The organism is uncultured Campylobacter sp., assembly GCF_938017775.1.
Lineage (GTDB): Bacteria > Campylobacterota > Campylobacteria > Campylobacterales > Campylobacteraceae > Campylobacter_B.
The window spans coordinates 1-102,932 of sequence record NZ_CALIIU010000012.1; the positions used below are offsets into that span (position 1 = coordinate 1).

Below are 102,932 nucleotides of genomic sequence, written 5' to 3' on the forward strand. Positions count from 1 at the left end.
CCTGGGTTCACCATGCCACCGCTATTAGTCCATGCACTTGTAGGTGAAATCGTCATCGCTGGATAGAAACGGCTGCGAGCTGTTTGAATATTATAAAAACACTGTGCCAAAGCCATCTCATTAGCATGAACATCAGCACGGTTGCTCAATAACTCTACACCAACACCACCAGCAAAATTAGCTGGCAAACTTTGGTTCTCAAGACTGCCACGTGCAATCGTCTGAGCTGGTTCACCAAGAAGCAAACTAAGTGTATTCTCTGTCTCACGAATCTGACGACGGATATCTGCAGCCTGTGTCTGAACACTGTAAAAAGCAGCCTCAGCACTCTGTACACTCGTTGAACGAGCACGACCAAACTCCATCTGAAGTTTCATCACATCCCAAGTATTCTTGGTCAGACCTAACATGTCATCGACAATCTGCCTTTGACGGTCGAGCATTAAGAGGGTATAATAAAGATTAGCGACACTACTTATAAGCGTTGTCTGTGCATAAACCTTATAATCTTGTGCCTGCATCATCGTCATCTGAGCAGCCTTCTTTGAAGAACGCAACTTACCAAAGAGGTCTACCTCCCAACTTGCTGCAACAGGAAGAGTATAAGACTGAGTTGATGATGTATGTGTACCGAAATGAGAAATAGTTCCTGTCGGTGCAAAGACTACTGATGGTAAAAAAGACAACTTAGCCGCTTTAACCTGCTGCTCAGCAATATCAACATTCAAAGCAGCATTGAGCAAGTCAGGATTATTATTAAGTGCTTTCTCAATGAGGGTCTGCAAATGTGGGTCAGTGAAGACACTGCGCCATGGCAGATTACCGAAGTCGTTAGCCCCCTCAAGCGTAGCCTTGTCATCAACAGGGTCGCGCACAATACCGCTCGTCTTCACATTAGGGCGTTCGTAATTGCCATATAGACTCTTACAGCCTGTCAGTGACAGGGCTGCAAGAGCTATGATGATTATATTTAATTTCTTCATTGTTATTCCTTTATTAGTTTCTCGCGATTTTGCTCGTAAGCATCGCGTAAAAATGGATACAGATCCACCGCATCTTTGGTCATTTTTTCATAAAATTCCGGATCGCGCGAGTAGTCATTAAATATTCTAAATCCGTTGACGGAGTTTCGAACGGTGCCATCTTTAATATAATTTATCGGGTTTGAAAAATAATCTCCGACAAGCCCCGCTGTATCGCGGAGATTGCTCTGTCCCAAAATCGGCCAGACGATGTGAGGGCCTGCCGGCACGCCCCAGTATCCTAGTGTCTGCCCGAAATCCTCGTCGTGGCGCGGAATCCCGTAGTATTTGCCCGCCATATCGTTAAGCCCGCCGAAGCCAACGGTCGAATTGATCAAAAACCGTTTCGTCTCGTCCCAAGAATTTTCAAATTTACCCTGCAGCAGGTTGTTTACGAGCCTCATCGGATATAAAATATTATAGAAAAAATTTGAAAACGCGCCCTGGATCGGATCGGGCATTACATAGTCGTAACCGCTGGCTACGGGGGTTAGTATATATGAGTAAAATACGTCGTTGAAGCTCGTCATAACGCGGTTATAGCCGCTAAGCGGATCGAAAACCTCGCGCTTGGCAAACTCCTCGTCAAAACCATCCGTATCGCTGCTAGGCGCCGCGTCTTGCTTCTGTGAGCAACCGCAAAGCGCTAAGGCTGCGGCTAGGAATAGAATTTTTATAAATTTCAAATTGCAAACCTTCCTTATAAATCAAAGTGGCGATTTTACAAGTTTAAAGAAATTTTGTCAATAAAGGTAAAATTTCATATAGAATTTCCCTCTTTATATCGCAGAATAAAGCCTGCAGCTTTTTAAGAAATATATCAGAGGATATATTATAAAATCACGTGAAAGTAAATAAGAAAGGATGAAAATGGACGCAAAATTTGCTTTGGAATTCCTGCTTGGCAACAAAGCATCGCTTTTAGCCAAGCACATTAAGCTGCTTAAGGCCGTAGATGAGACTAAAAGTATTACAAAGGCCGCAGAGATCGTAGGAGTGTCGTATAAAAACGGCTGGGACGCGCTAAATTTAATCAACAACGCGAGCAAAAAACCCCTCATCGTCCGCACTCAAGGCACAAAGAAAAATAGCGGCTCCGAGCTTACCCCTTACGCTCACAAGCTGATTCGCGCTTATGATGCTATCAGCCACGCGGGTGAGACATTTTTGAGTGAAATTTTAAAGCTTGACGAGATTACAGAAGAGAGCCTTTTAAGCTTAGAGAAGATCGGTATGAAGCTTTCTGCGCGCAATCAGCTAAGTGTTGAGATTACGGATGTTCAAACAGGCGCTGTAAATTCTCAAATCACGGCTAAACTCGCAGGTGGCGAAATTTTATGCGCGACGGTAACCGTAGAGAGCGAAAAAAATTTAGGGCTAAAGGCGGGCAAGGATGTGCTGTTTTTATTCAAAGCTCCAAGCGTCATCATCGCTAAAGGAGCCTCGGAGAAGCTAAAACTTAGCACGACGAATCAAATCAAGGGCACGATTAACGAGGTCAAAATCGGCGCGGTAAACGCAGAGATCTGTCTAGGCACAAGCTCGCACCAAAATATCACCGCGATCATCACGCGAGAATCTGCCACCGCGATGGCTCTAGGAGTAGGAGATGAAGTAACGGCGATCATCGAGCCTAGCGAGATCATTATTGGCGCGTAATAGGGTGAAATTGGGCGCACAAAATTTTAAAATTTAAGGCGTAAATTTAAAATTTTAGATACAATTCAATTCTCGGCGAGAGCCGAAATGAAAGGCATAAAATGAAGTTGAAAGCAGTGCTTTTAGGAATTTTAACCACAGGCGCGCTTAACGCGAGTGAGGTCAGTATCGCAGCCGCTGCGAACACGACGTATGCGTTTGACGAGATCAAAGCGGAATTTGCCAAGCTACATCCGCAAACTACGCTAAACGTGAGCTTGGGCGCCAGCGGTGCGCTTAGCACGCAGATCAAAAACGGCGCGCCGTTTGATATTTTTATGGCGGCGGATATGAAATTTGCAGACGATCTGCATAAAGAGGGCTTTGCGACGGCGCCTGCCAAAACTTACGCCAAAGGCAAAGTGGCGATGTTTAGCGTGCGCGGCGTAGATCTTAGCAAGGGGCTTGAAGCTTTAAAAGACCCTAGCGTTAAAACGATTTCGATAGCAAATCCAAAGACCGCTCCTTACGGCACCGCAAGCGTACAGGCCTTTCAAAAAGCGGGAGTTTACGATGAGATTAAAGGTAAAATCGTAGAAGCAAAATCGATCGGCGAGGCTCTTTCGCAAGCGCTTAAAGCTTCCGACGTTGGCTTTATCGCGGCAAGCGCAATGTATGCGCCTAAGATGGCAAAGGACGGCTGCAACGATAAGCCTTGCAAAGAGGGCGAAAATTTCGTCTTAGTCGATACCAAGCTCTACGAGCCGATAGCCCAAGGCATGGTCGTGCTAAACCGCGCTAAAGACAACGCCGAAGTCAAGGCGTTTTATGATTTTATCCTAAGCGATAAGGGCAGGGCGATCTTTGCTAAATACGGATACGAGTTTTAATGATTAGAGCGAGAATCAACGAAATTTTACAAAAAGACGGCATCCATTCTGTAGGATTTATCGCGGGCGGTATCAAGCTACGTGGCGTATTTCTGCAGCTAAGTAGCGAGCTTAAGGTGGGTAGCGAAGTTTACGTGGGCTTTAAAAGTACTGATGTGCTTTTATCTCGCGAAGCCCTAAGTGGTGTATCTAGCGAAAATGAAATTCACGGCAAGATTATGAGCCTAAGCTTAGGTGAAATTCTATGCACGCTCAGGTTTGAAGGCAAGATAAGCTTTGATATGCTCATTAGCGCGCATTCTGCGCAGGAGCTTGCTTTACGCGAGGGCGACGAGGTTTTCGCATACATTAGCGCCACTGCGATATATATAGAAAAATATGATAACGATTGATTGTAAGAAAAAAATCAGTGATGATTTCTCGATTGATGCTCGCTTAGAGATTAACAAAGGCTCGTTTGTGTGCCTATATGGGCGCAGCGGCAGCGGTAAGACTACACTGCTGCGCATTTTGGCTGGATTTTTGCGCGCAGATAGTGGTAGCATAAAAGACGGCGATCGTGTGCTGCAAGAAGGCAATGAATTCTTAAGTGCGGGCAAGCGCAGGATCGGCTTTTTATTTCAAGACTACGCACTTTTTGAGAATATGAGCGTGACGGGCAATCTACTTTTTGCCAGAAACGATCCGCAAAAAGCCGCAATGCTGCTTGAAATTTTAGAGCTTAGCGAGTTTGCGAAATCCGGCGTCGAGGGTCTTAGCGGCGGACAGAAGCAGCGCGTAGCACTTGCTCGCGCACTGATGCAAGAGCCTGAAATTTTGCTACTTGACGAGCCGCTTTCGGCGCTTGATTTTACGATGCGCGAAAAAATCCAAGAGTATCTGCTAAAAATCCACGAGCAGTTTCATCAGACCGTGATTTTGGTAAGCCACGACGTAAGCGAGATCTATAGGCTTTGCAAGCGAGTTTATGAGATGAAGGACGGCAGGATCGTCCGCACCGGTACGCCGGAGGAAATTTTTCTTAAAACTAGCGGCTCACAGAAGTTTTCTTTCGCGGGCAAGATTGTCGATTTGCAAGCACGCGACGGGGTCAAAGTAGCCGTCGTAGCGATCGGCAGCCAGCTATGCGAAGTGGTGCTAAGCAATGCAGAAGCCGAGGGCTTGCAAGTAGGCGACGAGGTCAAAGCGGGCGCCAAAGCCTTTAATATCACTCTGCGTAAAATTTAAACTTGCAGGCAAGCTTGGGCGCGCATAAGTGAGAAATTTCAACTAGATTAGAGATTTAAATGCAGACTCTTATGGAATTTTGCGCGGAATTTAGACGAGGAATTTTGCAAAATTTTAGCTAGATTTGCCCGCAAAATACGGCGAGATTTTAAAATTTCATTCGCATCGCGCTTAGAGTTTTATGAAACACAAAATTTAAACGCAGGCTAGAGCAAAATTACAATGCGAGACTAGATAGCGTGCGAAAATTAAGCTTTAAATTTTAGATTTTACGCAGACAGGCGCCGTTAAATTCCTTCTTTGAATTTATTAATTGGCGTGGTGGGTTTATTTTTAAATTTGGCGGCTTTTAGCTTACTTTTTTGGCAGGAGTTGCGCGAATTCTATCATGCGATCTTGGTAAAAATTTAATGTAAAGCTTCGCAAAAACTTAAATTTTTAGATTTGGAATTTTGCCTGGATTTTGTGGCTTTGAAATTTTAAAAGCTTTAACGGCTCAAAGCTTGCGTGCTAAACTCGCTTAATTTGCAAGCTGTGGCAAGGTTTTATTAACCCGGTTTTTTAGGTTTATGCGAAATTTTAAAATTTTGTTTTGTCGGGCTCAATCTAATTCCGCCAAGTTGTTCGGAGGGCGTAGTTTAGCCATATTTTTCGTGAAATTTACGCTCAGATAAATCCTGCCCGCTCAAGTTTTAAAGCTAAGCTAAGCTTTTTGAAATTTAGCTCAGCAAAATTCGTGACCTTAAAAATTTGCCGGCTTGGGTAGAGCTTAAAAGCTCAGCAGGATTTGCGCGCTTGAAGGAATTTATTAGCCAAGCACTTTTATAAATTCCGCTCGCTTTAGCTTGCGCGAAATTTTTAAAATTTCATTTCGCTAAAGCTCTTGCGCAGCTAGGTCTGCGCAGAAATTTTTAAAATTTCATTTTGCAAAGCCTTATGACTATGAGGTTTGCGTAAATTCTATCTAGCTTTGCCTCTAAATTTTAAAGTAGGGCTAGGCTTTTAAGATTTTATAGTTTGGGCCCAGCGGCTCGGCTCGGAGGATAAATGTTTGAAGTTCTAAAGGGGCTCGATTACACGCCGTTTCTCGTCTCATTAAAACTTGCGAGCTTAACGACATTTGCGTTGTTTATCATCTGCGTGCCGCTCGCGTTTTTTATGGCGAGAAAAAATTTCCGAGGCAAAAGCGTGATCGAATCGATCATCTCGCTTCCGCTCGTGCTTCCGCCTTCGGTGCTAGGCTTTTACCTGCTCGTTTTTCTATCGCCGTATTCGGTGCTAGGGGAGTTTTTTGACAAACACTTCGGGCTTCGGCTCGTATTTAATTTCAGCGGGCTCGTGATCGCGAGCTGTATCTACTCGCTGCCGTTTATGTTTTCGCCGCTGGTTTCGGGCTTTCGCTCGCTTCCGCGCTCGCTTTTTTGGGCGTGCGACTCGCTCGGCAAGGGCTATTTTTCCAAGCTTTTTCGAGTCGCGTTGCCCGCGATACGCCACTCCCTGCTTAGCGCCTTGGTGATCTGCTTTGCGCATACGATGGGCGAGTTTGGCGTCGTGCTGATGATCGGCGGCAGCGTGAGCGAGCAGACTAAGGTTGCCTCCATCGCAATCTACGAAGCAACCGAAACGCTCGATTTTGCGCAGGCTCACGCATATTCGGCGCTGATGCTGCTCTTTAGCTTCGCCGTGCTTTTGATTATGCATTTTTTGGGCGCAAAGGGCGCGAAAATACAAGCTTAAATCGGCTTTAAAACGAAATTTGCTAAAATCCCGCAAAATTTGGAATTTGGCATGAAAAACAAAAAAGACTTCGTTACCGAAAGATTTAACGCCGCCTTGATTCTAGGCGCTGCGCTGCTTACGCTTGTAGTAGTTTGCGAGATTAGCTTTTTGCGCACTAGGATCGCTACGCAGCTTGATTTGCGGACGCGCACGGCGATTACTTTACTTAAAAATACCGACGAGTCGCTTTTTAGCGAGCTTGAAATTTTAAAAGAAACTATCCTTTCTTTAGACGCAAGGCACGAAGCTATGCAAAGCAAGCTTTATGCGGATTTGATCCGTAATGTCGTAAAATCTTCTCATAGATTTGACGCTATTTTTTATCTACGCGCCCGCGGTGCGGAGCAGGAGAGCTTGGCGCATTTTTCATCGGATGCGCGTATTTCGGATCTTGGCGAGATACGGCTTGCGGATATCGCAAGCGAGCTAAAAAAGGATGAATGGGTATCGCGCTATATGATGATGGATGGGGCGTGGCGGTATTTTTTAATCAAGCGCGTAAACGCTGATTCATATCTGCTAGGTTTTGCCAACACCGCTAGGCCGATTGCCAGGCTCTCTTCGCTGGGAGATATTTTGGTCTTTAACGCCGAAGGTAAATTTTTTAACGCTCCTGGCAGCGTAACCGATATATTAGGGCAGGATTTTGATTTTTCGCGCCTAGGCGAAGTGGTAAGCTTTGAAGACGAATCTGGGCTAAGCTTTGCATATCTTGCAAAATTTGGAGATAATTTCGTAATGGCTCGCGAACGAGCCGGCTATTTTTTAGGCGCGGACGATTTTATCGTCGTAGCGCTAGCAGCGGCTATTTTAGCTTATTTAATCCTTCTAATTTCAAATTTTACGTTTTTAAAAAAGCGCGTTTTTATCCCGCTAGCGGCAGTTCAAAACGCTCTGCGCCAAGGGGATTATCACTCCAAAATTCGCGATATAGAAGCGCTAAATCCGCTAAGCTCCGTCTTAGAAATTTCTAAATCCATAGATGAGGTTTTGAAGTCTAATTTGCGCCACGGCGATTTTAGCCTCAGCTTTAAAGATGCGCTAAAATACAGCTCCCTTTCAGTGCTTAGCATCGATAACGTCGCAGGCACGATCGAAAGCGCTAGCAACGGCGCACGCGAGCTTTACGGCGATGACGTCGTGGGGCGGAATATCTTCGCGCTGCAAGCAGGCTCGTTTTACGATCACGCCTATCAAACCCAGCGCGCAAACTACGTCAAAGAAAACTATGTCGTAACCCGCCAAGAGACCAAAAATGGCGTCAAAGACCTTTATGTTAAAAAATCTTATATTCGCGACGGAAGTAAAATTTCAACCCTTTTTGTGGTACTGGATGCGTCAAAATATCGCAGATTTTACGATGAAACTAAGCAAAAATATGAGTATTTAAATCACGCGCCTATCGTTACGCTCGTGTTTGACTACACTTCGGGCAAGATCGTAGATGCTAGTAAAAATATAAAAGAGCTTTGGGGCTACGAAGCGGCGCAGTTTTTAAGCGGCGAGATAAGGCTATGGGATTTGCTGGATGAAAAGGACGCGAATGAGGCTAAAAATGAAATTTTAAACCGCTTAGCCGATATGCCTTCAGAAGAGCTAAGCTTTTCTCAAAGCTATAAAATTCGCCACAACGACAATATCCGCTATAGCTACGAAGTGAGCATCTATGTCAAAAAGTCCGCCGCCAGGGCTGCGTTTTATTTTCAAAATATTGATGACGATGTTAAGGCGATCCGCGGCTTGCAGGAGGATTTGGACTTTTACCGCACCGTAATCGAGACTAGGAATTTTTGCACTTGCTTAATCGATCTTGACGCGCAGACGCTGTCGTTTGATAAAAATTACTTTAAAATTTTAAAATATCGCGGCAAAAGGCTAAATACTGCGATGAGCTTTGGGGAGTTTAGTTATGAAATTTACTTCGCGGATTTAGAGAATTTTAATAAAATGATCCGCGAATGCACCGCCGGGCTTAGGAGCGATTTTAGCTGCGAATTCCGTCTGCGAAATGCCGCTAATGCCTATACTTGGATTAGTATGCAAGGCTACGTCACCGAAAAGCAGGGCTCTCGCTCTCGCCTTGTAAAAACTACGCTCGAAGATATCAGCTCGCGAAAGCAGACGGAGCTGGAGTTAAATTTAAACGCTAACGTATTTTCGCGCTCGCTAGAGGCGATCTTAATTACAGACGAGAACGGTCGCGTGCTGCGCGCTAATAACGCTTTTTATGAAATCACCGGCTATAGCGAAAGCCAAACCATCGGCAAAATTCCAAATTTCTTCGCTCCTACCGAGGGCGGGGCAGACGTGATGGAGAGGATTAGAAAAAATCTCGTTGGCAAACAGACCTCCTATAAAGATGAAATTTACGGGCTTAAAAAGGACGGCGGCACCTTTCCTGCGCTATTTACGGCGATTGCGATCAAAGATGATTTCTCGCTCGTTTCAAACTATATCTTGATGTTTACCGAAATTTCGCAGATTAAGCAAAAGGAGAGCGAGCTAGCCAAGATCGCCCATCACGACGCGCTTACCGGGCTTCCAAATAGAGTGTATTTTATGAAGGCTGCGCAGAGATTTACCGCAAACTCGGGCGAAAATTCCAAGCTTATGGCGGTGCTTTTCATCGATTTTGACGGCTTTAAGGCGATCAACGACACCTACGGGCATGAGGTCGGCGATATGTTTTTGCAAGCGATCTCAAAGGCGATGAGCGGGCTGCTGCGCAAGGGCGATATCTTAGCGCGCCTCGGCGGCGATGAGTTTGGCGCTATCATCGGCGATCTGCAAAGCAAGGATGCCGCGCATGTGCTATTAGATCGTCTGCTTGGAATTTCAAAGATGAAATTTAACCTCAAAGGCAACGAAATTAGTGCAAGCATCAGCGTTGGCGCAGCGTTTTACGACGGCAGCGAAAAGATCGATTTTCCAGGACTTTTATCGCGCGCCGATAGGGCGATGTATCGTGCTAAAACGAGTGGTAAAAACCGCTACTGCATCTTTGAGCGCGCCGAAGCAGATGAATCTAGCGAGGAAGGGATTGCTGCAGCGATCGAAGAGGGGGAGTTTTTCGTGCTCTATCAGCCGATCATTAGCGGAGCGCAGATTTATGGATATGAGCTGCTTTTACGCTGGGATCGCGGAAAGCGCGGAATTCTTGCCCCGCAGGATTTTGCGCAGATATTAAGCGAGCCTCGATTTGAGTTGCCGATCTCAAAATTTGCGTTTTCAAAGATGATGGAATTTAATGCTCAAACGGGTGCAAACTGCTCGATAAACGTAAGCTTAGCCGTGCTTACAAACGACGAATTTTACGATTTTGTAGCTCACAGCTTGCGAGACAGAGCTAATGCAAAAGGCGAGTTGATGTTTGAGATAACCGATTTTAGCGAGCAAAATTTTAAGGAATTCGCCCCTGCGCGTGGGCGTTATGCAGATCTTGGGATTAAATTTGCCCTTAATAGTGCAAATAAAAATAATATCTCATTCTTGAATGCCCAGCCTTTCGATATCGTTAAAATCGACCGCGAGCTCTGCCTTGACATAGGCAAGAAAAAAAATGCTATCCGAACGATGGTGGAGATCACAGGCAAGCTAAAGCGGGAGTTTGGATTCGCAGTTGGCGCTCAAGGCGTCGAAAACGCGCTGTCGCTGCGGCTCTTAAACAATTTGAAATTTAACTATCTGCAGGGAAATTTTATCGCAAAAGCGCTTGATCGCAGAGAGATAGACGCTTTTATCGCGCGCTTTAAAGATACGCCCAAGCTCGCAGCCATCGACAAAGATGAGTTTATCGGCTTTTTAAACGCGCTTGATTATAAAGAGCTTGCTTTAAGCTTCGTTTCGCGCGCCGATGCAGGCGATCTGAGCCCCGGAGAGTTTGAAGGCTTTAGAGCAAAATTCGGCGAAATTTTAAATAAAACTCAAAGCGCGGGCAGCGAAAAATTTGCGCCAACTACAGAAATACGTAAGCAAATTTTAGATATTCTTTCGCTTGATTATCGCGTTTTAACAAGCTTCATCTCGGACTTTAGGGCGCGGCTGAATCAGTTCATAAGCGATTTGGAGGCAGCATGATAGATAGCGTTAGCGCCGATTTCGATCACGAGATACCAAACGGCTCGAGGCTGTATTTCGGAAAGAGCGCGCAGCTCAAACGCGAGCTGGAAAATAAAGCGAGCGAAATCCTCGTGCAAAACGGCTTTAGCGAAATTTTAACGCCATATTTTTCATATCATCAGCACCTAAGCGTCGCGCCGCAAAAGCTTCTTAAGCTCTCCGATCCCACGAACCACGAGCTTGCGCTTCGCGCAGACAGCACCGTGGACGTCGTGCGCATCGTGCGCAAACGGCTGAAAGACGATAAGCTAAGGCGGCTATTTTATGTGCAGCCGACCTTCAAATACCCAAGTGACGAGTTTTATCAGATCGGCGCGGAGCTGATCGGTGAGAAAAATTTGCCTCTTGCGATCAAAATCGCGCAGGAATTTTTTAAAGAATTTGATCTTATGCCCGCGCTTCAGCTAAGCAATATCGAAATTCCGAAAAAAATTTGCGAAATTTTAAACCTGCCGCTTGAAATTTTTGAAAAGGGTAAGATTGAGACGCTGCTTGAGCAAAATTTGCCCTGGCTGGACGCTACGGCTCGCGCCGTGTCGCTAAAGGATGTGCAGGCTCTGCGTGCGCAGGCGCCTGAAGAGCTAAAGCCGTGTTTGGATGAAATTTTAAATTTAGGCGTAGATTACGAGCATATCCGCGTTTCGCTGCTGTATTACTCTAAAATGCGCTACTACGACGCGCTATTTTTTAGATTTTTAGACGCGGGCGCGGTGTATTGCAACGGCGGAAATTACGAAATAGACGGGCTAAAATCCAGCGGCTTTGCGCTGCTAGTGGATGCTTTGATAGAAAAAATTATGCAAAAGGATGAAAAATGAGCAAAGTTGACGTAGTCATCGGCGCCCAGTGGGGCGATGAGGGCAAGGGCAAGATCGTAGATATGATAAGCGCGAATTACGATTTCGTATGTCGCAGCAGCGGCGGGCACAACGCAGGCCACACCATCGTTATAAACGGCGAGAAATTTGCGCTGCATCTGGTGCCTAGCGGCGTGCTTCATAAAAATATCATCAACATCATCGGAAACGGCGTCGTCATCAACCCCGATGTGCTGATTACCGAGATGGCGCAGTTTGAAAATTTAAAGGGCAGATTTTTCATAAGCGAGAAAGCATTTTTAAATTTACAGTACCACTCGCTGATCGATCAGGCGCGCGAAAAGAGCAAGGGCGAGCTTGCGATCGGCACCACCGGCAAGGGCATAGGGCCTGCGTATGCCGATAAGATCGCGCGCACGGGACACCGCGTAGCGGAGCTTTTGGAGCCCGAAAGGCTTGCCGAGGCGCTATCGCGCGATTTTGCTTCGCATGAGAGTGTTTTTGAAAAAGCGGGGGTTAAAATTCCTAGCAAGATTGAAATTTATGACGAGCTAAAGCGCTATAAAAGCGCGCTTGAGCCATACATCGCAGATACCACGCACATGCTGTGGAAGGCGCTTGATTACGACAAGCGCGTGCTCGTAGAGGGGGCGCAAGGAAGCCTGCTTGATATCGATCACGGCACCTATCCTTACGTCACGAGCTCGACTACCATCGCGGGCGGGGCTTGCAGCGGGCTTGGGCTCGCGCCGAAAGATATCGGCACGGTGATGGGAATTTTAAAAGCCTACACCACCCGAGTGGGCAACGGCGCGTTTCCTACCGAGGATAAAGGCCCGCAGGGCGAGGCGATGCGCGAGATCGGCAAAGAGTACGGCACCACGACGGGGCGCGCGCGCCGCTGCGGTTGGTTCGACGGAGTGGCTACGAAATACGCCGTGCGCCTTAGCGGCATCGACAAGCTCGCGCTGATGAAGCTTGACATCTTAGACGGCTTTGAGAGCATTAAAATTTGCCGCGCGTATCGCTACAAAGGCGAGGAGATCGATTATTTCCCGATCGATTTGGAAGCTGCCGAGCCGGTTTATGAGCAGATGCCGGGCTGGGACAGCGTCAAAGGAATTTCAAAATTTGAGGATCTGCCGCAAAACGCGCAAAATTATATCCGCAAAATAGAGGAGCTAAGCGGCGCGAAGGTGGGTTTCATCTCCACAAGCCCAGAAAGAAGCGACACGATAATTTTATAAACCCGGTGAAATTTTAAAATTTCACCCGTTGCGGGCGGTGAGACCGCTCATAGAACTGAATTTAAAGGAACGATCATGCGAATACGACTACCACACGTGCCATATATCGCGCATAAAATAGCGCTGGATCTGTTAAACTCGGGCTGCGTTACGCTTAATGCAGGCATAGAGCCCGTCGCAAAGGAAGCGGACGAGATCATAAGGGGCGATCTGCAAAAAGAAAGAGCGATAGACGAGCGCGCAAACGAGCTGATAGATGAGCGCATAAGCGAGCTAGATGAGATGAGCGTGAATAAAAAAGATATGTTTTGGCTCATCAAACGCCACATCGCAAACGACGAGAATTTCGAGCTAAATTTTGAGGATCGCTACGGCACCATATCGCATAAAATTTTAGAAACCGTTTGGAAGAAAAATTTGATCGATTACAAAGTTTCCGAAAACAGGCTAAAGACGATAATTTATAACGCGATCGACGAATATCTTAAAAATTATCAAAAGATTGAGGATGCGGTCTATGAAAAGATCGATGGCTACAAGCAAAAATTGATCCCGGGTACCGAAGAATACGAGCTTGTGTTCGAAAAGCTCTACGAAGAGGAGCTAAGAAAACGGGGCATGCTGTAATGAACGCGTATATCTACATAGAAAACGGCATCTATCTGCAAGCCAAGGCGTTCGGCAAGGGCGGTAGCGCATTCGGCGAGCTCGTGTTTAACACCTCCGCCACCGGCTACGAAGAGATCATCTCCGATCCGAGCTACGCGGGGCAGTTTATTATTTTCACTATGCCTGAAATCGGTATCGTAGGTATCAACGAAAACGACAAAGAAAGCTCCAAAATCCACGCAAGCGGAATTTTCGTAAGAAATTTTAACAACGAGCCTTCAAATTTTCGCTCGCAGATGAGCTTGGAGGATTATTTTCTGCAAAACGGAAAATTCGGCGTTTACGACATCGACACTAGATTTTTAACCAAGATGCTGCGCGATCAGGGCAGCCTGCGCGCCTTCGTCTCTACCGAGATCAGCGATAAGGCGGCTCTTAAAAAGGCGCTTAGCGAGTCTGCGCGCATAGAGGAGATCAACTACGTAAGCATCGTAAGCACGAAGGCGCCGTATAAGCACACCTCCGGGCGCTGGAATGCCGAGCGCGGAAGCTACGCTCAGCCCGCAAGCTGCGGCAAAAAGATAGCCGTGATCGATTACGGCGTCAAGCGAAACATTCTCAACGAGCTTTGCGATCTGGGGCTGGGCGTCGAGGTTTTTCCGCACGACGTTAAAGCGGAGGCGCTGATTGCAAAATTTAAAGAGGGGCAGATCGACGGCGTGTTTTTATCAAACGGCCCGGGCGAACCTCGCATGCTTAAAGAGGAGATCGCGCAGATCAAAAAGATGATCCAGGCGCGCGTGCCGATTTTTGGAATTTGCCTGGGTCATCAGCTGCTAAGCAACGCGATGGGATATGAGACCTACAAGCTGAAATTCGGCCAGCACGGCGCAAACCACCCCGTGCAAAACCTGCGCACTAAATCAATCGAGATCACCGCGCAAAACCATAACTACAACGTCCCCGAGACGATCGCGCAGATCTGCGAGATCACGCACCGAAATCTTTTCGACGGCACGATCGAGGGGGTGCGCTACAGGGAGTATCCCGTGTTTTCGGTGCAGCACCACCCGGAAGCCAGCGCGGGGCCTACTGAGAGCAAATATATCTTCAAAGAATTTCTTGAAATTTTATGATTTTTGAAATTTTGCCTGCACTAAATTTTACCGCGGCCCCGCGGTAAAATTTTAAATTTGCGGAAGGCTTTAAATTCTAACGCAGTCTTTGCGTCGTGAATTTAAGACTCGTCTCAGCCTGGATAATTGCAGGCTGGAGAGGTACGCAAAGCGCACTTTTGCGGACTTAGGATTGCCGCGGCGATTTTGAATTAAGCGGTTTTTGGATGAAGCGATCTGTGCTAGTTGCGATTTTAAATTTAAACTGGTTGCGCGCCGCATGCTTTTCATTCGTGTGATTTTTACATCCGCTTAGCTTATAAGAGTGCTTGCGGCTAAATTTTACGCACTTTAAAGATCAGGCTTGGCACGCTTAGCCCTTTCAAAGCAGATCCTGCGGCACATTTAGCATGGCTTCAAGTTCTTTAAATTTGACGAACCGTTTTGTTGCCGTCAAAAGTTGCGCTAGTAAGCTGCCCTGTCGCCCGTAAAATTTTATCTAACGTTGCCCGCTCGTTAAAGCCTTATTGATGCGGTTTTGCCAGCTATGCCTAGTTTTTTGATAAACTATACCTGCTCTTAAAACCTTATCAGCGCCGTTTCATTTCCCTCTAAAAGCCATTTGCCTAAAATAAAATTCCGCTCCGCCGCGTAGTGAAATTTTAGCTGCGTTTGCTTTGGAATTTTACTTTCAGCCGCTCTTAAATCTTTTTCGCACCGATAAGATTTAGCTCGCGTCATTTTAAATTTTGCCCCATTCCTAGGCCGCGGTTTTTATCCATGCTTCTTTTTTAATCCCGCCCATATTTGCACCTAAAATAAGAGTTGTGTTACTTTATGAAATTAAATTTTTAACTTAACATTATTTTAAGCTCAATAAAAGAGAAAATTTGAAAGAATTTCGTTTGAAATTTCGCCTTGAGGGGTCTGCTATGAGCTGCGCTTTAAAAGAGCTGGACGTCTTGCTAGTCGAGGATGATACTAAATTACTAGCCTCGCTGCATAAGGCGTTTGAGGGTATTTTTAACAACGTTTACAATGCCCAAAACGGGCTTGAAGGTGTAAAAAAATTCAAAAAATTTAGTCCTAATCTCGTCATTACCGACATTCTAATGCCGATCGAGGATGGGCTAGCGATGATACGTCAGATTAAGCAGATCTTTCCGCATGCCCCTATCGTGGTGCTTAGCGGCTTCAGTAGGGAGGAGCAACTAAAAGGCGTTATGGAGATTGGTGTCGAGCGGTATTACTTTAAACCGGTAGATATCGCCGCATTTGTGCTAGAGATAAGCGCGCTGATGAAGTCTAAGCTGGACTCTGTGCGAGTCGTAAATATGGGCGCAGGCTACGTATTTGACGGGCTTCGTCGTATTTTGCTGAAGGATGGCGAGCAGATTGTGCTTACTAAAAAGGAGCTTTCTTTTGTCTCGCTGCTAGCCAGTCGCGTGGGCGAGCTGGTGCTTTACGAGGAGATCAAGCGTTACGTCTGGACCGAAGGAGCCGTGAGTGATACGGCGCTTCGCACCTTCGTCAAGCGTATCCGCGATAAAGTGGGTGGCGAAATCATAAAAAATGTCCCAAGCCTGGGATACAAGATCGAGCCTGAGCCAGCTTAAATTTGATCGCGTTTTTGCCGCTTTGTAATTTACGGAATTCACTTGTAAAATTTTGCGTCGAAATATGCCGCGATTAATGCGGAGCGAGGCAGAATTCCGCGCTCAAAGCGCCACAGATTAAAATTTTACGCTCGTCCAACTTACTAAATTTGACTTGATAAAATTTAGCCTCTCAAGCTTTTTAAAAACTTCTTTGCTTAAAAGCCCAAACTAAAAATTTCTTGCTAAAATATCGCAAAATTCCGCGTTCTGCGAATCGCTCTAAAGGATTTGTTTTGAAAAATTTGCCCTCTAAAAATCTCTTTGTCTACACCAGCTCGCGTGCGCTACGCGCGGCACTACAAAGCGAGAGCGGCGGCGCGCTCGCGCCAAGAATTACTTTGGCGGAATTCTACGAAAAGGCGCTTTTTGTGCCGGATCTTGTCGCTTGTGGCGAGATAGATCGCGCGCTTTTTATGAAGCAGGCGGTAAACGAGAGCAAGCGCGCAGGCGAGAGGCTTAAATTCCCTAGCGAGCTTTATGAGTTTATGCGTAACCGCGAGTATCTTTTCGGCTTTTTCAAGGAGCTTGCGACGGAGCGCGTGAGTATCGATGCGCTCGATCTTAGCGACACATATGCGTGGTATGCCGAGCATTTTGAAATTCTGCGAGAGCTAGCGGGGGCGTATGCAAGGATTTTGCGTGAGCATGGATTTTACGACGAGATCACGCTGCCCGCGCTTTATGAACTAAACGAATCCTATCTGCGCGGATTTGAGCGGATAGAAATCAACATCGACGGCAATCCCAGCGCATTTGAGTTCGAGGTTTTTAAGCGCGCTGCGGAGCTGAGCGAGGTCGTACTGAGCTTTAGAGCCACGACTTTAAATTCCAAGCCCGTGCGCGCGGTGGAGGAGCTTTGCGGCATAAGTCTAGAGTTAGGTTTTGCATACCGCGTAAATCTTGGTACGGGTGAAATTTTAAGCCGAGAGCCGCTAAGCGTGGGCGGAGCGGTTGTGTGTAGAGGCTTTGAGTTGCGAAGCTTGCAGGCGAGCTATGTTTTTGAAAAAATTTCATCCTTCGTGCGCGCGGACATCGCGCCGGAGCGCATCGCGGTGATCCTGCCCGACGAGAACTTTGCCGATACGCTGCGGCTTTACGACGAGCGCATCGCAAGGGCTCGCGGCTCGCACCGCATGCTAAATTTTGCGATGGGAGAGAAGCTTAAAGATAGCCTATTTTACGTAACGCTAGAGAAAATTTCGCAGTGCTTAAAAGAAGCGCGCAAGCCAAAATTTGGCGTAGATTACCACGCATTCAAAAGTCCGGACGGAGGATTTTTGGATACAAAGGATTCCGCGGTACAGCAAAATTTAGCGCTAGGTAATTTCGCTTCAGAGAATTCTATTTCGCAAAATTTAGTACAGCAAAATTCCGCGTTTGATTTCGAAATTTTTTCAAATTCTAAAGCGGATTTAAATTTTATATCTGCGCGAGAGCTTGAAAATACGGAAAATTTTGAAATTCTGCACGAAATTTCGGCGGAACGCGCGAATAGCACGGAAGAGCAAAGCTTTTCGGCAGAGTTTGCAGAGTTGCAAGAGCCCTTGGAGCATGTGCAGCAGCGCGATTATTCGGCTCGTGCAAAACGGCAGGAGCCTTCAAGGAAGCAGCAAGGGAGCCTACGATACTCTATGCAACTGGAGCATATAGAGCTTGAGGAAGAAGATGGGTATTCAAAAAGCCCTGAGCAGCGCGATCGCTTTAGGCACTCTAAAATGCGCGAGGGCGCAGATGAGTATCCGCAGCGCCCAAACCCACAGGAGCTTGATCTGTTTTTTGCGAGTGTGGGCGTGGATGAGGCGCTTTTTGGCGAGTTCGCGCGCGATTTTACAAAGCAAGTAAGCTTTGAGCATTTCGAGGCGCTAATTACCAAGCTCGCCTGTTTGCCTAAAATTAGCGACGCGCTGCTGCAAGAAAAGCTAAAAGAGCCGCTATATCTAATTAAAATTTTGCTTCGAAAATTTAAGGACGAAAACCTAAGCTTGGGCAATCTGATCGATCTTTTTTTGTTAGAAATTTCGCGCATTAAGCTCGATGATGTTCGTGGCGGAAAGGTCACGGTAATGGGGCTTTTAGAGAGCCGTGGGCTACAATTTGACGGTGTGATAATCCCCGATTTTAACGATGATCTGGTGCCAAAGCGCAGTAGCGGAGAGATGTTTTTAAACTCCGCTTTGCGCGCTAGAGCAGGGCTCATCAGCCGTGCAGACCGCGAAAATTTACAAAGATTTTACTACGACGGCTTGCTAAGAGGCGCTAAAAAAAGCGCGATTTGCTATCTGCAAAGCGTCGAGAAACTGCCTTCGCGGTTTTTGAAAAGCTTTGAAGTGCGACAAGACGCGGAATTTTCGCAGGAGGATTATTTGCGGCTTTTTGGGCGAGAGGAATTTAAGCCCGCCTTATGCGGACAAGAAGATCCCGTGGCTCGCCATGATTTTTTTGCCGAGGAGCTGTCGTTTTCGCGGTTGGATACGTTTTTAGAATGCAAGAGAAAGTATTATTACCGCTACGTTTTCGGGCTGAGGGAGGGGCTAAAATTCGGTGAGGACAACGCGCTTTTAGGCAAAATTTTACATACGAGTTTTCAGCGTTTATATGAGCGAGCGGGGATGAAATTTAGCATGGAAAAATTTCGCTCTATTTATTCGCAGCTTGCGCGAGAAGCGGGCATCGCGCGCTTTGATGCAGAGCTTGAGCTAAAAGCTGTAGAAAAGCTAGCTAGGCTTTTGGAAGGGCATGAGCAAATTTGGAGCTTTAGCGGTAGTGAAGTATCGCTAAAAGGCGAGCTTGACGGAGTGCGGCTGAGCGGGCGGATCGACCGTATCGACGAAGATAAGGCAAGGCGGAAGTTCATCATCGATTACAAACGTGGTTCAGCTAAAAAACATATGGAAAAATTCCAGCTTACGTTTTATCGCGCGCTTTTAGCCCAGGAGTGCGAATGCGCCTATCTATCGCTAAAAGACTGCGCGTTTGCAGCTCCTAGCGACAAAACGCCTAGCTTAGAAAATCTGCGCGAGACGCTAAGCTCTATCGGCAAGGAATTTGCAAGCGAGGTCGCTTTTACGCGCACGGAGGCGGTGCAAAGCTGTGAATATTGCGATTATAAAATCATTTGCAAGGGGCAGATCGATGGCAAAATTTGAAAATTATCTGGCGCTTGAAGCAAGCGCAGGCAGCGGCAAGACCTTCAATCTCGCAGTGAGGTTCATCGAGCTGGTGCTAAAAGGCGAGCCGATCAATGAAATTTTAGCGCTTACCTTCACCAAAAAAGCGGCTGCTGAGATGAAAACGCGCATCGTGGAGAAATTTCAAAATTTGCTTGTCGTGCGCGACGGCGCCCTTGTGCCAAGCCCCGAGCTGGAGCAAATTTGCGCTGATTTAGGGCTAAGCGTGGATGAGGTTTTGGCGGCGCAGCAGCGCCTACTGCCTGAATTTTTAAGCGAGAGCCTAAACGTCTTTACCTTCGATGCGTTTTTTGCAAAGGCTCTGCGCTCGTTTGCGCTAAATAGCGGCATCGATCCAGGCTTTGAAAACGACGAAAGCATACTAGGCGTGCAGCAGGCGGCGTTTTTAGGCGCGATTTGTAAAAACGAAGCGCTATTAAGAGAGGTCGTGGATTATGTAAGCGACTCTGGAATGACAAAGAGCGAGTTTTTAAATAGCTTGCAAAGCATTTGGAGAGGCGATATAAGCATAAATCCGCCCACGTTTCCTGCAAGCTCGGCGCTAGCAGAGATAAATGAAATTTTATCCTGCTTGCAAAAAGCGGCAAGAGATGCGTGCGTAAGCGCTGGAGCCGTAAATGGGCTAAGCCCTGTTAGTGATCTGTCAAAATTATCCTCTGGTTTCATTCTTTCGGCTCTTGCCAACGGCAGTTTCGATTATCCGCGCTCACAGCTTAAAAAAATTTCGCATCTTGACGGCGAGCTAGCAAGGCTAAAAGACGCCGTAGCTCGCGAAATAGCGTGGATGGATGCGACATATGCGGTTAAGCTGGCAGGACTAATTAAAATTTATGCCGAAGCGCTTAAATCGGTGCAGCGCAAAAGTGGCAAGCTTACGTTCGGCGATGTCACCGCGGCCGTGCACTCGCTGCTAAATCCTAGCGCAGAGGCGTTGCAGGGCAATCGCGAGCTTTTGTATTTCAGGCTCGATTCTAAAATCACGCATATTTTAATAGACGAATTCCAAGATACCGACATTTGCCAGTATGAAATCATGCTGCCGCTAATCTCTGAGGCGCTTGCTGGCAAAGGAGCGGAAGAGCGCTGCGGTAGCTTTTTTTACGTAGGCGATAAAAAACAGAGCATCTATAAATTTCGCGGCGCAGAGAGAAAAATTTTTGATATTTTGCGCGAGCAGTTTAGTCAAATCAAAACGCAGAGTCTGCCGCGCAATTATCGCAGTTTAAAACTTATCGTAAAATTTGTAAATGAGATCTTGCGTGATAAATTTGCGTCTTATGAAGATCAAATCGCGGCAAATAAGCTAGATAGCGATCTGCCCGCTTCGGTGCTGCAAAAAATCAAGGACTATCCGCTTTCCCATCCGCAAATGTCGCTATTTGAGGTGCAAAGCGACGATTACGGCTACGTAGCGGCATTTTCATACGACGACGTGCTAAAGGGGGCTGCGGAGCAAGCGCGCAGGCTTGTTGAGGAGTGCGGCGTGAAAGCTGATGATATTGCGATTTTGTGCTGGAAAAACGAGCATGTAAGCGCGCTAAAAGAAATGCTATCGGAATTTTGCGAGGTTTGCAGTGGCTCAAATAAGGCTCTGCGTTGCAGCGAGCAGGTAAATGCTGTAATTCAATACGCGAAATTCTGCGTAGGTGGCGATGAAATTTATCTGCGAAACGCCGAAGCGATTTTGGGTAGGCAGCTTAAAAAGATAGCGGTCGATCTGCATAAAAATGCGCAAAAAACGGCGGAATTTATCGCTAGTGCGCTGAAATTAAATTTTGTCGATCCGGATCTGCTGCTATTTTTTGAGACGCTGGCAAAATTTAATAGTTTTAGCGAGTATCTGTTTGCAAACGACGAAACGGAGGTATTTGCCAAGGAACAAAGCGGCATTAAAATTATGACCGTGCATAAGTCCAAGGGGCTTCAGTTTCCGCACGTAATCGTTTGCGACCGCATCGGGGGAAAAGACCGGGGTGAGAGCTCAAAGCTCGCGACGGACTATGATTTTGCCACGCATAAGTGGAGAATTTTTTATAAATTTGCGAGCAGAAAGAGCCTGGATGCGGAATTTGCAGCATTAATGGATGAAAACGATCGCTCTGCGCATGAAGAGGATATAAATAAGCTCTATGTGGCATTTACCCGCGCCGAACGCTCGCTCATCATCGTAAAACGCTCCGAGGAAAAAATAGATCAATACAATTATAGCTTTTTTTCACCTTACGCTAAAAAGACCAAGGGCGCGGGCGTCGTGGAGTGGCTGAATATCCCGGATTTTCAATACGGCTACTTAATCCCAAGCTCCGTAAAATCAGAAGAGCAGCCGCCGCGCAAAAAGATCGCGCTAGTAGCGGGCGAGCCTCAAAGCGTGCAAGAAAAAGCAGCCAGCGGCGAAACGGAGGCGCTAAGCGCGATATATTTCGGAGAGGCGCTGCACTATACTCTGGAGATGAGCGAAGGATTTGCGGCGGATGAAATTTTACGAGGAGTAAGCCTGACAAGAGGTCGCTACGCTAAATTTTTAAATGATGCGGATTTTGAAAATATCGCGGCGCGGGCGCTTGGTCTAAGCAAAAACGAGGAATTTTTAGCTCTGATAAGAGGCGCTCAAGCTTATAAAGAGATGCCGATCAAAAGCGCGGAGGGTGAGCTTTTACGCGTCGATCTAGCGTGCTTTAGGCAGGATGAAATTTTGCTTTTTGATTACAAAAGCTCCGAAAAATACCTCGCGCAAAATAAGGCTCAAGTGGCGCGGTATAAAAGCGTGATCCGCGAGTTTTATCCGCATGCGCGAGTGCGTGCCTTCGTGCTGGTTCTCGAAGCTGCGGGCGCTAGGCTGATCGAAGTGAATGAGGAGGAATAAAATTTTAAAGCTTAGATGGAATTTGAGCGCAGATAGATTAAAGACAGCTTAAATTAAGCTATACGTAAGGATATTTCTATATAATCACAGCTCAAATTTTAATAAGGCGGAAACCATGACAGAAATTACAAAGCCTAGCGAAGTTAAGCGCGACTGGGTCGTTATCGACGCGACCGACAAAAGATTCGGTAGAATGCTTACCGAAGTTGCGGTATTGCTACGCGGCAAACACAAACCAAGCTATACTCCAAATGTAGATTGCGGAGACTACGTCGTTATCATCAACGCTTCAAAAGCCGTATTTACCGGCAATAACAAGGGCGACGACAAACTTTATCACAGCTACTCGGGCTATTTCGGAAGCGTAAAGAGCGTAAAATTTCAAGACCTGCTTAAAAACAATCCCGCAAAGCTCTACAGACTTGCGGTTCGCGGCATGCTTCCTAAGACGAAGCTTGGCAAGGCGATGATCAAAAAGCTATTCGTATATGAAGGCGGTGAGCATCCTCATACTGCGCAAACAACTAAAAAAGGAAAATAATCATGGCGACAATTTATGCAACCGGAAAGAGAAAAACTGCCGTAGCTAAGGTTTGGGTAAAACCTGGAAGCGGCAAGATCGTAGTAAACGGTATGGATCTAAACACCTGGCTAGGCGGTCACGAAGCGATCAAACTAAGGGTCGTTCAGCCGCTTTTAGCGACTAAACAAGAGACCTCGATGGATATCACCGCGCAGACTTTGGGCGGCGGATATTCGGCTCAAGCGGATGCGCTAAAGCACGGAATTTCAAAGGCGCTTGCCGCGATGGATAAAGATTTTAGAGCGGCTCTTAAGCCAAAAGGTCTGTTAACTCGCGATAGCCGCGTGGTTGAGCGAAAGAAATTCGGTCGCCGCAAAGCGCGCAGAAGCCCGCAGTTCTCTAAGAGATAATGTTTTTTACAAATTTATGGCGAAATTGTCGCAAATTTGTAAATTCTTTAAAAATTTTATGGTAATATCGAATTACAACTTTATTTGAAAGGATGTTTAATGAAGAAAGTTCTACTTGCATTAAGCTTGTGTGCATCCAGCGCATTGTTCGCTAGCGATGCTGATTATCACTGGGAGATCACCCCTACTATTGGTGGAATGACTCATGAGGGCAATATGGATTTGGATTCGAATTTTATGTTCGGTCTACGTCTTGCCAAAAATCTACAAGATTCGTTTATCGATCAAGTAGAGGTTGGTTTTGATTACTCTCGCAATATTGGCGTAGAGGATTTAGCTCACAGAGTAGGCAACGATAAGCCTGACGCTAAATATTATCACATCAATGCTGTAAAAGACTTGGTAAATTTCACCGATAATTTCAAACTATACGGCTTGCTAGGTCTTGGATATATGGATTACACTAAAGACGTTTACAACGATGGCGATCAAGATAGCGGCTTCGGTCAATACGGCTTGGGTCTAAAATACTATATTACCGACAATTTTGCTACAAAACTTGAAGCACGCGATGCTATCAGATTTGACGACGGCAACCACGTATTGTTCTATACTCTAGGCTTTGCAGTTGATTTTGGCAAGAGATATGCTGATGCAGCTCCAGTTGCTCCGGCTCCTGCAGGTTGCAAAGACGCAGATAACGACGGCGTATGCGATAATGTCGATAGATGCCCAGGCACACCTGCTGACGTAGTTGTTGATGAATATGGCTGCGAGAAAGTTATTAGATTAAATTTGGCCGTAAATTTCGCTACAGATAGCTCAAAAATTTCTCCTGAGTTTATGAACCAGATCAAAAACGTAAGCGACGTGCTAGTAGCTCACCCTGATTACAAAGTAATTCTAGAGGGTCACACCGATAGCACCGGTTCGAATGCATATAATCAAAAGCTTTCCGAGCGCAGAGCTGCTGCAGTTGGAGGTGCGCTTAAGAGCTTCGGCGTAGATGCTAGCAGAATCACCACTGTAGGATACGGCGAGACTAAGCCTATCGCTACAAACGCTACTAAAGCAGGCCGCGCTCAAAATAGACGCGTTGATGCTAAATTTAGAAAATAATCTTTTCTAGATCCACATAAGCGGGGCTTTGGCTCCGCTTTTTTTATATCCAAACTAAATTTTAAAATGCCAAAATTCCAAACCACTCTGCTTTTTGATCTCGATGGTACACTCATAGACTCCACGCCCGCGATACTGGACGGCTTTCACTACGCGTTTGCGCATTTGGGCGCTGCAGAGCCTAGCGACGAAGCGATTAAAAAGCTTATCGGGCATCCGTTAGAGGTAATGTTTGAGCGTCTAGGTGTGATGCGCGATGTGCAGAATTTCGTGCTCGCTTATAAGCAACGATACGCGCAGACTTTTTTGGATCAGACCGTTCTGCTAAGCGGTGCGTTCGAAGCGGTTCGTGCGGCGAGCGAGTTTGCAAATTTAGGCGTCGTAACCACTAAAACGTCGAAATTTTCTAAAATTTTATTGCAGCATCTGGGTATCGCGGAATTTTTCGGGACCATCGTCGGACGAGAGGATGTGAAAAATCCCAAACCAAGCGCCGAACCGATCTTAAAGGCGCTCGAAAATTTAGGAATTTGCGGCGCGACCGCTAGCCAAAGCCCGCATGCGGCTCGCGGTAAAACTCACGACGCGACTGATGATGAAAATACAAGCGCTGCTAGCAGGAGCGCAATTTTGAGTGAAATTCCGCCATCCGATCTACCGAGTATTCTTGCGCTTGATCCTGATCCTAGCAAAGTTTACGAGCAAAATTTAAGCAGCATCGCGAGTCAAAATTCTGATAGAATTTCGTTTAAAAATTTAAGCGAAGTAAAGAGCGATAGACATGAGGCTGGCGATAAGAGCCAAAAGAGCGGTATCGGCATCGAGAGCGAGAGCGATAAAGGCGGAGCGCGCGGCAGTAAAATTTATGATGCGCATGAGCTAAATTCCACTCCTTGCTATGACAAAATTTGCAGTGACGAAATCCTGTCTTCTGTTAGCCAAAATATCTTTATGATCGGCGATACGTTGCTTGACGTCATTTCGGCAAAGTCGGCAGCGGTGCGAAGCGTGGGCGTAAGCTGCGGTTACGGCAGTGCCTCGGAGCTACGGGCGCATTTCGAGTTCGTATGCGCGGACGCAAAAGAGGCGGTTGAGCTGATACGCGAAATTTCATCAAAATTTTAGGTGCAATAAAGCGAATTTTTTCTAGCTTCAATGCGCTATTTTTACAAATATTTAAGCGAATTCGCGCTCGAGATTTAAAATTCCAATTAATTCGCTTTTTAAACAGCACGCGATATAAATGTCCGCGCTATTTAGCTGGAGAGCAAGACGCTTTCTAAGTGTTCAAACGATAGGCGGAGTTAAATTTCGCATATTTCTACTCTGGTCTAGCAATAGCCTGTGCCGAACTAACAATGTATGGGAATATTTCACTTTGTCCATAGTACTTGATCTGATTTGTCAATATTCGGTATTAACGACGTATGGGAAAATTTTGCTACCTCGAGTAATTGTGTTTTATTCATTTTCGGTTTGTATCAACACAATGTATGAGAAAATTTCACCGCAGTCAAATTTTATGTAATTTCGCAATATCTTTTGAGTCTGCGAATGGATTTTGCAAAAAATTTAATGTAAGCTTCGCACTCAAATTCTGGCTTTGATTTTAGTTAAACCCAACTTAATCGCGATAAATTCTATGTTCCGCTTGAGGCAAGTATTTGGTAGGACTTTTTTTGTGCGATCCTATCACAAGCCTATTTGGTGCTTATTTAGGCGCCGTATTCGGGTTTTGTCGCAATTATGTTTGCTGCGGATTTTCGGTGCGATTTATATCATTTAAGGCCGCGCCCGCGCCCAGTGAGCACTAAACATATATGTTTTGAAGACAGGCTTATATGCTAAAATTTCATCCTGGAATAAATAGCTCGCAAAGGTGCAAATATAGGATAAACTAGCCAAATTTTAAAATTTGGCTCCGCGGCGAGCAGCCATATTCTTTTATCGAAGCCTATGAAAGCAGCGTTAGCTTTTGCATTTGAATTTTATCGTTTCGGCGCAGCAGGGCTTTAAATTTAATCTAAAATTTTGCAAAATTTTAAAATTCCGCCCGCTCTTATGCTTTTTTAAAGCAAAATTCTATAAAATATCGCTTCCGCAATGGGCTATCGTCTAATGGCAGGACAACAAACTCTGGATTTGTGAATATAGGTTCGACCCCTATTAGCCCATCCACTTAAATTTTTAATCCCTTTTATCATAGCTAACATTTGAAATTAATTTGCGCGTCATTTTTGCAGATCGTGGTAGCATTCGCTAGCTGAGGCAAGTTACGTCGAGCCATAAAATAGGCAAAATTTTAGCGAGCTAATAAGTAAGTTGCCGCTTTAAAGCGGCGGATTATTTGATTTTTTCTTTGCCTTTGTAAGTGGCAATGCTTTGATATGAGCCATCCTTTTTAAACGCTACCACATCATAGACCTCGGGCTGTGAGCCTTGCTCCATACCTGGCGCTTCTAGCGGCATGCCAGGTACTGCTATGCCGATAACGTCTTTAGGCTTATTTTTTAGTAACGTGTGGATTTCGCCTATTGGCATATGCCCTTCGACTACATATCCGTCTATGATCGCGGTGTGGCAGCTAGCGAGCTCTAGCGGAAGCCCAAGCTCATTCTTCTTCTGGATAAGCGGCTCGTCAGCCAGCGAAATCATCTCGACTTCAAATCCGTTTTGCTCCATGTATTTTGCCCAGTTGTGACAACAGCCGCAACTCTCGCCGTGATAGACCTTGACATGTTCGCTCGCCGCCGCATAGCTACCTAATGCCGCTAAAAGCGCACCTACAAATAAAATTTTCTTCATATTTTACTCCAGTGATTAAAAGTCCTCGATTATACAATACGTATAGTAAATTTTTAAGAGCGAACCATATAACTCTAAGATTAAATTTGACGAAGCAGACCCGCTCGTAAGCCGAAATTTTACGAAATTTTAAAATTTCGGCATCGCGGATAAATTGGTTATAGGCACTGAGAGAGTGCTGATTTGATAGCGGATTTTGATACGTAGCCTTCCGAGTCGCTGGTAAGTGATACGTCGCAGCCCGGCTTATAGTTTTTCCAGGTGTAGATATTGCCATTGTCTTCGGTTGTCTTGATGGAGTCTGGCTGTTTATTCCATGCAGAAATTACTTGATTGATATGAAATGCATCGCTGCGATCTTTCGGCGCATTAGTCATGCCTGTGCTATCGGGCAAGGTCGTTTCGACCATATCGGTGGTGCCTGCGGTGGAGACCTCTTGGACTTTATCATTTACGCCGCCGATATTTGTTTTGCTGCTTTGGGATTTTGTTTGATTGCGTACTCCGCTTGGTTCGTTGGATATATTCCAGTTGGAACAACCGATAAAAAATACCGCTGCTACGAGCGCAGCTATTAAATTTCTCATAAAATTCTCCTTCAAAAATTTCGTTGCGATAGTAGCACATTTATCTTTAGTTTAAAATAAATCCGAGCCCTTGAAATTTGAAATTTCGTAGGAATTTTGCGAGGCGTTTCAGTAGGAATTTATAAAATTTCGGATAATATTCAAAGTTTCATACCAAACGGGCTTTTAAATTTTGCACGGCAAATGCCTTTTTGGCTACCAAATTTTAAAGGATTTTTGATGTATGCTATCATCAAACACGGCGGCAAGCAGTATAAGGTCGAAGAGGGCAACTACCTAAATTTAGACCATTTTAATGCTGAGCCGAAAGCAAAGCTCGAGCTTAGCGAAGTTTTAGCGCTAAACGACGGCGAGTTAAAGGTAGGAGCACCGTTCGTAAAGGGTGCCAAGGTGATTTTGGAGGTCGTTTGCGAAGGCAAGGATAAAAAAGTCGTTATCTTCAAAAAACGCAGACGCAAAGATTCAAAAGTAAAACGCGGCTTCAGACGCCAATATACCCGCGTCAAAGTCGTTTCGATTAACGCATAAAAGGATAGGAAATGGCACACAAAAAAGGTCAAGGTTCAACCCAAAATAATAGAGATAGTATCGGACGCCGCTTGGGTGTTAAAAAATTCGGTGGCGAGTTTGTGCGCGCGGGCAACATCATCATCCGCCAGCGCGGCACCGCGACGCACCCGGGCTGCAACGTAGGCATGGGTAGCGATCACACGATTTTCGCGCTGATCGACGGCGTCGTAAAATTTGAGCGAAAAGATAAAAATCGCAAAAAAGTATCGGTTTATCCGGCCGCGTAAATATCGCTAAATCTTCGGGGGCGCAAGCCCCTCTTTTAAAATTTCATCCGTTTAAAAATTATCTTCAACTCATTTGGCTATAATTGCCGTTTTAAATTTAAGGATAGCTATGTTCATAGACAGCGTAAAATTTAGCGTTAAATCTGGCAATGGAGGCGCAGGTTGCGTCAGCTTCCGCCGCGAAAAATTCGTCATCTCAGGCGGCCCCGACGGCGGTGACGGCGGTGACGGCGGTGACGTGTATTTCAAAGTAGATAAAAACTCCCACACCCTCTCATCTTACAAGGGCAAACGTGAGTTTAAAGCGCAAAACGGCGCGCCCGGCGAGGGTCGCAAAAAGACCGGCAAAAGCGGCGAGGATCTCTATCTCATCGTGCCTCCGGGCACCAGCGTTTACGACGAGGATAGCGGCGAGCTGGTGCTTGATATGCTAAATGACGGCGAGACGAGGCTGTTTTTAAAAGGTGGCAAGGGCGGGCTTGGCAATGTGCACTTTAAAAGCTCGATCAACCAAGCCCCTGAATACGCGCAAAAAGGCCTAGAGGGGCAGACGCGCGAGGTGCGCTTGGAGCTAAAACTCATCGCCGACGTGGGGCTTGTGGGCTTTCCAAACGTGGGCAAAAGCACGCTAATCTCGACCGTTTCAAACGCCAAACCCCAGATCGCAAACTACGAGTTTACCACGCTCACGCCAAAGCTCGGCCTCGTTGAGGTTGACGAATACAGCGGCTTTGTCATGGCCGACATCCCGGGTATCATAGAAGGCGCTAGCGAAGGGCGCGGGCTTGGCGTGCAGTTTTTAAAACACGTCGAACGCACGAAAATTTTGCTTTTTATGCTCGATCTTGCGAACTACCGCAGCCTCGAGGAGCAGTTTGACGCGCTGAGGGCCGAGACAGCGAAATTTTCAGGAGAGCTTGCAAAAAGAGACTACGCGATCGCTCTAACTCGCGCGGACGCGGCCGAAAATTTGCAGGAAAAATTTGACGCGTTTTTGTCGCATTTGGAGCTCGCGGGCACGGCGGGCGAGATGAAATTTAAGCAAGATATTTATGAGTTTGACGCCGCCAAGCCGTTTTTTGTGATGCCGATTTCCTCGGCGACGGGACAAAATATAAACGAGCTAAAATTTAACCTGCTTGAGTTGCTTAAAAAGGAGCTGTAGGTTGTGCTAAAGCCGCGCCGCAGAGGGTTTTGACGAACGCAGGCCTTAAGCGCGCCTGCATACGCGGTTAAATTTTATGTTTACCGCTCGCAAACGTCGCAAAAAGATAAAATTTAAGAAGGCGAAATGAATAAAATTTTTATTCTAGCATTTTTATGCTTCGGCGCATACGGTTGCGAGCCTTCCGATCCGGTGCCTTATTTTATGGACTTTAACGACAAGGATCGTGGTGGCGCGCTGAGCTTGCAGGATTGGACGGTGAGCGAGGTGCCGTCTGGGCTGATAATGGCTACGGATCTGCGCTCAGGCTCGGAATTTAAGAGACCTGACGCTAACCGACCGTGACGGTAAGATTAGCTTAGATGAGCTGGGAGCGAAACCCTCTGCAAAGATTTATTGGTCCGAAGATCCGTGCGCCTTTTGGCCTTGGAAGGATCAAGGCGGAGATGAAAATCAATCCGCCGTCAAATAAGGCGCACGAGTGTGAAGCCGGGTTTGCCTCGCAGTCTGCGTAAAATTTATTTCGAGCATGATTAGCGCCTGCATGATCGCTCGCGCCGTGATGTGGCTAAATTTAAAGGAAAAGAATGAATATAGTTTTTATGGGAACGCCCGAGTATGCGGCTAAAATTTTACGCGCGCTTGCGGAGGCGAAATTTGAGATCGCGGCCGTCTTTACGCAGCCTGATAAGCCTGTCGGCAGAAAGCAAATTTTAACTCCTAGCGAGGTTAAAGTTTATGCACAGCGGCATTTGCCCGCCGTGCCGATCTTTCAGCCCGCGACACTCAAAGACGAGGTGGTCGCGGCACAGATAAAAGAGCTAAAGCCTGATTTTATCGTGGTTGCCGCATACGGTAAAATTTTGCCGCAAGCCGTCCTTGATATTGCGCCTTGTATAAATTTGCACGCTTCGATCCTGCCTAAATACCGCGGCGCAAGTCCGATCCAAAGCGCGCTACTAGCTGGCGAAAAGCAGACCGGAGTGACGGCGATGCTGATGGACGCGGGGCTCGACACGGGCGATATGCTTGATTTTGCCTACACGCCTTGCGAGGATAAAACGGCGGCGCAGCTGTTTGACGAGCTGGGTGATCTAGCGGGCGAGCTGATCGTGCGAGTGTTGCGAAATTTTGCAAATTTGACGTCGCTTAAGCAAGATGACGCGCAGGCTACGCACTGCAAAAAAATAAGCAAATCAGACGGGCTTTTTGGCTTTGAGGAAAGCGCAGAGCAAATTTATAATAAATTTCGCGCGCTGACGCCCTGGCCGGGGATTTATCTAGCTAGTGGACTAAAAATTTTGGATTTAGAAATCTTGCGCGAATCTTGCGAGCGCAAATTTGAACGCGAAGGCGAAATTTTAAGCGTCGATAAGCTCGGCTTTTGCGTTTCTTGCGGCGAGGGTGCGGTCAAGATCATAAAAGTGCAAGAGTCAGGCAAAAGGCCCGTGGACGCTAGCGCGTATCTAAACGGCAAGCGGCTAAAGATCGGCGATCTGTTATGCTAGGCGGGGTTTTGAAGGCTCGCGTTTCATGCCACGCTTTTGATGCTATGTGGGGATTTTATTTACGCCGCGCTTTTGGGATCGCGGCGAAATTATGCCTTGGGTATCGCTGCAATCGTAAAGTAAAATTTTACCGCGCGGAATTTCGAAGCGAAGCTCCAAAATCAAGGCTTTATAAAATTTTAAAACCTCGCTTCTATGCTCTAAAATTTTACGCTCACAGGAGCTTGAAATTTTGCCGCCGCAGTTGCGGACTTTACAGCGCTATACCGAACACGCACAGTTTAAAATTCTATGATCGTGCCGCAGAATTTTTGCAAGATAAAGCTTTAAAATTTTATCGAAATGCTGCTGGGAAAATCCGCGTTGCCGAAAAATTTAGCAAGAGCGTAAAATTTCATCGCATAAAATTCCGCTACTTCGTAAAATTTAATCATGCTAAATTTTATCTTGTCTCAAAATTCTATCGCAGCGCGGAATTTAAACGCTTGCAATATCGTAAGGCGAGCCCTTCGTCTTACGCAAGGAGCGGGTTTTGCAAGTAGAATTTGTAGAGCAAATGCCTTCCACGCAGGAGTTTTTGGTGAACGCCGTGCGCGAAGGCAGGATAGCGCCGCCTTTTGCGATCGCCGCAAATCGCCAAAGCGCCGGTATCGGCTCGCGCGGCAATGATTGGGAGGGCGCGAGCGGCAATCTCGCATTTTCGTTCTGTGTCGCGCAGAGCGATCTGCCTGCAGATGTGCCGCCTCAGTCGGCGAGCATATATTTTGCGATGATCATGCAGGAATTTCTCGCATCGCTCGGTTCGCAGCTTTGGCTTAAATGGCCCAACGATTTTTATGTGGATGAGCGCAAAATCGGTGGGACGATGACGAATAAGATCAAAAATACCCTTGTCTGCGGCATCGGCATAAACCTACTCGGCGCGCCCGAATATGCGGGAATTTTAGATATAAAAATCAGCGCAAAAGACGCTATAGAGGGCTTTTTTGCGCTATATGAAAATAAAATCTCGTGGAAGCAAATTTTTAGAAATTTTTCGTTACAATTCCAAAAATCGCAAAAATTTAGCGTTCATCTAGGCGGTGAAAAAATTTCGCTTGCGCAGGCTAAACTTTGCGAAGACGGATCGATCATAATAAACGAAGAAAGGGTTTATGCTTTAAGATGAGTGAAGTAATTACGATTGCCAATCAAAAAGGCGGCGTCGGAAAGACGACCACAGCGGTTAATCTCGCTGCGTCGCTAGCGATAAAGAAAAAGCGGGTCCTACTGATCGACGTAGATCCTCAGGCGAACGCTACGACCGGGCTTGGCTTTAACCGCAGCGACTTTGAATTTAACATTTATCACGTCCTAACGGGGCGTAAAAGCATGTCCGAAGTGATCCAAAAGACCGAACTTGAGTTTATGGATCTGGTGCCGTCAAACATCGGACTTGTAGGCATCGAGCGCGAAGTAAGCGAAGAGAAAGACTTCAAACTAATGCTAAAAAATAAAATTTCCGAGGTTAAGGACAGATACGATTTCATCATCATCGATTCGCCGCCGACGCTCGGTAGCATCACGGTAAATGCCTTGGTCGCAAGCGATAGCGTAATTATCCCGATTCAGTGCGAATTCTACGCGCTTGAAGGCGTCGCGTTGATCCTAAATACCGTAAAAGTCGTCAAGCAAACGCTCAATAAAAATTTAAAAATTCGCGGATTTTTGCCTACGATGTATAGTTTGCAAAACAATCTAGCCAAAGAAACGGTCGCGAATTTACGCGAGTATTTTGATGATAAGCTCTTTCGTATCGGCAAGAGTGATGATCTAGTCATCATCCCGCGCAATATTAAGCTAGCCGAAAGCCCAAGTTTTGGCAAGCCGGTGGTTTTATACGATATAAAATCTGCTGGCTCCATCGCTTATCAAGACCTCGCTAAATCCATAATGGAGCAAAAATGGGCAAGGTAAAAAGAGCACTCGGTCGCGGGCTCGGTGCGATTTTAGACGACGTAGAAAGCTCCTATAACAGGGAACTAGAAAGCGGAAATGCCGATAGCTTAGTTATCGAAATCGATGTCGATAAAGTCGAGCCAAATCCATATCAACCGCGGCAGAGCTTCGATGAGGAGGCACTTAGGCAGCTGAGCGAAAGCATCGCCCGCCACGGGCTTATTCAGCCTATCATCGTTATTCAAAAAGATGATTCTTACGTCCTTATCGCCGGCGAGCGACGTCTAAGAGCGACGAAGCTTTTGGGCGAGAGTAAAATCAAAGCCGTAGTCGCGGACATAAAATCTCAAAATTTAAGAGAGCTTGCCCTCATCGAAAATATCCAGCGCGAGGATCTAAATCCTATCGAGCTTGCTAAGTCCTATAAGGAGCTTATCGGCGAATACAGGATCACACAAGAGGAGTTAGCCGACATCATCAAAAAGTCCCGCACGCAGATTACCAACACGCTAAGACTTTTAAATTTATGCTCCGAGGTGCAAGACGCCATAAGCGCAGATAAAATTTCGCAAGGGCACGCCAAGATAATGGTTGGACTCGAAAAAGAGGATCAAATTTTAGCTCTAAATACGATTTTAGGACAGCGCCTAAGCGTAAGAGATACCGAAAATTTAGTAAAAAAGCTCAAAGATAAAACCGTTCCAAAAGAGAAAAAGCCTGGCGTGGAATTTCAAAGCTTCAAGCCTGAGCTTTTAAAGCTAAAGGCTAAGCTTGATCAATTTGGTAAAATAAGCATCAAAGAGCGTAAAATTTCGATCGAATTTAGCGAAATTTTACAAATTTCCGAGTTTTTAAAGAAAATCGGATGATTTTTTATAGTGTATTTTAATTTTTCATATTGTAAAATACGCATTTTGTTTAAAACTAACCTGGAGGAGGTGCGATGCTAGACGTAAGTTTGACCGCCATGATAACGACCATCGTCGTATTTTTAGCTTTGATTTACTTCTTAAATACCAAGCTTTATAGACCGCTACTTTTGCATATGGAAAAGCGAGAAGCTATTATTAAAGAAGATGAGGCAAATGCGATGAAAAACGCACAAGATGCAGATGCCGATAAAGCAGAGATCGTAAGGATCATGGATGCTGCGAAGTTGCAAGCTGTTAAAATAAAGCAAGAGGCGATGGATAGCGCGAAGCAGGCTGCCGCTAGAGAAATAGCCGAGAAAAAAGCCGCAATGGAGGAGGATTTTGATCAATTCTTAGGCGGTTTGGATGAGCAAAAACGCAATCTAAAAAATGATTTGCAAGCCAAAATTCCGGAATTTAAAAATGCTCTAAGCACTGCCGTGGCTAAAGTATGAGGATTTCAGTATGAAAAAATATCTATTTTTATTTATAATTCCGGCGTTTGTTTTAGCAAACGGCGGGCACGATGGAGTCAAGGACTACGACGTGCTGTGGCGAAGCATAAATTTCATTTTGTTTTTCGGAATTTTGTTTTATCTGTTAAAAGGTCCTGCAAAAGCAGCATATCAAGGTAGAATCAACGGCATCGCATCTAGACTTGAGGCTAATCAAAAAATTTTAAAAGAGTCTGCAGCTCGCAAGGAACAAGCTAAAAAAGATCTGCAAGATGCTAAGGTTCAAGGCGCAGCTTTAATCGAAACTGCTAAAAAAGAGATCGTGTTCGCCGCCGAAAAGATAAAAAATGCGACCGAACAAGAGATTGCGAATTTGCAAAAATCTTTCGACGAGCAGAAGAGCTTTGAGGCGCGCAAGATCAAAAAAGAGGTCGTAAGCGAGATACTGGATGACGTTTTTGCATCGGATGACATCAAATTCGGTCAAGACAAACTGGTTAAAATCGTAGAGAAAAAGGTCGGATGATGATAAATAACACCTCAAAAAGATATGTAAACGCCCTAATACTGAGCTATAAAAAAGATGAACTAGGCTCTGTTTTGCAGACGCTCGAGAGCGTCGCGAGTGCATTTAGAATTCCAAAATTCCAAGATATCGTAAAATCTCCGACGCTAAAAGAGGAATCCAAAGTGGAACTTATCGCGTCGTTTATAAAAAATCCAAGTGAAAAAATAGTAAATTTTATTAAACTTTTAGCTAAGAATAGGCGTATTGCGCTAATTCCACAGATAGTCGAGGAACTGCGCAAGAATATTGCGGCGCTGGATAATAAATACTTAGGTAAAATTTATTCCGCTACCGAAATAGACGCCGCGAAAATAAAAGAGCTAGAGGCTAAAATTTCAAAGAAATTTAATGCAGATATTACTCTACAACCTGTTAAAAGCGAGCTTGAGGGCATTAAGATCGAAGTCGAGGATCTTGGATTTGAGATTAGTTTTTCAGTTGATAAATTGAAACAAAAAATGAGCGAATATATTTTAAAAGCAATTTAAAGGAGTAAAGCGTGGGTGCGAAAATTAAGGCAGACGAAATCAGCAGCATAATCAAAGAGCGAATCGAAAATTTCGATCTTAGCGTTGATATCGAAGAAACCGGCAAGGTCGTTTCGGTCGCAGACGGTGTTGCTAATGTTTACGGCTTAAAAAACGTAATGGCTAACGAGATGGTCGAATTCGAAAACGGAGCTCGTGGTATCGCGTTAAATTTAGAGGAGAGCAGTGTCGGCATCGTTATTTTAGGCGATACTAGCGGTATTAACGAAGGTAGTAGCGTTAAAAGACTGGGTAAGCTTTTGCGCGTTCCGGTAGGTGATGCTCTAATAGGTCGCGTAGTAAATGCCCTAGGCGAGCCGATCGATGGCAAAGGCGCGATAGAGACCAGCGATACTAGATTTGTCGAAGAAAAGGCCAAAGGTATCATGGCTCGTAAATCCGTTCACGAGCCGCTTCAGACCGGCCTTAAGGCGATTGACGCGCTAGTGCCGATCGGTCGCGGACAGCGCGAGCTCATCATCGGCGACCGCCAAACAGGAAAAACCACTGTTGCTGTTGATACTATCATCAATCAAAAGGGCCAGGATGTCATCTGCATATATGTAGCAATCGGTCAGAAACAATCCACCGTCGCACAAGTCGTTAAAAAGCTTGAAGAATACGGCGCGATGGATTATACGATCGTAGTTGCAGCCGGTGCTAGCGAGGCAGCCGCGCTTCAGTATTTGGCTCCGTATTCGGGCTGCACCATGGGTGAGTATTTCAGAGATAACTCCCGCCACGCACTTATCATCTACGATGATTTGAGCAAGCATGCGGTTGCGTATCGCGAGATGTCACTTATTTTACGCCGTCCACCTGGACGTGAGGCGTATCCTGGCGATGTATTTTATTTACACTCCCGTTTGCTTGAGCGTGCTAGTAAGCTAAGCGACGCACTCGGCGCAGGCAGCCTAACGGCGCTTCCTATCATCGAGACGCAGGCAGGCGACGTTTCGGCATATATCCCTACAAACGTTATCTCTATCACTGACGGTCAAATTTTCCTAGAATCTGGTCTATTTAACTCAGGAATTCGCCCTGCGATCAACGTAGGTCTTTCGGTTAGCCGCGTCGGCGGTTCTGCGCAGATTAAAGCGATCAAAAAGGTCTCGGGAACCTTGCGCCTAGATCTCGCTCAATACCGTGAGCTTCAGGCGTTTGCGCAGTTTGCGAGCGATTTGGACGAGAGTAGCCGTAAGCAGCTGGATCGCGGACAAAGAATGGTCGAAATTTTAAAGCAACCTCCTTATTCGCCACTTCCGGTCGAAAATCAAGTGGTCATCATCTTTGCGGGAAGCCGCGGATTTTTAGACGACGTGCCTACGAGCTCGATCGGCAAATTCGAAGCTGAGCTCTATCCGTATATCGAGGCGAAATATCCTGAAATTTTCGAAGAGATCAGAAGTAAAAAGACCATCGAGAAGGATTTGGAAGATAATTTGATCAAAGCATTAAATGACTTTAAAGCGACCTTTGCCGCTTAAGAAGGCTAAATTATGGCAAATTTAAAGGATATAAAACTTCAAATCAAAAGCGTCAGAAATACGGAGAAGACTACCAAAGCTATGAAGCTGGTTTCCAATGTTAAGCTTAAAAACACCAAAGAAGCGGCGATGCGCTCGCGAGCTTATGCGGTGAAGATTAACGAGGTCTTGGGTGAAATTTCTGCGCGCGTTAAAAATTATGTAGGCAATAATTCGGGCAACGACGAAAAACTTAGAATTTTTGATACCACTCGAGAGGTAAAGGCGGTTGATTTGCTGTTTATCACCGCAGATAAAGGGCTTTGCGGCGGTTTTAATATCAACACCATCAAAAAGATCAAAGCTTTGATCGAGGAGCTTAAAGCTAAAAAGATCAAGGTTCGCCTTCGCGCCGTCGGCAAAAAAGGAATAGAATATTTCGATTTTCAGGGCATTGAGCTTTTGGAGCGATATATCGGCGTGAGCTCATCTCCATCGTCCGAGAAAGCTAACGAAATCGTCCAAGCCGCGGTTAAGGATTTTAACGAAGGCAAAACCGATGAAGTCATACTCGTCCACAATGGCTATTTGAATATGATTACTCAAGAGATGCGGGTAAATACGTTGGTGCCGATCGGTGAGCCTGCAATTAGTGAGGATGCTTTAAAAACATCTACATTGGAAGTAGAAGTTGAAAGCCCTGAGGATGAAGAAACATTGATGTTAAATTTAATCCAGAGCTATCTTAGCTACAGCATGTATTACGCACTTATTGACTCTTTGGCAGCGGAGCACTGCTCTAGAATGAACGCTATGGAGAATGCGACAAACAACGCCAAGGAGCGCGTATCGCAGTTAAATTTAGCATACAACAAAGCCAGACAAGGCTCTATCACGACTGAGCTTATTGAGATCATAAGTGGCGTCGAATCAATGAAATGAAAGGAAAACGGATGAAAGGAATAATTTCTCAGGTAATGGGTCCCGTGGTCGATGTCGATTTCAAGGACTACTTGCCGAAGATTAATGAAGCTATCGAGGTTAAATTTGATGTCGAGGGCGCTCATCGTAGGCTGATCCTAGAGGTAGCCGCGCACCTTGGAGACAATCGCGTCCGCACGATCGCTATGGATATGAGTGATGGACTTAGGCGAGGGCTTGAAGCTACGGCTCTTGGCGCGCCTATTACGGTGCCAGTGGGCGAGAAGGTTTTGGGTAGAATTTTTAATGTCACGGGCGATCTGATTGACGAGGGCGAGGATGAAAAATTTGAAACTCGTTGGTCCATTCACAGAGATCCGCCTAGCTTTGAAAATCAAAGCACGAAGAGTGAAATTTTTGAAACCGGCATCAAAGTGGTCGATCTGCTTGCTCCTTACGCAAAGGGTGGCAAGGTAGGACTATTCGGCGGTGCAGGCGTCGGTAAGACCGTTATTATTATGGAGCTAATCCACAACGTCGCTTTCAAACACAGCGGCTACTCCGTATTTGCGGGCGTCGGCGAGCGAACGAGAGAGGGGAACGACCTTTATAACGAGATGAAAGAATCGGGCGTTTTGGATAAAGTCGCCTTGACCTACGGACAGATGAACGAGCCGCCGGGGGCGAGGAACCGTATCGCGCTAACCGGTCTTACGATGGCCGAGTACTTCCGCGACGAGCTTGGGCTTGACGTTTTGATGTTTATCGATAATATCTTTCGTTTCTCGCAGTCGGGTTCGGAGATGTCCGCGCTTTTAGGACGAATTCCGTCCGCGGTCGGTTATCAGCCTACGCTTGCTAGCGAAATGGGTAAATTACAAGAGCGCATCACTTCGACCAAAAAGGGCTCTATCACCTCCGTTCAGGCCGTTTATGTGCCTGCGGACGACCTTACCGACCCGGCTCCTGCGACCGTTTTCGCGCACCTTGATGCGACGACCGTTTTAAACAGAGCGATCGCTGAGAAAGGAATTTATCCCGCCGTCGATCCACTTGATTCGACCTCAAGAATGCTTGATCCGCAAATCATCGGTGAGGAGCATTATAAGGTCGCTCGCGGCGTTCAAGCAGTACTTCAAAAATACAAAGATTTGCAAGACATTATCGCGATTTTGGGTATGGACGAGCTTAGCGAAGAAGATAAGCTCGTGGTCGAGCGTGCTAGAAAGATCGAGCGCTATCTATCTCAGCCGTTTTTCGTAGCCGAGGTATTTACCGGAAGTCCGGGTAAATATATCTCGCTAGAGGAAACTATTGCTGGCTTTAAGGGAATTTTAGAGGGCAAATACGACGATCTGCCGGAGAATGCCTTTTATATGGTGGGAAATATCGACGAGGTAGTAGCAAAAGCTGAAAAGATGAAAGCATAGGAATTTTAAGATGAAAGAATTTTTGCTTTTAGATATCGTTACGCCCGAAGGAATGGTTTTTTCGGGCGAAGTTAAATCCGTCCAACTCCCCGGCATTACTGGCGAAATGGGTATTTTGCCAGGGCATGCGAGTTTGCTGACGGGGCTTAAAGATAAAAGCGAAGGTGGCGTCGTAGAGATCGTGGATAAAGATGGCAAAAAGCAGCTTGTTTTGGTAAACGATGGATTTTTGGAAGTTACAGAAGAAAAAACTACTATCCTAGCCACTCAAGCCGTGGCTATCGGAGGCGATAGCGAAAGCGCCGTAGCGAAGTCTTTGCAGCGCGCCAAAGATATGCTTGCGTCTATTAGCTCGGATGCGGCAAATTCCGCAGCGATCATGGCTAGAGTCGACGAATTCGCAAGGCAAAGTTAAATATGCTAGATCTAATTTTAAGTTATTTTTCAAGAAGCACGTTTATTACGATATTCGTGCTTTCTTGGTTATCCATTTATTTTATCGTCACTTTTACGATTTTGATCTCCAGATTTGTAGGGCTTAGTGCGTGGCAACACCGCGAAGCAAAGGCGCTCGAATCCTTGCTGATGGGTGGTAGGATTTCGCTTTCGGGCTCTATTTTTCAAAAAGTAAATACCGATAAAATTTCAAAAGAAGCCTTGGAAATTTATAAAGGCAAGGCCGAGCGCGACTCCACTAGCGGACTTACTTGGCTATCTATCGTCGCCTCCACTTCGCCGTTTATCGGGCTATTTGGTACGGTCGTTAGTATACTTCACACATTTTCCAAGCTCGGTGGCGGAAATTCCGGCATCGATACTATCGCTCCTGCGATCAGTGAGGCGCTAGTTGCCACAGGATGTGGAATTTTTGTAGCGATCCCCGCATACACCTTTAGCTTACTTATAAAACGCAAAGCATACGAAGTTATGAGCATTATAAATCGTACAGCGGATATTTTGCTATTTAAAGCAAACACTGGAAAAGCTATTTAATGTATAATTTCGACGAAAATCCAGAGTTAAATATCACTCCGCTCGTCGATATTATGCTTGTTTTGCTAGCGATTTTAATGGTCGCGCAAACGGCGATTATCTACGATGAGAAGATCGAACTGCCTAGCGGCTCAAAAGCACAGGTTTCGGAAAATACCGCGGAATTCTTGCTTGTGCGTATCGGCGAAGATCGCAAGGTTTATATCGACAAAAGCTCGATGATCCTATCTGAATTCCCAGATAATCTCGTGCTGCTTAAAGGCACCGGCAAGTATAGCTTGGAAAAACCTGTCTATATCCAAGCCGATAAAAGACTCGTTTACGACGATGTAATGTTTGTTTTAAAGAGCCTAAAGCAGGCGGGTTTTACAAAAGTCGCACTTCAAACAAATGGCTAATTATTCAAATTTTACGGGGGTTAAATACGATAATTTTAAATCGTTTTTAATCGCCCTTTTTGCCTATCTGCTGGTGATTTTTGTTCTTTTATATCAAATTTCAAAGCCGCAGGAAAAATTTAAAAAATATACTGACAATCCCAACGATTATATGGATGTTACTTTTGATTTCGAAATAGATGATAAACTTCCGTCCGCGCCTGAAATCGCTAAAGAAACAAAGCAAGGCGAGTTTGACAATAAGAATGTGAAGGATGTGCCGGAGGATAAAATTAAGACTACGGCGCAAGTAGTTCCGCCGCCTCCGGTGCAGGCAAAGCCGAAAGAGCCCGAAAAGCCGAAAGAAGAGCCAAAACCGGAACCTAAAAAGGACGAGCCTAAAGCTGAGCCCAAAAAAGAGGAGCCCAAGCCTGAGCCTAAGTTGGAAGATAAACCTTCCGAAAAAGTAGTAGAGAAAAAAGAGGAAGCTAAGTCGGAGCCAAAAAAAGAGGAAAAACCGAGCTTGAGCGATCTTTTTTCGGATACGACTAAGGACAATAAGAAGCTTGAGGAGAGCGCTAAAGCTAACGACGCCGTTCAGAGTAACAAAAAGTCCGATAAAGAAACCTCCACCTCTAGTGCTAAGGATAAAGCGGCATCTAAAAATGCTGTCGTTAAATCCGATAAGCTTGGCGGCAGGACGCAAAGGACGGGCGAGTATAACGCTTATTATGGTGCTATCGGGAAAAGGCTTCAAGTTTTGTGGAGTAGATACGTCGCAACTACGAAAGATGATGCGAAAATTAGGATAATCCTTGGCGCGGACGGACGAGTCGTGGATTATAAAATTCTAGAAATGGGGCGTGAGACGGAATTTAACCAGAAGTTGCGAGATTTTTTGGATAATCTAACGACTCAAACTTTCCCGAGGTCTCCAGACGGAGCGTCGCACGATATTGAAACTACGATGTCCGACGTGATGAAGACAAATTAGAATTTTGTAAGGAAAAAAGTGAAGAGACTTTTTTGTATTTTTGCGTTTTGCTGTATGCTTTTTGCAGAAGATGTGGATTCTGCTAAAAATTCTACCTCTTCAAATTTAAACATCGAAATTCAAAATTCCTATAAAATTAAAATTTATTATAATGATGTTAAAAAGCAGCTGGGTTATTTGTGGTGGGCGCAAAAAATGACTCCTGCTGAAGGCAGCGTGCTACTCAACGTAAGCTTAAGTGCTGATGGGAAAGTTATTGATTATAGCACAGATTATTTGGAGGGGGATGAAATATTCCTCAAAAAACTTAAGAACTTTTTGATGAGGCTTTCGAAACAACGCTTTGTAAAAGCGCCAGACAACAAGCCTCGTAAATTTGCGATTTTTTTAAAATATAATGTTAAATCAAATTAAATTTAAGGAGAAAAGATGAAAAAACTACTTTTGATTCTTGCATTTTGTAGTAGCATTTTCGCGGCAGATGCGACTATGTCTATCGTAAACGAAGGGGTAAATTTACCAAAAATCGTCGTTCAGGATGCATCGAATCTTGCAAATTCAGAATTTGGCAACAAATTCTTTAAACTTATGGTGGGTGATCTAAAGGTCGGCGCGACTTTTGAAGTCAGCGACGAGTATCTACAAAGCAGCTATGATGCGGGCGCTTCCGACAATCTAGGCTCTAGCGGTGCCGCTCTGATCGTGCGCTACGCGGTAAGTGATAAAAGCTCGCCGATGAGTCTAAAAGCCAAAGTGCTTGAGGCAAACAGCGGCAGGGTGATGTACGAGAAGAGCTTTACGCTTTCAAATGCCGAAAAGTATCCGTTTTTAGCACATATGGCGGTATCTGAGATCGTCAAGCAGTTAGGCTATTCAAACGTCGATTGGATGAAGGAGATGATTTTGCTCTCTCGCTACACTTCGACGCGCGAGAGCGAGATCATGGTGGCTGATTATACGCTTACCTATCAGCAGGTGGTGCTTCGTGGCGGATTAAATATCTTCCCTAAATGGGCAAGCGCGGCACAGAACGAATTTTATTATACCTACTATGTCAATAAAAATACGCCCGCTATCTATAAATTTAATCTATCCAATGGTAGCAAGAGCAAAATTTTTACCGGTCACGGCATGACGATAGCTTCGGATGTAAGTGCCGACGGCAGAAAGCTTCTAATCACCAATGCGCCTAAAGATCAACCCGATATTTATTTATATGATATAGCCTCGGGCAGCGCTAAGCAAATTACCGATTACGCTGGCATTGATGTAAATGGAAATTTTATCGACGGCGATTCGCGCGTGGCTTTTGTGAGCGATCGTCTGGGCTATCCGAACGTATTTGCCACTAGCATAAACGGCGGCAACGTTCAGCAGCTCGTCTATCACGGCAAAAATAATAACTCCATCAGCACAAATGGCAATTATGTTACTTACTCTAGTCGCGACGGCGGGGGCGGATTTAATATATATTTAATCTCTACTCAAACCGATATGATTCGCCAGTTAACGGCTAGTGGCAAAAATATGTTTCCTAGATTTTCTAGCGATGGCGGCAGCATTATGTTTATCAAGCAAGACGGCGGCGGAAGCTCGGTAGGTATTATCAGAGTTAACGAGAATAAAAGTTTCCAATTTCCGTTAAGAGTGGGTAAAATTCAATCGGTTGATTGGTAAAATATTAAAAAATCTCGTGATATAATGACTACAATTTTTTTTGAAAGGATAGAAAATGAAACATTTAGTTTTATCTTCGATAGCAGTTGCTGCTCTATTATTGAGCGGTTGTTCTAAAAAGACCCCAGAGGCCGATACTACAAGCACAAGTAATGCAGATAGACTAGCTGCTTTGGCATCTCAGATCCAAAGTGAAGTTGGTACTGTTTATTTCGACTTTGATAAATTTAATATTAGAGCCGATCAACAAGGCACAATCAATAATAACGCAGCTTTATTCAACCAAGCAGGCGCAGAGTCTCTAACCGTCAAAGTTGAGGGTAACTGCGATGAGTGGGGTTCTGATGAGTACAACTATGCCCTTGGTCTAAAGAGAGCTACTGCAGCTAAAGACGCATTGGTTGCTCAAGGCGTAAATGAGAGCAGAATTTCCGTAGTAAGCTACGGTGAGAGCAATATGGCTTGCACAGAGCATTCTAAAGAGTGCGACGCTCAAAACAGACGCGACGAATTCAAAGTTGGATTCTAATTTGAAATTTAAAAATTTCACGGTGGCGGCTCTTTTGGGAGCTGCCACTTTTTTAAATGCAGAAACTTCCGCATTTGATGCTGGCAATATTGATTCAGGCAGCTCTTATGGACTAACCGAAAACGAACAAGTATTACGCGATAACCGCAAGCGTATAAGCGAGATGCAAACTAGTGTAGATAATACACGCGAGAGCGTAGAAGGCTTGCGAAGCGTCCTTGAAGGAACAAATTCTAAAATTTCGAACCTGGAAAACAGGGTAGCAGATCTAGAAATTCGTACTACGGGCAAAAGCCAAGGCAACAGCGAGCTAGATCAGATGAAGCGAGATATCGCAACTATAAAAGCCCAAATCGCTGAAATTAATAAAAAATTAGGTAGCGGCAGTAGCGTAAAAAAAAACGCTGAATTAGACGCAGGAACTGCTTCAATCCCTGCTAGTACAAAATCAGACTCCGATTTTAAATCAAAAGATCAGGCTTCGGTGTTGAAAGAGGCTGACGCTTTATATGTCAAAAAAGACTATTCCGGCGCAAAAGAGCGCTACAATTATTTAGTATCTAAAAATTACAAGCCCGCTAAGGCAAATTACATGCTGGGCGAAATTTCATATTTCTCCGGCTCATACGCAGAAGCGATAAACTATTATAAAAAGAGCATCTCGCACAACGAGAGCCAAGACTACACTCCAAAGCTCCTCTATCACACCGCAATCAGCTTCGATAAGATCGGCGATAAAGACAGCGCAGATAAATTCTACAAAGCGCTAAAAGCTTCATACCCGGATTCCAAAGAAGCTAAAGCTGCGCCCACTAGATAACCTAAATTTAAATACAAACTCAAAAATAAAATTCTAAACAGGAGAAAACTATGGCTAACAACCGAGTTATAAAGATGCATTATGAGCTAAAAGACGGCAAAACCGGTGAAATTTTAGAATCAAATTTAAACTCCGACCCGATTGCCTTTCTTAGCGGCAAAGATCAAATCATCCAAAAACTGGAAGATGAAATTTTAAATCTACAAGCAGGCGAGAGCAAAACGGTTCGCATAAGCCCGAGCGACGGGGTCGGCGAGTATAAGCAGGACGCCGTGCAGATCCTACCTAAAGAGCAGTTTGCGGGTATAGATCTGGTCGTGGGTATGGAGCTTTTCGGACAGGCGGAGGACGGCGCGACTACCCGCGTGAGCGTCAAAGCTATCGGCGAGCAGGACGTTACTATTGACTTTAACCACCCGTTTGCGGGCAAGGAGCTGGAATTTAATATAAAGATCGTCGAGAACCGCGAAGCGACGGCGGACGAAATTCTTACCGGCCAGCCTGAGGGTACTCACAGCTGCGGCTGCGGACATAATCATCACGAGGGGCACGAGTGCTGCGGCGGACACGGACACGATCACGCAGAGGATCACGAGTGTTGCGGAGGCCATGGGCATGCAGACGGTCATGAATGCTGCGGAGGTCACGATCACGGGAAAGATCACGAGTGCTGCGGCGGGCACCATCACGAGCATTAGGACTTTTTTATGAAATTTGCTTTTATCTTTCCCGGACAGGGTTGCCAAAGCGTAGGCATGGGCAGGGAGTTTTACGAGGGCTCCGCCTCTGCGCGCGCACTTTTGGATGAGGCTTCAGACTTTACGGGTATCGATTTTAAAAATTTGCTGTTTGAACCCAACGACAAGCTCGACATTTCGGAATTTACGCAGCCTGCGATTGCATTAAATTCCATGATGGCGCTTGCGGCGCTGCAAGAAAAGCTGGATCAAGAAAAGCTTAACATCGCTCCGCAGTTTTTGCTCGGACACTCTCTGGGCGAGTTTAGCGCGTTAAGCGCTGCGGGAGGCATAGAGCCGAAGCAGATGCTAAAGCTAGTAAATATTCGCGGCAGGCTAATGCAGAGCGCCTGCGAGGGCAAAGGCGCCGGAATGATGGTGATCTTAGCTCTTGCCGACGAGGCGGTTGAAAAAATTTGCGCGGATGCAACGAGCGCAGGTAAGCAGGTATGGGCGGCGAATTATAACTGCGACGGGCAGATCGTAGTTGCGGGCAAAAAAGATGATCTCGCGGCACTCGAGGGCGAGTTTAAAGCCGCAGGCGCAAAGCGCGCAATGCTACTAAATATGAGCGTCGCAAGCCATTGTCCGATGCTAGGGAGTGCTAGCGACGAGCTTTTGGAATTTTTGCGCCCCGCGCTAAAAGAGAGCTTCGCTCCTGTCGTCGCTAACGCCACCGCGCGCGCATACAGGGCGAAATCCGAAGCGCTAGAGCTGCTGAAAGCCCAGCTTATCAGTCCCGTGCTTTACAAGCAAAGCATCAAAAATTATGAGAGTGAGACGGACTGCTTCGTCGAGTTCGGCGCGGCGGTTTTAAAAGGGATAAACAAAAAGATCACGCAAAAGCCGACCTTTAGCATCACGGATCTTGCGAGCCTAGACGAGTTTCTGAAATTTGCAAAGGAGAATAGATGAAAGTTGCGATCTTAGGCGCGATGCCCGAAGAGATCGAGCCGCTGCTGTCCGCGCTGCGCGAGCGGGGTGTGAGCGTGGAAGCTGTGGAGCACGCGAATAATAAATTCTACGCCGCTAAGCTTAACGGCCACGATCTAGTGATCGCGTATTCGAAGATCGGCAAGGTAAATTCCGCCCTGACCGCTACGGTTATGATCGAGAAATTCGGCGCGCGCGCGCTCATTTTTACGGGCGTCGCGGGGGCTTTGAAGCACGGCATCAAGATCGGCGAAATTTTATACGCTACCGCGCTCGTGCAGCACGATCTGGACATCACGGCATTTGGGCATCCGCACGGATTCGTACCCGGAAGTAAAATTTCAGTCCAAACCGACGCGAAGCTAAATTCTATCGCGCAAAGCGTCGCCGAGCAGCTAGGCATCACGCTAAAATCGGGCATCATCGCTAGCGGCGATCAGTTCGTAAGCGATGAGGAGCGCAAGAGCTGGATCGAGCGGACGTTTGACGCGAGCGCGGTCGAGATGGAGGGAGCGAGCGTGGCGCAGGTGTGCGACGCGCTGGGCGTGCCGTTTTGCGTACTGCGCGCGATAAGCGACGAGGCGGGACACAAAGCCGAGTTTGACTTTGACGAGTTTATGGTAAAAAGCGCGCAAACGAGCGCAAATTTCGTCCTAAAAATGATCGAAAGGTTATGATAAACCTCTCCAAAAAATTACTTCGCCGCGTCGGACAAACCAACGCCAAATACAAGATGTTCGAGCGCGGCGATAAAATTTTACTAGCTCTTAGCGGCGGCAAAGACAGTATGAGTTTGGCGCACGTGCTGAAGCACTTCCAAAGCGTAAGCCCGCTAGATTGGGAGTTTCGAGCCGTCACCGTTACTTACGGTATCGGCGAGGATCTGCGCGAGATAAGCGCCCATTTTAAAGAGCACGAGATTCCCTACGAGATAATCGATACTAAAATTTTTGAATTCGGCAAGGAAAAGATCCGCGCAAACACCACGTTTTGCAGCTTTTGCTCGCGTATGAGGCGCGGATATATCTACTCCTACGCGCTCGAACACGGCTTCAATAAGATCGCCATCGCCCACCACCTCGACGACGCTGCGGAGAGCTTTTTTATGAATTTCACCTTCAACGGCGCGCTTCGAACTCTCGCTCCGCGCTATGTCGCCGAAAACGGGCTCGTGATCATCCGTCCGTTCATTCTAGCGCGCGAGCGCCAAATCGCTGCCTGTGCTAGAGATAACGAGCTTCCGATCATGCGCGAGGAGGAGGTTTGCCCCGCGAAACAATACGGTGGCAAGGAACCCACCGCGCGCGCCGCTACGAAGGAGCTTTTGGCACAGTATGAAAAGGCCCATCCGAGGTTTTTTATCAGCCTGCAAGCCGCCTTCGCCAACATCCACGAAGATACCTTTTTCGAGCCTAAATTTTAAAATTTTAAGCGGTTTGATCCCTCGGCTAGAAAAGTCCGAGTGTGGCTTTCGCGGGCTCGGAGACTTCGTGCGCCTAGTTCGATTTTTTGGCTTGAATAAGCCGATACTCGCAGAGTAGTTGTCCCCCGCCCCGTGCTCGAACGGGTCGCGAGCCGCAGCGCGAGCGGTTGGCTTACTGCGTTTAAATTGCAGTGCGGGCGATTGCACTCCTGCGTCCGAAGCTGTGCACACCAGCTCGGGCTGCACGCTAGAGCGGTTACGCTCGCTGCGCCCGAGGGCTGCGAGTAGGGCGGGTTGCGCCGCCTGTATATGCTTTTACGAAACGCCTGAGATTAATTGTAATGCCGTTTTTCGGCGCTATACTTTTGCCCTACTCGAGTGCCGCTCAAGCGAGCTTTAAGAGCGAGCGTTAAGGGGCTTGTAAAGCTTGCGCGAGAGATAATTTTAGAAATTTCATCTCAAAAAAAATGCTTTAGAAATTTTACCTCGCAAAATTTTAAAATTTAGCAAAGCCGAATTCTGAAATTTTATCGTAGCCAAATTTCCGCTCTCGTTTCATAAACGTTATCTTTTGAAATTTCGCCGCTCGCGAGGGCTTAAATTTTGCGCCGCTTTAAAGCTGCTTAAAACCCTCCGCTGTCACGCACGCAGATCAAATTTTAAAATTTCGCGCATGCCGCGGTACTTCTCAAATTTACACACTACAAAATTTTAACCGATTTTCGCTCCGAAATTTATGCCGCATTAACCGCCGCGGATATATAATAGCGAATGTCATATTTCACGTAAGGAGTAAGCATGGCTACAATCCAACCAAGCTATAAGCTTTTCATCGACGGCGAGTTTGTGGGTGCCGAAGGCGGCGCGAGCCTAGACGTTTTTAATCCCGCTACCGGCGAAAAAATTTCAAAGATCGCAGATGCTAGCAAGGCGGACGTCGATAAAGCGGTCGCCGCAGCTCGCAAGGCGTTTGCGAGCTTCCGCCGCACCAGCGTTTATGAGCGCAGCGCGCTGCTAAATAAGATCGCCGACGTCCTGGAGCAAAACGCCGAGTTCATCGCCACCGTAGAGACTATCGACAACGGCAAGCCGATCCGCGAGACGCGCGCGGTCGACGTAGCGTGGTCGATCGAGCATTTCCGCTATTTTGCGGGCGTAATTTTGGGCGAAGAGGGCAGCGCCAATATGCTAAAAGAGCGCTATCTATCCGTCGTTTTGCGCGAGCCGATCGGCGTAGTAGGACAGATCGTGCCGTGGAATTTCCCGTTTTTGATGGGCGCGTGGAAGCTCGCTCCGTTACTTGCCGCGGGCGATACGTGCGTATTTAAGCCAAGCTCCGAAACCAGCCTTAGCATTTTGGAGTTCATCCGCCTGATCGCGCCGCTACTTCCAAAGGGCGTCATCAACGTCGTAACCGGCAAGGGAAGCAAGGCAGGCGAGTTCGTCCGCACTCACAAAGGGCTTGATAAGCTCGCATTTACGGGCTCGACCGAGGTCGGCAGAGGCATCGCGTTAGCCGCGGCGCAAAAGATCATCCCCGCTACGCTTGAGCTTGGCGGCAAGAGCGCAAATATCATCTTTGACGATTGTGACTTCGACGTTGCGATCGACGGCGTGCAGCTGGGAATTCTTTTCAACCAAGGCCAGGTCTGCTGCGCGGGAAGTAGGATATTCGTGCAGGAGGGCATTTATGATAAATTCGTACCGGCGCTCGTGGAGAAATTTAAGCGCATCAAGGTGGGCGATCCGCTCGATCCGAACACCCAGATGGGATGCCAGATCAACAAAAAGCAAGCCGATAAAATTTTAGAGTACGTAAAAATCGGCGTAGAGGAGGGCGCTAAGATCGCCGTGGGCGGCAAGCGACATAGCGCGGGAGAGGCTTTCGTCGAGCCTACGCTACTCGTGGACGTGCGCAACGACATGCGCGTGGCGCAGGAGGAGATCTTCGGCCCTGTGGGCGTCGTGATTAAATTTAAAGATCAAGACGAGCTCGTCCGCATGGCAAACGACAGCCTCTACGGACTAGGCGGCGCGGTATTTACGCGCGACATCGCAAAGGCACTCACGGTCGCACGCCTGCTTGAGACGGGTCGCGTGTGGGTCAATACCTACAATCAGATCCACGCCGGCGCGCCGTTTGGCGGCTACAAAGAATCGGGCATCGGTCGCGAGACGCACAAGATGATCCTGGATCACTACACCCAGACCAAAAACATCTACATCGACACGATCTCCAAACCGAGCGGCTTTTACGAGCAGTAAGGGCTTAGCGCGGTATTTCGGGCGGTTTGCGCCGCCCGAAATTTTATTCTGCTTGACTCGATTGAGTATTTAATTTTAAGATTAATATAGGCTCATCATTTGGCAGTAAATTTTTATTTGCCAACCTTATGCCTTTATAAACATTTATCGTGATTTTAACATTTGGTATGTCGGTAACTTTTGAAAAATTATTTAAGAGCAACTTTATATCATCATCTCTAGCGCCATAAATGTTTACTATGCTCTCATATCTATCGGTAATTTTTCCACAAGACCAAGAACCGCCTAGATGATTTAAATCTCTTATTCCTTCAAATATTATTTCTTCTGCTTTGTCGTTATACTGATTCCGACATTCCCTACCGTCGCAGCCGAATAGAACAATCGCAAAAAAATATTGCAACAAGAAATTTCATGGCGAAATTAAAAAATCCGCCTGTTTTTATAGTTTGATAACTACGGTCGCAACACATTTTCGCTCCTCAGATAAAATCCCTGTATTCGATATTTTTGTTACTCATTAAAATTTTTAATTTTTCAAAATCTTCTTTTGTTATATAATCCATCGGTATAACTATCGAGCAAATATTTAGTACCAAATTTTTAAAGTTAAATTTGAGTTTAATAAAAAATTTATTGTGCCCTAAAAAATATGTAAATATCCAAAAATACTTGATTTCATCAAATGGAATATCTCTTTGCCAGAAAAAATATTTCACGACTATGCGATCATCGTAGCACGCAATAAATTTAAAGTAATTCGGGATAATCTCCGCGTAAAAAAGCCCGATTAGCATCACCCAGCCTACGATAGGCGCATAAGGCTTGTCAAGCATTATAAAATAACGGCTATGCAAAATTGCAAAATTTTAACTACCGCATAAAAAGGCCCGTAAAAACGCCTCGCCCTTTTTATGATTAGCAGCGGCTCATCCGGTTTGGTATCGTTCATTTTATCTCTTGCTTGAATGTCACATTACGGCTTTAAATTTAGCGCTAAATTCTATCTTTGCTACGCTTACGCAGCGTTTAAATTTAATCTTGCCAGCGGTTACGGCTAAATTTTAAATTTTCAAACTTGCCGTTTAAAAGAGCCGTCATCTGTGCGAGTGAGCGTAGGCGGGTGTATGCAAGAGATAGCCTCAGGCGCTGTTTTATCGCAAGCCTCGTCCGCATCAAGTCATACCGAGCCGCGCCAAAGTCTCAAAACTCATGCGATTGCCGATTTTGTTATCGAGCCGCACCGAAGCCCGCACCAAAACTCGCGCGGCTCACGAACGTCGCTCGGTAGAATTTTAAAATTTCATTCGGGCTCGACGTCGTTCTACGCAGACGCAAGCTCCGCCGCGGAATTTAAACTTTGTTTTGCTATAATCGGACTAAAATTTCGGAGGCCATCTATGAAAATTTTACCTTACGTCGCGCTCGGCTTGTTTTTCGTCGCTTGCACGCAGGTCCCGCCGCCCGCCGAAAACACCCATGCCGCAAACGGTGCCTCCGCTGGGGACGTCGCAAATTATACCGATACAGGTAATGCCGTCAAAAATCCCGCCCCGTCAGAGGTTTCCATGCCAAAAAACATAGCCTCCGCGAATGCTGCCGTTAAAAATTCCACCGCGTCTTCTATGCGCGAAATTTGGGGATTGCTAGAAAATGCCGATCGGGCGCTGCTTGCTAAAGAGATCTCTCGCGCCGAAGAGCTCGCCGCACGGGCGCAGGAGCTTAGCGAGCTAAAGCGCATCGAAGTAGGGCGGATTTTTAGCAGATTTGTCCGCGCGCGCATCGCCCTGCAGCGCGGCGATACCGACGCCGCGATCTCGCTAGCGACGGACGCGAGCTCCATGCAAAGCGGGGTGGCGGAGATATATGCCGATGCCGTAAATTACGAGAGCGCTTATACATTCGGGCGCATCTACGAGGCTCGCGGCGATCGTAAGGGCGCTGTGCGCGAGTATGGGCGGGCGCTGTTTGTTTGGACTATGTTTTTACAGAGCGATCCCGTGCGTGCGGAGGAGATTTTCGCCCGACTGCAAACGCTCACACCCGATCCCTACGAGGCCGAAGGCAGAGCTAGCGGCGCGTGCGAGTATCTGCGCGCTAAGGCTGGCTCCGCTTTGAATGAGCCGGCGCCCGAGCCCAAGCGTCGTGCACTGCGAGATTTGGCCGAATGGGAGGCGCACTGCTTGCATCTGCGCCCGTTTATAGAGGACGGATCGGACGAGCGCGCGCGTAGGGCTTCGCTCGCGCGGGATTACGCGCAGCTACATGCGGGGCTGGGCGAGTGTGCCGCCGCGCTAGAGCATCTGCTTGCCGCAGCGGAGCTTTCGGATGCGACGGAGCCCGATACGGGCGGGCTTTATCTACAGATCGCGCGACAATTTTTGGCTATTTACAAAGAGGCGGGCGCGAGTAAAATTTCTGCGAGCTATGCGCAGAAAAATCTAGCCGCGGCGCAGGATTACGCGAACAGATCGGTAAAGCTCTACGAGGGCATGCGCGGCACCGCCTACGAGCACTCGGGCTACGACGGACACGAAATTTTAGGCGAGATCGCGATGATACGCGGCGATCCGTCTGCGGCGCTGAGACATTTCGCGGCGATGAGAGACGATGCGGCGGCGCTTTTGGCATATCAGCAGCTACCGGCTTACAAAGAGGCCCTAGTCCACGCGCTAGAGCTACTAGCGCAGTGCTACGATGCGCTAAAAGACCGCAAGAGCAAGGCGGCGGTTGTGCGCGAGCTTGCGAAGCTAAAGAAGGGCTAGCGGATTACCGGGCGGCGGCATTTCGTGAAATTTTACCGCTGCGCTGCGATGAATTCGGCTTGGGGCGTTGCGCGGTTTGTGCGCTTGGGGCGCGGCAAAATTTCATGCCGTTTGCGGGCGGTGCAGGCTTGCGGCGGATTTAGACGGTACGGCAGAGCTCGCGCTTTTGAAACCCGATTTTGAAAGCGAAATTTATACCCGCGCCGTAGATTTGAAGTAGTATCCGTGCCTGCGCGGCGATTTGTCTTTGCATCGCATTGTCTTTGTATCGCGGCCACTAAAAGCCGCAATTTCGCCGGCATATGAAGCTTTGCGGGTGCTTTGAGTGCGCTATGAACGCGGTTCGGTGTCGCGTCGCGAGCTAGAAGTTTTTAGGGGTCGTCTATGCGGCGGGCGCCGTTTTATCGCAGACCTCGTCCGTATCAAGCCACGTTAAAGCCCCAAAGCTCACGCGATTTTTAATTTTGCTATCGAGCCGCACCGAACCGCAGCTAAACTCGCGCGGCGAAAATCTAAAATTACGCTATAATCTTGCAAAGCGGAGCGTAGAACTCCTGCTGCGCGTGCGCGACGAAATTTAAAACAAAGGCCTGCAAATTCGGGCCTCTTAGCTTTCGCGCGGCTGCGGCGTAACGCTAAATTTAACGGAGGGCGCATGGATAAGGAGCGGTATATTTTTGAGAAATTTAGATCGAAGCTTAACGGCGATGATTGCGCCGTGATCGGCGAGCGGGCGTATTGCAAGGACCTTTTCGTCGAGGGCGTGCACTTTCGCCGCGGCTGGCTGAGCCTGCGCGAGATCGGCGCAAAGGCGATGCTCGTAAACATCTCGGACATGATCGCGACGAACGCGCGCGCCAAATACGCACTGCTGGGGCTTGCGATGCCGCGCGAGATCGGCACGCGCGAGATCGACGAGCTATGTGCGGGCGTGAGTGAAACGGCGCGCGAGTGGGGCATACGGATCATCGGCGGTGACACGATCGGCTCGGATCGCATCGCGCTTAGCGTGAGCCTGATCGGCAAATGCAAGCACCCCGTGTTTCGCAGCGGCGCGCGCGTGGGCGAGCTCATCGCGCATACGGGCGAGCTAGGCAGCGTCGGGCGCGATATGGCGGTGCTTTTAAGAGATGAAATTTCGCCCGCTAGCTCGCAGACGCAAAACCGAAACGATAAAATTTCGTCGGTGCAAAGCTCAATCACCGCGCCGCAGGGTCTGAATGCCGAGGCTTCGGCGACACAAAATCCTGGCGATGAGGTGCGAAGCTCGGACGATAAAATTTTACCTGCGCATGCTAAGTTACAGAGCATGGACGCCGAAATTTCGGCGCAAAATTCCGTGTCGCATAGCGGAGACTATCGCAAGAGCCCTACGGCGCAAAGCTCCGCATGCGAAAATTCTATGTCGCAAAGCTTTGCAGGCGAAAATCCTGTGCCAGGTAGTGGCTCATATCGCTTGCGCGAGGATCTGCGCGCAAAAATTTCAAAAAATTCGCGCTTCGTTAGGCCCGTTTTGCGCGGTAAGTTTTTTTACAAGGCGGCGAAGTTCATCAGCGCGGCGATGGACATTAGCGATGGGCTTGCGCAGGACTTGCCCCGCCTGCTGGAGGCTAGCGGCGTGGGTGCGCGCTGGATCGCCTGCCCTAGCGAGACTGCGTTGCAAAGCGGCGAGGAGTACGAGATTTTGTTCAGCTTCGCGCCGAAGTTTTTGCCTAAAATCTATGCGATTGCCGCTAAAACGGGCGTTTCGATCAATATCATCGCCGAGGTTTGCCCGCGCACGCCGCAAAGTTCGATGGAATTTCGCGGCAGCTCGCACCACTTCGCTCCTTGAAATTTGCCGCGACCGCTTTAAATTTTAAGGCGCGTAGCATGGAATTTGAAATTTCGCAGAGCCGAAGATTTGAAATTTCGCCCCTTCACGTAGCCTACACGCAAGCTCGCTATCATACCGCTACGCAACTTACAAAGGAGCCGTATGAGGGAGATCGTAAAAAAATTTGTCGCAGGCGACGCGGATATTATATTTGCCAGACTTTCCGTTATCATCGTGCTTGCCGTGATGGGCAACTACAAGTGGTTTGAGTTCGAGGTGGAGGCTTTAAAGCCGCTCTTTTCGCAGACGTGGCTTTCGTTTTTGCCCTCAGCGCTCGGGGACGCCGGCGCGAGCTATTTTTTGGGCGTGGTGGAGACCGTGGGCTATCTCTCGCTCATCGCGGGCTTTTTCAAGCCGAAGGCGGGTATCGTGGGCGATCTCATCGTAATCGTCATGGCGTTTACTACGCTCAGCCTACTGCCGCAGCTGGGCAAGATCGACGGCTTTATCTTCAAAGACCTTTTCTTGCTAGGCCTTGGCTTGGTGCTGCTAAAATACGACCTAGCGCGCCTTTGCCGCGGAGAAAAAAGCTGCGATTGAGCCGTCAAAACATACTGGCGTCGGTTTCGACGCAACACTAAATGATCGCGCACGGCGAGCTTGAGGCGTTTTGATTTGAAGCTTTTTTCAAACTCTTAGATCGAGAGCCCGTCTTGCTAGCATTTATGCGTTTTGCGCTTTGCGCTTGAGCTCGTTCGCTCGCATAGTACCCTTTAAAATACGGCCGCGCGCTAAAATTTTATGACGCGCGGTTGAAATTTATCGAGCTGCGGTAATTAAATTTTACTGACGCACAAACTCAAAATTATAAAATTTAAATCGATCCATCAGATTGTGCCACAAATTGAGTCGCGTTAAATTTGGCGGCGAAAGCTTAATCCTAAGCTCAAAGCATTAGATTTAGATCCGGCCAAATTCGCATTTGATTAAGCGAAACGAAAAGTGCAAAGTTATATCATTTCTTAAAATTCTGCAATTTTTTCGAAAGGATGAGATATGAAGCACTTTTCACTCTCAAAGGCCATTTTTATGGCGGCGAGTCTGGCCCTGCTCGGGCTAACGGCTGCGAATGCGCAGGAGAAATTTTTCCCGGTTATCGTCATTCACGGCGGCACCAGCGGGCTTGATCTAACCAAAGAGGAATTTAAAATCCGTGAGGAGCCGATGAACCGGGCGCTTTTGGCAGGTCAAGCCGTGCTTGAACGGGGCGGCACCGCGATGGATGCCGTAACGGCGGCCATTATGGTGCTTGAGGACGATCCGAATTTCAACGCGGGCAAGGGCGCGGTATTTACCGCCGACGGATTTAACGAGCTTGATGCCTCGATCATGGACGGCTCGACCAAAAAAGCGGGCGCGGTCGCGCTAGATAAAAACGGTAACCTAGCCGCGGCGACCAGCACAGGCGGCATGATCAACAAAATTACCGGCCGCATCGGCGCGTATCAAAAGGGTAGCGACAAAGAGCTAGACCTTGCTATCTCGAAAAAAGAATTTATAGATAACTTCCCAAAACAAGACGCCGAAGAGGGATTTAGCTTCGAGCAGACGCAAGAGCTGCTGGGCGGGATAAATTAGCCTCAAATTTACAAAAAGGGCAAAAATGAAAAAAATTTTAGTGGTACTTCTCTTAGGCTTGCTCGGTCTTGAAGCTAAGATAATTGGGCAGGGTGAACTAGCGGACTACGGGCTGGTTTTTGCGGATGGCAATGCCGTGGATAAAGACGGCAACATAAAAGCTGTAGGTAAAAATTTTATGGTCACGGGAACCTTTTCTGACGGTCTTTGCGTGGTTTTTATAGGCGGACAGGCCTTTTTTATGGACGAAAACGGCAGATTTGCCTTACGTTTGGCGCCCGGTATGGACTTTAAAACTAGTTTTACCGAGGGGTTAGCGGGCATTGTCAAAAACGGTAAATTCGGCCTCATAGATAAAACAGGTAAGGTCGTAGTAGAACCCAAATTTGACGATATGGGTATAGCCTTTAAAGATGGCGCGATACTCGTGGGCGAGATGAAATGCGGCAGGATGAAATACGGTTACGTGGATAAAAGCGGCAGAACAATCATTCCTCTGCGCTACGACGAGGCAAGGTCGTTTTCCGATGGACTAGCCTCGGTGCGCATCGGCGATAAATGGAGCGTGATAGACAAAAGTGGCGCTATCGTTTCAAAGCTAAATTTCAACTACCCATTAAAGTTTACAGAAGGCTTAGCATCCGTCAAATTTAACGGACTTTATGGCTTTGTGGACAAGGACGCAAGCGTCGTTATAGAGCCTAAATTTGAATTAGCATCGCTCTTTAGCGAAGGGCTAGCGGCCGTAAAATCGGGCGGCAAATGGGGCTTTATAGACAAAAGCGGAAATTTCGCGATAGAGCCGCGTTTTGACGAAGTAAATAAATTTAAAGAAAAACGTGCCGTGGTAAGGGTCGGCGAGCTGTGGGGTATCATAGATAAAAGCGGTAAATTTATCCTTGAGCCGCAAAAATTCGACTATATATTTGGCGAGTTTTACGGCGGAATGTTAAATTTCAGGGTAAATAGAAAAAGCGGTTGCCTAGACATAGACGGCAAGGTCGCCATAGAACCAAAATTCGATAGCATATTTGTTTTTGAGGGCAACGCGACGGCCGCTAGTGTAGACTACAAAAGCGTGTTTATCGATAAAAAGGGCCGAATTTTGCCTATTTCTTACTACTTTGAGATAGAAGATTGAGGTAAATTTGCGACGGTTTTGGCAAACGCTTTGCTTTTTTTTTAAACTAACGAGCTACATTCAGTCGCTAAATTTCTCGGCTTTATGTCACATAAAGCCCAATAGACCTATTTTGCCAAAAAATAACGTAAATTTAATTTTTACAATACGAGTTAAATTTAAAAATTTACATACTAAATTTTATCGCAGGCAATAAAACTTCGGTTGTCTTAATTTACTTTCATTCGTATTTAACTTTTGCCTAAAATTTTGCACACGATAGAAAAATATACGAATTTCAGGTAGAATATCGCCACATAAAATCAAGGCGGTAAAATGAGAAAATTTATAGTCGTTCGCGGACACGCGGGCTCGGGTAAAACGACTTTCGCAAAAGAGAAAATTAAAGAATTTAAAAACGAATATCCGCAGGCGCAAATTTATCATCTGGAAAACGATATATTTCTAACCGATGAGGCAGGAGTTTATACTTGGTCGCCGAAGCTTTTGGAGGACGCGAAGCGCAAGGTCGCCCGCGAGATAAAGCAGGCGTATAAATTTGCCCTGGAAAACAAGACCAAAGACGTTCTTGTCGTGCTTAGCAACGTGAGCGCGCGCACCAAAGAGCTGCTAAGCCTAAAAGAGCAAGCCGTCCAAAATGGATTTATTTTCGAGTGCTTTAGAATGCAAAATTTCTTCGCCTCCGAGCACGGCGTCGATGAAGATACCGTGATAGCGATGTTTATCAAGGTCGCAAACAACAAAATAGAAGGCGAAATTTTGATCCCGCCCGTCAATCCTATGAGCGAAAGCGTAGCGCAAAAGATTAAAGACGCGGCGGCTCTAAACAGGCGCGATCTACCCTTTGATGCGGCGCAAAATACCTACGTAACGAAAAAATATATCGCCGCCACGCAGGATAAAAGGCTCTGGAGTGCGCGTCAAAGCGAGCTTTATCCCGAGCTTCGCACCTATAAATACTCAAAACGCGTCTTTTTCAAAGCCGATTGGGATAAGGCGCTGCTTGAGATGCGCGGGCTTATAATGGACGATGATCTAAATATCATCGTGCGTCCGTTTAAAAAGGTCTATAACTACTCGGAATTTACCTCGCGCAAAAGCCTTTATCCTATCGATATCACAGACGATACGCCCGTGCTTGCCGTGCGAAAGGTAAACGGCTTTTTGGGGTGTTGCACCTACGTAGATACCCACGAAAGCGGCGCGAGCTTTAACCGCCGCATCATCTACTCTACGACGGGATCGACCGATAGTAGATTTGCACAGATGGCGCGCGAGCACTGCTGCAAATTTGAAGAGATTTTCAAACGCTATCCAAATAAAACTTTTTTATTTGAGATCACCGACGAGAGCGATCCGCACATCGTAGAAGAGGAGCTAGGCGAGACTTTTATCGGACTTATCGACGTTAAAACCGGCGCGCAAGCAAGCGAATTTGAGCTGGATAAGATCGCTGCAAGCACTAACGGAGTACTAAAAAGACCTTTTTATAAAGAGGGCGAGCAGTATCTAAAAACGAGCTTTGCGGAGCTAAAAAATATAGTCAAAGAGGCGAAATTCGAGGGCTTTATGGTGTATATCCCAAGCCAAAATGATTTTTGCTTTAAGATGAAAACGCCTTATTATCTCGTGAATAAATTTTTCGCTCGCAGTAAAAACGAGGCGCTTTCCGGCAAACTGGATAAAACCAAGCTCGATGAGGAATTTCACCCATTGGTCGATCACATCAAAGCAAACGAGCGGGAATTTAGATCCCTTGACGAGCAGGGCAAGCTAGGCTTTATAAAAGAATTTTTAGAAAAAATTTAACGATTAGCGCGAATATTTGACGCCGCGCAAATTTACGTAAAGCTTAAATTTGATGCAGCGATTAAAGCTTAAAGGAAAAATGATGATATTTTTTACCTCAGATTTGCATTTTTATCACGGCAATATTATGAAATACTGCCCTAAATTTAGGGCTTTTAACGACGTAAGCGAGATGAATGAAAAGCTAATAGAGCTCTGGAACGCTGTAGTGGGGCCCGAGGATACGGTTTATGATCTGGGCGATTTTGCATTTTGTAATAAATTAAAGGATCTAAAAAGCGTCGCGCGTAGGCTAAACGGCTTGCATGTGTTGATTTTAGGCAACCACGATACGCTCATCAGCCAAAACAAAGAAGCGCTGCTACGCGAGCTAAAAGAGGACGGAAATCCTATCTTTAGCGATATCCTGCACTACAAGGAGCTAAATTTTGACGGCGGCGCGGGCGCGATGAAGGACGGCAAGGCGGGTATGAGCATCTGTATGTTTCACTATCCCGTGGAGGAGCACAACCACGCCTCGAGAGGTTCTTTTATGCTTCACGGACACTTGCACGACCGCGCTTCCAGCCTAAAGGGGCGCATACTAAACGTAGGCTTTGACTCGCATGGCAAAATTTTAAGCTTAGACGAGATCGTGCAAATTTTAGGGCAAAGGCAAATCGCGGCAAGATATTCGTGATCCTGGCTAAACACGGACAGCCACAGCATTGATTTAAGCGTAGCCTACTGCAACATCTTGCAAAAGCACCCGCATAATACGGGAATAGGCAAAGGGCTCGGCGGCATCTTTATCGATAAGCACGCACACACAGGCTTTGCGTGGACGAAAGATAAGCTCGGCATGTATCACGGCGAAGCAAGGCTCGGAGCCAAGCCGATCGTTTATTGGCCGCTAGGGGAGAAATGATAAAATTTAAGCAGGCGGCGGATAGCGCGGAGGTCGTAAGAGCGCCCAGCGAGAGATGATCAAATTTAGCCTCTTTTGTCTCGTTTGCTCTTTGACCCCGCGTAAATTTTAAAATTTGCCGCGCGTTTTAAAAAGGATCGGCGTGCGTTTTAAAGGGCGGCTATGCGCTTAAAATAGCTGCGTCGTCCGTTTTAGATAAGCTCTACTCTGCTTCGGCAGGGCAGAGCTTATCTAAATTTTAAAATTTACCCGCGTGTAGTCCGCGCCAACTCGCCGAGCGGCAAGAATGGGAAGCGGGATAGCTTCCGTTCGAGTATCAAAACCCAAAATGCGTGCCTTTTGTGCGGGCTATGAATACGGCATGTATGAGATAGCAGGGCAAGGGCGAACTTAACGCGCGCCGCGAAATTTTCACGAAATTTTGCCGATTGTCGCGCACGATTTTATCTAAGCTACTGCAAATTTTATCCCTAGCCGCCGCAATCTTGCCTGAGTTCATATGGAGTTTCAGGAAATTTTGTAGAATTTTACGCTTTGTATTCTGCAAGCCGGCGGGCGAAATTTTGCGGACGCGACCGAATTGCATGCACAAATTCCGCCGTCAAATTATACTCTGGCGCAAATTTTTACGAACTGAATCGCTAGCTAAATTTAAACCCACGCGGTTAAGCCTAGCAAGCCCGCCTGCTAAAATTTCGTTCGCGCAGAATTTCATTTGGGTAAAGTTAAAATTCCAGCCGAAACTCCGTCTCTCCAGGCTCGCTTCTGCACGAAATTTTAAGCCCGAGCTCGTCGCAGTATTTTTTCACTATAAAAAGCCCGATGCCAAAGCCGCCGTTACGTTCGTCAAAGCGGGTGTAAAGCTCAAAAATATGCGGTAGATTTTGCTGCGCGATGCCTGCGCCGCTGTTTTTGATGCGAAGCGAACGCTCGCGCAGACTCACCTCGACGCAGCCGAGCTCGTCGCAATATTTTATCGCGTTGCCAAGCAGATTATCGATGATTTTTCGTAGCTTAAACTCATCTGCGCAAAAGGCTACCGGGCGCAGATTGGCGCTTAAGCTTATTCGCTTCTGCTCCGCAGCGATGCCGAAATACCTGATACGGCTTTGCACCAGCTCGCCTAAATTTACCTCTCGCCCGCTGCCGCTTTTGTTTAAGCTTAGCGCGGTTAGGTCTTCAAACAGCGCGTTTATCGTATTTGCGCCCGTCTTGATATTGCCCAGATATTTTTTCGGTTCGGTTTCAAAAAGCTCGATACTCATCAAAATCACGCTAAGCGGGGTTTTTATCTCGTGCGTCGTGTCTCGGATGAAGCCGTCAAGAAACTCGATCTTTTCGTAAAGCGGGCGTAGCGAAAGGCGGATGATAAAATACGCGATCAGCAAAATAAGCGCCAAAACAAGCGCGCTCGCGGCTAAAATTTTAAGCTTCAGCGCCGCTAGCTTGCCCTCAAGCGCCTCCGTTTTGATCGCTATGTAATACTCCGTGCCGTCCTTGCCGGTGAGATTAAACTGCTCAATCCTGCTAGTCCCCTCCATATACACGCGCGGTGCGTCATCCTTCGGCTCAAAATCCCGCGCGATCTCATCGCTGCTATTCAGATCCACCGCGTATGCCTGCATGGCGTCAAAATCGCTCTCGTTTAATCGCCCGCCGCGCGCGAGCTTGGCCTCTAAGCCGTGTTTAAAATCCCTGATCGCAAAGGCATCGCGATCCGTGATAAAAAACTTCTCCCGCTCGTAAAATATGCTGCTTACCAGCGCTAAAAACAGGACGCTAGTAAGAGTGTAGAGTAAAAAAATCGGTAAAATTTGACGCATTTTGGACACGGCGCGCTCCTAAATATATTTGTAGCCGAGTTTGGAAGCGTTTATGATGCGATCTTTGCCTAAAATTTTTCGCAGCCCGGCGATATAAACGCGCAGGCTAAGCTCGCTCGGGCTTTCGTCGTAGTCCCACAGCGCGGCGAAAATTTCATCTTTGCTAAGGAGCTTATCGCGGTTTTTTAGAAGCAGCGCAAGAAGCCTCGCCTGCTTTTGCGGCATCGGCACGAGCCTGTCTGCATGATATAGCGCGCACTGAGCCATATCGAAGCTAAAGCTTCCGCCGATATTTTCGCGTCTGGCGGCGTTGTGGACAAAGGTGCGCTTTAGTAGATTATCCGCGCGCAGAGCCAGCTCTTTTAGCTCGAAGGGCTTTTTGAGGTAGTCGTCGCAGCCGCTTCTAAAGCCGCTTTCGACGTCTTGCAGAGTATTTAGCGATGTCGTGAAAATACACGGTGCGGCGCGCCCGGCCTCGCGCAGCTCGCGAAGTAGCGCAAAGCCGCTGCCGCCGATGATTTTGACGTCGAAGATCCACAGATCGAAGCTCTTTTCGTACGCTAAAGAGAGCGCCTCGTCATAGCTTTTGCTACCGCTTACCTCGTGCCCCGCGCCGCGCATATAGGTGCACATCATGTCTAGCAGCATCCCCTCGTCCTCGACGATCAAAACTCTTGCCATAGTTCATTTCCTTGCGTAGAATTTTTGAAATTATACCCTGTGAAATTCCGCGTAAAATTTAATTGCAAAATTTCGCGGCAAAATTTTATCGCAGCGAAACAGCGCGTCTTAGCTCAAAAGTATGCTTACTAAATTTAGGTTTGTAAGATTGCTCGCCTAGTATTATTGTTCGTGCGGCACGCCGAGCAGCGCAAGAAACTAAAATTTCACGATATAAAATTTTCACACCGCATAAATTTCAAGCTAAAATTCCGCGTTCAAATTCTCGCGCCATGTTTCGATAAAACGAAATTCCGCGCAAGTGCTGCGTGGAACTACGTAGCTTGCGCGCAGGCGGCACTACTGCGCCATAGGGCACGGAGCGGCGCCAGCATTTTGATTGCACGGCATCTCGCCTCTTGGCGGCATTGCCGGACCCGCGCCGCCGCCCATTCCTTTATGCGGCATATGACCGCACTCTCCTGGAGCCGCCTGCGATCTGTGCGGACCAAACCCGTGAGCGGGCCTTTTAAATTTGCCGAAATTACCGCGATCCTTAAGCTCAATATCCAGCCTATCTGCCTGCTCTACGCTTAGCTTGCCCGCCTGAGCGTTATAGTTTTGTCTAAACTCATCTAGGAATTTCTCGCGATCCTCGACGCTCATAGCGTCCAGTTTCTTTTTAAGCTCCGTTTTAAATCCGAGCTTGAGATCCCTTGCCTGCGCTCTTAGCTCGCCCGCGCGCTTATCGATCTCAAATGCCGCTTCGCTTAAGCTCTTGGCGTCGGCGCCCGCGACTGCGGCATTGATCTGCTCGGGGGTGCTTGAGCTAAAATCTGCGGCGAACAGCATGCCAGCGACTAAAACGCTTGCTAAAACAATCTTTTTCATTCTCTCTCCTTTGTGAAAGTTAGCGTGATTGTAGGAAAAAGTCGTGAAGAAAAAGTTAAGTAAAGCCGCACCGTCAAAATAACTCGGCGTCGTAAATTTAAAGCTTTGATTTAAATTTAGAAAATTTTACGCTGTAGCTACAGCAAAACAAAGCAGAAGCACAATGCGCGCAAACGGAGTTAAAATTTTAAAATTTAAGTGGGAGGGGGCGCAGCGCGTAAATTTAGCATAAATTCGCACTGCATAGATTGCATTAAAAGCCCGCCATTCGTAAATTTAACGGCAAAGCGGGCGTATCTCGGCGCTGCAGACGGCGAAATTTCATCGCGTAAATTTAACCGCAGGGCTGCTAAATTTAGAGATTGCGGATGATTAATTTCATCCGCAACGAAGCCTATTTTATAACGCCGCAGACCATTCTAGCGCCGCCGCCGCCGAGCGGCTTCGGATGGTCGCTGTGGTTATCGCCGCCTACGTGAACCATCAGCGAGTGGCCTTTTAGCTCATCTAGGCTCTTGATCTTCGGAGCTAGCACCGGATAGACCGCATTGCCCTCGGCATCGACGAAAAGCGCAGGCAGATCGCCCTTGTGGCCGCTATCGTCCCAAGCAAACGAGTGCTTTTTGGTATCGCTCGGATCCCAGTGGCCGCCCGCTTTCATGCCTAGGCCCTTCTCGGTCGCGCCGCAGTCGGCGTTTTGATGCACGTGAAAGCCGTGCGCGCCGCTAGCAAGACCTTTTAAATTCGGGAAAAACGCCACGCCGTAGTTCGTCTCGACCGCTACGACTTCGCCGACGGTTACGTTGCCCTTCTCACCCAGCTGTTCCATCGCGATGACGAGGTGCTTGCCCGTCTTAGGGTCAAAATTTTGCATATCGCCGTGCTCGTGAGCGATCAAGGCGCTTGCGACTAAAATTGATGAAATTAGAAATTTCTTCATGATAAATCCTTTAAAATGAAATACGAGTGTAATTTTATCCAAAAATACTTAAAAAATAATTTTTCTTATTTAGATAAATTTCGCTTTTTATCTAAAAGGTTTATCGCGAAGAATAAAATCAAGCTGAAAATCACGAGCAAAAGGCTTAAAATCAGCGCCCGCTCGTTCTCGCCGTCATACACGGCATTGTAGATCGCAAGGCTTAACGTATCGGTCTTGCCCACGATATTTCCGCCCAGCATCAGCGTGATGCCCACTTCACCAAGCCCGCGCGAGAGCGCTAAAATAAGCGCGGAGCCGAGCGTCTTAAGCGAGCTAGGAAGGATGACGAAGAGGAAAATTTGAGCTCTATTTTTGCCCAAAATTTGCGCGGCTTCGATTAGGCTTTTCGGAAACAGCTCAAAGCTCGCGCATACGGGCTTTACAAACAGCGGTAACCCCACCAAAAATGCGGCGATTACCAATGAAGAGAAGTTAAAAACGATGCCTAAATTTAACGCAGAGCCGATAAATCCGCTCTTTCCGAAGATATAAAGAAGCAAAAATCCCGTCGCGATCGGCGGGAAGATGAGCGGAAAAATCACTAAAATTTCGACGATTTTTTTAAATTTAGCTTTGCTGAAAGCTAAAAAATACGAGATTGCTAGCCCTATTGAAATCAGTAGCAAAAAGCTGCAAAACAGGGCTTTGACGCTTAAAAGCAAAGGATGCGCGATCCAAGCGATGTCGCTCATTTAAGGCCGAATTTTGAAAAAATCTCTTTTGAGCGATCCGACTTAAACTCCTTCATCACCTTTTCGCAAAGCGCCTGCTCGCCGCACGCGCTAAGCCTTGCGATGCCGATGTATGCGGGGCTGTAGAGGCTCTCGTCGATGTAGATGATCGAGCCGAACTCATCTTTTTTGGCGACCGCTTCGGTGCTGTTGATAAAGCCCGCCTGCACCTCGCCGTTGATGACGTAAGCGAGCACCTGCGGCACGCCCGCGACGGCTAAAATTTTATCTTTTACCGCGTCCATCTTGGTGTTTTGCAAAAACTCGTTCGTCCTGATACCGTAAATCGCCTTTTTAGGATCTGGCATCGCGATTTTATCGAATTTTGCAATCTCTGAAACATCGTTTATTTTGATATTTTTCGGTGTCACCAAAACTAGCGTGCCGCGCCCGACGCGTTCAAATTTAGTGATATTTAGATCGCTTTTTTTCAAAAACGCCTCGTCGCCCACGATGAATGAAATTTTATTCTCGCGCGATTGAATGACGAGCTGGCCGAGGTTTGCAAACGATCCCGCCACGTCCATGCCCTCTTTTTTCAAATTTTCGATCACGGCCGAGACGGGCTTTTTGTGCCCGCCGCCGGCTGCGATTATCAGCTGATCCGCGCAGAACGAAACGCTTGCCGCAAGCGCCAAAATAAAAGCAATTTTTTTCATGAAAATCCTTTTTTTGAAATTTTAAGAATTCTACAAAATATACTCTTATTTATTAATAAATCGCGCTTTTTATCCCTTGGCTTAGCACGCCGCGCCTTAAATTTAAAATTTAATATTTAGATAAACTTTATCTTTCCGCTAAGATCGCACACGCCCTGATTCCAAACCGCCGAGCTTACGAGCACGTCCGCGCCGGTAGCTGCAAACTCGGCGCAGTTAGCTTTATTTATGCCGCCAGCGGCGCAAATTTTAATCTGCGGCGCCGTTTCATCTCGCCTCAAAACGCAAGCTCTAAGCTCGCCAGGGCTCATCTTATCGCACATTATCGCATCCGGCGCGTAACTTAAAAGCTCGCTAAATTCGCGCTCGCTCGCCACTTCGATCATGATCTTTCGCTCGGGCGCGCGCTCTTTAAATTTAGCGATCTGCGCGCAAAACTCGCTAAAGCTTGCAAACGCGCGAATATGATTTGAAAAAAACAGGACGCTGTCGTGCAGCCCCAGGCGGTGCATCGTTCCGCCGCCCGCGATCAGCGCATTTACGCAAAGCTCCTTCGCAAAAGGAAAGCTCTTGCGGGTCGCACCCAGCACGCAGCGCGGACTAACTTCTCGCATCAGCGCAACCATCTCGTGTGCGTAGGTTGAAATTTTGCAGGAGTACTCAAACACGATCTGAACGATCTTCCAAGCTTTATGTAGGCTCTCGAAGCTCCCCCGCGCGCTAAAAATTTCATCCCCCGCGCAAAATGCGCTTCCCTCACGCGCTAGCTGCTGCGTCTCGCAACCAAAGCGCGCCACTACCTCGCGCGCGATCCCCCCGCCGCTAAAGATCAGATCCTGCCTCGTTACGATCGAAAGCCGCGCGGGCGCGTTTAGATCCACGAAGTCCTGCAAAAGCTCGGTCGTAAGGTCCAAAAACGCGCCGTCGCTAGCGATAAGATCGTCGATTTTACTCTGTGAAATAAACATCTCTAGCCTACGAAGTGAATTTTAGCGGGCTCAAAGCGCGAGTGCGCCTTTGTGACGCGAGACGGAAAGCCCAAAGGCATAATGCAAAACGCCTCTAAATGCCCAGGCAGATCTAAAATTTCTCTTACGCGCTCCATTGCGTAAATATCGGGCGCTACGCCCAGCCACGTAGTGCCAAGCCCCAAATGGTGCGCCGCTAGCCAGAGATTTTCTGCCGCACAAGCGCAGTCGTAGCGAGCGTAGGGCTGGAATTTTAAGCCGCTTTTACGCGTGCAGACCACGATCGCAAGCGGCGCGTCCTTCGTGCAGCCGCCGTAGGTGCCGACGCTGCTAAGTAGCGTAAGCGTGGTGCGGTCGCGTACTACGTAAAATTCCCATGAGCGCTGGTTTCCCGCGCTAGGGGCTTGCATCGCGGCTTTTAGCACGAGCTCGATCTGATCGTTGCTCGGCATTTTTTCGGTAAAATTCCGCACGCTCGTGCGTGTAAAAATTTCATTCATCGCTGCTCCTTTAAATTAAATTTCTAAATTCCGCTTTTTGCGAGCGGTAAAAAATGGAATTTAGAAGTAAGCTTGCCGCTGCGTTTGCTTGAGCCTTGCTTACGCTTTACGCTATTTAGGCGCTACGCGGCGGCTGATGCGCACTAGGTTTTGCTTGCCTGAGCGCGCCTCTTTTTGCATCAAAAAGCGCAAAGTCGCGATAAAATTTCAAATCGCACTGCTATGAAAATCCGCCGCAAAGGACGGCTGCACAAACTTAGCTTGCTTAAATTTCACTCACGAGCAAGCTTGCGACCCGCCTATTTAGATTTTTAATCCTAGGCTGCTATCTGCGCTTGTTAAAACTGCGCGCCGTATACATTGACCTACGTGCGTAGCTTGCGTGGTCCTTAAATTTCATCTCGCACGCAAGCCCGCGCCGATCTTTGCGGATAAAATTTTTATCATTCGCGGCAAATGAAATTCCGCCTTCGCGCCGAGTAAATTTTATATTCGTCGATGGGTAAAATTTAACTTTTGCCGTTTTAAATTTTAACTGTACACGCACTGCGAAATACCGGCTGCGTCGTACCGCATGCTAAGCGCGCTCAGATCATCACAAGCTCAAAATATATAAAATCTAACCGCAAAACCCGACCAGACGGAGCCGTGCGCCGAAACGCTATAAAATTTTAAGTGTTTAAATTTATCGCTCGCCTATCAGCCTACGCACGACGTAGCTTGCGATGAAAAGCCCGAAGCTCGCGGTAACGCCCATGAAGCTACCCATCGATTTGACGCGCGGCGGCTCGCTTGAGCAGACGACGTCAAAATCGCCCGCAAAGCCGCGCTTTCGCAGCTCATATCTGATCTTGCGCGCGAGCGGATCGCCTTGCGTCCGCCAAATTGAGCGGATTTCGATTTTAGCGGGATCGAGCCTCTTTGCGCCGCCCATCGAGCTTATGAAGCCCGTGCCCGCCTCGCTACAGCGCAGCGCAAGCGCGATCTTAGCGCCCACGTCATCGATCGCATCGATTACGAAATCAAATTTTGCCAGATCAAATTTCGATAAAAATTCCTCATCAATCCTAGCGGCGATCGGCGTTACGCCTTTAAATTTGCGCGCGAAAACCTCGCATTTTAGCTCGCCTACGTGCTCGCTTCCAAGCTGGCGGTTTTGATTAGTGATCTCGAAGCGATCGCAATCAATCACACTTAGATTTACCGCGCCGCTGCGGTATAGCGCCTCTATCGCCGCTCCGCCTACGCCGCCGCAGCCGCAGATTAGAATTTTAGCGTTTTGCAGCCTTGCGAAATCCTCGCCGAAAAGCAGGCGCGAGCGCGAAAAGCGGTCTATTACGACCTCACTCATTGTTTCTCATCCACCTTTCTAGCGCTCTCATCTGCTCGTACGCGGTCAAATTTAGCTTGATCGGACTTAGCGTCGCCCGCCCCTCAAAAAGCACCGAAATGTCGCTGTTTTCGTTCCTACTCGCATCAAAGTCGAACGTGGATTTACCGAGCCAATAATACTCAATTCCGCGCGGATTGCGGTTTAGCTGCGCGTCGGTATCGTAGAGCTTCTCGCCGCAGGGCGCAACCGAAAGCCCCTTAAAATCCTGCTTTGAGACGGCAGGGACATTTAAATTTAAAAACTGCTTCGGCGGCAGAGGAAAGCCTTTATTAAAGATTTTCTCGACCAATTCCACCGCGAGCTCGCACGCGAGATCAAATCCGTATCGCTGCAGCGAATCCGCGACGTAAAACTGGCTCACCGCAAGCGCGGGAATGCCTTGCAAAACCCCCTCCATCGCGCCTCCGCAGGTGCCTGAATAGGTCACGTCCTCCGCGACGTTGGCGCCGTGATTTATGCCGCTTATCACAAGATCGGGCTTGCGATTATACAGCGCGCGAAGCGCCAAATACACGCAGTCTGCGGGCGTAGCGTCGTCGAGTTTGAAAAATCCGTCGTCGAGCTTTACAAATCTAAGCGGGCGCGTGAGCGTGAGCGAGTGCGAGCATGCCGATTTTTCTGAGCTTGGCGCTACGATGGTGACGTTTGCGACCGATCTTAGCGCGCTCGCGAGCTCCAAAAGCCCGCGCGCTTCGAATCCATCGTCATTGGTGATTAAAATTTCTTTCATATTCTCTCTTTAGCTAAAATTTCACGACAGACCTATCAGAGCGGAATTCTGTCTGTAAAATTTTAGCGCTTAATTCTTTACTATGCAAAAATTGCTATTTAGCTTGCGTGGCATAAAATTTCATCGTGCCAAATTTTTTCGCAAAAATTCCATCACGAAACTTAGATCGCAAAATTCATAGAAAAATTCCGTCTTTTTACTACGAAATTTTATCTTTTTTCGCTACAAATTTTTATAGCTTTTTATAGCCTGACACGCAATTTCATCGCCTAAATTTCACTTTCGAAATTTCTTAAATTAAATTTTGCGACCGCACTCCGCAACTCGCTGCAAAATTTGTCTTTTAAATTATCGTAAAATTTTACACCACGAAATTTTGCTTTCGCGCCGATGTAAATCCGCGGCATAAAATTACGCTAGACTTATCTATAACCCTGCTTTGCGGCATATCTCCTCGCTCACCTGCGAATCAAGTAGGTGCGAGCTCGGATAATCGTAGAAAAATCGGTGCACTTCACGCACTCCGCTTCGCAATAAAGCTCGCGTACTAGGTGCGTTGCAGTCATTTTCGGTAATATCCTTGGTTAGCAATTTGAGATATTTTTGCCGATCGGAGCTTTTCAGGCTCGCCCAGCCAGGGCTTAGCGAGTAGGCATAGATCAGATCACTTCCTTGTGCGCTAATTTCTTCGAGGAAGGCAAACTGCGCGACCTTAACATGGGGCTTAGCGCCGCCTACGTCTGCTGCGATCTCGCTAGCTGCGGCTTTAGCGACGAGTGCGGGCGAGCCTAGCTTACTAAGCGCCTCAAAACGCGCTGTTACTGCGGGATCCTCGGTGACTTGACGCTTTTGGTATTTAGCCGCGCCGCAACCGCCCAGCAACATCGCGAACGCGCTGCATAACGCTAAAATTTTAAAATTTCTCATCTTAAATCCTTTGTCGGCTTAATTTTAGCACATTTTGCTATAATTAACAAAAATTCAAAAGGCCAAATTTGAAATATTTAATCTCTTGCCTAGAACCCTCTGCGAACCTGCATTTCAAAGAGGTTCTAGCGCATCTTAAAAGGCTCGATCCCGCTTGCGAGATTTGCGGAATTTTCGATGAAAAGCTGGGTTCGCCGATATACAAAAGCAGCGAATTTTCGGCGATGGGCTTTATAGAAATTCTGCCGCTAATTTTAAAAGCCAAGCGTGCGATAGCGCAGATGACGCGACTTGCGGCGGAGTGCGATCGCGTGCTTTTGATCGACTCGCCCGCGTTTAATCTGCCGCTTGCTCGCGCGATCAAAGAAAGCGGCGCGCGCGCGGAAATTTCATATTATATCCTGCCGCAGGTTTGGGCATGGAAGCCGCGCAGAGCGGAGAAGCTGAAGGCATTTTGCGACAATCTGCTCTCCATCTGGCCTTTTGAGGCGAAATTTTTCGGCGCGGACTACGAGGTAGATAAAGGCGCTGCACCACAAGAAGCAAAAGATAAAGATGCTGCGCCGAAAGAGGATGCCACGCACCAAAGCAGCCAAAGCGCTAAAACCGCAAAATACTCTTTCGTGGGACATCCGCTGCTTGATGAGATAAAATTCCAAAAAACAAGCTACGAAAAACAGGACAAGATCGCCTTTATGCCGGGCTCACGCAGAGCTGAAATTTCAAGACTGATGCCGATTTTTAGAGCCCTTGCGCCTAAATTTGAAAATAGCGAGCGAGTCTTGATAATCCCGCCGCATCTGATGGATCAAAGAGATGAAATTTACGGGCCTCCGGACGGCTTTAGCATCGTAAACGATACTCCTGCTACGCTTAAGGATTGCGATTTTGCCTTCATCTGCTCGGGCACGGCAACGCTTGAAGCAGCGCTCATCGGCACTCCGTTCGTGCTGTGCTACAAAGCGCGCGCGTTTGACGTTTGGCTTGCGCGAAAGCTCGTAAAGCTAAAGCACGTGGGGCTTGCAAATATTATTTTTGATTTTTTGGGCGAGGAGCCTCTGCACGAGGAGCTTTTGCAATCCGAAGTAGGCACGCAAAACCTACTCGCCGCATACGAGCGCTGCGACGCCGCGAAATTTAAACTTGCGAGCGAGAAGCTGCGAGATTATCTGAAATTCGGCTCCAGCGAAAACGTGGCAAAAATTTTAACGCAGCCCGCGAGCTAAAATTTTAAGGCTAAAGCTTATATAATTTGATAAAAAGAAAGGAAGATTATGACGACAGAACCAATGACGCTTTACGGATATGAAAAGATCACCTCCGAGCTCAAAGAGCTTCAGAGCGTGAAGCTGCCTCACATCGTGCAGCAGATCGACATCGCGCGCGGACACGGCGATCTGAAAGAAAACGCCGAGTACCACGCAGCGCGCGAAGAGCAGGCGTTTTTGCTCTCGCGCATCGCCGAGCTTAGCGACATCGTCTCTCGCTCAAAGATCATCGATCCTTCGACCTACGAGCACGACCGCGTAAAATTTGGCTCTACCGTTACCTTTATGGACGTGGAGACCGAGCGGGAGGAGGTTTACACGATCGTAGGGCTTAGCGAGGCGGACATCTCGCGCAAGCTCATCAATATTAATACGCCGCTTGCGCGCCAGCTTTTAGGCAAAGCCGAGGGTGATGAGGTGGTGCTTCAGCTACCATCAGGCACACGCGATGTGGAAATTCTAAGCGTCGAATACAAGCCGATTAAATTTGAGAATTAGCGTGAAAAAAGTAGGCATCATCGGCGTTAGCGGCTATACGGGGCTTGAGCTGATTAAGGCTCTACTTTCCCACCCGGGCTTTGAAATTTCGTATTTGGGCGCTTCAGCGCAGGGCGAGATAAGCGAAATTTTCCCGCAACTTCGCGGGGTTTTGCAGATGCCCGTAGAAGCCGCGGACGCTCGCGTTGCGGCGCAAAGATGCGATCTTATTTTTTTGGCGCTGCCGCATGAAAAAGCGATGGAATTTGCCCGCGAAATTTTAAAATTTAAAAGCGTCAAAGTGGTCGATCTATCGGCTGATTACCGCCTAAGCCGCGAGCTTTACGAGAAAAATTACACCGCGCATTTAGACCCTCGTAATTTAGCCCACGCCGTTTACGGACTGCCCGAGCTAAATCGCGAAAAGATCCGCGCCGCCCGCCTTACGGCAAACCCGGGCTGCTATCCCACCTGCTCTATTTTGGCGCTCGCGCCGTTTGTGCGGCTACTCGATCCCGCCCTCGGCGTATTTATCGACGCAAAAAGCGGAGTAAGCGGCGCAGGTAAGGCTCTTAAAGCAAGCAGCCATTTCGTAAGCGTAAACGAAAACGCGGGCGCCTACTCGCCGATCTCGCATCGCCACGCAGACGAGATCAAGGAGCAGCTGCAAATTTTAAGAGGCGGCGGATTTAGCACGCTTTTCGTGCCGAATTTGCTGCCGATTACGCGCGGAATGCTGGTTAGCGCGTTTGGCGTGCTGCAAAAGAGCGTGGACGCAGAGGCGGTGCTGCGGGAATTTTACGAAAACGAGCCTTTCGTGCGCGTCCGTAGCGAGCCCGTGAGTATAAAAAACGTCGCAGGAACGCACTTTTGCGATATTTTTGTAAAAACTGCGGGCGATAAAATTTGGATCAACTCGGCGATCGATAATCTTTTGCGCGGAGCATCGTCGCAGGCGGTCGCAAATGCAAATTTAATGTGCGGATTCGCCGAAGCTACGGCACTGCCGCGTATCGCGCACGGAATTTAAGCGATGAACTTTTTCGCAAAAGCCGTTACGCGCGGGAGCCTAGATGCAAAATAATCAAATTCAGGCGATAAAACCGGGCGCGATCTTTATCGGCGATGCGCACGCGGGCGCGAGCAGACCGCAATTTTTGAAATTTCTGCGCGCACTGAAGGCTGAGCCTACGCCGCCACCCCAAATTTTTATGATGGGCGATATGTTTGATTTTTTGGCAAACACGACCTACGTGCAGCGCTTCTACAAAGAGGAGATCGCGCTAATAAACGAGCTGTCGCGAAAATGCGAAATTTTTTACTTCGAGGGCAACCACGATTTTAATCTGCGCGAAATTTTCCCCCGCGCAATAGTTTATCCAAACGCCGCGCAGCCCGTTAAATTTATCTACGAGAGCGACGAGGCGGTGCAGATCGCGCACGGCGATCTGTTTTTGCCGCGTCTGACGCAGTTTGCGCTGCTTTCGCTGCGAAATAGAACTTTTCTGAAATTTATGGACCTGCTCGATCGCGCTTTAAAATTTAAAATTTCAAAGACGATCTTAAAATCACAAGAGGGGAAAAACCTCTACAGAAAAATGCCAAATTTTAAGGATATAATCGCGCCTAAGATCGATTTTTACGCGGCAAATTTAATCATCGAGGGGCACTACCATCAAGATGAAATTTTATATTTTGGCGAAAAAAAATATATAAATTTATGCTCATTCGGGGCCGGGAGCAAAATTTACGAGGTCGCAAAAAGCGAAAAATTTATGCTAATTCCAAAAAACTTAAACTTAAATTAGCTATAATTCCTAAATTTTTGCGAGGATATTTATGATAAAGCTTTGTGTTTTCGACTTTGATTCTACGCTGATGGATGGCGAGACGATAGGTTTTTTCGCCGCTAAAATGGGCACGCAGCGACAAGTCAGCGAAATTACGAAGCGTGCGATGGCGGGCGAGCTTGATTTTTTCGAGAGCCTTAGCGAGCGAGTGGCGCTGATAAAGGGAATGAAGCTTAGCGATGCCAAAGCTATCGCAGAAAACCTGCCTTTTGTTTGCGGCGCTAGCGAGATCATCGCGTATCTGAAAAACAAAGGCATAAAAGTGATTGTCTTTAGCGGCGGATTTCATCTAGCCACGGACGCCGCGCAGAAAAAACTAGGTTTTGACGCGAGCTTTGCGAACTATCTGCATGAAAAAAACGGAATTTTAACCGGGCTTTTCGGCGGCGAGATGATGTTTGGATACTCAAAAGGCGCGCTGCTTGCACAGCTTAAATCGCTGATGGGTCTAGAGACGAGCGAGGTAATGTGCGTGGGAGACGGCGCGAACGACGTTTCGATGTTTCGCGAAGCGGGACTTAAAATCGCCTTTTGCGCGAATGAAATTTTAAAAGAGCACGCGAGCGTCTGCATTGAAAAAAAGGATTTGAAGGAGATTATGAAATATGTATGATAAAGCCCTAAATTTCAGCCTTTGGTGCGACTTTTTGGAGCGCGATTTTATCGATAAAGATTTCGACGAGCTGATCAAAAAAGGGATAATTAACGGCGCTACTTCCAATCCCGCGATCTTTAAAAACGCGATCCTAAGCTCCCCGGCATACGATGCGGCCAAAGAGGAATTTAGAAAAAAAGAGCCTAAAAAGCTGTATGAAATTTTAGCCACCGCAGACATCAGAAGCGCGGCGGAGAGCCTACTTAAAAATTTTATCAACGGCGATGACGGCTTTGTAAGTATCGAGGTTGATCCATATTTCGCAGACGACGCCGAGGCGATGTACCGCGAGGGCAAGCACTTATACGGCACGATCGGCATGCCAAACGTTATGATCAAAATCCCCGCGACCAAGGCAGGCTACGAAGCGATGCGTGATCTGCTAAAAAAGGGAATCAGCGTAAACGCGACCTTGGTTTTTTCGCCGGAGCAGACCGCAAAATGTATCGAGGCGATAAAAGAGGGGATCGCAGGCTTTCGTCGCTACTTTCCAAAGGCAAATTTACCAAAAACCGTAATTAGCATCTTCGTTAGCCGCTTCGATAGGTTACTGGATGAAAAAATGGCTGCGGCGGGCCTTCCTACCGGCAAAATCGGCACGATGAACGCTTCAAAATGCTACAATATCATCGCTAAAGAAAATTTAAATTACGTAAAACCGCTGTTTGCGAGCACGGGCGTAAAAGGAGACGATCTGCCAAAGGATTACTACGTAAGCGAGCTAATGTATCCGGGCTGCGTAAACACCGCGCCGCTTGAGACGATAGAGGCTTTTATAAGCGGCGATCAAAAACCCAAAATGCCGCCGAGCGATGACGAGATAGAGCATTTTTTCGCGCGCGTAGCGGATGCGAAGATCGATATGAAAAAGGCATATAAAAAGCTGCTGGATGACGGATTAGTGGTCTTTGAAGAAGCATTTAAAGAGATAATAAAAACACTTAAAAAGGAGAAATGATGGCGGGTTCTATAGATTATTCGCAGTATCAAGTTGACGCTTCTACGCTGGATTTTAAGCAGCGAGATAGGCTAAATAAATATTTGGAATTTCTAATCCAAAACGGCGGTAGCGACCTTCACATTAAATCGGGCGCGGTTATCAGAGGTCGTATCCACGGCGAGCTAGTAAAATTCAGCAAAACGCCATTTTTGAAAGAAGACGCGATGACGCTAGCTAAGGAGCTTCTCATCACGCGCTTTCCTGAGCTTATCGAGAAGAAGAGCGTGGATTTTACCTATAAGCTAAACGAAGATTATCGCTTCCGCGTTAATATTTTCTTTCAGATCGACGGTATCAGCGCGGTTTTCCGAACGATACCGGTTAAAATTCCAGAGATCGACGATCTAGGTCTGCCGCCTTCGATCAAAGATATTTGTGACACGGCTATGCGCGGCGTCGTGCTACTTACGGGACCTACGGGAAGCGGAAAAACGACAACGATCGCAAGTATGATAAATCGTATAAATAGGCAAAGAACCAGCCACGTCGTTACGATCGAGGATCCCGTCGAGTTCGTATTTAAAGACGATAAATGCATCATCAATCAGCGCGCTATCGGCGAGGACTGCAATAACTTCGCAGATTCGCTTCGCGCTGCGCTGAGAGAAGACCCGGACGTTATATTTGTGGGCGAGATGCGCGATTTGGAGACGATCGAGACCGCACTTCACGCCGCGGAAACGGGCCACTTAGTGTTTTCGACGGTGCACACCATCGATGCGAAAGAGACGGTAAACCGAATCATTGCGATGTTTGAGCAGGCCGAGCAGGAGCGTATCCGAATGACGCTAGCATCCGTCCTAGAGGCGGTCATCTCTCAGCGCCTTGCCCGTACTGTCGAGGGCAAGCGCGTAGCCGTCGTTGAAATTCTACGCAAAAACACGCGTATTAAGGATATGATACTTGATGCGCGTGACGATGAAATTCCTGACGCGATTGCCGACGGTCGCAACACCTACGGCATGCAGACCTTCGATCAGCACCTGCTCGATCTTTATAGAGATGGCGTCATTACCCGCGAGGAGGCGCTGGATAAGGCCTCTAAGCGAAACGACCTCGATCTGCAGATCAAAAACGTTGATCTTGCCAAAAAAAGGGATTTGGCGGCAGAATCCGGAGAGAGCGCCGAAGAGATGCTCGCCGGCGAAGTCGTACAGCTAAAAGAGATCCGCTAAGTCATAAATTTTAAAATTCTAAATTTTTGCAATTTAAAATTTTAAAGAATTCTGCCTGCCGCCGCTCAGGCAGAATTCTATTCGTTTGCCCGTGCATATACGAGTATGTCTTGAGTTCGCATGATTTAGCGTAAATTTAATCGGCTAAATTCCGTGCGGCTTTACTTCTAAGTTTCATCGTGGCGCTTAAATAGATTTAAAGCAACATTTAGCTATTATCACGCTTCATTTTTTCACAAAGGAAACCTAATGTTAGAAGGTATCGTTAGAGATAGTATCGGTAAAAGGGCTTCAAAATCCCTAAAACGAGATGGTTATCTAATCGCTAATATTTATGCGAAAGGATTTGAAAATATTAACGCAGCGTTTAAAGTAAACGACTTTATCAAGGCTATGCGCGCAAAAGAAGATCTTCCTTTCGAGGTTAGCGTGGGTGGTAAGACATATCGCGTTATAGTGCAAGAATACCAAAAGCACCCCGTCACAAATACCCTAACTCACGTAGATTTGCGAGTAGTTCAGGATGACGTCGTAAGCAAATATTTAGTGCCGGTTAAAGTAACTGGCATCGCTAAAGGGCTAAAAAACAAAGGTATTTTGGTGCAATCCAAGCGCCGTATCGCCGTAAAATGCGCCGGCAAAGACCTACCGAACGCTTTTACGCTGGATGTGACCGATCTTGACGTAGGCGATTTTCTTTTAATCCGCGATATCCCGGTAAAAGAGGGCGTCAACATCATCCTAGAAGGCTCGGTAGCGGTAGTCGGAGTTACTTCGGCTAAATAGGGGTGCCTATGATACTGATCGCAGGACTTGGGAATCCTGCTCAGAAATACGCAGACACTAGACACAACGTCGGATTTATGCTAATCGACGAAATTTTAAAGACGGGCGGCTTTAGCGAGCTCGGCTCGTCTAAATTTCAAGGCGAGCTCTTTAAAAAGGGCTCGCTTCTTCTTTTAAAACCCCAAACTTTTATGAACTTAAGCGGCAACTCCGTAAAGGCGACGAACGATTTTTACAAACCGGAGCGCATCATCGTGGTGCACGACGATATAGATTTGGATCTGGGCGCCGTTAAATTTAAAAAAGGCGGCAGTAGCGGCGGGCACAACGGCATCAAATCGATCGACGCGCTAATCGGTGCAGATTACGAGCGCGTGCGTATCGGCGTGGGCAAAAAACGGCAGGACCAGGATGCGGCAAATTTCGTGCTCGGAAATTTTAACGAAAGCGAGCGTGAGAAGTTGAGCGAAATTTTGCCCTACGTCGCGCGCGCGGTAGAGGAGCTCATTTGCTCGGATATAGAGCAGATCGCGCAAAAATTTACGATTAAAAAGGCTAGGGTGTGAAGTTATACGTAAAATACGCGGCTCTTTCCTATCTGAAGTATTTTTTTATCCTTCTAATAGCCCTTGAGTGCTTTTACGTAGGCATCGATGTGCTTACCAATCTCAAAGATTTTCCTTCAAGCGCAAATACTGCTCTTTTATATATCGCCCTAACAGCCGCAGTCGCGCTTAGCTACACGCTGCCGCTAAGTCTTATTTTTGCGCTTATTTTGATGGGCTTTAATATGATCCGTAGCAACGAGCTGGTGAGCTTTTATGCGCTTGGGGTTAGCAAAAACGCTCTGATAATCCCTCCATTTTTGATCGCACTTGCGATTACTGTGGGCTTTATAGCTTTAAATTCTACCCCGTTTGCATACGCATTAAAATTTCAAAAGAATTTAACCGATTTATCGCCTACGGGGGGAGATATGTTTTTGAAATTTGAGGGTAAATATATCTACATCAAGGCTTTAAGCGGCAAAAACGCAAATGATATAACGATCTTTGATATGGGTGATAACTCCGTTGCTTCACGCTCGCACGCAAGCTCTGGCGAATACGCAGGCAAAATTTGGCATCTGCGCGACGTAAATACCACGACTTTACCAGCGCAGCTTAAGCTTGGAGGAAGTGGATTAAAAAGTAAGCTTAGCGCGCAGAGCGAGGCGCTTAAGGGCTTTGATCCAAGCTCGATTGCAAGCGTTTATGATACGAGTAATGTATATTCGATCAGGGATGCTCTGCGTTCGATCCGTACCTTTTCGCATCAAGGCGTGAATATCTCCACCATAAAAGCAAGCCTTTATAATATGATATTTTTTCCATTGTTCGCGCCCTTGGCGGTATTGGTGCTGTATTATTACCTGCCCGTTACGGGGCGATTTTTTAATCTCGCGCTACTAAGCTTTGGATTTTTTATCGCTACGCTATGCGCTTGGGGCGTGCTTTTCGTGTTAATTAGGTTTTCTCTCAACGGCGTCATCATCCCAGAACTTGGCATTATCTTGCCCATAACAACGCTATTAGGCTTTGCAGCATTTTTGGTTTTTAAGCATCGTTAAGCCTTGATTTGTTAGAATGGCGCAAAATTTATCGGTGGAAATTCTATGGATTATTCAAGCTTAGCCCGCAAATACGGCACCCCTTTATACGTTTACGATTTTAACGAGATACAAAAGAATTTCATAGCGCTCAAAGAAGTCTTCACAGCGCGCAAGTCGCTCGTTTGCTTCGCGATTAAAGCCAATTCTAACCTTAGCGTTTTGAAGTTTTTGTCAGATCTGGGCAGCGGCTTTGACTGCGTCAGCATCGGCGAGCTGCGCCGCGCTCTGTATATCGGCGCGAAGAGCTATAAGATCATATTCTCTGGCGTCGGCAAGCAAGACAGCGAGCTCGAGTTTGCGCTTCAATCAGACATTTTACTGATAAATTTAGAAAGCGAAGCCGAGATGCTGCGTCTGGAGCGGATCGCGCAAAAGCTAAATAAGCCCGTTCGCATCAGCATCCGCGTAAATCCGAACGTTGACGCTAAGACCCATCCCTACATCTCCACGGGGCTAAATGAGAACAAATTCGGCGTCAGCATCGAGACCGCGCGCAAGATGTATATCTACGCCAAAAAGAGCAAATTTTTAAATCCCGTCGGTATCCACTTTCACATCGGCAGCCAGCTCACGGACATCGCGCCGATCTGCGACGCCGCAAAGATCGTAAGCGATCTACTGCGCGAACTGCGAGCCATTGAGATCGATATAAAATTTTTTGACGTGGGCGGCGGCATCGGCATCCGCTACGAGGATGAAAAACAGATCGTGCTCTACGACTACGCGCAAGGGATTTTAAAGAGCCTAAGCGGTCTAGATGTCACGATCGTGTGCGAGCCGGGGCGCTTCATCACGGGAGCAGCGGGCGTCTTCCTCACCCGCGTGCTTTATGAAAAACAAAACTGCGGCAAGCGCTTCGTCATCGTAGACGGCGCGATGAACGATCTCATACGCCCGAGTCTCTACGGCGCGCACCACGCCATCGAGATCGTTAGCGCCTCGGAGGGTATAAATTTAGATGAAGCTGGCGATAGCGAAGTAAATTTAGGCGGCAGAGGCGCGGATCAGACAAGCAGTTCGGGCGCGGATGAAAAAATTTCAAGCGTAAATTTAAGCGAAGCTAGCCTCTGCGACGTCGTGGGCCCGATATGCGAAAGCGGCGATTTTTTGGCCAAAGGCGTTAGCCTGCCTAGCCTACAAAGCGGCGATCTGCTCGCGATCAAAAGCGCCGGCGCCTACGGCTTTTCGATGTCGAGCAACTACAACACCCGCTGTCGCGCCGCCGAGATCGCGGTTTACGACGGGCAGGACCGCCTGATTAGAAAGCGCGAGAGCTTTGATGATCTAATCGCGCTCGAAAAGGATCTCGTATGATCCGCGCGGCGAGCCGTCCAAAACAGGGCGCAATCTTAAATTTCAAATCCGAACGCGCAGCGGCTTTAAATTTTAACGCAGTAGCAAGCACGGTCTTAAATTTTAAACGCACCGTCGCTTTAAATTCCGAGCCTGAACGCGCCGCTGCTTTAAATTTCAGATCTGAACAAAATACGCCTGTAAATTTTACGGCAAAACAAAGCCCCGCTTTAAATTTTAATCTGGGCTCTTTAAATTTCAGATCCCGCTGCGACGAATTTTATTGCGTCCTCTTAGCGTGCGGAAGTTGCGGCGCAGCTATCCTAAGCGATGAAATTTTAAGTTCGCGAGGTCAAAATTTAAAAGCGTGCAGCAAAAAAGGCGGCGTGAAATTTCTAAAATCCGCGCAGAAATTTGAGGGCGAGCAAAAGGAGGGCTATGATGCAAAACATCGATGATCTGCGCGTTTGTATCGACAGGCTGGATGATGAAATTTTGCGCCTTATCGACGAGCGCATGGGATTTGTCAAAAAGATCGGCGAGCTGAAGCAGACCGCGGGCAGCGCGATCTACCGCCCGGAGCGCGAGCGCTCGATCATCAGCAGGCTGGACGGCGGAAAGGCGCGAAATTTAAGCAAAGAGGCGATCGAGGCGATATTTTTTGAAATTTTCTCGGTTTCGCGAAATTTAGAAAAGCCGCAGATAGTCGCGTTTTTGGGGCCTTTCGGCACCTATTCGCACCAAGCCGCCAAGAGCCGCTTCGGCGCGGTAAGCTCCTATCTGCCGCTCTCGAACATCGAGGCGGTCTTTAAGGAGCTTGATAGCGGCGAGGCCAAATACGGCGTCGTGCCGATCGAAAACAACACCGAAGGCGCGGTGGGAGCGACGCTTGATTGCTTGCGAAAATACGAGGGCGTCAAGATCGTCGCCGAAATTTATATGGATATCCACCACTGCTTTGCGAGCCACTGCGACGACGTAAGCACGGTGGATCAGATATTCTCGCATCCGCAAGGATACAATCAGTGCCTTAAATTTTTAGACGATCACGGTCTTAGCGGCGTTAAATTTACCGCGACCAAATCTACCGCGCTTGCGGCGCAGATGGCGGCTGCCACGCCGCACTCCGCCGCGATCTGCTCCAAGATCGCCGCCGATCTTTACGGCGTGCCGATGATGTTTCAAAAGATCGAGGACAACTCCGCCAATCGTACGCGATTTTTCGTGCTGAGCGACTTTAAAAACCAAAAGAGCGACCGCAACAAAACGAGCATTCTAGCCAAAACCGACGACCGTCCGGGCGGGCTTGTGGACTTTTTGCAGATGTTTCGCAACGAGGGGATAAATTTAACCAAATTAGAAAGCCGCCCTGTCAAGCTTAGAGATTTTAAATGCGTCTTTTATGTCGATTTTGAGGGACACATCGACGACGAGCGCGTGGCGCGCGTGCTGCAAAACGCGCAGAAAAACGGACACGAAATCACCTGGCTGGGAAGTTATATAAACGGAGGGGAGTGATGAAATTTAACGAATTTGTAGAAAATCTAAGCAATTACGAAGCAGGCAAGCCGATCGAGCTTGTGGTGCGGGAGTTTGGTATCCACAAGCAGGACGTGTTAAAGCTTGCTAGCAACGAAAACCCCTTCGGCACGAGCGAGGCGGTGCAGGAGGCGATCGCGCAAAACGCCGCCTGTGCGCATCTTTATCCCGATGATTCGATGTATGAGCTAAAGGGCGCGCTTGCCTCGAAATTCGGCGTAGAGCCGCAAAATATCATCATCGGCGCGGGCAGCGATCAGATCATTGAGTTTGCGCTGCACGCCAAGCTCAATTCGCGCCGCGCGATACTGCAAGCGGGCGTCACTTTCGCGATGTACGGCATCTACGCAAGCCACTGCGAGGCTAAAGTTTACAAAACGAGCGCGCAGGAGCACGATCTGGCTGAGCTTTTAAAAATTTATAACGCGCACAGGGATGAAATTTCGGTCATCTTTTTGTGCGTGCCGAACAACCCGCTGGGCGAGTGCTTGGATGCGGAGGCAGTGTATGAGTTCGCTGGCAGCGTGGATGAGGACACGCTTTTAGTGATCGATGCCGCATACAACGAATTTGCGGCGTTTAAAGACGAGCGCAAGAGGCTTGATCCTAAGCTCTTAATTCAAAATTTTAAAAATGTGCTCTATCTAGGCACCTTCTCGAAGGTCTACGGCCTGGGCGGTATGCGCGTAGGCTACGGCATCGCGCCGCGCGTAATCATAAGCGCGCTTTATAAACTGCGACCGCCCTTTAACATCACGACGCTAAGCCTCGCAGCGGCAATTGCGGCGCTAAAAGACGAGGCTTTCGTGCAAAAGAGCCTGCAAAACAACGCCGCGCAGATGAGCCGCTTCGAGGATTTTGCGCGCAAGCGAAATTTGGAATTTATCCCTAGCTACGCAAATTTCATCACATTCAAACTTAGCCCGCCGCTAGATAGTAGCGAGCTTTGCGAGCAGCTTCTGCGCCGCGGCGTCATCATTAGAAATTTAAAAAGCTACGGGCTAAACGCCGTGCGCATCACGATCGGCACGCCTGAGCAAAGTAGCCGCGTCCTAGACGCAATGGGAGAAATTTTGAGTGGATATTAAAAATAAAAGTTTAGAGGAGCTACGGGAGCTCTGCACGCAGATCAGGGCGCGCATTATCGAAGTCGTGAGCAAAAACGGCGGCCATCTAAGCTCAAACATGGGCGCGGTCGAGCTCATCGTGGCGATGCACTACGTGTTCGACGCCGCGAGCGATCCGTTTATCTTCGACGTAAGCCACCAAAGCTACGCGCACAAGCTTCTAACGGACCGCTGGGAGGAGTTCGGCTCGCTTAGGCAGTTCGGCGGTATCAGTGGCTACACGAAGCCTAGCGAGAGTAAATTTGATTATTTCGTGGCAGGGCATGCCTCGACATCGATCTCTTTAGCCGTAGGTGCGGCAAAGGCTATCAAGCTCAAAGGCGAGGATAGAATTCCCGTGGTCTTAATCGGCGACGGATCTATGAGCGGCGGCATGACTTATGAGGCGATGAACGAGCTCGGCGATCTACGCCTGCCCTGCATCATCATCCTAAACGATAACAAAATGAGCATCAGCAAGCCGATCGGCGCCTTTAGCAAATACCTAAGCCAAGCGATGGCGGGCGAGACCTATCAAAAATTTAAATCCCACGTAAGAGAGCTGCTCTCCCACGCTCCACAGAGCGCGACATATATGGCAAAGCGCTTTGAAAATTCCTTAAAGCTCATCATCCCTGGGATGTATTTTGAGGAGCTTGGGCTTGATTACATCGGCCCGGTGGACGGCCACAACCTAGCCGATCTCATATCGGCGCTAAAGACGGCAAAAAGCGCGCGCAAACCCGTCGTCGTGCACGCTCAGACGATCAAAGGCAAGGGTTACGACAAGGCGGAGGGCTATTTGGAGAGCTGGCACGGCGTAGGGCCTTTCGATATTCAAAGCGGAGAATTTAAGAAAAAATCCGCCGCCAAAAGTGCCACGCAAATTTACGCCGAGGCACTTTTAAATTTGGCCGCTAAGCATGAAAACGTCGTGGGCGTGACCGCCGCGATGCCGAGCGGCACCGGCATGGATAAACTGATCGAGAAATTTCCCCACCGCTTCTGGGACGTCGCGATCGCCGAGCCTCACGCGCTAAGCTCGATGGCTGCGATGGCGCGCGAGGGTTTTAAGCCGTATGTTACGATATATTCGACCTTTATGCAGCGCGCGTTCGATCAGATCGTCCACGACGCGGCGATTATGAACTTAAGCTTAGTCCTTGCGATGGATCGCGCAGGCATCGTAGGCGAGGACGGCGAGACGCACGAGGGGGTCTTTGACGTGAGCTTTTTAAACGCGATCCCAAACATCAGTATGTGCGCGCCGCGGGACGAGGCGAGCTTTAAACGAATCATCGAGTACTCCTATGCGCATGAGGGGGTTTTGGCGATACGCTATCCACGCGGAAGCTTTATCTTGGACTGCGACGAGACCGGCGCGTCTGCGGTAGAGCTTGCAAAATCGGTGTTTTTAAAGCGCAGCGATAGCGCGCGCATAGCTCTCATCGGCTACGGAAACGGCGCAGGTAGGGCATATAAAACGGCTGAGGCGCTAGAAGGGCAGATCAAAGCGGATGTCGTAGATCTAGTCTTTGCAAAGCCTTTGGACGACGAGTTCTTGCGAAGCCTAGCTCGCAAGGATAAAATTTGGTACGTCTTTAGTGACAACGCCAAAAAGGGCGGCGTCGGTGAAATTTTAAGCGCATTTTTGCAAGAAAATGAAATTTCGGACGTAAAGATCGTAAGCTTCGAGTTTGCTGATATCTTTTTACCGCACGGCAAGACCGCCGACGTGGAGCGCAGCTTGGGCTTGGATATCCAAACTCTAACCGAGCGAATATTAAGTGATAAAAAGTATTAGTTAATATCAACTTTGTTTAAAGTAAAATTTGATAATATCACTTTAAAATTTTTTGAAGGACAAAAATGAGCCACGTAGAACTACTCAAAACTTGCGGTTTGAAAGCAACTCCTCAAAGATTATGCATCCTAAAGGTGCTATATCGCCACGAACATCCAAGCATAGATGACCTATACGAGGGGATCAAAGAGGACTATCCATCCATTTCGCTGGCGACGGTTTATAAAAATTTAAACACCCTGCTCGACGAAGGGGTCGTAGTCGAGGTCAATGCGCCGAATAAAAAGAGTCGCTACGACATTTATCAGATGCCGCACATCCACGTCGTATGCGAAAAATGCGGCAACGTCACGGATCTTTTCATGGATGATGCCTTTAATAAGGACGTTTTGAAAAACATCGAACGCAAAGCTGGCAATTTCATCCGCAAGCTAAATATCACGGCTACGGTCGAAGACTGCGAAAAGTGTAGATAGTTTAAAGAATTTTCTGCTATTATTACCCACTTTATTTTTGGAGCGGGTATGCAAACTAAGCGTAAATTTTTATTGAGCGACGATTCGATTCTGCAGACGCTAGAGCGTGCAGGGCTGAAATGTCGCAAGGTAAAAGTCGCTTGGTTTTATACTTCGTTCTACCCTGAAATTTACTACATCCGCCAAAACGACGAGTGCTCTTTGCATCACAAAAAAGAGGATCTCGACAGACAAACTCTAAATTTTAAAATTTCAAAAGATGATTTCAAAGAGGCTTTAAAAAGCAGGGTCGCCCGCGTCGTGCAAAAGAACCGCTACGGCTTTGCCAGCGACGAAGCGGAGTTTTGGCTTGAGCTTTACGGCGGCGAGCTAAATATGCTAGCGGTGCTGCGGGCTAAATTTAAAGACGAGCCCTCTAGCGCAAATTTTGATTTTGCAAAAACCTTCGGCAGCACCGATTTTTGCGAGATCACCGACGATTACCGCTACAAAAGCCGCTATCTGGCGCGCTACGGCATCCCGCCGCGATCTCTTGATTTCGCGCACGCCCGCAACGTTTTTAAAAAATTTAGCCGAGTTAAATTTTTCGCGCCGCCCTATGCGGACAGCGTTAAGCTCGCGCGTTTGGCGCTTGAGCTAGCGTGGACGAGGGCGTGTGCCGCAAAGGGCGAGTATCAAAAAAGCCTAGCCCCCAAAGCTCTTCACGAGCTGCGCGTGCAGATTCGTAAATTTAGAGCGGTTTTGAAGCTGTCCGCGCCGCTTTTCGAAGCTGAAAAAAAGGATGAAATTTTAAAACTCCTCGCAGAATTTATGAGCCGCAGCAATCAGCTGCGAGACCTTCACGTTTTTGCGGAGTTTTTAAAAGCCGACGACGCGCCTGCGAGCTTTTTACAGCAGCTAAATCTTATCGCAAAGCGCTCTGAGGATAAAATTTTAGAATTTCTTTCTAGCGCGGAATTTGCAGATTTAAACGGCGCTATTAGCGGCTTTTTAAGCGGCGCGGACGGCATCTACGCGCGCAGCGAATATGAAAAAATTTCAAAAAAGTTCGCCTCCGCCCGCCTCTGCAAGCTGATTAAAAGCTTGCGCGCGGAGCTAAAAAATTTGCAGCAAGGCTCATCGCTGCAGGCATTTCACGACGCGCGCATAGGGCTAAAGAGGTTGCGATACGCGCTTGAAATTTTTGCAAGAAGCTTTGACGAAGGCTGCGTCAGGGAGCTGTTTAAACGCACCAAGACCGCCTGCGAGGATTTCGGCGCGCTGCAAGATATCAGCGTGTGGCAAAATTTCATCGCGATCTATCAAAAAGCAAGCGATAAAAGCGGCGTCGCGTTTGCGTACCTGCTGGCTCTGGACGCCCGGCTAAACGATCGCCGCGCCGAGTTGGAGGAAAAAATTTTAAATGAAAAAGAGCCTCTTTTGCGCGCTCTGAAAAGATCGCTGCGCAAAATCAAAGCATACGAATAAGGAAAACCCGTGCAAAAACAGGAAAAAATCATAAAGATGTTCGATCAGATCGCGCCTACCTACGATCTGGCAAACCGCGCCATCAGCTTCGGCGTGGACGTTTCGTGGCGCAAAAAAGCGGTCGAGCTGACGCTTGAAAAGCTTAAAGGAAAGCTCGTGAGTATCGCCGACATCGCGTGCGGCACGGGCGATATGATAAGCTCGTGGCGCGACGGCGCGGCGCAGCACGGCGTGCAGATCGAGCGGATCGTGGGGATCGATCCTAGCGAAGGGATGCTCGAGGTAGCTAGGCAAAAATTTCCTGGCTGCGAGTTTATCAAAGCAACCGCGGGCGCCACGACACTGGATGACGCGAGCGTGGATATTTTAAGCATCAGCTACGGCATAAGAAACGTCGTGGAGCTGGACGCAGCGCTTGCGGAGTTTAATCGCGTTATAAAACCGGGAGGTTCGCTCGTGGTTTTGGAATTTACCAAAGCCGCAAGCGGCGGGCTCGCGTTTAAAATCAGAGATTTTTACGTGAGTAAAATTTTACCCAAAATCGGCGCCTTCATCTCAAAAAACAAAGAAGCCTACGAGTATCTACCAAGCTCCATCGGTAGCTTCCTAGACGCCGCGAGCTTTAGCGAAAAGCTCAAAAATGCGGGCTTTGAGCTGCGCGTGCAAAAGGGTTTCAGCTTCGACGTCAGCACGCTTTTTATCGCGGAGAAAATCGCGCGGAAGAGCGACGATGCTTAGCGTAAGCGAGCTAAACGCCCAAGCCAAGGCGCTTTTGGAGACGAGCTTTAGCTTCGTCGAGGTCGAGGGCGAGATCTCTAAATTTAGAATTCAAAGCACGAGCGGGCACTGGTATTTCACGATCAAAGACGCGAGCGCGGCGATCGATTGCGCGATGTTTAAATTTAACGCCGCGCGGATAAATTTTATCCCCGCAGTGGGCGATAAGCTCGTCCTAAGCGGCAAAGTCTCGCTATACGCCCCCACGGGCGCATATCAGATCCAGGTCTCAAACATCCGCAAAAGCGGCGAGGGCGAGCTGGAAGCGGCGTTTGCCGCGCTAAAAGAAAGGCTTAGCAAAGAGGGGCTTTTTGATGCCGCGCACAAAAAACAGCTTCCGAAATTTGCCCAAAGCATCGCGATCATCACAAGCGCGAGCTCTGCGGCGCAGGCAGATATGCTTCGCACGGTGCAGGACCGCTTCGCGCTTTGCAAGATCGATTTGTATAACGCGCTAGTGCAAGGCGAGAGCGCGCCTGCTTCGATCATAAGTGCGCTGCGCGCAGCCGACGAGAAGGGCTACGATGCGATCGTAATCGCTCGCGGCGGCGGCTCACGCGAGGATCTGTGGTGCTTCAACGACGAGGCCTTGGCGCGCGCGATCTATGCAGCCAAAACGCCCGTCATCTCGGCGGTCGGGCACGAGATTGATTTTAGCATCAGTGATTTCGTAGCCGATCATCGAAGCCTCACGCCTACCGCCGCGATGATCGATCTGCTGCCCGATATTTGCGCGATCTTTCAGAGCTTAGACGGCATAAGCGACGCATTTGATAGGCTGATAAAAGATAAAATTTTATCCGCACAAAACGCGCTGAGCCTCGCAGCTCTGGAGCTTAGATCAAAATCTATCGAGCCGAAAATTTCAGGCTCGATTGCCAAGCTTTCAAATTTAGAGCTTAAATTTAAAAGCTTCGTGGCCTCCAAACTAAGCGCTGCGGAGCACGTGCTAAGCGCAAAGGATGAACTTTTGGCGCAAAAGGCGAAATTTTTTGAGATCACCAAAGACCTCGTTCAAATCCAAAAGGGCGGCAAAACGGTGAGCTTGGGTGAGCTTGCCGCGGGCGACGAGTTCGTCCTTTGCTCGCAGCAGCTTAGCAAAAATGCAAAAATCATCTAAAGGAGGCAAAATGGATAGGGTTTTAAATTTTAGCGCAGGACCTAGCACCATCCCGCTGGGCGTGCTAAAGCAGGCTCAAGAGGAGCTGCTAAACTACGCAGGGCAAGGATTTTCGATAATGGAGATCTCGCACCGCACCAAAATTTTCGAGGAAGTTTTACATAGCGCGATGGACCGCGTGCGCGATCTCTACGGCTTTTCGGACGATTTTACGATTTTATTTTTGCAAGGCGGCGCGAGCCTGCAATTCGCGCAGGTGCCGATGAACCTATACGCAGGCGGCGTCGCAGAATACGCCAACACGGGCAACTGGACGAGCAAGGCGATCAAGGAAGCGGGCGTGCTCGGCATAAACTACCGCGTGGTCGCAAGCAGCGAAGAGAGTAAATTCGACCGCATCCCCGAGGTTAAATTCTCTGACGACGCCGATTACGGCTACATCTGCTCGAACAACACGATCTACGGCACGCAGTATCCGCAGCTGCCGCAGTGCGGCTGTCCGCTCGTAGTCGATAGCTCGAGCGATCTGTTTTCGCGGCCGGTGGAGCTTAGCAACGTGGGGATGTTTTACGGCGGCATTCAGAAAAACGGCGGCCCCGCGGGCGTTACGATGGTGGCGATCCGCAAGGATCTGCTGGACCGCGCAAACCCCAAAACGCCGATGATCCTGCGCTACAAGACGCAGGCGGACGCGGACTCGATGAGCAATACCCCAAACACTTTCGGAATTTACATGCTAAATTTAATGCTCGGCTGGATCAAGGATGAGATCAGCGGGCTCGCGGCGATGCACGAGCGCAACAAGCGCAAAGCGGCGCTACTCTACGGCGCGATCGATGCTAGCGGCGGTTTCTACCGCGGCCACGCGCAAAAGGAGAGCCGCAGCCTGATGAACGTGAGCTTTAATATCGCAGATGCCGCGCTTGAGCCCATCTTCGTCGCGCAGGCGGAGGCGGAGGGGATGATCGGGCTTAAAGGACACCGCGTCTTAGGCGGCATCCGCGCCTCGATCTACAACGCGATAAACTACGAGGACGTTGAAAAACTAGTCTCCTTTATGGGCGAGTTTGCGCGCAAAAACGGCTAGCAGCGGTTAAATTTAAAGGATTTGAACGCAGCTCGCGCCTATAGACGAGATCGTTTAGGATCCGCGCTTGCCTTGTTGCTGAGCTGGTATTTGCCGCAGCCCTCGCTTTTATAGCCGGTATTTTACGGCAGAAATAGCTTTGGTATGGCTTAGATTTCACCGCTAAAATTTTATTGAAGACAAAATTTATGATGTTAAATTTTGCATTGGATGAAGTCTGATGGCTTTGATTTTGCAGCGGCGAGCGGACTTGGCGCTGCTGGGATTTCTTAGGTAGGATTTAATATTTAAAACGTTATTATCGGTGTTCAAGGAGGGTCGGCGGTTTATTTATTTAGGCGCAGGTTTAGCGTATCTGGCGCCTAAATTTAAGCTTAACCCTAAAAACGGGCAAAATTAAACGAAAGGATTTAAATGAGTTTTAAGAGATTTTTTGCAGTAGCGCTTGTGGTGGGCGCTTTCGCTTCGGTGAGCGCAGAGGCTAGCGCTGCGGGGGATTTTTGTATCAAAAACGGCGGCGAGCTGATCGTCCGCAAAGACGGCAACGGCGTGGACTACACCGTTTGTAAGCTGCCTGACGGCACGATGATCGACGCTGAAGAATTTTATAAAACAGGCGGCGATTTGAGCAAATTTAAGAGCGTAAATCGATAGAATTTTATTGCTTGCGAGATTTTCGGCAGCGAAATTCCATAAAATTCTGCGTCAAAATTCCTCTTTAAAATTTAGATGAATTTCGACTAACAAGCATTAGCGCAAGTAAATTATTTGGGTACCTCATACAAAGTGAGGGCAGCAGGGTGATGGAAGAAATTTAATTATCCAAACATCAACGATGTGCGGAGATTTTGCTCTAGCAAGGTGCTGAAAGCGGCGGCTACGCAAAGCAGAAATATTTTAAGCGACTTGATGCGACGCAGACAACCTGCTAGATGCTTGATTACGACGAAGGTTTTTTTGGATATGCGATAAGCATTTGTGCCCATAGTTGCTGAGCTTAAATTTCAGCCATTTGTGGGCGTAGCTCACTTCCTTTTTTTGAAAGGCTCAAATTTTAGTCGCTTGTGGGCACTCATTCGCTTCCTTTGCCCGCGTAAATTTAGTGCGTGAAAACCACGATCTCGCCGCGCTCAAACGCGATCTGCCGTCCCGCTAGATACAGCTCGAAGTAGGGCTTCAAAAAGTCCTCCTGCGGCCTTTGCGCGTAGTTTGGATACTGCAAGTACACAGGTAGCAGGTAGTCGCAGTTGATCGAATAGTACGCCTCGCCGAGCACCCATAGCTTCGCATCGAGCTTAGGCGAATCTATCATCCACTCCGTGATCGCCTCATAGACGGCGTCCGCAAGCTCGTCTTCGTGATCCGCGAGATCAAAGCTCTCCTGCACGCGAGCGGATTTTATCTGCTCAAGTATCTTTAAAAGTCCGCTCTTGCCTAGAAATTCTGCGAAAATTTTTAAATTTCGAATGTGCGCTAAAGCTAGGTTCTTAAGCGCTTCGCCACCAAATTTCGGATCCTGCGGCGGGCAAAAATACCCGGGCGCCACGCCCTGATCGAACGCCTCTTGCGTCTGCTGCGCCGTGACTGCATAGATCGGCATTATACGCGCTTGTAGCTCGGTGCCGTTTTGTAGCGGCGCAAACACTGCCTCCACGCCGGCGCCGTCAGGAATGAAGCACTGAAAAAGCCCGTAAAGCTTATCCTGCAGATCGATCTCTTTGCAATCTAAGCTTAAATCTAGCCCCGCAGCCTCGTTAATGCGACTAGCGTACTCGAAATTCGTCATTTTCGCCCCTTTAAATTTTGACCGTCAAAGCGTTTGGGTGGAATTTTACCTAAATTTTACGCATTTTCCGAATTAAAATTTACACGCGATGAGACTTTTGTAGAATTTAAAATTTAGCGGTTCGGTTTGAACTTGATTCTGCGCCAAGGCGGCGGGGCGATTGGCGGCGGCAGGTGTCGCGTGACGGGGTGATGAGCGGCAGCAGATAGGTTATAGCGCGGCGGGAGAACGGCGTCTGACAGCGGCGCCTACGGCGCGTGGCGACGGGCGATAACCGATGATCGCGACCGTGGCGCTCGCGGGCTACTTGCTCGCAAAAGCTGGATTTTTAATGCTCAGGCCGTCGCAAAATGGCGGGCGGTGTATTGGATGACAGCAGCGCTCGTAGCGCCCGTGATGAATGCTGTATTTTTCACGATCCCTCCTTCGGTAGAAATTTATTAAATTTAGCTCGCCCTTTTACCGCTTGCATTAGTAGTGTCCTTCCATCTACTGGCCGTATCGCCGAAGAGGCGCAAACGCAGCATGCAATGTAATTTTACAGATCTTTTTATTTTTGCTAATTTTAGCTAAAATTAGCAAAATTTTAAAGGAAAGATATGTTGATTTCTTACTCGCTACAAGATAACCGGAAATTTGCTAAAATGAGAACTAGAATTTCGCGCAGAATTTATAAAGGGAGCAAGTTCATCCGCACCGTCTGCGCGACAGATTTGCTTTTCGCTTTTGCGTTTTCGGCCTGCCTTTTTATTTTTGAGGATGATTGGATAGAGTTTTTACGCGAGTACTATGGTGATAAGTCCTGGATAAAGAGCTTAGGAGCTATCTTGCCTACTGCTTGCGCAGTTTTTTATATTTATGCTATTTGCGTTAGATCGTGGCTACTAAATTCCGCGATATATAATAAGAATAAAAATGTCACTTTCGGCTATTTTAGCATTGAAATTTCAGACGATTTAAAGGGGCAATTTATATTCGTAAGCGAGCGAGATACGCTCATTTATGATGCGGAATTTTGTGAGGTGGTAATGGAGCGCGATTTTTTGGTAATTTTGCTGGAAGGAAGTCTTTTTATCGCCGTACCCAACGAAGCGTTTAAAGAAATAAGCAAAGAGGAATTTGCTGCGAAATTAAATAAAACAATAAGTGAGGCAAAAAGCGAAATTTAAAAAGCTATGGGCAGATAGAACGGATATGATTGCGATCACAATGGAATCTTAGCCATAATGAAATTTTATCCGTTGCTTGCAAATCTTTTGCTATTTTTGTCTTAAAAATTTTTGCTAAAGAATTTTATTTATGCTTACGAGCACATAGTAAAAGTACCGCACTAAAATTTATTAAGCTCGGTGATGTCCTCTTGAGAGTACGCCTAAAATATTTTTATGCTCACGCTCCGCACCGCTGCGGCGGTGCGGTAATGAGCGACGATAGATAAGTTGTCGCGCGGCTATGAGCGGCGACGATCAGCATATTGGATGACGGCACCACTCGCAGGCCGGTCGCTCGCAAAAGCGCTTTTTTGCGTTCATAGCGCGCATTAGCGACGCAAAGTCGGCGGCATTGTTTGATCTATTGCGCGCGAAATGAAATTTTATCGTTTAAATTCTAGAGCAAGACCTGCGCCTGCAGCGGCAAATTTGCTTGTAGGAATGAAATTCGTCGTTCAAATTTAGCAAAGATAAAATTTTAAATTGCGTAAATCGCGGGAGGGGACGGGTAATGATTTGATTTTGTTCGCGTCGCGCAGTATTTAGGCGGCGCAACGCGATTAAATTTTACTTTATCCCCGCAAATGCTGCTTTTGCATCCGCCAGATCCTTCTCGTCCGGGTGTTTCGCAGCCTCCGCCCAGCGCGCAAGTCGCTCGGGGGTCATAGGATGAGGCGAGTTGCCGCCGGCCGCCATTTTGCGCATCGTCTCAAGTAGGTTCGGATCGATCGCGCCCTGGCAGGCAAACTCCCTTATAATCTCGTTACCGTTTGCTTTAAGCCCCTCTTCAAAGGTATCTAGGCACTTGCGCGAGTGTTCGCCGTCCGGCTCCGCGCCCAGAGTCATAAAAACGCCAAGCTTCTTGCCGTGAATCTTGCGTAAAAAGCGCATAAATTTCGCTTCGGCTTCGCCCTTATCGACGTAAAAGCCCAAGGCTATGAAGTCGTAATCATCGACCTCGCCTTCAAAGTCGCGGAAATTTAGACTCTCGCAGCCTAGTTGCTCGGCGATCGCGTCGCCCACCTTTTTCGTGTTACCCGTTTGTGAGGTGTAAAACACGATTTTTTTCATACAAAATCCTTTTTCATAATGTTTGCTATCTCTTCGTTGATGTTGTTGCCCCAAAAAACTCCGTCCAAGTTTAAGACCGATTTTTCATCCTTAAGCTCCAAAAGCCCCCAGCTCTCAAATTCCTTTAGTTTCTGCAGCGCTTCGTCATAAACGCTCGCGCTTAGGGCGGTTTTTAACTCGCTTAAATTTACGATCGGATACTGAAATAGATTGCTTAGTACGCCGTATTTTGCTTCGCGCTCATCGATTCGCGAGATCATCTTGTGTCCTGACACGCCGTAAATTCCGAAGCCCGCTACGTGTCCGCCCGCGCCGTTGCCGATAGGAAGGACGTCCGTGCCCTTGTGGCTTAGCTTGATGTAGCCGTAGTTATCGCGACCTTTTCGAGCGAGCTTGGTAAGCTCCAAAACCTCGAAATTATCGCTTCCGACAAGTAGTGCGCCCGCGAAAGCGTGGTGTAGCTTCTTATCGATCTCTAGATCATAGTAGGATTTGTCGATCTTTTTGTATAACTCCGAGCCCTCGAAAAACATCAGCGAGTAAAAGCTGGCGCTATCTAGACCTAGCTCATCTACATAGCGCGCGTCCTCTAGCGCTTCCTCCACGCTTTCGTTGGGGAAGTTGTAGATGATGTCGCAGCAGAGCATGCCGTCAAATTTTTCTCTAAGCTCCTTTAGTCGCTCGATTGCGCGAGCGGGCTTATGCACTCGGTTTAGAAGCGCGCGCCCCTGTCTGCTGAAGGTCTGCACGCCGATGCTAAAGCGGTTTACGCCGAAGCTTTGCAAGGCAAGCGCCTTTTGAAGGTCTAAATTATGCAGAGTGGTCTCTACGCTGATCTCGCAGTCCTCTGCGATCTTAAAATTTTTATGCAGCGCGCCTAGAACCTTTTCGAAGTGCGTCTCGCTAAAGACGCTCGGCGTGCCGCCGCCGAAGTAGATACTTTTGATCTTTTTGGTGTCGAAGTAGGGCATCTCGCCGTAGTCTTTGATCTGGCGGATCAAAAATTTAGCGTATTCATCCAGCTCGTCGCCGAGTTTGGAGCGCATCATTGAACAAAACGAGCAGATGTTGTCGCAAAACGGCACGTGCAGATAGATCACGCAGTCGCCGTCTTTTGCGGGCTGCTCCAGCGCATCGAACAGCTCGTTTTCGCTTGCGGAGACGCTCTCGAAAAGCTTGGAGCGATGGTGGGATTTAATGCGTTCTTTAAACATCTATTTCGTTGCCTCCGCGTAAATTTCATCCACCGTCTCGCCGATCTGCGGGCTACCCCGCAAGATAAGCGTCGGGGCCTTTAAAATTTTGCCCGATTTTACCGCTTTGGTATTTCTAAGGATCGGATTTGCTTTTAAAAAATCCTCCGTCTCGCCGCCTACGATGACCATAATATCGGGGTTTTGCTCCAAGATGTATTCGGCAGATACAGAAGGCGTGCTACCTTTTAGGCCGTCTGTGATATTTTTGGCGCCTAGGCGAGCGAAGATATCGCCTACTAGGGTTTTGTCGTTAAAGGCCATAGTGGCGTTTGAGCCGAAAAATAGCGCTACTTTTTTGCCGCGAAGAGCGGGTTTGTCTGCAAAAATTCCATCCATCTGAGCGCAAATTTTATCCGCCTCGCTCTCTTTTTTTACGATCGCCGCGACCTTCTTTACGTTTTGGCAGATATCTGCGGTAGAGTTTGCATCCATCGCAAGGCTCTTAAGTCCCAGTTTTTGCAGATTCTCGCTAACGCCTGCGGAGTGAAAGCTCGTGATGACCAGATCGGGCTTAAGCTCGACGATCTTTTCCATATTCGGCTTTACGTAGGTGCCTACGCTCGGTAGTTTCGCGGTTTCTGCCTCCGGGCGGATCTTGCTCATCGAGGTAGTTGAGATCGCAGCGATCTGATCCTGCGCGCCTAAAGCATAGATGATCTCGACTGCTGCGGGATCAAGTACGACTAGACCTTTGGCGAGCGCAAAACTCGCCGAAAGCAAAGCTATAAGAATTTTTTTCATAATTTCTCCTTTTGCGGTAAGATAAATTTGGTTCCTAAATTTTCGACTATCAGGGCGTCAAAGCCGTAAATTTCTTTTATGATCTGCGGCGTAAAAAGCTCGCTCGCGCTACCGCGATACCTCACTGCGCCATCTTTTAGCATCAAAATTTCATCGCAAAACAGCGAGGCTAAATTTAGATCGTGCAGTACGATGACGCTCGTTAAATTTAGCGTTTTGGTTAAATTTTCGCAGATCCTCATCGCCTCGATCGCGTAGTTCATATCAAGCGCACCCGTGGGCTCATCAAGCAGTAAAATTTCAGGCTCGCTTACGAGCGCTCTGGCAAGCAGCACGCGCCCGAACTCGCCGCCGCTTAGCTCAAACGCGCTGCGATTTAAAAATTTCTTCACGTCCAAAAGCTCGGCGATTTGCTCTACCTTGTCGCGGTCGCTCGCATCGTAGCCGCTAAATGCGCTTTTTAGGCGGCAAAATCTGCCCGCAAGTAAAATTTCATTCACGTTTAGCGCGGCTGCGAGGGCTGTTTTTTGCGGCACGAAGCCGATTAGCGCCGCAAGCTCTTTTAGGCTATACTCGCTTGCCTTTTTGCCGTTTATTTCGATGATCCCGCTTGCAGGCTTTAAAATTTGCAAGATGTTTTTTAGCAAAGTGCTCTTGCCGCAGCCGTTAGGACCCAAAATCCCGTAAAATTTACCCCGCTTTAAATTTAACTCGATGCCTCGCAAGATCGCCCGCTTGCCGTAGCTGAAGTTTAGCGCCGAAATTTTCATGCATGCTTCCTAAACGCTAGGTATAGAAAAAATGGCGCCCCGAAAAAGGAGGTCACCACGCCGATCGGAATTTCTACCGGCGAGAGGGCGTTTTTAGCGATTACGTCGCAAAAAACCAAAAAAACTCCGCCGGTAAGCGCGCTAGCAGGGATCAGCACGGCGTTGCTCGCCGTGTGAAGCGCCATACGAAGCGTATGCGGAATGATGAGCCCCACGAAGCCTATCATCCCCGTAAATGCGACCGAAAAGCCGATGATGAGCGAGGAGACGATGAGTAGGCTCTTTTTGGACTTATCGACGTTGAGTCCCAGCGATTTCGCCTCCTCGTCGCCGTTTAAGATGATATTTAGCTCGTGGCGCTTCGCGTAAAAATACGCCATGCAAAACAGCAGCGGCGGCAGCAAAAGCGCGATCTTTTGCCAGTTTGCGCCGCCTAGATAGCCCATCATCCACGCCGTAATCCTAAAGCTATCCTCTCCGATGAGATAGACCGCGAAAGAGGTAAATGCGCCTAAAAACGACGATACGGCGATGCCTACGATCAGCAGAGTCGAGATCGAGCGAGTGAGGGCGGCGAGCTTAAAGATCACGAGCGAAAGCCCGCCGGCGGCCAAAAATGCGAAAATTCCGTAAAAAACGTCGCTAAGCCCAAGCAGGTAAGCTATAACCGCGCCGAAAGTCGCTGCCGAGGCAATACCGATGATGTAGGGGTCCGCAAGCGGGTTTAAAAATACGCTTTGCACCACCACTCCCGAAGTTGCCAGCAGCGCGCCTATTAAAATTCCAAGCACGAGGCGCGGCAGGCGCATTTGTAGCAAGATGAGCTGCTTGGTCTCGTCTATCTCGCCGAAGGTGAAAAATTTTACTACGTCGCCCAGCGAAATGCTCGCTCCGCCGCTACTTACGGCTACTAAAGCAAGCAATATGAAAGCTGCGATTAGAAAGAGATAAAATTTAAAGCTCATAGTCCACCAGGCGAACTATACGCGCAGATTTCGTCGCGGCGGATATTTTTAAAATTTAAGCGGCGTCGGGAATTTATGCATGCGGAATTTATGAAATTCTCGCGGCTGGCGCAATTATTTTTGAAGCTTGCATAGCTTTTGATATCAGCGCGAAAAAGTACGTAGCCGCACACCTGATTCGGCATAAATTTCCTCCTAAAAGTATTCGCGATTTTTGTTAAGAAATTAAAATCGTTATCATAGGATTTTATCGCTTGGTTTCTTAAACCGCGATAAATTCCGTAACGGCTAAGGGCTACGGAGTTAAATTTAGGGCGATTAAATGTTAAAATCTCGCGCGTCTCCAAGCCGCCTCTTTAAATTTGAAATTCAAAATTTAGGCGTTAAATTTAAACGCCGAAAGAGCTCTTTTTAATTTCGCGATTCAGCTTTAAATTATAAAAACGCCGATAAAATACGCACTAAATTTTATTTAACGAGCCCCGCTTTAAAGGTGCGAGCCGTTTTATTAAAACGACGAATTGCGCCGAAGCTGCTCGCTAAGTTTTAAGGAGAGAGCATGAAAACATGGCAAAAGATCCTTTGGGCGGCGGTCGCCGTCATAGGGGCGTGGTGTTTCGGCGTACTTGCGCTAAATAAAGGCGAGAGCATCAGCGCCGTTTGGCTCGTAGTAGCCAGCGCGTGCATCTATCTGATCGGATACACCTTCTACGGGCGCTTTATCGCGTATCGCGTCTTTGAGCTGGACGATCGCCGCGCAACTCCTGCGGTGATCCGAAACGACGGGCGCGATTACGTCCCTACAAACAAATACGTCCTTTTCGGGCACCATTTCGCCGCTATCGCTGGCGCAGGACCGCTCGTAGGCCCGGTAGTGGCCGCACAGATGGGCTATCTGCCCGGCACCATTTGGCTTTTGGTAGGCGTCGTGCTCGCAGGCGCGGTGCATGATTTCATCGTGCTCGTGCTATCTACGCGACGCGGCGGCAAGAGCCTAGGCGAGATGATCAAAGATGAGATGGGCAAGCTCACCGGCGGTATCGCGATGATCGGGATTTTTTTCATCATGCTGATCATCGTGGCGATCTTGGCGATGGTCGTCGTAAAGGCGCTCGCAAACTCGCCGTGGGGGCTTTTTACGATCGCGATGACGATACCGATCGCCATATTTATGGGAATTTACATGAGGTTCTTGCGCCCGGGCAAGGTCAGCGAGGCATCGATCATCGGCTTTATTTTGCTGATGCTTTCGCTTTGGGGCGGGCATTACGTCTCGATCGATCCGTACTGGCACGACGTTTTTTCGCTAAAGGGCGAGACGCTCGCGCTTCTTACGATCGGCTACGGCTTTATCGCGGCGATTTTGCCCGTGTGGCTGCTGCTCGCGCCGCGCGATTATCTAAGCACCTTTCTTAAGCTTGGCGTCATCATCGGCATGGCGGTCGCGATAATCTTTGTCGCACCCGAGCTTAAAATGCCCGCTACGACGAAATTTATCGACGGCACGGGTCCCGTTTTTGCAGGTCCGATATTTCCGTTTTTGTTTATCACGATCGCATGCGGCGCGATCTCGGGCTTTCACGCGCTGATCTCCAGCGGCACGACGCCGAAGATGCTCGAGCGCGAAACTCACACTCTTTTCATCGGCTACGGCTCGATGCTTATGGAGAGCCTCGTGGGCGTAATGGCGCTCGTATCGGCGTGCATCCTAAGCCCGGGCGAATACTTCGCTATCAACTCGCCCGCCGCGGTGCTGGGCAAAGACGCGGTAAGCGCCGCGGCGTACATAAATTCTATCGGATTTAGCATTACGCCCGAGCAGATCGGTGCCTTGGCTTCAAACGTCGGCGAAACCACGATGATGAGCCGTACGGGCGGCGCTCCTACCTTTGCGATGGGGCTAACGATGCTGCTGCATCAGATCATCGGCGGCAAGGAGCTGATGGCGTTTTGGTACCATTTCGCGATTTTGTTTGAGGCGCTGTTTATTCTGACCGCGGTCGATGCGGGCACGCGCACGGGGCGCTTTATGGTGCAAGAAATTTTAGGCAACGTCTATAAGCCCTTTTCCGATACTAAAAATTCCCTCTACGGCATCATCGCGACGGTGATCTGCGTGGCGGGCTGGGGCTATCTGCTCTACAGCGGCGTTACCGATCCTATGGGCGGAATTTACACGCTGTGGCCGCTTTTCGGCGCGTCCAATCAGATGCTCGCGGGCATCGCGCTGCTGCTTGCGACGGTGGTGCTTTTTAAAATGGGCAAGCAAAAATACGCCTTCGTCACGATCGCTCCTGCGATTTGGGTGCTTATAACCACGCTTTATGCGGCGATCTTAAAGCTGATGCCGGCTAACGGCGAGCGCGTGCACGACGCGGTAAGCCACGTGGCTATCGCGCAAAATACCGCTGCCAAGCTCGCTAGCCTGAGCGATCCCGCCGCGATCGAAAAGGCGCAGGCTATCATCAGAAATAACGTCATCGACGCCGTGCTATGTGCTCTTTTCGTCGTCGTTACGATCATAGTCATCGCCCAAACGATCCGAATGTGCCTTAAAATTTCAAAAGGCGGCGCGAGCGAGGGATATTTTAAGCTGGCGGAAAGCGAGTACGTGGATAGGGGCGTTTATGAAAAAGTTTAAATTTAATCCGCTCGCAGCCCCGAAGGCCGTGGCGAGGTTTTTGGCGCGCGCGGATGCCGCGCTTGCGCCGCTCATCGGGCTCGGCGATTACGAGGGCTACCTGCGCCATTTCAGAAGCGCCCATCCTGACGAAGTCCCGCTAAGCAGGGCGGAATTTTTCCGCGCGATGCAAGATAGTAAGGCAAAAAACGTCAAGTGCTGATAGCGGCGAAAAGGGCGCGGTCGCGCCGTACAAATCGTCGTTGATCTGAAATTTTAAATTTGATAGGGTGCGGGCGTGCGAGTCATGAAATTTAGCCCGCTGCTAGGGATAAAATTTCGCGCGTACCTCTTTGAGATTGCGCTTTAAATTTGCTCGCACTTAGGGCGTTAAGATTTATTCTCGCCGCCGCGCCGTACTCATCGCTAGCCGCGCCGTTTTGCAACGGTCTCGCCTGCATGTCGTAGAATTTTTAAACGGGTATTTCCGCGTCTTGGTAGAATTCTATATAAAATTTTTGCAAAATTTTTAACAAACCTGCCTTAATTAAAGGCGTGAAATCACGGCTGCAAATTTTAAATCAGGAATATGGGTGTGCTTGGACAATGGCTTAGATCTCATAGCAGGTTAAAATTTGATCCGCGTCCTCGTCGTAGGCATTATCGACTAGTACGAGATCGCGGGCGCACTCAGGCGCGCGATGCCTGCGTTTTTCATTTTTACCGGGAGCGAGGAGTGAATATTCACGGTTTTCAATACCGCGGCCGCCTCTGGACGCTAAATTTTGCTCGGCAAATGCGCCCTTCTGCTTCGCTTCGTATTTTGTGCTCGCAGCCCGGCAAGAAGCAGCTGTAACGACGCCTAAAATTCTCACACCCTTTTGTTTAAATTTATGCGCCAGCACGGGCTTTGCCGCGAGGTATTGGACCTGCTCGCCGAGTTTAAATTTAAAGGGCTCGTCGCACTCAAATTTATCCGTCGCTTCGCACCTGGATTTGCTCGCCTTGCCCTGCGTAAATTCGCCCGAGCCGCCGCGATTAAATTCGTCCGCTTCGTCGCATCTAAATTCCTCGGCTTTATCGTGCGCAAATTTGCCCGAGCCGTCGTGCTCGCCGCTCTCGAGGTCGCCCGCCTCGCTACGCACAATATCAAGAACCCTCAGCTCATTCGGCTCGTTTATAAAGTGCCCGCGCCAGCCGTCCGGTCCATCCGCCGTAAGCTCGAATTTGTCGAAATCAAAATCGAGCTTCACGCGGAATTTAACGTTAAAATTTGCGTCCGTAAAAACAAGCTCGTTAGCACCCTCTATTTCGCCGTTTTCGCCAGTCTCGCCCGCGCGAATGCAATATCCGCCGCTTGCGCGCTGCGCCTGCGTCATAGGGCAAGTTTTAGTGATGATTTTAAGCTCGCAACCGCTTAAATTTAAGCGGTAAATTTGACCTAAGCGCGTAAAAATCAAGAAATTTAGCTCATCCTGCTTAAAAATCGCCGCACAGCCCTTTAATCGCTTTCGCATGCCCGTCTGCGTCTCAAAATCGTAAATAAAAAGCGTGTCATCGGTCGCCGTAATAGCCTTTTTATCGCCACCCTTGCTACTTAGCGCGATAAAATTGCCGTATTTTAGCACGCCCTTTTTGTGCTTTGTGATGAGCGCGAGATCCGCGGCGTTAAATTTATAAATCGTGTCTACAAGGCCCAAAACTACGAGCGTGCGGCCGTCATCGTCAAAGGTCGCGGCACGGGTAAAATCGCGGAAAGGCGCGCCGGCTAGCTGCTCGCCGCTTGCGAACGAGAATTTTCTAAGCTTCATCTGCTTTTGCTCGTCGTTATCGCCTGCGTAAACTGCGTGATCGCCCTTTATTGGGACGTTTTCGCCGATATTGCGAAGTCTGTTTTGAAGCCTACTTTGCCATAAAATTTTCATCCGTCGCTCCTTTGGTATGCGCGTAAAGAATGCGCGATTTATTGATTTTAAATTTACGCTATTTGCGCGGTGCTCAGTACCGAATTTAATCGACATTTGAGCTGTATTTTGCGGGCAAATTTATCCGCACAAATTTCGATCGTTTACGCGGTTTATTCTCTTTAATTAATTCACGGTCGCGTGCTGATAAGTGGTTGAATTTCTATGTCGCACAGATTTTGTGGGCAGCATATTTTAAATTTAAAGCAATTGCGCTATATTTATCTGACATCTCTTATCGATACTTTTGTTCCACGCTAATCAGATCTTGCACTTGGCATCGTTAAAGGCAAACACCTCAACGTGAGTATTTCCGCAATCAAAAATCTCTTGCTAACGACGCTTTTCGCGATCACTTTCGTGTCAGCGTTTAGATTGTAAATTTTACTCATTTTATTCCTTTCGTACATTTACGCGTCTTTGTAGCGAAAATTTTCAAGCGATTTGTTGATAAGGGTTATCTCTTTTGTCCATTAAGGAGATTAGAACAAAACTTAAATTTTGCTCAATAGAATCTCATTTGCCTCTATTTTTTATAAAATTTGCAATATCAACTTCACCGTCTTTTTTACCATTTTCTATATAATATTTCCAATACTCCACCACATCTCTATCCATAAAATCAC

General features: G+C 47.8%; 101 protein-coding genes, 1 tRNA gene and 1 pseudogene. 79 read left to right on the forward strand and 24 right to left on the reverse strand.

Going from position 1 to position 102,932, the window contains the following annotated elements; all coding sequences use genetic code 11:
• On the reverse strand, window positions 1–983 hold a 983-nt coding region (locus Q0537_RS01970; protein ID WP_299224669.1), incomplete at its 3' end, for a TolC family protein.
• Between the two features lie 2 nt (window positions 984–985).
• On the reverse strand, window positions 986–1,708 hold the full coding sequence (locus tag Q0537_RS01975) for a VacJ family lipoprotein (RefSeq protein ID WP_299224671.1): 723 nt from the start codon (window positions 1,706–1,708) through the stop codon (window positions 986–988).
• A 184-nt stretch (window positions 1,709–1,892) separates the two neighbouring features.
• Between Q0537_RS01975 and Q0537_RS01980 the strand changes: the two genes are divergently transcribed.
• The 18 genes from Q0537_RS01980 to Q0537_RS02065 all read left to right on the forward strand — a co-directional run bounded on the left by Q0537_RS01980 (window position 1,893) and on the right by Q0537_RS02065 (window position 26,403).
• Window positions 1,893–2,681 carry a TOBE domain-containing protein gene (locus tag Q0537_RS01980; protein WP_299224673.1) on the forward strand — a complete coding sequence of 263 codons (789 nt, stop codon included), beginning with the start codon at window positions 1,893–1,895 and terminating at the stop codon, window positions 2,679–2,681.
• Window positions 2,682–2,782: 101 nt separating this feature from the next.
• Window positions 2,783–3,550 carry a molybdate ABC transporter substrate-binding protein gene (gene modA / locus Q0537_RS01985; RefSeq protein ID WP_299224675.1) on the forward strand — a complete coding sequence of 256 codons (768 nt, stop codon included), beginning with the start codon at window positions 2,783–2,785 and terminating at the stop codon, window positions 3,548–3,550.
• Window positions 3,550–3,942: a hypothetical protein gene (locus Q0537_RS01990; RefSeq protein ID WP_299224677.1), complete on the forward strand. Its 393-nt coding sequence runs from the start codon at window positions 3,550–3,552 to the stop codon at window positions 3,940–3,942. The genes modA (Q0537_RS01985) and Q0537_RS01990 overlap by 1 nt, the downstream gene beginning before the upstream one ends.
• Entirely contained in the window at window positions 3,929–4,777 is an 849-nt protein-coding gene (locus Q0537_RS01995) for an ATP-binding cassette domain-containing protein (protein ID WP_299224680.1), read from the forward strand. The genes Q0537_RS01990 and Q0537_RS01995 overlap by 14 nt, the downstream gene beginning before the upstream one ends.
• 1,047 nt (window positions 4,778–5,824) lie before the next feature.
• Window positions 5,825–6,514, forward strand: coding sequence for a molybdate ABC transporter permease subunit (gene modB, locus Q0537_RS02000; protein ID WP_299224682.1), 690 nt, complete (start codon window positions 5,825–5,827; stop codon window positions 6,512–6,514).
• Window positions 6,515–6,565: 51 nt separating this feature from the next.
• Complete coding sequence (locus tag Q0537_RS02005; protein ID WP_299224684.1) at window positions 6,566–10,633, forward strand: diguanylate cyclase; 4,068 nt, start codon at window positions 6,566–6,568, stop codon at window positions 10,631–10,633.
• Complete coding sequence (locus tag Q0537_RS02010; protein ID WP_299224686.1) at window positions 10,630–11,493, forward strand: ATP phosphoribosyltransferase regulatory subunit; 864 nt, start codon at window positions 10,630–10,632, stop codon at window positions 11,491–11,493. The genes Q0537_RS02005 and Q0537_RS02010 overlap by 4 nt, the downstream gene beginning before the upstream one ends.
• Window positions 11,490–12,740 carry an adenylosuccinate synthase gene (locus Q0537_RS02015; protein WP_299224688.1) on the forward strand — a complete coding sequence of 417 codons (1,251 nt, stop codon included), beginning with the start codon at window positions 11,490–11,492 and terminating at the stop codon, window positions 12,738–12,740. The genes Q0537_RS02010 and Q0537_RS02015 overlap by 4 nt, the downstream gene beginning before the upstream one ends.
• Before the next feature lie 75 nt (window positions 12,741–12,815).
• Complete coding sequence (locus Q0537_RS02020; RefSeq protein ID WP_299224690.1) at window positions 12,816–13,367, forward strand: DUF507 family protein; 552 nt, start codon at window positions 12,816–12,818, stop codon at window positions 13,365–13,367.
• Window positions 13,367–14,485: a glutamine-hydrolyzing carbamoyl-phosphate synthase small subunit gene (gene carA / locus Q0537_RS02025; protein WP_299224692.1), complete on the forward strand. Its 1,119-nt coding sequence runs from the start codon at window positions 13,367–13,369 to the stop codon at window positions 14,483–14,485. The genes Q0537_RS02020 and carA overlap by 1 nt, the downstream gene beginning before the upstream one ends.
• 869 nt (window positions 14,486–15,354) lie before the next feature.
• Window positions 15,355–16,080, forward strand: coding sequence for a response regulator transcription factor (locus Q0537_RS02030; RefSeq protein WP_299224694.1), 726 nt, complete (start codon window positions 15,355–15,357; stop codon window positions 16,078–16,080).
• Between the two features lie 275 nt (window positions 16,081–16,355).
• Window positions 16,356–19,268 (forward strand): PD-(D/E)XK nuclease family protein, encoded by a 2,913-nt coding sequence (locus Q0537_RS02035; protein ID WP_299224696.1) that lies wholly within the window; start codon window positions 16,356–16,358, stop codon window positions 19,266–19,268.
• The gene (locus Q0537_RS02040; RefSeq protein WP_299224698.1) at window positions 19,255–22,173 is read left to right on the forward strand and encodes a RecB-like helicase; all 2,919 of its coding nucleotides are present in this window, start codon (window positions 19,255–19,257) and stop codon (window positions 22,171–22,173) included. Before Q0537_RS02035 ends, Q0537_RS02040 begins: the two co-directional genes overlap by 14 nt.
• A gap of 115 nt (window positions 22,174–22,288) precedes the next feature.
• A complete protein-coding gene (gene rplM / locus Q0537_RS02045; RefSeq protein WP_005869672.1) occupies window positions 22,289–22,714 on the forward strand; it encodes a 50S ribosomal protein L13 in 426 nt (141 codons plus the stop codon).
• Window positions 22,715–22,716: 2 nt separating this feature from the next.
• The gene (rpsI, locus tag Q0537_RS02050) at window positions 22,717–23,106 is read left to right on the forward strand and encodes a 30S ribosomal protein S9 (RefSeq protein ID WP_005869670.1); all 390 of its coding nucleotides are present in this window, start codon (window positions 22,717–22,719) and stop codon (window positions 23,104–23,106) included.
• A gap of 99 nt (window positions 23,107–23,205) precedes the next feature.
• On the forward strand, window positions 23,206–24,225 hold the full coding sequence (locus tag Q0537_RS02055) for an OmpA family protein (RefSeq protein WP_299224700.1): 1,020 nt from the start codon (window positions 23,206–23,208) through the stop codon (window positions 24,223–24,225).
• Window positions 24,226–24,291: 66 nt separating this feature from the next.
• The gene (locus Q0537_RS02060) at window positions 24,292–25,350 is read left to right on the forward strand and encodes an HAD family hydrolase (RefSeq protein ID WP_299224702.1); all 1,059 of its coding nucleotides are present in this window, start codon (window positions 24,292–24,294) and stop codon (window positions 25,348–25,350) included.
• 979 nt (window positions 25,351–26,329) lie between these two features.
• Window positions 26,330–26,403: transfer RNA gene (locus Q0537_RS02065), tRNA-Gln, on the forward strand.
• A gap of 165 nt (window positions 26,404–26,568) precedes the next feature.
• On the opposite strand, the gene Q0537_RS02070 is transcribed toward Q0537_RS02065, so the two are convergent.
• The gene (locus Q0537_RS02070) at window positions 26,569–27,030 is read right to left on the reverse strand and encodes a DUF411 domain-containing protein (RefSeq protein WP_299086314.1); all 462 of its coding nucleotides are present in this window, start codon (window positions 27,028–27,030) and stop codon (window positions 26,569–26,571) included.
• A 158-nt stretch (window positions 27,031–27,188) separates the two neighbouring features.
• The gene (locus Q0537_RS02075) at window positions 27,189–27,617 is read right to left on the reverse strand and encodes a hypothetical protein (RefSeq protein ID WP_040303372.1); all 429 of its coding nucleotides are present in this window, start codon (window positions 27,615–27,617) and stop codon (window positions 27,189–27,191) included.
• Window positions 27,618–27,836: 219 nt separating this feature from the next.
• Here Q0537_RS02075 and rplU point away from each other — a divergent pair, with 219 nt between their 5' ends.
• The 27 genes from rplU (at window position 27,837) to Q0537_RS02210 (ending at window position 50,051) form a co-directional block, all read left to right on the forward strand.
• A complete protein-coding gene (rplU, locus tag Q0537_RS02080; protein WP_299224704.1) occupies window positions 27,837–28,145 on the forward strand; it encodes a 50S ribosomal protein L21 in 309 nt (102 codons plus the stop codon).
• An 11-nt stretch (window positions 28,146–28,156) separates the two neighbouring features.
• On the forward strand, window positions 28,157–28,414 hold the full coding sequence (gene rpmA, locus Q0537_RS02085) for a 50S ribosomal protein L27 (RefSeq protein WP_291938329.1): 258 nt from the start codon (window positions 28,157–28,159) through the stop codon (window positions 28,412–28,414).
• Between the two features lie 109 nt (window positions 28,415–28,523).
• Window positions 28,524–29,579, forward strand: coding sequence for a GTPase ObgE (gene obgE / locus Q0537_RS02090; protein ID WP_299224706.1), 1,056 nt, complete (start codon window positions 28,524–28,526; stop codon window positions 29,577–29,579).
• Between the two features lie 126 nt (window positions 29,580–29,705).
• Window positions 29,706–29,924, forward strand: a complete 219-nt coding sequence (locus Q0537_RS02095; protein ID WP_299224708.1) for a hypothetical protein — start codon at window positions 29,706–29,708, stop codon at window positions 29,922–29,924.
• Window positions 29,925–30,166: 242 nt separating this feature from the next.
• A complete protein-coding gene (gene fmt, locus Q0537_RS02100) occupies window positions 30,167–31,087 on the forward strand; it encodes a methionyl-tRNA formyltransferase (RefSeq protein WP_298050855.1) in 921 nt (306 codons plus the stop codon).
• Between the two features lie 532 nt (window positions 31,088–31,619).
• Window positions 31,620–32,255 (forward strand): biotin--[acetyl-CoA-carboxylase] ligase, encoded by a 636-nt coding sequence (locus tag Q0537_RS02105; protein WP_298050852.1) that lies wholly within the window; start codon window positions 31,620–31,622, stop codon window positions 32,253–32,255.
• Window positions 32,252–33,043 (forward strand): AAA family ATPase, encoded by a 792-nt coding sequence (locus Q0537_RS02110; protein ID WP_177389424.1) that lies wholly within the window; start codon window positions 32,252–32,254, stop codon window positions 33,041–33,043. The genes Q0537_RS02105 and Q0537_RS02110 overlap by 4 nt, the downstream gene beginning before the upstream one ends.
• Window positions 33,031–33,894 carry a ParB/RepB/Spo0J family partition protein gene (locus Q0537_RS02115; RefSeq protein ID WP_299224711.1) on the forward strand — a complete coding sequence of 288 codons (864 nt, stop codon included), beginning with the start codon at window positions 33,031–33,033 and terminating at the stop codon, window positions 33,892–33,894. Before Q0537_RS02110 ends, Q0537_RS02115 begins: the two co-directional genes overlap by 13 nt.
• 74 nt (window positions 33,895–33,968) lie before the next feature.
• Window positions 33,969–34,391: a F0F1 ATP synthase subunit B' gene (locus tag Q0537_RS02120; protein WP_298082138.1), complete on the forward strand. Its 423-nt coding sequence runs from the start codon at window positions 33,969–33,971 to the stop codon at window positions 34,389–34,391.
• A gap of 10 nt (window positions 34,392–34,401) precedes the next feature.
• Window positions 34,402–34,917, forward strand: a complete 516-nt coding sequence (locus tag Q0537_RS02125) for a F0F1 ATP synthase subunit B (protein WP_297915141.1) — start codon at window positions 34,402–34,404, stop codon at window positions 34,915–34,917.
• The gene (locus tag Q0537_RS02130) at window positions 34,917–35,447 is read left to right on the forward strand and encodes a F0F1 ATP synthase subunit delta (protein ID WP_299224714.1); all 531 of its coding nucleotides are present in this window, start codon (window positions 34,917–34,919) and stop codon (window positions 35,445–35,447) included. Before Q0537_RS02125 ends, Q0537_RS02130 begins: the two co-directional genes overlap by 1 nt.
• 11 nt (window positions 35,448–35,458) lie before the next feature.
• Window positions 35,459–36,973 (forward strand): F0F1 ATP synthase subunit alpha, encoded by a 1,515-nt coding sequence (atpA, locus tag Q0537_RS02135; RefSeq protein WP_299224716.1) that lies wholly within the window; start codon window positions 35,459–35,461, stop codon window positions 36,971–36,973.
• A gap of 12 nt (window positions 36,974–36,985) precedes the next feature.
• A complete protein-coding gene (gene atpG / locus Q0537_RS02140) occupies window positions 36,986–37,894 on the forward strand; it encodes an ATP synthase F1 subunit gamma (RefSeq protein ID WP_299224718.1) in 909 nt (302 codons plus the stop codon).
• Between the two features lie 11 nt (window positions 37,895–37,905).
• Window positions 37,906–39,303 carry a F0F1 ATP synthase subunit beta gene (atpD, locus tag Q0537_RS02145; protein WP_295151010.1) on the forward strand — a complete coding sequence of 466 codons (1,398 nt, stop codon included), beginning with the start codon at window positions 37,906–37,908 and terminating at the stop codon, window positions 39,301–39,303.
• Window positions 39,304–39,313: 10 nt separating this feature from the next.
• Entirely contained in the window at window positions 39,314–39,718 is a 405-nt protein-coding gene (gene atpC, locus Q0537_RS02150; RefSeq protein ID WP_291938303.1) for an ATP synthase F1 subunit epsilon, read from the forward strand.
• Window positions 39,719–39,720: 2 nt separating this feature from the next.
• Complete coding sequence (locus Q0537_RS02155) at window positions 39,721–40,296, forward strand: MotA/TolQ/ExbB proton channel family protein (protein WP_297894471.1); 576 nt, start codon at window positions 39,721–39,723, stop codon at window positions 40,294–40,296.
• Entirely contained in the window at window positions 40,296–40,694 is a 399-nt protein-coding gene (locus Q0537_RS02160) for a biopolymer transporter ExbD (RefSeq protein WP_297881203.1), read from the forward strand. The genes Q0537_RS02155 and Q0537_RS02160 overlap by 1 nt, the downstream gene beginning before the upstream one ends.
• Window positions 40,687–41,667, forward strand: a complete 981-nt coding sequence (locus tag Q0537_RS02165; protein ID WP_299224721.1) for a TonB C-terminal domain-containing protein — start codon at window positions 40,687–40,689, stop codon at window positions 41,665–41,667. Before Q0537_RS02160 ends, Q0537_RS02165 begins: the two co-directional genes overlap by 8 nt.
• An 18-nt stretch (window positions 41,668–41,685) precedes the next feature.
• Window positions 41,686–42,081, forward strand: coding sequence for a hypothetical protein (locus Q0537_RS02170; RefSeq protein WP_299224723.1), 396 nt, complete (start codon window positions 41,686–41,688; stop codon window positions 42,079–42,081).
• Between the two features lie 15 nt (window positions 42,082–42,096).
• A complete protein-coding gene (tolB, locus tag Q0537_RS02175) occupies window positions 42,097–43,344 on the forward strand; it encodes a Tol-Pal system protein TolB (RefSeq protein ID WP_291938295.1) in 1,248 nt (415 codons plus the stop codon).
• Between the two features lie 55 nt (window positions 43,345–43,399).
• The gene (locus tag Q0537_RS02180) at window positions 43,400–43,873 is read left to right on the forward strand and encodes an OmpA family protein (RefSeq protein ID WP_291938293.1); all 474 of its coding nucleotides are present in this window, start codon (window positions 43,400–43,402) and stop codon (window positions 43,871–43,873) included.
• Between the two features lies 1 nt (window position 43,874).
• Window positions 43,875–44,693, forward strand: coding sequence for a tetratricopeptide repeat protein (locus Q0537_RS02185; RefSeq protein WP_299224725.1), 819 nt, complete (start codon window positions 43,875–43,877; stop codon window positions 44,691–44,693).
• A 50-nt stretch (window positions 44,694–44,743) separates the two neighbouring features.
• On the forward strand, window positions 44,744–45,391 hold the full coding sequence (locus tag Q0537_RS02190; protein WP_299224727.1) for an FKBP-type peptidyl-prolyl cis-trans isomerase: 648 nt from the start codon (window positions 44,744–44,746) through the stop codon (window positions 45,389–45,391).
• Window positions 45,392–45,400: 9 nt separating this feature from the next.
• The gene (gene fabD, locus Q0537_RS02195) at window positions 45,401–46,345 is read left to right on the forward strand and encodes an ACP S-malonyltransferase (RefSeq protein WP_299224729.1); all 945 of its coding nucleotides are present in this window, start codon (window positions 45,401–45,403) and stop codon (window positions 46,343–46,345) included.
• A complete protein-coding gene (locus Q0537_RS02200; RefSeq protein ID WP_299224731.1) occupies window positions 46,342–47,040 on the forward strand; it encodes a 5'-methylthioadenosine/adenosylhomocysteine nucleosidase in 699 nt (232 codons plus the stop codon). The genes fabD and Q0537_RS02200 overlap by 4 nt, the downstream gene beginning before the upstream one ends.
• Entirely contained in the window at window positions 47,037–47,786 is a 750-nt protein-coding gene (locus Q0537_RS02205) for an ATP-binding protein (protein WP_298956817.1), read from the forward strand. The genes Q0537_RS02200 and Q0537_RS02205 overlap by 4 nt, the downstream gene beginning before the upstream one ends.
• A 798-nt stretch (window positions 47,787–48,584) precedes the next feature.
• Window positions 48,585–50,051, forward strand: a complete 1,467-nt coding sequence (locus tag Q0537_RS02210; protein ID WP_299224733.1) for an aldehyde dehydrogenase family protein — start codon at window positions 48,585–48,587, stop codon at window positions 50,049–50,051.
• Window positions 50,052–50,094: 43 nt separating this feature from the next.
• Here the strand turns inward: Q0537_RS02210 and Q0537_RS02215 are convergent, their stop codons facing one another.
• Together Q0537_RS02215 and Q0537_RS02220 are read right to left on the reverse strand one after the other, a co-directional pair.
• A complete protein-coding gene (locus Q0537_RS02215) occupies window positions 50,095–50,457 on the reverse strand; it encodes a hypothetical protein (RefSeq protein WP_299224735.1) in 363 nt (120 codons plus the stop codon).
• Between the two features lie 76 nt (window positions 50,458–50,533).
• Entirely contained in the window at window positions 50,534–50,887 is a 354-nt protein-coding gene (locus tag Q0537_RS02220; RefSeq protein WP_299224737.1) for a hypothetical protein, read from the reverse strand.
• Window positions 50,888–51,178: 291 nt separating this feature from the next.
• On the opposite strand from Q0537_RS02220, the gene Q0537_RS02225 reads away from it, so the two are divergent.
• The 9 genes and pseudogenes from Q0537_RS02225 to Q0537_RS02265 all read left to right on the forward strand — a co-directional run bounded on the left by Q0537_RS02225 (window position 51,179) and on the right by Q0537_RS02265 (window position 60,127).
• A complete protein-coding gene (locus tag Q0537_RS02225) occupies window positions 51,179–52,816 on the forward strand; it encodes a hypothetical protein (RefSeq protein ID WP_299224739.1) in 1,638 nt (545 codons plus the stop codon).
• Between the two features lie 655 nt (window positions 52,817–53,471).
• Window positions 53,472–54,650 (forward strand): thiamine-phosphate kinase, encoded by a 1,179-nt coding sequence (locus Q0537_RS02230; RefSeq protein ID WP_299224741.1) that lies wholly within the window; start codon window positions 53,472–53,474, stop codon window positions 54,648–54,650.
• A 144-nt stretch (window positions 54,651–54,794) separates the two neighbouring features.
• Entirely contained in the window at window positions 54,795–55,232 is a 438-nt protein-coding gene (locus Q0537_RS02235) for a DUF417 family protein (protein WP_299224743.1), read from the forward strand.
• 489 nt (window positions 55,233–55,721) lie between these two features.
• A pseudogene (locus Q0537_RS02240) lies at window positions 55,722–56,033 on the forward strand (isoaspartyl peptidase/L-asparaginase); the annotation flags it as partial.
• Window positions 56,022–56,270, forward strand: coding sequence for an isoaspartyl peptidase/L-asparaginase (locus Q0537_RS02245; RefSeq protein ID WP_299224827.1), 249 nt, complete (start codon window positions 56,022–56,024; stop codon window positions 56,268–56,270). The pseudogene Q0537_RS02240 and the gene Q0537_RS02245, both read left to right, overlap by 12 nt.
• A gap of 25 nt (window positions 56,271–56,295) precedes the next feature.
• Window positions 56,296–57,411: a WG repeat-containing protein gene (locus Q0537_RS02250; protein ID WP_299224746.1), complete on the forward strand. Its 1,116-nt coding sequence runs from the start codon at window positions 56,296–56,298 to the stop codon at window positions 57,409–57,411.
• A gap of 315 nt (window positions 57,412–57,726) precedes the next feature.
• Entirely contained in the window at window positions 57,727–59,220 is a 1,494-nt protein-coding gene (locus Q0537_RS02255; protein ID WP_299224748.1) for an RNA ligase, read from the forward strand.
• An 82-nt stretch (window positions 59,221–59,302) separates the two neighbouring features.
• On the forward strand, window positions 59,303–59,899 hold the full coding sequence (locus tag Q0537_RS02260; protein ID WP_299224750.1) for a phosphoesterase: 597 nt from the start codon (window positions 59,303–59,305) through the stop codon (window positions 59,897–59,899).
• A gap of 57 nt (window positions 59,900–59,956) precedes the next feature.
• On the forward strand, window positions 59,957–60,127 hold the full coding sequence (locus Q0537_RS02265) for a hypothetical protein (protein WP_299224752.1): 171 nt from the start codon (window positions 59,957–59,959) through the stop codon (window positions 60,125–60,127).
• Window positions 60,128–60,852: 725 nt separating this feature from the next.
• Here the strand turns inward: Q0537_RS02265 and Q0537_RS02270 are convergent.
• The 3 genes from Q0537_RS02270 to Q0537_RS02280 form a co-directional block, all read right to left on the reverse strand.
• The gene (locus tag Q0537_RS02270) at window positions 60,853–61,950 is read right to left on the reverse strand and encodes a HAMP domain-containing sensor histidine kinase (RefSeq protein WP_299224829.1); all 1,098 of its coding nucleotides are present in this window, start codon (window positions 61,948–61,950) and stop codon (window positions 60,853–60,855) included.
• A gap of 18 nt (window positions 61,951–61,968) precedes the next feature.
• Window positions 61,969–62,631 carry a response regulator transcription factor gene (locus Q0537_RS02275; RefSeq protein WP_299224754.1) on the reverse strand — a complete coding sequence of 221 codons (663 nt, stop codon included), beginning with the start codon at window positions 62,629–62,631 and terminating at the stop codon, window positions 61,969–61,971.
• Between the two features lie 339 nt (window positions 62,632–62,970).
• Window positions 62,971–63,501, reverse strand: coding sequence for a DUF1104 domain-containing protein (locus Q0537_RS02280; protein WP_299224756.1), 531 nt, complete (start codon window positions 63,499–63,501; stop codon window positions 62,971–62,973).
• Between the two features lie 198 nt (window positions 63,502–63,699).
• Here Q0537_RS02280 and Q0537_RS02285 point away from each other — a divergent pair, with 198 nt between their 5' ends.
• The gene (locus tag Q0537_RS02285) at window positions 63,700–63,873 is read left to right on the forward strand and encodes a hypothetical protein (RefSeq protein ID WP_299224758.1); all 174 of its coding nucleotides are present in this window, start codon (window positions 63,700–63,702) and stop codon (window positions 63,871–63,873) included.
• 22 nt (window positions 63,874–63,895) lie between these two features.
• Here Q0537_RS02285 and Q0537_RS02290 read toward each other — a convergent pair whose 3' ends face one another.
• The 8 genes from Q0537_RS02290 to Q0537_RS02325 form a co-directional block, all read right to left on the reverse strand.
• Entirely contained in the window at window positions 63,896–64,441 is a 546-nt protein-coding gene (locus Q0537_RS02290) for a superoxide dismutase family protein (RefSeq protein ID WP_299224760.1), read from the reverse strand.
• A gap of 65 nt (window positions 64,442–64,506) precedes the next feature.
• Complete coding sequence (locus Q0537_RS02295) at window positions 64,507–65,175, reverse strand: ABC transporter permease subunit (RefSeq protein ID WP_299224762.1); 669 nt, start codon at window positions 65,173–65,175, stop codon at window positions 64,507–64,509.
• Window positions 65,172–65,873, reverse strand: coding sequence for a molybdate ABC transporter substrate-binding protein (gene modA / locus Q0537_RS02300; protein ID WP_299224764.1), 702 nt, complete (start codon window positions 65,871–65,873; stop codon window positions 65,172–65,174). The genes Q0537_RS02295 and modA (Q0537_RS02300) overlap by 4 nt, the downstream gene beginning before the upstream one ends.
• A gap of 116 nt (window positions 65,874–65,989) precedes the next feature.
• Complete coding sequence (gene modD, locus Q0537_RS02305) at window positions 65,990–66,841, reverse strand: ModD protein (RefSeq protein WP_299224766.1); 852 nt, start codon at window positions 66,839–66,841, stop codon at window positions 65,990–65,992.
• A gap of 2 nt (window positions 66,842–66,843) precedes the next feature.
• The gene (locus Q0537_RS02310) at window positions 66,844–67,341 is read right to left on the reverse strand and encodes a nitroreductase family protein (protein WP_299224767.1); all 498 of its coding nucleotides are present in this window, start codon (window positions 67,339–67,341) and stop codon (window positions 66,844–66,846) included.
• A 685-nt stretch (window positions 67,342–68,026) separates the two neighbouring features.
• Window positions 68,027–68,692 (reverse strand): tRNA threonylcarbamoyladenosine dehydratase, encoded by a 666-nt coding sequence (locus tag Q0537_RS02315; RefSeq protein WP_299224768.1) that lies wholly within the window; start codon window positions 68,690–68,692, stop codon window positions 68,027–68,029.
• The gene (gene surE, locus Q0537_RS02320; protein ID WP_299224770.1) at window positions 68,685–69,464 is read right to left on the reverse strand and encodes a 5'/3'-nucleotidase SurE; all 780 of its coding nucleotides are present in this window, start codon (window positions 69,462–69,464) and stop codon (window positions 68,685–68,687) included. Before surE ends, Q0537_RS02315 begins: the two co-directional genes overlap by 8 nt.
• A 426-nt stretch (window positions 69,465–69,890) precedes the next feature.
• Window positions 69,891–70,391: a hypothetical protein gene (locus Q0537_RS02325; protein WP_299224772.1), complete on the reverse strand. Its 501-nt coding sequence runs from the start codon at window positions 70,389–70,391 to the stop codon at window positions 69,891–69,893.
• 68 nt (window positions 70,392–70,459) lie between these two features.
• On the opposite strand from Q0537_RS02325, the gene Q0537_RS02330 reads away from it, so the two are divergent.
• From Q0537_RS02330 to Q0537_RS02430, 21 genes are all read left to right on the forward strand, one after another.
• A complete protein-coding gene (locus Q0537_RS02330; protein ID WP_299224774.1) occupies window positions 70,460–71,617 on the forward strand; it encodes a lipid-A-disaccharide synthase in 1,158 nt (385 codons plus the stop codon).
• 48 nt (window positions 71,618–71,665) lie between these two features.
• Window positions 71,666–72,157: a transcription elongation factor GreA gene (greA, locus tag Q0537_RS02335; protein WP_177388511.1), complete on the forward strand. Its 492-nt coding sequence runs from the start codon at window positions 71,666–71,668 to the stop codon at window positions 72,155–72,157.
• Between the two features lies 1 nt (window position 72,158).
• The gene (argC, locus tag Q0537_RS02340; RefSeq protein WP_299224776.1) at window positions 72,159–73,166 is read left to right on the forward strand and encodes an N-acetyl-gamma-glutamyl-phosphate reductase; all 1,008 of its coding nucleotides are present in this window, start codon (window positions 72,159–72,161) and stop codon (window positions 73,164–73,166) included.
• 43 nt (window positions 73,167–73,209) lie between these two features.
• Window positions 73,210–73,944, forward strand: a complete 735-nt coding sequence (locus tag Q0537_RS02345) for a metallophosphoesterase (RefSeq protein WP_299224778.1) — start codon at window positions 73,210–73,212, stop codon at window positions 73,942–73,944.
• A 31-nt stretch (window positions 73,945–73,975) separates the two neighbouring features.
• Window positions 73,976–74,599, forward strand: a complete 624-nt coding sequence (serB, locus tag Q0537_RS02350) for a phosphoserine phosphatase SerB (RefSeq protein ID WP_299224781.1) — start codon at window positions 73,976–73,978, stop codon at window positions 74,597–74,599.
• Window positions 74,592–75,599: a transaldolase gene (locus Q0537_RS02355; protein WP_299224783.1), complete on the forward strand. Its 1,008-nt coding sequence runs from the start codon at window positions 74,592–74,594 to the stop codon at window positions 75,597–75,599. The genes serB and Q0537_RS02355 overlap by 8 nt, the downstream gene beginning before the upstream one ends.
• The gene (locus Q0537_RS02360) at window positions 75,599–76,816 is read left to right on the forward strand and encodes a PilT/PilU family type 4a pilus ATPase (protein WP_298785727.1); all 1,218 of its coding nucleotides are present in this window, start codon (window positions 75,599–75,601) and stop codon (window positions 76,814–76,816) included. The genes Q0537_RS02355 and Q0537_RS02360 overlap by 1 nt, the downstream gene beginning before the upstream one ends.
• Window positions 76,817–77,065: 249 nt before the next feature.
• Window positions 77,066–77,602, forward strand: coding sequence for a 50S ribosomal protein L25/general stress protein Ctc (locus tag Q0537_RS02365; RefSeq protein ID WP_299224785.1), 537 nt, complete (start codon window positions 77,066–77,068; stop codon window positions 77,600–77,602).
• 8 nt (window positions 77,603–77,610) lie between these two features.
• A complete protein-coding gene (gene pth, locus Q0537_RS02370) occupies window positions 77,611–78,168 on the forward strand; it encodes an aminoacyl-tRNA hydrolase (RefSeq protein ID WP_299224787.1) in 558 nt (185 codons plus the stop codon).
• On the forward strand, window positions 78,165–79,211 hold the full coding sequence (locus tag Q0537_RS02375; RefSeq protein WP_299224789.1) for an LptF/LptG family permease: 1,047 nt from the start codon (window positions 78,165–78,167) through the stop codon (window positions 79,209–79,211). The genes pth and Q0537_RS02375 overlap by 4 nt, the downstream gene beginning before the upstream one ends.
• A gap of 45 nt (window positions 79,212–79,256) precedes the next feature.
• The gene (lysA, locus tag Q0537_RS02380) at window positions 79,257–80,567 is read left to right on the forward strand and encodes a diaminopimelate decarboxylase (protein ID WP_299224791.1); all 1,311 of its coding nucleotides are present in this window, start codon (window positions 79,257–79,259) and stop codon (window positions 80,565–80,567) included.
• Complete coding sequence (locus Q0537_RS02385; RefSeq protein WP_299224793.1) at window positions 80,564–81,004, forward strand: hypothetical protein; 441 nt, start codon at window positions 80,564–80,566, stop codon at window positions 81,002–81,004. Before lysA ends, Q0537_RS02385 begins: the two co-directional genes overlap by 4 nt.
• Window positions 80,988–82,064 (forward strand): prephenate dehydratase, encoded by a 1,077-nt coding sequence (pheA, locus tag Q0537_RS02390; protein WP_005869547.1) that lies wholly within the window; start codon window positions 80,988–80,990, stop codon window positions 82,062–82,064. The genes Q0537_RS02385 and pheA overlap by 17 nt, the downstream gene beginning before the upstream one ends.
• On the forward strand, window positions 82,064–83,173 hold the full coding sequence (hisC, locus tag Q0537_RS02395; protein WP_299224795.1) for a histidinol-phosphate transaminase: 1,110 nt from the start codon (window positions 82,064–82,066) through the stop codon (window positions 83,171–83,173). Before pheA ends, hisC begins: the two co-directional genes overlap by 1 nt.
• Window positions 83,163–84,995: a 1-deoxy-D-xylulose-5-phosphate synthase gene (dxs, locus tag Q0537_RS02400; RefSeq protein ID WP_299224797.1), complete on the forward strand. Its 1,833-nt coding sequence runs from the start codon at window positions 83,163–83,165 to the stop codon at window positions 84,993–84,995. Before hisC ends, dxs begins: the two co-directional genes overlap by 11 nt.
• Window positions 84,996–85,060: 65 nt before the next feature.
• The gene (locus Q0537_RS02405) at window positions 85,061–85,471 is read left to right on the forward strand and encodes a Fur family transcriptional regulator (RefSeq protein WP_299224799.1); all 411 of its coding nucleotides are present in this window, start codon (window positions 85,061–85,063) and stop codon (window positions 85,469–85,471) included.
• A gap of 48 nt (window positions 85,472–85,519) precedes the next feature.
• Window positions 85,520–86,938, forward strand: a complete 1,419-nt coding sequence (locus Q0537_RS02410) for a CHAD domain-containing protein (protein WP_299224801.1) — start codon at window positions 85,520–85,522, stop codon at window positions 86,936–86,938.
• Between the two features lie 9 nt (window positions 86,939–86,947).
• The gene (ubiE, locus tag Q0537_RS02415) at window positions 86,948–87,676 is read left to right on the forward strand and encodes a bifunctional demethylmenaquinone methyltransferase/2-methoxy-6-polyprenyl-1,4-benzoquinol methylase UbiE (RefSeq protein ID WP_299224802.1); all 729 of its coding nucleotides are present in this window, start codon (window positions 86,948–86,950) and stop codon (window positions 87,674–87,676) included.
• Window positions 87,669–88,835: an exodeoxyribonuclease VII large subunit gene (gene xseA, locus Q0537_RS02420; protein ID WP_299224804.1), complete on the forward strand. Its 1,167-nt coding sequence runs from the start codon at window positions 87,669–87,671 to the stop codon at window positions 88,833–88,835. The genes ubiE and xseA overlap by 8 nt, the downstream gene beginning before the upstream one ends.
• Before the next feature lie 10 nt (window positions 88,836–88,845).
• The gene (serC, locus tag Q0537_RS02425; RefSeq protein WP_299224806.1) at window positions 88,846–89,922 is read left to right on the forward strand and encodes a 3-phosphoserine/phosphohydroxythreonine transaminase; all 1,077 of its coding nucleotides are present in this window, start codon (window positions 88,846–88,848) and stop codon (window positions 89,920–89,922) included.
• 414 nt (window positions 89,923–90,336) lie between these two features.
• Window positions 90,337–90,576, forward strand: coding sequence for a DUF333 domain-containing protein (locus tag Q0537_RS02430; RefSeq protein WP_295150930.1), 240 nt, complete (start codon window positions 90,337–90,339; stop codon window positions 90,574–90,576).
• A gap of 445 nt (window positions 90,577–91,021) precedes the next feature.
• Here Q0537_RS02430 and Q0537_RS02435 read toward each other — a convergent pair whose 3' ends face one another.
• Entirely contained in the window at window positions 91,022–91,708 is a 687-nt protein-coding gene (locus Q0537_RS02435) for a hypothetical protein (protein ID WP_299224808.1), read from the reverse strand.
• Window positions 91,709–92,307: 599 nt separating this feature from the next.
• Here Q0537_RS02435 and Q0537_RS02440 point away from each other — a divergent pair.
• Window positions 92,308–92,877, forward strand: a complete 570-nt coding sequence (locus tag Q0537_RS02440; protein ID WP_299224810.1) for a hypothetical protein — start codon at window positions 92,308–92,310, stop codon at window positions 92,875–92,877.
• A 609-nt stretch (window positions 92,878–93,486) separates the two neighbouring features.
• Here the strand turns inward: Q0537_RS02440 and Q0537_RS02445 are convergent.
• The 5 genes from Q0537_RS02445 to Q0537_RS02465 are packed head-to-tail and all read right to left on the reverse strand — an operon-like array spanning window position 93,487 to window position 97,722.
• Window positions 93,487–93,990 (reverse strand): flavodoxin family protein, encoded by a 504-nt coding sequence (locus Q0537_RS02445; protein WP_299224812.1) that lies wholly within the window; start codon window positions 93,988–93,990, stop codon window positions 93,487–93,489.
• On the reverse strand, window positions 93,987–95,204 hold the full coding sequence (locus Q0537_RS02450; protein ID WP_299224814.1) for a radical SAM protein: 1,218 nt from the start codon (window positions 95,202–95,204) through the stop codon (window positions 93,987–93,989). The genes Q0537_RS02445 and Q0537_RS02450 overlap by 4 nt, the downstream gene beginning before the upstream one ends.
• On the reverse strand, window positions 95,205–95,987 hold the full coding sequence (locus Q0537_RS02455; protein ID WP_299224816.1) for an ABC transporter substrate-binding protein: 783 nt from the start codon (window positions 95,985–95,987) through the stop codon (window positions 95,205–95,207). It lies immediately after the preceding gene.
• On the reverse strand, window positions 95,984–96,757 hold the full coding sequence (locus Q0537_RS02460; protein WP_299224818.1) for an ABC transporter ATP-binding protein: 774 nt from the start codon (window positions 96,755–96,757) through the stop codon (window positions 95,984–95,986). The genes Q0537_RS02455 and Q0537_RS02460 overlap by 4 nt, the downstream gene beginning before the upstream one ends.
• On the reverse strand, window positions 96,754–97,722 hold the full coding sequence (locus Q0537_RS02465; protein ID WP_299224820.1) for an iron ABC transporter permease: 969 nt from the start codon (window positions 97,720–97,722) through the stop codon (window positions 96,754–96,756). Before Q0537_RS02465 ends, Q0537_RS02460 begins: the two co-directional genes overlap by 4 nt.
• A gap of 559 nt (window positions 97,723–98,281) precedes the next feature.
• Between Q0537_RS02465 and Q0537_RS02470 the strand changes: the two genes are divergently transcribed.
• Window positions 98,282–100,363: a carbon starvation CstA family protein gene (locus Q0537_RS02470; RefSeq protein WP_299224822.1), complete on the forward strand. Its 2,082-nt coding sequence runs from the start codon at window positions 98,282–98,284 to the stop codon at window positions 100,361–100,363.
• Window positions 100,350–100,565, forward strand: coding sequence for a KCU-star family selenoprotein (gene kcuS, locus Q0537_RS02475; RefSeq protein ID WP_295150910.1), 216 nt, complete (start codon window positions 100,350–100,352; stop codon window positions 100,563–100,565). The genes Q0537_RS02470 and kcuS overlap by 14 nt, the downstream gene beginning before the upstream one ends.
• Window positions 100,566–100,953: 388 nt before the next feature.
• Here the strand turns inward: kcuS and Q0537_RS02480 are convergent, their stop codons facing one another.
• Complete coding sequence (locus Q0537_RS02480; protein WP_299224825.1) at window positions 100,954–102,267, reverse strand: hypothetical protein; 1,314 nt, start codon at window positions 102,265–102,267, stop codon at window positions 100,954–100,956.
• Between the last annotated feature and the right edge of the window lie 665 nt (window positions 102,268–102,932).

Coding starts and splice junctions, on each gene's coding strand:
- Q0537_RS02110 (WP_177389424.1), top strand. CDS start 32,252: ATGAGTGAAGTAATTACGATTGCCAATCAAAAAGGCGGCGTCGGAAAG.
- Q0537_RS02200 (WP_299224731.1), top strand. CDS start 46,342: ATGAAAGTTGCGATCTTAGGCGCGATGCCCGAAGAGATCGAGCCGCTG.
- Q0537_RS02365 (WP_299224785.1), top strand. CDS start 77,066: ATGTTAGAAGGTATCGTTAGAGATAGTATCGGTAAAAGGGCTTCAAAA.
- rplM (WP_005869672.1), top strand. CDS start 22,289: ATGACAGAAATTACAAAGCCTAGCGAAGTTAAGCGCGACTGGGTCGTT.
- Q0537_RS02345 (WP_299224778.1), top strand. CDS start 73,210: ATGCAAAATAATCAAATTCAGGCGATAAAACCGGGCGCGATCTTTATC.
- modD (WP_299224766.1), bottom strand. CDS start 66,841: ATGTTTATTTCACAGAGTAAAATCGACGATCTTATCGCTAGCGACGGC.
- Q0537_RS02460 (WP_299224818.1), bottom strand. CDS start 96,757: ATGAAAATTTCGGCGCTAAACTTCAGCTACGGCAAGCGGGCGATCTTG.
- Q0537_RS02260 (WP_299224750.1), top strand. CDS start 59,303: ATGATATTTTTTACCTCAGATTTGCATTTTTATCACGGCAATATTATG.
- surE (WP_299224770.1), bottom strand. CDS start 69,464: ATGAAAGAAATTTTAATCACCAATGACGATGGATTCGAAGCGCGCGGG.
- Q0537_RS02275 (WP_299224754.1), bottom strand. CDS start 62,631: ATGGCAAGAGTTTTGATCGTCGAGGACGAGGGGATGCTGCTAGACATG.
- Q0537_RS02435 (WP_299224808.1), bottom strand. CDS start 91,708: ATGACGAATTTCGAGTACGCTAGTCGCATTAACGAGGCTGCGGGGCTA.
- Q0537_RS02280 (WP_299224756.1), bottom strand. CDS start 63,501: ATGAAAAAGATTGTTTTAGCAAGCGTTTTAGTCGCTGGCATGCTGTTC.
- modA (WP_299224675.1), top strand. CDS start 2,783: ATGAAGTTGAAAGCAGTGCTTTTAGGAATTTTAACCACAGGCGCGCTT.
- pheA (WP_005869547.1), top strand. CDS start 80,988: ATGCAAAACATCGATGATCTGCGCGTTTGTATCGACAGGCTGGATGAT.
- Q0537_RS02160 (WP_297881203.1), top strand. CDS start 40,296: ATGTATAATTTCGACGAAAATCCAGAGTTAAATATCACTCCGCTCGTC.
- Q0537_RS02060 (WP_299224702.1), top strand. CDS start 24,292: ATGCCAAAATTCCAAACCACTCTGCTTTTTGATCTCGATGGTACACTC.
- serC (WP_299224806.1), top strand. CDS start 88,846: ATGGATAGGGTTTTAAATTTTAGCGCAGGACCTAGCACCATCCCGCTG.
- Q0537_RS02115 (WP_299224711.1), top strand. CDS start 33,031: ATGGGCAAGGTAAAAAGAGCACTCGGTCGCGGGCTCGGTGCGATTTTA.
- Q0537_RS02450 (WP_299224814.1), bottom strand. CDS start 95,204: ATGTTTAAAGAACGCATTAAATCCCACCATCGCTCCAAGCTTTTCGAG.
- Q0537_RS02095 (WP_299224708.1), top strand. CDS start 29,706: ATGAATAAAATTTTTATTCTAGCATTTTTATGCTTCGGCGCATACGGT.
- Q0537_RS02465 (WP_299224820.1), bottom strand. CDS start 97,722: ATGAGCTTTAAATTTTATCTCTTTCTAATCGCAGCTTTCATATTGCTT.
- Q0537_RS02220 (WP_299224737.1), bottom strand. CDS start 50,887: ATGCTTGACAAGCCTTATGCGCCTATCGTAGGCTGGGTGATGCTAATC.
- Q0537_RS02130 (WP_299224714.1), top strand. CDS start 34,917: ATGATAAATAACACCTCAAAAAGATATGTAAACGCCCTAATACTGAGC.
- Q0537_RS02245 (WP_299224827.1), top strand. CDS start 56,022: ATGGACGGCTCGACCAAAAAAGCGGGCGCGGTCGCGCTAGATAAAAAC.
- Q0537_RS01995 (WP_299224680.1), top strand. CDS start 3,929: ATGATAACGATTGATTGTAAGAAAAAAATCAGTGATGATTTCTCGATT.
- Q0537_RS02430 (WP_295150930.1), top strand. CDS start 90,337: ATGAGTTTTAAGAGATTTTTTGCAGTAGCGCTTGTGGTGGGCGCTTTC.
- kcuS (WP_295150910.1), top strand. CDS start 100,350: ATGAAAAAGTTTAAATTTAATCCGCTCGCAGCCCCGAAGGCCGTGGCG.
- Q0537_RS02055 (WP_299224700.1), top strand. CDS start 23,206: ATGAAGAAAGTTCTACTTGCATTAAGCTTGTGTGCATCCAGCGCATTG.
- serB (WP_299224781.1), top strand. CDS start 73,976: ATGATAAAGCTTTGTGTTTTCGACTTTGATTCTACGCTGATGGATGGC.
- pth (WP_299224787.1), top strand. CDS start 77,611: ATGATACTGATCGCAGGACTTGGGAATCCTGCTCAGAAATACGCAGAC.
- Q0537_RS02255 (WP_299224748.1), top strand. CDS start 57,727: ATGAGAAAATTTATAGTCGTTCGCGGACACGCGGGCTCGGGTAAAACG.
- Q0537_RS02230 (WP_299224741.1), top strand. CDS start 53,472: ATGGATAAGGAGCGGTATATTTTTGAGAAATTTAGATCGAAGCTTAAC.
- hisC (WP_299224795.1), top strand. CDS start 82,064: ATGAAATTTAACGAATTTGTAGAAAATCTAAGCAATTACGAAGCAGGC.
- Q0537_RS02410 (WP_299224801.1), top strand. CDS start 85,520: ATGCAAACTAAGCGTAAATTTTTATTGAGCGACGATTCGATTCTGCAG.
- Q0537_RS02205 (WP_298956817.1), top strand. CDS start 47,037: ATGATAAACCTCTCCAAAAAATTACTTCGCCGCGTCGGACAAACCAAC.
- carA (WP_299224692.1), top strand. CDS start 13,367: ATGAACGCGTATATCTACATAGAAAACGGCATCTATCTGCAAGCCAAG.
- Q0537_RS02405 (WP_299224799.1), top strand. CDS start 85,061: ATGAGCCACGTAGAACTACTCAAAACTTGCGGTTTGAAAGCAACTCCT.
- Q0537_RS02440 (WP_299224810.1), top strand. CDS start 92,308: ATGTTGATTTCTTACTCGCTACAAGATAACCGGAAATTTGCTAAAATG.
- tolB (WP_291938295.1), top strand. CDS start 42,097: ATGAAAAAACTACTTTTGATTCTTGCATTTTGTAGTAGCATTTTCGCG.
- Q0537_RS02325 (WP_299224772.1), bottom strand. CDS start 70,391: ATGAGAAATTTTAAAATTTTAGCGTTATGCAGCGCGTTCGCGATGTTG.
- Q0537_RS02310 (WP_299224767.1), bottom strand. CDS start 67,341: ATGAATGAAATTTTTACACGCACGAGCGTGCGGAATTTTACCGAAAAA.
- Q0537_RS02455 (WP_299224816.1), bottom strand. CDS start 95,987: ATGAAAAAAATTCTTATAGCTTTGCTTTCGGCGAGTTTTGCGCTCGCC.
- Q0537_RS02295 (WP_299224762.1), bottom strand. CDS start 65,175: ATGAGCGACATCGCTTGGATCGCGCATCCTTTGCTTTTAAGCGTCAAA.
- fmt (WP_298050855.1), top strand. CDS start 30,167: ATGAATATAGTTTTTATGGGAACGCCCGAGTATGCGGCTAAAATTTTA.
- Q0537_RS01980 (WP_299224673.1), top strand. CDS start 1,893: ATGGACGCAAAATTTGCTTTGGAATTCCTGCTTGGCAACAAAGCATCG.
- Q0537_RS02165 (WP_299224721.1), top strand. CDS start 40,687: ATGGCTAATTATTCAAATTTTACGGGGGTTAAATACGATAATTTTAAA.
- rplU (WP_299224704.1), top strand. CDS start 27,837: ATGTATGCTATCATCAAACACGGCGGCAAGCAGTATAAGGTCGAAGAG.
- rpmA (WP_291938329.1), top strand. CDS start 28,157: ATGGCACACAAAAAAGGTCAAGGTTCAACCCAAAATAATAGAGATAGT.
- Q0537_RS02360 (WP_298785727.1), top strand. CDS start 75,599: ATGGCGGGTTCTATAGATTATTCGCAGTATCAAGTTGACGCTTCTACG.
- Q0537_RS02480 (WP_299224825.1), bottom strand. CDS start 102,267: ATGAAAATTTTATGGCAAAGTAGGCTTCAAAACAGACTTCGCAATATC.
- greA (WP_177388511.1), top strand. CDS start 71,666: ATGACGACAGAACCAATGACGCTTTACGGATATGAAAAGATCACCTCC.
- Q0537_RS02125 (WP_297915141.1), top strand. CDS start 34,402: ATGAAAAAATATCTATTTTTATTTATAATTCCGGCGTTTGTTTTAGCA.
- atpG (WP_299224718.1), top strand. CDS start 36,986: ATGGCAAATTTAAAGGATATAAAACTTCAAATCAAAAGCGTCAGAAAT.
- atpD (WP_295151010.1), top strand. CDS start 37,906: ATGAAAGGAATAATTTCTCAGGTAATGGGTCCCGTGGTCGATGTCGAT.
- Q0537_RS02075 (WP_040303372.1), bottom strand. CDS start 27,617: ATGAGAAATTTAATAGCTGCGCTCGTAGCAGCGGTATTTTTTATCGGT.
- Q0537_RS02355 (WP_299224783.1), top strand. CDS start 74,592: ATGTATGATAAAGCCCTAAATTTCAGCCTTTGGTGCGACTTTTTGGAG.
- Q0537_RS02210 (WP_299224733.1), top strand. CDS start 48,585: ATGGCTACAATCCAACCAAGCTATAAGCTTTTCATCGACGGCGAGTTT.
- rpsI (WP_005869670.1), top strand. CDS start 22,717: ATGGCGACAATTTATGCAACCGGAAAGAGAAAAACTGCCGTAGCTAAG.
- fabD (WP_299224729.1), top strand. CDS start 45,401: ATGAAATTTGCTTTTATCTTTCCCGGACAGGGTTGCCAAAGCGTAGGC.
- Q0537_RS02445 (WP_299224812.1), bottom strand. CDS start 93,990: ATGAAAAAAATCGTGTTTTACACCTCACAAACGGGTAACACGAAAAAG.
- Q0537_RS02155 (WP_297894471.1), top strand. CDS start 39,721: ATGCTAGATCTAATTTTAAGTTATTTTTCAAGAAGCACGTTTATTACG.
- Q0537_RS01990 (WP_299224677.1), top strand. CDS start 3,550: ATGATTAGAGCGAGAATCAACGAAATTTTACAAAAAGACGGCATCCAT.
- modA (WP_299224764.1), bottom strand. CDS start 65,873: ATGAAAAAAATTGCTTTTATTTTGGCGCTTGCGGCAAGCGTTTCGTTC.
- Q0537_RS02040 (WP_299224698.1), top strand. CDS start 19,255: ATGGCAAAATTTGAAAATTATCTGGCGCTTGAAGCAAGCGCAGGCAGC.
- modB (WP_299224682.1), top strand. CDS start 5,825: ATGTTTGAAGTTCTAAAGGGGCTCGATTACACGCCGTTTCTCGTCTCA.
- Q0537_RS02020 (WP_299224690.1), top strand. CDS start 12,816: ATGCGAATACGACTACCACACGTGCCATATATCGCGCATAAAATAGCG.
- Q0537_RS02120 (WP_298082138.1), top strand. CDS start 33,969: ATGCTAGACGTAAGTTTGACCGCCATGATAACGACCATCGTCGTATTT.
- Q0537_RS02005 (WP_299224684.1), top strand. CDS start 6,566: ATGAAAAACAAAAAAGACTTCGTTACCGAAAGATTTAACGCCGCCTTG.
- Q0537_RS02250 (WP_299224746.1), top strand. CDS start 56,296: ATGAAAAAAATTTTAGTGGTACTTCTCTTAGGCTTGCTCGGTCTTGAA.
- lysA (WP_299224791.1), top strand. CDS start 79,257: ATGGATTATTCAAGCTTAGCCCGCAAATACGGCACCCCTTTATACGTT.
- Q0537_RS02315 (WP_299224768.1), bottom strand. CDS start 68,692: ATGAGTGAGGTCGTAATAGACCGCTTTTCGCGCTCGCGCCTGCTTTTC.
- atpC (WP_291938303.1), top strand. CDS start 39,314: ATGAAAGAATTTTTGCTTTTAGATATCGTTACGCCCGAAGGAATGGTT.
- Q0537_RS02070 (WP_299086314.1), bottom strand. CDS start 27,030: ATGAAGAAAATTTTATTTGTAGGTGCGCTTTTAGCGGCATTAGGTAGC.
- Q0537_RS02225 (WP_299224739.1), top strand. CDS start 51,179: ATGCAAGAGATAGCCTCAGGCGCTGTTTTATCGCAAGCCTCGTCCGCA.
- Q0537_RS02385 (WP_299224793.1), top strand. CDS start 80,564: ATGATCCGCGCGGCGAGCCGTCCAAAACAGGGCGCAATCTTAAATTTC.
- xseA (WP_299224804.1), top strand. CDS start 87,669: ATGCTTAGCGTAAGCGAGCTAAACGCCCAAGCCAAGGCGCTTTTGGAG.
- Q0537_RS02270 (WP_299224829.1), bottom strand. CDS start 61,950: ATGCGTCAAATTTTACCGATTTTTTTACTCTACACTCTTACTAGCGTC.
- Q0537_RS02010 (WP_299224686.1), top strand. CDS start 10,630: ATGATAGATAGCGTTAGCGCCGATTTCGATCACGAGATACCAAACGGC.
- Q0537_RS02180 (WP_291938293.1), top strand. CDS start 43,400: ATGAAACATTTAGTTTTATCTTCGATAGCAGTTGCTGCTCTATTATTG.
- Q0537_RS02470 (WP_299224822.1), top strand. CDS start 98,282: ATGAAAACATGGCAAAAGATCCTTTGGGCGGCGGTCGCCGTCATAGGG.
- Q0537_RS02190 (WP_299224727.1), top strand. CDS start 44,744: ATGGCTAACAACCGAGTTATAAAGATGCATTATGAGCTAAAAGACGGC.
- Q0537_RS02290 (WP_299224760.1), bottom strand. CDS start 64,441: ATGAAGAAATTTCTAATTTCATCAATTTTAGTCGCAAGCGCCTTGATC.
- obgE (WP_299224706.1), top strand. CDS start 28,524: ATGTTCATAGACAGCGTAAAATTTAGCGTTAAATCTGGCAATGGAGGC.
- Q0537_RS02235 (WP_299224743.1), top strand. CDS start 54,795: ATGAGGGAGATCGTAAAAAAATTTGTCGCAGGCGACGCGGATATTATA.
- Q0537_RS02015 (WP_299224688.1), top strand. CDS start 11,490: ATGAGCAAAGTTGACGTAGTCATCGGCGCCCAGTGGGGCGATGAGGGC.